The 115,343-nt window shown below is 66.2% G+C and carries 70 protein-coding genes and 1 pseudogene (1 of these 71 running past the window's edge); 32 read left to right on the forward strand and 39 right to left on the reverse strand.

What is annotated here, in order from left to right:
- Window positions 1-135 precede the first annotated feature (135 nt).
- Both BDI24065_RS21285 and BDI24065_RS21290 read left to right on the forward strand, forming a co-directional pair.
- A complete protein-coding gene (locus BDI24065_RS21285) occupies window positions 136-2,274 on the forward strand; it encodes a phosphocholine-specific phospholipase C (RefSeq protein WP_175032936.1) in 2,139 nt (712 codons plus the stop codon).
- Between the two features lie 137 nt (window positions 2,275-2,411).
- Window positions 2,412-3,098, forward strand: a complete 687-nt coding sequence (locus BDI24065_RS21290; protein ID WP_175032937.1) for an HAD family hydrolase — start codon at window positions 2,412-2,414, stop codon at window positions 3,096-3,098.
- Window positions 3,099-3,110: 12 nt separating this feature from the next.
- Here BDI24065_RS21290 and BDI24065_RS21295 read toward each other — a convergent pair whose 3' ends face one another.
- From BDI24065_RS21295 to BDI24065_RS21305, 3 genes are all read right to left on the reverse strand, one after another.
- Entirely contained in the window at window positions 3,111-3,998 is an 888-nt protein-coding gene (locus BDI24065_RS21295; RefSeq protein WP_175032938.1) for a LysR substrate-binding domain-containing protein, read from the reverse strand.
- A 122-nt stretch (window positions 3,999-4,120) separates the two neighbouring features.
- Window positions 4,121-4,492 (reverse strand): cupin domain-containing protein, encoded by a 372-nt coding sequence (locus BDI24065_RS21300; RefSeq protein WP_438820024.1) that lies wholly within the window; start codon window positions 4,490-4,492, stop codon window positions 4,121-4,123.
- Between the two features lie 77 nt (window positions 4,493-4,569).
- Complete coding sequence (locus tag BDI24065_RS21305; protein ID WP_175032940.1) at window positions 4,570-5,688, reverse strand: polyamine ABC transporter substrate-binding protein; 1,119 nt, start codon at window positions 5,686-5,688, stop codon at window positions 4,570-4,572.
- 276 nt (window positions 5,689-5,964) lie between these two features.
- On the opposite strand from BDI24065_RS21305, the gene BDI24065_RS21310 reads away from it, so the two are divergent.
- Both BDI24065_RS21310 and BDI24065_RS21315 read left to right on the forward strand, forming a co-directional pair.
- Window positions 5,965-6,822 carry a helix-turn-helix transcriptional regulator gene (locus BDI24065_RS21310; RefSeq protein ID WP_175032941.1) on the forward strand — a complete coding sequence of 286 codons (858 nt, stop codon included), beginning with the start codon at window positions 5,965-5,967 and terminating at the stop codon, window positions 6,820-6,822.
- A gap of 44 nt (window positions 6,823-6,866) precedes the next feature.
- Window positions 6,867-7,529, forward strand: coding sequence for an ankyrin repeat domain-containing protein (locus tag BDI24065_RS21315; RefSeq protein WP_175032942.1), 663 nt, complete (start codon window positions 6,867-6,869; stop codon window positions 7,527-7,529).
- Between the two features lie 25 nt (window positions 7,530-7,554).
- On the opposite strand, the gene shc is transcribed toward BDI24065_RS21315, so the two are convergent.
- Window positions 7,555-9,609 (reverse strand): squalene--hopene cyclase, encoded by a 2,055-nt coding sequence (shc, locus tag BDI24065_RS21320; protein ID WP_175032943.1) that lies wholly within the window; start codon window positions 9,607-9,609, stop codon window positions 7,555-7,557.
- A 53-nt stretch (window positions 9,610-9,662) separates the two neighbouring features.
- Between shc and BDI24065_RS21325 the strand changes: the two genes are divergently transcribed.
- From BDI24065_RS21325 to BDI24065_RS21335, 3 genes are read left to right on the forward strand one after another with little or no spacing between them, the layout of a single operon-like run.
- Window positions 9,663-10,364, forward strand: coding sequence for a TetR/AcrR family transcriptional regulator (locus BDI24065_RS21325; protein WP_175032944.1), 702 nt, complete (start codon window positions 9,663-9,665; stop codon window positions 10,362-10,364).
- Window positions 10,364-10,612, forward strand: a complete 249-nt coding sequence (locus BDI24065_RS21330; RefSeq protein WP_254609820.1) for a hypothetical protein — start codon at window positions 10,364-10,366, stop codon at window positions 10,610-10,612. The genes BDI24065_RS21325 and BDI24065_RS21330 overlap by 1 nt, the downstream gene beginning before the upstream one ends.
- A gap of 7 nt (window positions 10,613-10,619) precedes the next feature.
- Window positions 10,620-11,063: a GNAT family N-acetyltransferase gene (locus BDI24065_RS21335; protein ID WP_175032945.1), complete on the forward strand. Its 444-nt coding sequence runs from the start codon at window positions 10,620-10,622 to the stop codon at window positions 11,061-11,063.
- 101 nt (window positions 11,064-11,164) lie between these two features.
- On the opposite strand, the gene BDI24065_RS21340 is transcribed toward BDI24065_RS21335, so the two are convergent.
- Window positions 11,165-12,913, reverse strand: a complete 1,749-nt coding sequence (locus BDI24065_RS21340; RefSeq protein ID WP_175032946.1) for a cholesterol oxidase substrate-binding domain-containing protein — start codon at window positions 12,911-12,913, stop codon at window positions 11,165-11,167.
- Between the two features lie 1,295 nt (window positions 12,914-14,208).
- On the opposite strand from BDI24065_RS21340, the gene BDI24065_RS21345 reads away from it, so the two are divergent.
- Window positions 14,209-15,030: a response regulator transcription factor gene (locus tag BDI24065_RS21345; protein WP_175032947.1), complete on the forward strand. Its 822-nt coding sequence runs from the start codon at window positions 14,209-14,211 to the stop codon at window positions 15,028-15,030.
- Window positions 15,031-15,331: 301 nt separating this feature from the next.
- Here BDI24065_RS21345 and BDI24065_RS21350 read toward each other — a convergent pair whose 3' ends face one another.
- The 15 genes from BDI24065_RS21350 to BDI24065_RS21420 form a co-directional block, all read right to left on the reverse strand.
- The gene (locus BDI24065_RS21350) at window positions 15,332-16,414 is read right to left on the reverse strand and encodes a helix-turn-helix transcriptional regulator (RefSeq protein WP_254609821.1); all 1,083 of its coding nucleotides are present in this window, start codon (window positions 16,412-16,414) and stop codon (window positions 15,332-15,334) included.
- Window positions 16,411-18,114, reverse strand: coding sequence for a cyclic peptide export ABC transporter (locus BDI24065_RS21355; protein ID WP_175032948.1), 1,704 nt, complete (start codon window positions 18,112-18,114; stop codon window positions 16,411-16,413). Before BDI24065_RS21355 ends, BDI24065_RS21350 begins: the two co-directional genes overlap by 4 nt.
- Window positions 18,115-18,130: 16 nt before the next feature.
- Window positions 18,131-18,613, reverse strand: a complete 483-nt coding sequence (locus BDI24065_RS21360; protein WP_254609822.1) for a hypothetical protein — start codon at window positions 18,611-18,613, stop codon at window positions 18,131-18,133.
- Between the two features lie 53 nt (window positions 18,614-18,666).
- Entirely contained in the window at window positions 18,667-19,329 is a 663-nt protein-coding gene (locus BDI24065_RS21365) for a glycosyltransferase family 25 protein (protein WP_254609823.1), read from the reverse strand.
- Window positions 19,326-28,832 (reverse strand): non-ribosomal peptide synthetase, encoded by a 9,507-nt coding sequence (locus tag BDI24065_RS21370; RefSeq protein WP_175032950.1) that lies wholly within the window; start codon window positions 28,830-28,832, stop codon window positions 19,326-19,328. Before BDI24065_RS21370 ends, BDI24065_RS21365 begins: the two co-directional genes overlap by 4 nt.
- 87 nt (window positions 28,833-28,919) lie before the next feature.
- Entirely contained in the window at window positions 28,920-38,012 is a 9,093-nt protein-coding gene (locus BDI24065_RS21375; RefSeq protein WP_175032951.1) for a non-ribosomal peptide synthetase, read from the reverse strand.
- The gene (locus BDI24065_RS21380) at window positions 38,009-41,923 is read right to left on the reverse strand and encodes a non-ribosomal peptide synthetase (RefSeq protein WP_175032952.1); all 3,915 of its coding nucleotides are present in this window, start codon (window positions 41,921-41,923) and stop codon (window positions 38,009-38,011) included. Before BDI24065_RS21380 ends, BDI24065_RS21375 begins: the two co-directional genes overlap by 4 nt.
- Window positions 41,911-43,527 carry an MBL fold metallo-hydrolase gene (locus tag BDI24065_RS21385; RefSeq protein WP_175032953.1) on the reverse strand — a complete coding sequence of 539 codons (1,617 nt, stop codon included), beginning with the start codon at window positions 43,525-43,527 and terminating at the stop codon, window positions 41,911-41,913. The genes BDI24065_RS21380 and BDI24065_RS21385 overlap by 13 nt, the downstream gene beginning before the upstream one ends.
- 10 nt (window positions 43,528-43,537) lie before the next feature.
- Window positions 43,538-56,950: a non-ribosomal peptide synthetase/type I polyketide synthase gene (locus BDI24065_RS21390; protein ID WP_175032954.1), complete on the reverse strand. Its 13,413-nt coding sequence runs from the start codon at window positions 56,948-56,950 to the stop codon at window positions 43,538-43,540.
- Window positions 56,947-60,270 (reverse strand): type I polyketide synthase, encoded by a 3,324-nt coding sequence (locus BDI24065_RS21395; RefSeq protein WP_175032955.1) that lies wholly within the window; start codon window positions 60,268-60,270, stop codon window positions 56,947-56,949. The genes BDI24065_RS21390 and BDI24065_RS21395 overlap by 4 nt, the downstream gene beginning before the upstream one ends.
- Window positions 60,267-64,682: a beta-ketoacyl synthase N-terminal-like domain-containing protein gene (locus tag BDI24065_RS21400; RefSeq protein ID WP_175033027.1), complete on the reverse strand. Its 4,416-nt coding sequence runs from the start codon at window positions 64,680-64,682 to the stop codon at window positions 60,267-60,269. The genes BDI24065_RS21395 and BDI24065_RS21400 overlap by 4 nt, the downstream gene beginning before the upstream one ends.
- Before the next feature lie 196 nt (window positions 64,683-64,878).
- The gene (locus BDI24065_RS21405; RefSeq protein ID WP_175033028.1) at window positions 64,879-65,865 is read right to left on the reverse strand and encodes a TauD/TfdA family dioxygenase; all 987 of its coding nucleotides are present in this window, start codon (window positions 65,863-65,865) and stop codon (window positions 64,879-64,881) included.
- Window positions 65,866-65,941: 76 nt separating this feature from the next.
- Window positions 65,942-67,252 (reverse strand): diaminobutyrate--2-oxoglutarate transaminase family protein, encoded by a 1,311-nt coding sequence (locus BDI24065_RS21410; protein ID WP_175032956.1) that lies wholly within the window; start codon window positions 67,250-67,252, stop codon window positions 65,942-65,944.
- A 206-nt stretch (window positions 67,253-67,458) separates the two neighbouring features.
- Window positions 67,459-68,409, reverse strand: coding sequence for a UDP-glucuronic acid decarboxylase family protein (locus BDI24065_RS21415; protein ID WP_175032957.1), 951 nt, complete (start codon window positions 68,407-68,409; stop codon window positions 67,459-67,461).
- Window positions 68,410-68,564: 155 nt separating this feature from the next.
- Window positions 68,565-69,284, reverse strand: coding sequence for a thioesterase II family protein (locus BDI24065_RS21420; RefSeq protein ID WP_175032958.1), 720 nt, complete (start codon window positions 69,282-69,284; stop codon window positions 68,565-68,567).
- A 716-nt stretch (window positions 69,285-70,000) separates the two neighbouring features.
- Between BDI24065_RS21420 and BDI24065_RS21425 the strand changes: the two genes are divergently transcribed.
- Both BDI24065_RS21425 and BDI24065_RS21430 read left to right on the forward strand, forming a co-directional pair.
- A complete protein-coding gene (locus BDI24065_RS21425) occupies window positions 70,001-70,501 on the forward strand; it encodes an AAA family ATPase (RefSeq protein ID WP_368040787.1) in 501 nt (166 codons plus the stop codon).
- Window positions 70,502-70,514: 13 nt separating this feature from the next.
- Window positions 70,515-70,988: a formylglycine-generating enzyme family protein gene (locus BDI24065_RS21430; protein WP_254609825.1), complete on the forward strand. Its 474-nt coding sequence runs from the start codon at window positions 70,515-70,517 to the stop codon at window positions 70,986-70,988.
- Here BDI24065_RS21430 and BDI24065_RS21435 read toward each other — a convergent pair.
- Complete coding sequence (locus BDI24065_RS21435) at window positions 70,981-71,367, reverse strand: tautomerase family protein (RefSeq protein ID WP_254609831.1); 387 nt, start codon at window positions 71,365-71,367, stop codon at window positions 70,981-70,983. The two genes, BDI24065_RS21430 and BDI24065_RS21435, sit on opposite strands and share 8 nt — an antisense overlap.
- A gap of 130 nt (window positions 71,368-71,497) precedes the next feature.
- On the reverse strand, window positions 71,498-72,502 hold the full coding sequence (locus tag BDI24065_RS21440) for a catalase family peroxidase (protein WP_175032960.1): 1,005 nt from the start codon (window positions 72,500-72,502) through the stop codon (window positions 71,498-71,500).
- Between the two features lie 166 nt (window positions 72,503-72,668).
- Here BDI24065_RS21440 and BDI24065_RS21445 point away from each other — a divergent pair, with 166 nt between their 5' ends.
- The 6 genes from BDI24065_RS21445 to BDI24065_RS21470 all read left to right on the forward strand — a co-directional run bounded on the left by BDI24065_RS21445 (window position 72,669) and on the right by BDI24065_RS21470 (window position 77,473).
- The gene (locus BDI24065_RS21445) at window positions 72,669-73,274 is read left to right on the forward strand and encodes a helix-turn-helix transcriptional regulator (protein ID WP_175032961.1); all 606 of its coding nucleotides are present in this window, start codon (window positions 72,669-72,671) and stop codon (window positions 73,272-73,274) included.
- Between the two features lie 169 nt (window positions 73,275-73,443).
- Window positions 73,444-73,731: a cupin domain-containing protein gene (locus BDI24065_RS21450; RefSeq protein ID WP_175032962.1), complete on the forward strand. Its 288-nt coding sequence runs from the start codon at window positions 73,444-73,446 to the stop codon at window positions 73,729-73,731.
- A gap of 47 nt (window positions 73,732-73,778) precedes the next feature.
- On the forward strand, window positions 73,779-74,108 hold the full coding sequence (locus tag BDI24065_RS21455; RefSeq protein ID WP_175033030.1) for a DHCW motif cupin fold protein: 330 nt from the start codon (window positions 73,779-73,781) through the stop codon (window positions 74,106-74,108).
- Window positions 74,109-74,117: 9 nt separating this feature from the next.
- The gene (locus BDI24065_RS21460) at window positions 74,118-74,621 is read left to right on the forward strand and encodes a VOC family protein (protein ID WP_254609826.1); all 504 of its coding nucleotides are present in this window, start codon (window positions 74,118-74,120) and stop codon (window positions 74,619-74,621) included.
- 270 nt (window positions 74,622-74,891) lie between these two features.
- Window positions 74,892-76,457, forward strand: coding sequence for a methyl-accepting chemotaxis protein (locus BDI24065_RS21465; RefSeq protein WP_175032963.1), 1,566 nt, complete (start codon window positions 74,892-74,894; stop codon window positions 76,455-76,457).
- Window positions 76,458-76,942: 485 nt separating this feature from the next.
- On the forward strand, window positions 76,943-77,473 hold the full coding sequence (locus tag BDI24065_RS21470) for an OsmC family protein (RefSeq protein WP_175032964.1): 531 nt from the start codon (window positions 76,943-76,945) through the stop codon (window positions 77,471-77,473).
- Between the two features lie 186 nt (window positions 77,474-77,659).
- Here the strand turns inward: BDI24065_RS21470 and BDI24065_RS21475 are convergent, their stop codons facing one another.
- From BDI24065_RS21475 to BDI24065_RS21485, 3 genes are read right to left on the reverse strand one after another with little or no spacing between them, the layout of a single operon-like run.
- Window positions 77,660-78,481: an ABC transporter ATP-binding protein gene (locus tag BDI24065_RS21475; RefSeq protein ID WP_175032965.1), complete on the reverse strand. Its 822-nt coding sequence runs from the start codon at window positions 78,479-78,481 to the stop codon at window positions 77,660-77,662.
- A complete protein-coding gene (locus BDI24065_RS21480; RefSeq protein WP_175032966.1) occupies window positions 78,478-79,332 on the reverse strand; it encodes an ABC transporter permease in 855 nt (284 codons plus the stop codon). Before BDI24065_RS21480 ends, BDI24065_RS21475 begins: the two co-directional genes overlap by 4 nt.
- A gap of 8 nt (window positions 79,333-79,340) precedes the next feature.
- Window positions 79,341-80,333, reverse strand: a complete 993-nt coding sequence (locus BDI24065_RS21485) for an aliphatic sulfonate ABC transporter substrate-binding protein (protein ID WP_175032967.1) — start codon at window positions 80,331-80,333, stop codon at window positions 79,341-79,343.
- Between the two features lie 347 nt (window positions 80,334-80,680).
- On the opposite strand from BDI24065_RS21485, the gene BDI24065_RS21490 reads away from it, so the two are divergent.
- The gene (locus BDI24065_RS21490; protein WP_175032968.1) at window positions 80,681-82,108 is read left to right on the forward strand and encodes an MFS transporter; all 1,428 of its coding nucleotides are present in this window, start codon (window positions 80,681-80,683) and stop codon (window positions 82,106-82,108) included.
- A gap of 267 nt (window positions 82,109-82,375) precedes the next feature.
- On the opposite strand, the gene BDI24065_RS21495 is transcribed toward BDI24065_RS21490, so the two are convergent.
- Together BDI24065_RS21495 and BDI24065_RS21500 are read right to left on the reverse strand one after the other, a co-directional pair.
- Entirely contained in the window at window positions 82,376-83,770 is a 1,395-nt protein-coding gene (locus BDI24065_RS21495; protein WP_175032969.1) for an LLM class flavin-dependent oxidoreductase, read from the reverse strand.
- Window positions 83,767-85,038 (reverse strand): acyl-CoA dehydrogenase family protein, encoded by a 1,272-nt coding sequence (locus BDI24065_RS21500; protein ID WP_175032970.1) that lies wholly within the window; start codon window positions 85,036-85,038, stop codon window positions 83,767-83,769. Before BDI24065_RS21500 ends, BDI24065_RS21495 begins: the two co-directional genes overlap by 4 nt.
- 292 nt (window positions 85,039-85,330) lie before the next feature.
- Between BDI24065_RS21500 and BDI24065_RS21505 the strand changes: the two genes are divergently transcribed.
- Window positions 85,331-86,569 (forward strand): SfnB family sulfur acquisition oxidoreductase, encoded by a 1,239-nt coding sequence (locus BDI24065_RS21505; protein ID WP_175032971.1) that lies wholly within the window; start codon window positions 85,331-85,333, stop codon window positions 86,567-86,569.
- 177 nt (window positions 86,570-86,746) lie between these two features.
- On the opposite strand, the gene BDI24065_RS21510 is transcribed toward BDI24065_RS21505, so the two are convergent.
- Window positions 86,747-87,154 carry a DUF3224 domain-containing protein gene (locus BDI24065_RS21510; protein WP_175032972.1) on the reverse strand — a complete coding sequence of 136 codons (408 nt, stop codon included), beginning with the start codon at window positions 87,152-87,154 and terminating at the stop codon, window positions 86,747-86,749.
- A 168-nt stretch (window positions 87,155-87,322) separates the two neighbouring features.
- Between BDI24065_RS21510 and BDI24065_RS21515 the strand changes: the two genes are divergently transcribed.
- Window positions 87,323-87,967: an HD domain-containing protein gene (locus BDI24065_RS21515; protein WP_175032973.1), complete on the forward strand. Its 645-nt coding sequence runs from the start codon at window positions 87,323-87,325 to the stop codon at window positions 87,965-87,967.
- 202 nt (window positions 87,968-88,169) lie between these two features.
- Here the strand turns inward: BDI24065_RS21515 and BDI24065_RS21520 are convergent, their stop codons facing one another.
- A complete protein-coding gene (locus BDI24065_RS21520) occupies window positions 88,170-89,150 on the reverse strand; it encodes a helix-turn-helix transcriptional regulator (protein WP_175032974.1) in 981 nt (326 codons plus the stop codon).
- 123 nt (window positions 89,151-89,273) lie between these two features.
- Here BDI24065_RS21520 and BDI24065_RS21525 point away from each other — a divergent pair, with 123 nt between their 5' ends.
- From BDI24065_RS21525 to BDI24065_RS21540, 4 genes are all read left to right on the forward strand, one after another.
- Window positions 89,274-89,936, forward strand: coding sequence for a glutathione S-transferase family protein (locus BDI24065_RS21525; RefSeq protein WP_175032975.1), 663 nt, complete (start codon window positions 89,274-89,276; stop codon window positions 89,934-89,936).
- Window positions 89,937-90,263: 327 nt separating this feature from the next.
- Complete coding sequence (locus BDI24065_RS21530) at window positions 90,264-91,181, forward strand: acetoacetate decarboxylase family protein (RefSeq protein ID WP_175032976.1); 918 nt, start codon at window positions 90,264-90,266, stop codon at window positions 91,179-91,181.
- A 43-nt stretch (window positions 91,182-91,224) separates the two neighbouring features.
- The gene (locus BDI24065_RS21535) at window positions 91,225-92,469 is read left to right on the forward strand and encodes a saccharopine dehydrogenase family protein (RefSeq protein ID WP_175032977.1); all 1,245 of its coding nucleotides are present in this window, start codon (window positions 91,225-91,227) and stop codon (window positions 92,467-92,469) included.
- On the forward strand, window positions 92,466-93,086 hold the full coding sequence (locus tag BDI24065_RS21540; RefSeq protein ID WP_438820025.1) for a MerR family transcriptional regulator: 621 nt from the start codon (window positions 92,466-92,468) through the stop codon (window positions 93,084-93,086). The genes BDI24065_RS21535 and BDI24065_RS21540 overlap by 4 nt, the downstream gene beginning before the upstream one ends.
- A 21-nt stretch (window positions 93,087-93,107) precedes the next feature.
- On the opposite strand, the gene BDI24065_RS21545 is transcribed toward BDI24065_RS21540, so the two are convergent.
- Window positions 93,108-93,791 (reverse strand): type 1 glutamine amidotransferase domain-containing protein, encoded by a 684-nt coding sequence (locus BDI24065_RS21545; protein ID WP_089499077.1) that lies wholly within the window; start codon window positions 93,789-93,791, stop codon window positions 93,108-93,110.
- A gap of 131 nt (window positions 93,792-93,922) precedes the next feature.
- Window positions 93,923-94,576 carry a TetR/AcrR family transcriptional regulator gene (locus BDI24065_RS21550; RefSeq protein WP_175032978.1) on the reverse strand — a complete coding sequence of 218 codons (654 nt, stop codon included), beginning with the start codon at window positions 94,574-94,576 and terminating at the stop codon, window positions 93,923-93,925.
- A 99-nt stretch (window positions 94,577-94,675) separates the two neighbouring features.
- Here BDI24065_RS21550 and BDI24065_RS21555 point away from each other — a divergent pair, with 99 nt between their 5' ends.
- On the forward strand, window positions 94,676-96,151 hold the full coding sequence (locus BDI24065_RS21555; protein WP_175032979.1) for a coniferyl aldehyde dehydrogenase: 1,476 nt from the start codon (window positions 94,676-94,678) through the stop codon (window positions 96,149-96,151).
- Between the two features lie 116 nt (window positions 96,152-96,267).
- Here BDI24065_RS21555 and BDI24065_RS21560 read toward each other — a convergent pair whose 3' ends face one another.
- Complete coding sequence (locus tag BDI24065_RS21560) at window positions 96,268-97,146, reverse strand: LysR substrate-binding domain-containing protein (RefSeq protein ID WP_175032980.1); 879 nt, start codon at window positions 97,144-97,146, stop codon at window positions 96,268-96,270.
- Window positions 97,147-97,278: 132 nt separating this feature from the next.
- Between BDI24065_RS21560 and BDI24065_RS21565 the strand changes: the two genes are divergently transcribed.
- Window positions 97,279-97,911, forward strand: a complete 633-nt coding sequence (locus BDI24065_RS21565) for an FMN-dependent NADH-azoreductase (RefSeq protein WP_175032981.1) — start codon at window positions 97,279-97,281, stop codon at window positions 97,909-97,911.
- 77 nt (window positions 97,912-97,988) lie between these two features.
- Here BDI24065_RS21565 and BDI24065_RS21570 read toward each other — a convergent pair whose 3' ends face one another.
- Complete coding sequence (locus BDI24065_RS21570; protein ID WP_175032982.1) at window positions 97,989-98,606, reverse strand: LysE family translocator; 618 nt, start codon at window positions 98,604-98,606, stop codon at window positions 97,989-97,991.
- Window positions 98,607-98,673: 67 nt separating this feature from the next.
- Here BDI24065_RS21570 and BDI24065_RS21575 point away from each other — a divergent pair, with 67 nt between their 5' ends.
- Complete coding sequence (locus BDI24065_RS21575; RefSeq protein ID WP_175032983.1) at window positions 98,674-99,597, forward strand: LysR family transcriptional regulator; 924 nt, start codon at window positions 98,674-98,676, stop codon at window positions 99,595-99,597.
- A gap of 87 nt (window positions 99,598-99,684) precedes the next feature.
- Here the strand turns inward: BDI24065_RS21575 and BDI24065_RS21580 are convergent, their stop codons facing one another.
- Window positions 99,685-100,710 (reverse strand): hypothetical protein, encoded by a 1,026-nt coding sequence (locus BDI24065_RS21580; RefSeq protein ID WP_175032984.1) that lies wholly within the window; start codon window positions 100,708-100,710, stop codon window positions 99,685-99,687.
- A gap of 278 nt (window positions 100,711-100,988) precedes the next feature.
- Here BDI24065_RS21580 and BDI24065_RS21585 point away from each other — a divergent pair, with 278 nt between their 5' ends.
- Window positions 100,989-101,837, forward strand: coding sequence for a putative type VI secretion system effector (locus BDI24065_RS21585; protein ID WP_175032985.1), 849 nt, complete (start codon window positions 100,989-100,991; stop codon window positions 101,835-101,837).
- 31 nt (window positions 101,838-101,868) lie between these two features.
- Here BDI24065_RS21585 and BDI24065_RS21590 read toward each other — a convergent pair whose 3' ends face one another.
- Window positions 101,869-102,744, reverse strand: a complete 876-nt coding sequence (locus BDI24065_RS21590; protein WP_175032986.1) for a LysR family transcriptional regulator — start codon at window positions 102,742-102,744, stop codon at window positions 101,869-101,871.
- Here BDI24065_RS21590 and BDI24065_RS21595 point away from each other — a divergent pair.
- Window positions 102,655-104,247, forward strand: coding sequence for an MFS transporter (locus tag BDI24065_RS21595; protein ID WP_254609827.1), 1,593 nt, complete (start codon window positions 102,655-102,657; stop codon window positions 104,245-104,247). The genes BDI24065_RS21590 and BDI24065_RS21595 overlap by 90 nt on opposite strands.
- Here BDI24065_RS21595 and BDI24065_RS41090 read toward each other — a convergent pair.
- The 3 genes and pseudogenes from BDI24065_RS41090 to BDI24065_RS21605 all read right to left on the reverse strand — a co-directional run.
- Window positions 104,241-104,456 (reverse strand): annotated as a pseudogene (locus BDI24065_RS41090) (short chain dehydrogenase); the annotation flags it as partial. The gene BDI24065_RS21595 and the pseudogene BDI24065_RS41090 sit on opposite strands and share 7 nt — an antisense overlap.
- Window positions 104,457-104,740: 284 nt before the next feature.
- Entirely contained in the window at window positions 104,741-106,465 is a 1,725-nt protein-coding gene (locus tag BDI24065_RS21600; RefSeq protein WP_175032987.1) for an ABC-F family ATP-binding cassette domain-containing protein, read from the reverse strand.
- Window positions 106,466-106,959: 494 nt separating this feature from the next.
- Window positions 106,960-107,460: a GNAT family N-acetyltransferase gene (locus tag BDI24065_RS21605; RefSeq protein WP_175032988.1), complete on the reverse strand. Its 501-nt coding sequence runs from the start codon at window positions 107,458-107,460 to the stop codon at window positions 106,960-106,962.
- A 1,060-nt stretch (window positions 107,461-108,520) separates the two neighbouring features.
- Here BDI24065_RS21605 and BDI24065_RS21610 point away from each other — a divergent pair.
- The 3 genes from BDI24065_RS21610 (at window position 108,521) to BDI24065_RS21620 (ending at window position 114,023) form a co-directional block, all read left to right on the forward strand.
- Complete coding sequence (locus tag BDI24065_RS21610) at window positions 108,521-109,687, forward strand: porin (RefSeq protein ID WP_175033034.1); 1,167 nt, start codon at window positions 108,521-108,523, stop codon at window positions 109,685-109,687.
- A 400-nt stretch (window positions 109,688-110,087) separates the two neighbouring features.
- Window positions 110,088-110,615 (forward strand): hypothetical protein, encoded by a 528-nt coding sequence (locus BDI24065_RS21615; protein ID WP_175032989.1) that lies wholly within the window; start codon window positions 110,088-110,090, stop codon window positions 110,613-110,615.
- An 894-nt stretch (window positions 110,616-111,509) separates the two neighbouring features.
- The gene (locus tag BDI24065_RS21620) at window positions 111,510-114,023 is read left to right on the forward strand and encodes an EAL domain-containing protein (RefSeq protein WP_175032990.1); all 2,514 of its coding nucleotides are present in this window, start codon (window positions 111,510-111,512) and stop codon (window positions 114,021-114,023) included.
- A 174-nt stretch (window positions 114,024-114,197) separates the two neighbouring features.
- Here the strand turns inward: BDI24065_RS21620 and BDI24065_RS21625 are convergent, their stop codons facing one another.
- Entirely contained in the window at window positions 114,198-114,881 is a 684-nt protein-coding gene (locus BDI24065_RS21625; RefSeq protein ID WP_175032991.1) for a glutathione S-transferase, read from the reverse strand.
- Window positions 114,882-115,025: 144 nt separating this feature from the next.
- On the opposite strand from BDI24065_RS21625, the gene BDI24065_RS21630 reads away from it, so the two are divergent.
- Window positions 115,026-115,343, forward strand: partial view of a TetR/AcrR family transcriptional regulator gene (locus BDI24065_RS21630; protein WP_175032992.1) — the 5' portion only. 264 nt of this gene lie beyond the right edge of the window; 318 of the gene's 582 nt are visible here — the first part of the coding sequence; the start codon lies at window positions 115,026-115,028; the stop codon falls past the right edge of the window.

Here is a 115,343-nt window from a genome sequence, read left to right on the forward strand (position 1 = left end):
CGATCGTCGTGGCGCCGGGCGCCGGCCCGTGCCCCGCGTCGGGCACGGCGGCGCTGCAATCGCCGTCGCTGAACTCGCAGCTGCGCTGCGCGCCGTGACGCGCGCGCCTTTCCGGGACGACCTTCCTTCTCGACCATGACTTCCATCGACCGCCGTTCGTTTCTCCGTGCCGCTGCTGCCGGCACGGCCTTCTCGATGTTCCCGCCGGCGATCCGGCGTGCGCTCGCGATTCCCGCGAACAACCAGACCGGCACGATCAACGACGTCCAGCACGTCGTGATCTTCATGCAGGAAAACCGCTCGTTCGACCATTACTTCGGCACGATGCCCGGCGTGCGCGGCTTCGGCGATCGCCTGACGATCCCGCAGCCGGGCGGCACGCCCGTGTGGCAGCAGAGCGACGGCAAGCGCCCGGTGCTGCCGTTCTATCTCGACAGCACGAAGGGCAACGCGCTGCTCGTCGGCGGCGCGCACTCGTGGACCGATTCGCATTCGGCTTGGGACAACGGCCGGATGACCGCGTGGCCCGCGTCGAAGGGCGACGCGTCGATGGGCTACCTGCGCCAGTCGGACCTGCCGTTCCACTTCGCGCTCGCGAACGCGTTCACGCTGTGCGATGCGTACCACTGCTCGCTGCACGGCGGCACCAACTCGAATCGCATCTTCCTGTGGACCGGCACGAACGGCCCGACGGGCTCGAACACGGCCGTCGTGAACAACGACGGCTGGGACGGCCTCGGTTCGTCGAAGACGGGCCTGACGTGGACGACCTATCCGGAGCGCCTGCAGGCGGCCGGCGTGAGCTGGAAGGTCTACCAGAACATGCCGGACAACTACACCGACAACCCGCTCGCGGGCTTCGCGACGTTCCGCAAGGTCAACGAGACCGTGCCGGGCTCGCCGAATGCACCCTATACGCCGGCGATGGAAGCGCTGTCGCCGCTGTACAAGGGGATCGGCAACACGATGCCCGACGGCGGCTTCCTGCAGTCGCTCGCCGACGACATCGCGGCGAACCGGATGCCGCAGGTGAGCTGGATCGTGTCGCCGACCGCATACTGCGAGCACCCGGGCGCGTCGACGCCGGGGCAGGGCGCGTATTACCTGCAGCGCCTGCTCGACACGCTGACCGCGAACCCGGACGTGTGGAGCAAGACCGTGCTCATCGTGAACTACGACGAGAACGACTGCTTCTTCGATCACATGCCGCCGCCGAACGCGCCGTCGCGCGACGCGGACGGCACGTACGCGGGCAAGTCGACCGTCACGACGCAGTACGAGTACTTCACGCTGCCGAACCCGCCCGGCGATTCGTCGCCGCTCGCGCCGGACGGCCGCCCGTACGGGCCCGGCCCGCGCGTGCCGATGTTCGTCGTGTCGCCGTGGAGCACGGGCGGCTGGGTCAACTCCGAGGTGTTCGACCATACGTCGGTGCTGCGCTTCATCGAGCAGCGCTTCGGCGTGCAGGAGCCGAACATCAGCCCGTGGCGTCGCGCGGTGTGCGGCGACCTGACGTCGGCCTTCAACTTCAAGAACCCGAACGGCAACCCGGCGACGTCGTTCCCGGCGCCGACCAAGGCCGTAGCCGATGCGCAGCACGTGCAGCAAAGCCTGCAGGGCGCGGTGCCGGTGCCGTCGGTCAGCGCGCAGCAGATGCCGACGCAGCCGGCCGGCACACGCCCGTCGCGCGCGCTGCCGTACGAGCTGCACACGAGCGCGAGCGCCGACGTGTCGGGCGGGCTGGTGTGGCTCACGTTCAGCAATACCGGCACGGCCGGCGCGGTGTTCCATGTGTACGACAAGCTGCATCTCGATCGCGCGCCGCGCCGCTATACGGTCGAAGCCGGCAAGCAGTTGTCGGACGCGTGGCGCGCGGTGGCCGACGATGCGGGCAACTACGACCTGTGGGTGCTCGGGCCGAACGGTTTCCTGCGCGAATTCCAGGGCAACGTCGCGAAGGCCGCGAGCGGGCCCGTGCCGGAAATTCGCGTGTGCTACGACCCGGCGAACGACGCCGTGTACCTGACGATCATGAACGTCGGCAACGCGGCGAGCCAGGTCACGGTCACGTCGAACGCGTACCGCACCGACGGCCCGTGGAGCTATTCGGTGCCGGCCGGGATGCAGGTCGAGCCGTACTGGACGCTCGCGGCGTCGAGCGGCTGGTACGACTTCACGCTGACGGCCGAGAACGGTCTCGTGCGCCGCTTCGCGGGCCGCGTCGAGACCGGCAAGGACAGCATCAGCGATCCGGCGATGGGCGTGTCCAGCTGACGGGCGCCGGCCGCGCGGCCGGCGTCGCATCACCGGTTGCCGCCGGCGCGCCGACCCGCGCCGGCGGCTTTTTGTGCGCGGCCTCGATTCGACGGGGCCGCGCGTTTTTCATTCCTGTTCACACGACGCTTCATTCGATGACGCAACTCGCGCTTTTCGATCTCGACTTCACGCTCATTCCGTTCGACAGCGACCAGGCCTGGGGCCGTTTCATGGTCGAGCATGGCCTCGTCGACGCGGCCGAATTCGCCCGCATCGACGCTGCATTTGCGGCCGGCTATGCGGCCGGCACGCTCGACATCCATGCGCACCTGTGCAACATGCTCGCGCCGCTCGCTCGCTATTCGCGGGAACGGCTCGCGCACTGGCACGCGTGCTTCATGGCCGACGTCGTGCGGCCTGCGATCTCGCCGGCCGCGCTCGATCTCGTGCGTCATCATCGCGCGCGCGGCGACCTGTGCTGCATCGTCACCGCGACGAATGCGTTCATCACGCGGCCGATCGCACGCGCGTTCGGCATCGATCACCTGATCGCATGCGAGCTCGAAACCGTCGACGGACGGCCCGATGCGCGCTATACGGGGCGGCCCGCCGGCGTGCCGAGCTATCGGGAAGGGAAGATCGTGCGCACCGACGCGTGGCTCGCGTCGCGCGGGCTCGCATGGTCCGACTTCGAACGCAGCTGGTTCTACAGCGATTCGCACAACGACATACCGCTGCTCGAGCAGGTCACGGATGCGGTCGCAACCAATCCGGACGAACGGCTGCGCGCGCTGGCGACGGCACGCGGCTGGCGGGTCGTGGAGCTGTTCGAGACGGTGTGAGTCCGCGCGCCGTTACGCGGAGGAGCGCGTACGCTCGTCGTGGCGTTCGACGTTGGCCATGAACGCGGTAATCAGCCGCGTATCGGCGCGCGCGTCGAGGTAGTACAGGTATTCGTGCATCGGCGGCAGATCGTCGGCGAACGCGACCGCGCGCAGTTCCGGATGCGCGCCGACTTCGCCGCGCGGCATCAGCGTGCAGCCCATGTCGTGCCGCACGGCTTCGCGGATCGCTTCGCGCCTGCCGAGCTCGATCGCGTTCGCGGGCAGCCCGATGCCCGCGTGCTTCAGCACGTGTTCCATCAGCGCACGCGTGCGCGAGCCGGCCTCGCGCAGCAGCAGCGTCTCGCCGGCCAGCGCGGCGAGTGCGACCGGCTCGCGCGCGGCGAGCCGATGCGAACGGTGCACGACCAGCACGAGCGGATCGTTCGCGATCGTATGCCGCACGAAACGCGGATCGTCGTCGCGCTGCGACGACACCGCGACGTCGCAGCGAAAATCGACGAGCGCGTCGAGCACCTGCTGCGAGTTGCCGATCTCGATGCTGATCTTCACGGCCGGGTACTGGCGGCGGAACGCGGCGATCGCAGGCAGGATGTAGAACGGGCCGGTCGTGCCGACGCGCAGGTTGCCGGTATGCAGTTCGCGCTCGTTGCGCAGCGCGAAATCGATATCGTTCTCCATCTGCAGCATCTGGCCGATCATCGGCATCAGCGACGCGCCCGCGTCGCTGAGATCGAGACGGTTGCCGCGGCGATGGAACAGCTCGACGCCGTAATGGCGCTCGAGCTGCTGGATGCGCGACGTGATCGTCGGCTGGCTCACGTCGAGGCGCTTCGCGGCGGCGGTCACGCTTCCCTGGCGGGCGGTTTCGTAGAAGGCGGCGAGAAGCAGGGCAAGCATGGCGACACACGGGACGAGACGAGCGGAAATTACCGGCCGCGCGTGTCAATTCCATGTCAACGGCGTGGATGTGCGTGGCAAATTGGGGCGCGATGTGGCGTGCGTCGCGCCGCGGTCACCGCTTATTCGGGCGGCTGCTCGTCGTAGGCGACGAAGATCTTCCGCGTGCGTTCGACGACTTCCCACGTGCCGCGAAAGCCCGGCGGAATGACGAAGCGATGGCCGGTGCGCAGGGTTTTCGCGTTGCCTTCCTCGTCGGTGATCACCGACGTGCCTTCCAGGATCTCGCAGTATTCCGCTTCGGTATACGCGACCCGCCAGCGGCCGGGCGTGCTTTCCCAGATGCCCGTCGAGAAGCGGCCGCACGGGCTCGTGAAGCCGGGGGTGAGCGTCTGCAGCGGGTCGCCGGCAATCAGCTTCTCGGGCGGCACGCGGTATTGCACGGGTTCGCCGTTCGGGGTGAGGGCATCGGTGATGGCGGAAATGTCGAGCACGGCTGGCATCCTGAGTCGTTGTGAAATGAACGCGCCGACGGCGCGTTCGCATGATTCCATACTTGCGGGCAGTTTCGTCAGTTGCCGGTTTTCAGTTGCTGCCACAGGCGGTTCTCGAGTCGCGCGATGTCCGCGGAACGCGGCTTCGAGAGCGTCATCCTGTCGAGCACGTCGGCGGACAGATACACGTTCGGATCGTGCGCGACGGCCGGCGTCACGTACTGATGGGCCGCCTTGTTCGCGCTCGGGTAGTAGATCTCGTTGGTGATGTCCGCGTTCACCTTCGGATCCTGGATGTAGTTGATCCATTGGAGTGCGGCTTCCGGATGCGGCGCATCCTTCGGAATGGCCATCACGTCGATCCACAGGATGCCGCCTTCCTTCGGGTTCGCATAACGAATCTCGTAGCCGCGTTTCGCCGCGATCGCTTCGCGACGCGCGACGCTGACGTCGCCCGACCATCCGAGCACGACGCACACGTCGTTGTTCGCGAGGTCGTTGTTGTAGCCCGACGAGTTGAACTGCGTGATGTACGGGCGCACCTTCTTCAGCATGTCGAATGCCGTGTGGTAGTCGGCCGGGTTCTTGCTGTTCGGATCCTTGCCGAGGTACTGCAGCGCGGCGGCGAACACGTCGTCCGGTGCATCGAGGAACGACACGCCGCAGCTTTTCAGCTTCGACACGTTGGCCGGGTCGAACACCAATGCCCAGCTGTCGAGCGGCGCACCGTCGCCGAGCGCCTTCCTGACGGCCTGCACGTTGTAGCCGACCCCGTCCGTGCCGTAGGCCCACGGCACGCCGTACTGGTTCCCCGGATCGGATTCCGCGATCTTCTTCATCAGCGCGGGATCGAGGTTCGCGAGGTTCGGCAGCTTCGACTTGTCGAGTTTCTGGTAGACGCCGGCCTGGATCTGCTTGGCCATGTAGTTCGAGGTCGGCACGACGATGTCGTAGCCGGAACTGCCGGCCAGCAGCTTCGACTGCAGCGTGTCGTCGCTGTCGTAGACGTCGTAGCGCACGTGTACACCCGTCTGCTTCTGGAAGTCGGGGATCGTGGTTTTCGCGATGTACTCGGACCAGTTGTAGACGTTCAGTTCGGCATCCGCAGCATGGGCGGGTAGCGCCGATAGCGGCGCGAAACAGGCGGCGGCTGCGATCGCAACCGGGAAGGCGAGACGGAAAGCGCGGACGATCATGGTCACTCCCTTTCGAAACAAGGGCGGCGCGTGGCATCGCGCACGCGCGCCGCGGGTCGGTCGATGAGGCTCGCGGCGGTGCGCCGTGCCGTGCACCGCGGATGCGCCGGCGGGCCTCGCCGAATCTCGGGGATGACTGTATGCGGCGGCTGTGGGCGTGTCTGTCCATGAAATCCGTACAGCCGTACCGCGGCACGTACCGGAAACCAGCGCGAGGGAATTGGCAGCGTACTTTTGGCGTGGTAACGGTAAGCGTCCCGTTCTCTCGTGCATCGTATGACCGACCATGACGCCGCTACGACGATCGATATCCAGCTGGGCCAGCTCGTCTTCATGTCCGACGCGCTGTCGGCCGTGGCCGGCGCGATCGGCTCGCCGGATTTCGTCGCGGTCGTGTTCGAGAACCTGACGCGCATCGTCGATTGCGATTCCATCCACCTCGATTACGAGGACGAGTCGCTGCACGATCGCCGGGTCGGCTGGATCGGCAGCTACGGCACCTATCCGGACCAGATCGAGCGCACGATGACGCGCTACTACCGCGATTTCGCGCAGATCGACACGACATTCGACTGCATCCGCGGCGAACGCGATACGCAGCTGCTGCAGCTGTCGACGCTGCGGTTGAACCCCGAGATCCGGCGCGCGTTTTACGACACCGAGGACATCCACGACGAGTGCGTGGTCACGTATCGCGTGGGCGAGCTGACCTATGCGCTGTCGGTGTGCCGCGCGCGGCGGCTGCCGGCGTTTTCGCTGAAGGAGCTGAGCATCGTCCGGCATGTCGCGCTGATCGTGTTGCCGCTCGCGGTCGCGCATCGGCGCATCGTCGGCGACCGGCCGGCCGATGCGCACGCGGATGCGCCACGCGGTCAGGAAAGCGGGGCTGCCCAGCGCTTGAACGACGTGTTCGGGAAGCTGACGTCGCGCGAATCGGAGGTGTGTGCGCGGCTCATTCGCGGCAGGAAGACGCAGGATATCGCGCACGAACTGGGCATCCGGCCGTCGTCGATCGATACCTATGCGCGACGCGCATTCGCGAAGCTCGGCATCGAATCACGCCGTCAGTTGTTGAACCTGCTGCTGGATCATGATGTGCTCGATGCATCGTCGGCCCGGAGAGGCAATGCGTGATCGCGCGCTACGATAGCGCTGGCACGACACACGAGGAGAGCCGATTGAGCATCACATGGGATGGAATCACGGGCGCCGACGTACTCGACGAAGCGGAGGTCGCGCGCCGGCACGTGTTGGCCGACGCGGCGCGCAACGGCGACTGGGCGACGATGCTGGGTCTCGTCGCGAAACAGTCGAGGCTCGTCAATGCGACGCGGCTGGGCGGCACGTCGCTCTATACGCCGCTGCACCAGGCTGCCTACGGCGGCGCACCGAAAGAAGTCGTCGTCGAGCTGTTGCAGCTCGGTGCATCGCGCATGCTGCGCGATGCACAGGGTGCGCGCCCGGTCGATCTTGCCGAGCAGCGCGGGCATCGGCACCTGGTCGATCTGCTGACGCCGCGGCCGCAGCGTTTCGTGCCCGACGAGACGCTGCGCGCCATCCAGCGCCACTTCCACGAGATGATTCTCGGCCGCATCGCCCACCTGCGCGTCGATGCGCTGCGCCTGCCCGAACTCGAACCGCTGCTTGAACTCGACGCACAGGCCGACAGCATGTGGTTCGGCGTGCCGGGCATGTATGGCGGGTTCGGCTATGCGCTGCGCACCGACGGCGCCGCGGCCGTGCTCGAGTCCAGGAGCTGGAGCCGCGTGGTCGGCGGCTCGGGCCAGCGGCACGAGATCACGGCGCGCGGCTGCACGCTGGTCGAAGAGGGCTTCGTGTGACGGCGTTGCGCCGTCACGTTACCGCTCAGGCGACAGCCGTGTCCGTTGCCTTGGCTGCCGTCGCACCGCGCGCGGCCGAAGCCCGCGCCGCCGCCGCGCCCGCCAGCCGCCGATAGCGCGCGAGCGCCCACAGCGGGAAGTACGCGGTATAGCCGTGATACTTCAGGTAGAAGATGCGCGGAAAGCCCGGCGCATTGTGCGAGCGGTGCCACCAGAAGCCGTCTTCCTGCTGGACCGACTGCAGGTACGCGATGCCGCGCTTCACCGAATCGGATTCGCAGTCGCCGAACGCCATCTGCGCGAGCAGCGCCCACGCGGTGAAGTTGGACGTGCTCTCGCCGCCATTGGTGCCGCTCAGCTTCGGGTCGATGTAGCTGTCGTTCGTCTCGCCCCAGCCGCCGTCCGCATGCTGTCGCGAGCGCAGCCATTCGATCGCGCGGGCGATATACGGCTGCGACTTGTCCTCGCCGGCGAGCGCGAGGCCGGCCAGCACGCTCCACGTGCCGTAGATGTAGTTCGTGCCCCAGCGGCCCCACCAGCTGCCGTCGGGCTGCTGCGTGCGCTTCACGTAGTCGATGCAGCGTGCGACCGATGCGCGTTCGTCCGCGCGTTTCGTCACGCCGAAGCACAGCAGCACGCGGCCCGACACGTCCTCGGTCGGCGGATCGAGCAGCGCGCCGTGATCGGCGAACGGGATCGCGTTCAGGTACAGGCGGTCGCAGTCGGCGTCGAACGCCGCGAAGCCGCCGTTGCGCGATTGCAGCCCGCGCATCCAGTCGAGCGCGCGCGCGACGCGCGGCGCATACGGGTTCGTGCCGTCCGCGTTGGCATGCGTGCGGCCGCGGCGATCGAGCATCGCGGTGACGACCGCCGTGTCGTCGATGTCGGGGTAGTACGGGTTCGCGTACTGGAACGCCCAGCCGCCCGGCTGGACATCGGCCGGCGCGTTCTCGATCCAGTCGCCGCGCAGGTCGTTCACCTGGCGTTCGGCCAGCCAGTCGTACGCGCTCGCGATGCGTTCGTCGAGCGCGCGCCGTGCTTCGTCCGGCTCGCCGTCTTCCGGCACCGCCACGCCGCGCGCCTGCTCGAGCGCCATCGTGCTCCACGCGGTATCCCACACCGGCGACAGGCACGGCTGGCAATACATGCTGCCGTCGGGCCGCGTGACCAGCAGCTTTTCCAGCGCATCGTCGCAGTCGCGACGCAGCGGGTGATCGTCAGGGTAGCCGAGCACCTGCATCATCTGATTGGCATACACGATCGGCGGGAAGATGCCGCCGAGCCCGTCCTCGCCGTTCATGCGCTCCGCGCACCACGCTTCGGCATGGCGGATCGCGCGCTGCCGCAGGCCCTTCGGCATCAGCGGCTCGACATGACGCACCGTGCGGTCGAGCGCGAGGAACAGCCTGCGCATGCCGCGCGCGGGCGGGAAGTATTGACGCTCCTCGTCCGGCGGCGTGGCGAACAGCTCGCGGATCGAGATGTTGCGCGGATTGCGGGCGCGCGCCTTCAGCGAGCACAGCACGAGCAGCGGCACCATCGTCGTGCGCGCCCAGTACGCGACCTTGTACATCGAGATCGGCACCCACTTCGGGAACAGCACGAATTCGATCGGCATGAACGGCGTCGCGCGCCACGGCACCTGGCCGAACGTCGCGAGCAGGATGCGCGTGAACACGTTCGCGCGGGCCGCGCCGCCGAGCTTCAGGATCGCGTCGCGCGCGCGGATCATGTGCGGCGCGTGTTCGCTGTCACCGGCCGCCTTCAGCGCGAAGTACGCCTTCACGCTGCACGACACGTCCGGATCGCCGTCGACATACAGCGCCCAGCCGCCATGCGTGTCCAACCGCTGGTTCGCGCGCAGGTAGCGCGCCATCTTCTCCTGGCGGATGTCGTCGATCTTGTCCATGAAATGCATCATCAGGATGTATTCCGCGGTGATCGTCGCGTCGGATTCGAGTTCGAAACACCAGCTGCCGTCGGGCTGCTGGAGACGCACGAGGGCGTCGCGTCCACGGGCGATGGCGGTGTCGAGCGCGGACCAGGGGGAGGGGGTGGGGGTAGTCATGCGGCGGATCATACCATCCGGCCGGAATGTTTATGTCGAGACGCCCGGGTGCTACCATCCGCACCATGAAAAGACACCTCGAACCCGCGCCGCACGATGCGTCCGCGCCCGTCGAACCGGCTGGAACGGCCGGTGCGCGGGCGTCCGAAGCATCCTCGGCGCCGGCTGTCGCCACCGCCGGCGTGCGCCGGAAAAAAGCGCCGGATCAGGTGCGCGCGCAGTTGCTGGCGGCCGCATCGGAAATCGCGACCCATCACGGCGTGGCCGCGTTGACGCTCGATGCGGTGGCCGAGCGCGCCGGCGTGACGAAGGGCGCGCTGCAGTATCACTTCGCGAACAAGCAGGGGTTGCTGGATGCGCTGTTCGGGCAGGCGACCGAGCGGTTCGCCGCGCAGATGGCCGCGCGGGTGACGGCGGATGCCGACGGCGCCGGTGCGGCGGCGCGGGCGTACGTGCATGCGGTGCTGGACGAGTCGCATCCGGCCGCGAGCACCGATGTGCTGCGCGTGCTGGTTGCGTCGATGATTACCGACCAGGACACGCGCGAGCGATGGTCGGTGCCGATGCGCGAATGGACGCGGCCCGACCCGGTGCCGCTCGAGCAGGCCGCGACCTTGATGATCTGCCGGCTCGCCGCCGACGGGCTGTGGATCTCGAAACTGCTCGACAGCGTCGAGGTATCGGCCGAGTTGCGCACGGAGATCGTCCGGCAGCTCGACGCGATGAGCCGCGGCGTGTTTCCGAAGGGGCGCGACGGCGCCGCGTGATGCATGCGCCGTCGCGCTCGCGCGACTGCCGGCGGCACGGCGCGCACCGGTTTCCGTCACTGCCGGCGGACCTGATGATGGACGGCTTCAATCACCCGCTGGCGGTGATCGTGCCGTCGTGCCGCGCGGTCATCTCACGGCTGGGCGCGACGGTGGACCACAGCCGGGACACCGAACGCTTTGTCGCCGACGTGATGGCGGGCCTGCCAGGCAGTGCCGGCCCGGCAACCACGACTACTGCAAGGTAAGCGAATCATGAAGATCATCGTACGTGACGCCGTGGCCGCCGATACGCCGGCCCTGCGCGAGCTGTTCCTGCACTCGCGCCGCGAGACCTTCGTCTGGCAGCCGGCCGGCGCGTTCCAGCTGGCCGACTTCGAGGCCCAGACGGAAGGCGAGCGGCTGAGGGTTGCCGAGGACGACGGCGGGCGACTCGCCGGCTTCGTGTCGGTCTGGGAGCCCGACCATTTCATCCATCACCTGCATGTGCACCGGCCGCACCACCGGAGCGGCATCGGCCAGGCGCTGCTGCGCGCGCTGCCGGGCTGGCCGGTCACACCTTACCGGCTCAAGTGCCTGCGCGCCAACACGTCGGCGCTGGCGTTCTATGCCGCGTGCGGCTTCGTCGAGATCGGCGCCGGCAGCGCGGAGGACGGCGAGTACCTGCTGCTCGAGTCCGGCGGCAAGGACGGTCAATGACCGTCCACCTGCGGTAATGCGTGCAGCAGGCGGCGTGGCGGGGCACCTTCGGCCTCGTCACGTTTCGTGACAGCCGTGGCAGCCCGCTTCCGCCGCGATCGCTACGGCATCAGCCGGTCGAGCAGCGGCGACCGGAAGATCCGGTACGGGTCGTAGCGTTCGAGGGTCGCGCGCGCCGTATCCCAGCTGCTCGACGGCGGCTGGCCTTCACGATGCAGGTTCGGAATCGTGGTGGTGAGCATCGTGTCGTCCTGCCAGGCGGCCGTGTCGGTATAGGCCCAGCCCTTCGACCATTCGGGGCGCACCGTCGCATACGAGCCGGTGTAGTTCGCGAGCATCCATTGCTCGATCTCGCGATAGAAGCGATCGGCGGCCGGCGTGCCCGGCAACGTCAGGATGTCGAACCACACGGCGGTATCCCATTCCGGCCGGTCGGGGCGCGGCTTGAGCGCGGACAAGGTAGGCACGACCGCGCCCGCGCCGGCGTCGGCCGGCTTGTCGAGACCGGTGACGCGGATCTCGACGGGACCGTTCATCGGATACTCGCCGCTCGCCTTGTACGTGTCGACGCGGTTCTGATAGAACTGCACGAATTCGCTGATCACGCGCTGCACGTCGGCGCGCCGCGCCAGTACCGCGTAGCCGTTCGCGGTGACGCGCAGCGTCGTCGGTCGAATGTACTGCAGCACGGTGCGCGACCAGCCCCAGATGTCCCCGCTGAGCGTGAGTGCGAGACCGGCCGTCGTGATGGCCAGTTGCGTCTGGCCGAACAGCGGCGTCAATGCGCCTTCGCCGCCGATCACGATCCGCTTGACGAGATCCGAGATGGACTGCGGGATCGAATCGGAGAACGGATAGTTGTACGGCTGCGTGACGGCGCGCGACAGGAACGGCTTGCTCGGCGTCGGCGTCCAGACCTTGAGCCACGGTTTGGTCGTGAACGGAAACCAGATGGCTTCCACCCGGCCCGAGCGATCGAGAAACGACGCGATCGTGCGGCCCGTCGAGCCGGCCGGGGCAAACAGTTCGGATGCCGGAATATCGACGTAGCTCTGGCAGCGAAGCCGCTGGTTCGGGCCTGCCGTCAGCGTGACTTCGACGACGAACGCCCGCCCGATGTGCGCGAGGAACGCGCCGATCTCGGGATCGCTGCGCTCGAACCGGCGCAGCACGTATTGCTGCCGGGTCGGATCGAACACGACCGCGGTGAGCGCGACCACGAGATTGCTCAGCGAGCCGTAGGTCTGGCCCGGTTGCAAGGTTTCACCGGCCGCCGGCACGGCGGTGCCGTGTGCATCGATCGCGAGCGCGCCGCCGAGCGTGATGTCGCCCGGTGCAGGCGCGGCAATCACGCCGAGGCCGGACTGCTCGAGCGTCGCGAGCAACGACTCCAGCGAGACGCCCGTCTGGGCGGTGACGCGCGCCGGACGGGCCGACGTGTCGACGGAGACGGCCGTCAGCGACTTCGTCGTATCGAGCAGCACGAGGTTCGCGGCGCCGGTGCCTGGGTCCAGCGTCAGCGGCGACCAGTTGTGCATGTAGCCGCGCGGGCGTATCCGGTAGCCGTTTGCGCGCGCCCAGTTGACTGTCGCGACGACGTCATCGGCGGAGCGCGGCGCGGCGGTCCATACGTCCTGCACGGCGATCTCGCCGCTCCAGTTCTGGAATGCCTGCTTGTAAAGCGGGATGTCGGCCGGGAAGCCGGGCGGTGTCTCGCCGGCGGTCCGCGCGTGCGCCGCAACCTGATAGAGCGGTGTCCAGCCGGTGACGATGCCGGCCGCCGCGAGCTTCGCCATGTCGGCCAGGAAGGCGCGACGCGGCGCAGGTTCGTCTCGGAATTCGTGACTCATGGTGTGCTCCAATTTTTCGGAATTGTTTTGCAGATTGGAAAGACGACAAATGACGCGTTGAGACAGGTGTGGCAATTGGTACAGGCGTGACGCTCGAAAAGCGTTGCGCGTGGGTGGGTCAGGATTGAAAAGGACGTTGCGTCCGGCAATGCGCGGCCGCGCATCACCACGGATGTCTAAATGGAAATTGAAAAACCGCCGGACGACTTCTTCAATTGGCCGTCGGTCTGTCCTGCCGGCAAGCGGATAGGGAGATTCGACGGAATGGCGGGTGGCGAGGCGCTAGCCGCGACGATCAATAAAAGATGGGTTCACGTGAACAATGATTCAATGTTTAGATTTTTCAGATAAACATGGCCGCAGTTATAAATTGATTGGTGATGCGTCGTGTATTTCGGTCGAAAGCGTAGCAATTTATCTATCGGGTGGCAAGCGGTGGGATTGACGAATTCCGAGTCATTTAATATGGAAATTTTATGACGGGAAATGGCTTCGCCCTTTGTGGATATTTTGCAACGCGGGTGTCGGTGGCACGCCAGTCGTGGGTTGTAGGCAGTAATTGTGCTTTGCTTTCGCGTAAATCGAATCGATCGTTTAGAGAATCGAAATAACCTTCGGAAGGCAATGCGTGAAGCCAGGCCGGTGAGCGGGAGGGAATGGCCGAAATTCGACAATTCATTTCTCGAACGAGGTGCTCCGATGAAAATTCGTGGTATGCATCGCTTGGACGATTATTTCAAAAAATCGTGGTAAACAGATGTTGGTTTATTCTCGCATTCATAATTATACGAATGGGTGGCTTGCGGATCGATCGATTTCCAGTTGGCGAACGAATTGATTTGAAAAATAGATGTCAGGTTAACTGCAAATGTCTTAAATCATCGCTATCATACGCGGCTGGGATATGCGTGGATCAAATTCAATGGAAAGAATCGTTTCGTTTTTTTGATCGCGATTTTTCGTTGAATTCGCCGGGAACGCGCCTATTCCGGGGCCGGCGCCGGGTTTTCCAATTCAGGCCTTCAGCACGTCCGGCGGCGGCGCGTTTTCATCCGGCAACGCGCATCGACTGAAATGGACGCTTCAGCCTCTTGCAGCTTCGCCGATCGCTCGCATCGTGCTGAACAGGGAACGCCACGACGTCGTTTCGCGTGAGCCGAACGCTTCGGCGGGGCGTTGCCCGCCGAAGAAGGCGCGCGCCGAAGCGCGACCCGACGCGCGCCGCGCAATCCGTGCCGGCTTGCCCGCGCCGGCGTTGCGCCACGTCCTCAAGCACGCACAACAAGGAGAGTCAGATGTTCGCGAAGCTCGGGAAGGTGATTTCGAGCGCCGGCAGTGAGCGGTTCGCATCCGACATGCATGCATTGCTGGTCGAATCGATTCCGCTCGCGATCACCCGGATGACTGAATGGACGCTCGACGAGCCGGCGGGCGAAGTCGTCCGCGTGCAATCGCTCGGCGCATTCGGCGCGCCGGGCGACGCCGTGCGCGGCGAGCCTGCCGCGCACGGCGAGCGGGAACCGGCAGCGCATCCGCCGTTGAACCGGATCCTGGCGGCCTGCGACCGGCAGCTCATTCACATCAATCCGCTGATGCGGCGCGGCAATGGCGGCGAAGTCGCGCCGCCGCGCGGGCCGGGCGGCGGATTTCAGTGCCATCTCGTGTCGGGCAAGGCGAATCGCCGCTACGTGATCTCGCTGCATCGCATGGCATCGCATCGCGACTTCTCGTTGCAGGAGATGTCGTTCCTGAAGAATTTCGCCGATACGCTGCTGCCGCTCGTCGAGTGGCATGCGTCGACGCGCCGGCACGGCGAGCGTGAATGCGCGACGGCGCCCGGTGCGGCGGCAGGCATGCCCGGCGTCGAGGCGCTGCGCCACGAGTTCGAATCGCGGCTCGCGCGCGCGGGGGTCGTGCTGTCGGCGCGTGAAAACGAAGTGTGCCTCGGCCTGCTCGCGGGCAAGATGCTGCGCGAAATGGCCGACGAGCTTGGTGTGAAGGAGAGTACGGTCGAGACGTACATCAAGCGTGCCGCGGTGAAGCTCGGCATCAGCGGCCGGCACGGGCTCACGAAATGGATGATCGACGATTCCGTACCGTGCGCGTCGGCGGCGTGACGCCGTCACGCCGCCGACGCGCGACGAACGCCGCCGGCCGGCGTGCCGGGAGGGCTGCGGCGCGTGCCCGCGCCGACGCTCGCCGTTGCGGGCGATGACGACGATGTCACAGGGTGTGTCAGCTTGGGCTGTGTCGCCGGCCGGCCGGATTGCCGGCGTGTGACTCGAGATGGAGGTCGGCGGCAGCCGTCCCATGTCGTTTCGTGCGTCGCCTGCGTCGGCGTCGCGCGCGCTGAAGTGCCTGGCGTGCCGCACCTGACGCGCGCACGCCGCCGGGCATGCGCGTTCGGGCCGCGGGCCTTCAGGTTCCGATGCGCGCCGACGCGTAGTCGTGCCGCACGCTTCTCGTGCCGTCCCGGCCTGCTTCCGTCGCGGTCCCGGCCGTCTCGTCGAGCATCCAGCGCGTCAGGCCATGACGCCCGCTGAAGCCCAGCTTGACGGCTGCCCGCTTTAGATAGGTCTCGACGGTGCTTTCGCACAGCGCGAAGCGCATGGCGATGGCGGGCACCGTGTCGCCGGCCAGCAGTGCCGTGCATGCCTCGATCTCGCGCGTCGACAGTTTGACGCCGGCTTGCTGCAGACGGTCGGCAAACCGACGCGCCACGCGCTCCCGGCCCGATTGCGTCGCCGGCGGCGCGGCGGCGGTCACACGGGCGGCCGGCGGAGCCGAATCGAGCGCCGCGACATGGCTCTCGACGATCGGAAACAGCACGTGCGAGAGTTCCTTGAGGAAGGTCCGCTCCTGCGGCGAGAAATCGTCGAACGGACTCGTGCGATACAACGAGATCACGTAACAGTGGCCCCGCTTGCGGGTCACGAGGTGGAATTGCGCGCAACGCGGTGACACGATCGCCGCCTGCATGAGGACGAAGCGGTCGAGCTGCGCGTCGGTCGGGCCGTGGCCGGCGAGCGTGTCGTCGACGTGCAGGCAACTCGCACCCGGGCGCGGCGGCATCTGCGGCCCGCAACAGGCAGCAGCCGGGCCGGCCTGCGCGAGCGCCGCACCGACCGCGCCGAGGCTGCGCACCCCGGGAATGCCGTCACGCGCGGCGTCGACCGCAAGCTCGGAGATGCGGATCGCGTCGACGGGGACCGCCGCGGCGATCAGGCTGTACATCATTCGGGGAAAGCGTCGGCTCCCGCTGCTCGAGATCGCTTCGCCGACGTGTGCGAACAATCTGCTGAACTCCATGAAGGGATTCCTGATGAGACGTTGAAGCTGCGCTTGCGCGCATGGATGCCGACATGATTTAAACACCCGGTTGCGAGCGCGTCTGTAACGGATTGCCGGGACAGCCGCCGAATCCGGTGCGGCGCACGGCGACAGTGCCGCCCGTCTGCGACGGACAGTGCGCACCTTGTCGGCATCCGGATCGCTGCTCATCCCGCCGCTTCGGCCTGGACGGCACACATGGCCGTATCGGAGAAGATGCGGCCGCTATCCAGGCGAATGACCCGATCCGCGAGCTTGAAGTACTGATCGTCGTGGGTAATGATGACGACGCATTTCCCGCGGGATTTCAGATCGGGAACCAGCACTTCATAGAAAAATCGCTTGAAGACCGGATCCTGATCGGCGGCCCATTCGTCCAGGATATAAATCGGACGATCCTCGATGTACGCGCAAAGCAACGCCAATCGCTTGCGTTGCCCTGTCGACAACGCCCGGGTGGTCGAGTAAGTCCGGCCGGAAATCTCGATCTTGTCCCCCAGTTTCAGGGTTTCGAGGTATTTCCGGGCAAGCTCGATGCTTTCATCGCCCCGATCCGGTCCGATGATGCGGTTGAACAAATGGAAATCGGTGAAGACGGCGGAAAACAGGTTGCGGTACCGTTCCCTGGCATCGTCGTCGATGACTTTTCCATCGACGGAAATCGTTCCGCCGGTAGGCGCATAGAGGCCGCTGAGTACCTTGCCCAGCGTGCTCTTGCCGCTGCCGTTTCCGCCGATCACATAGACGAGTTCTCCGGCATGAATCGTCATGTTGATGGGGCCGAGCACGAAGTCGGCCGACGATTCATTGTCACGGTAGTTCATCGTCACGTCTTTCAACTCGATGACCTTCCACGACATCGCCGATGGGGATTCGACGGTGCCCGGACGGGACGGTTCCTTGCGTGAGTCCTGCGTGTCGTCGATCAGAAAACCGAATTCCGCCAGCCGGGCGAGCGCGGTCTTGCCTTCGGCCACCACCGGCAGAATATTGATCAGCATGGTCAAGGGCCCCATCATGTAGAGAACGGCCAGAATGCTCGCCGTGAGTACGGAGGGATCCACGACGCCGAGCGAAGGGACACCGAACAGCAGAAATCCGAGCAGGACCGCTACCGTGATCTGGCCGATGCTGTCGCCGCTCATGAACCAGAAGCGTTCTATGTAATTGAATCCTGCCACGCGCTTCGATGACAATTCGATCGCGGCCCGGGTAAACCAGCGTCGCCTGGCCCGGTTGAGCTTGAGCTCCTTGATTCCGAACACGAGGCCATGGGTGTATTCGTTGAACTGGACAAATTCATCGCGAACCCGCTCCGTGAAATTGACCGCCTTTCGATAGAAAAACAGATAAAGCAGCAGGCCGACGAGGGTCAGGATGATCGTCGAAGCGAACACGATCCACGAGAGATAGGCGAGATAGGCGATGCTGCAAATCAGGACGACTGATTGAACGATGATCGTCGGTATCGTGAGCAGGGTCTGGCTCAGCTGCGGAATGTCCTGCGTCAGCATGGTCAGGACATTGGGCGCGCCGCGTCTGTCGATTTCATCCAGCGGGGTCGCCAGGATCCTTTTGCACAGGTTGACGCGCAATCTCGTCATGACTTTCATGCAGGCATAGGAGGGCATCACGGCAGCGCAGGTCCGGCAGACTACCGCGATGACATTCACCGCAATGAACATCAGCAACAGCGTCTGCCGATCCTCCTGGTCATGCAGCACCCTGCTGATCAACCCGACGCCCACGATCGACGCGATGCCGCTGACGAGGCCCGTCAGGACCGTGCCCAGCGTCAGCCAGGGATGACTGCGCCACATCAGGGTGACGGCGGAATGCCATGGCGGCGATTTGCTTTGAGCGGAATCCATGAGTGGCCAATAGGTCTCAGTTGATCAGGTGGCTGAGTTCGACATTGCTTGCCGCTGATCTCAATCTCGACGAGGTTTCGTGCTTGCCCAGGAACGTGATGCTTTCCACGATTTCCAGCGGCGAATCGGAAAACAGGATGCAGCACTTCAGCAGGCGTTGCGCACGATCCCAGCCGACGCTGTCCGTCGAATCGGCCACGCTCCGCAACGCGGCCTCGACCGAGGCGGCCGTCCAGTTTTCGTTCCGTGCCAGCCGCGACTCGATCAGCCGAAGAAATTGCAGGAGCGTGCGGGGATTGCTTTCGATGCTGTACATGAGGATGTAATCGATCCGCAATTTCTTCGTGATCAACGGAAAAATCAGGTCGATCACGGCGGCAGTCGATTCGCATTTCCCATAGGCCAGTGAAATCGCGTCGCCGAGCTTGCAGTCCCGGTGAAGCGCATCCAGCGCGGCCTGTACGAACGCCGCTTCGAGGTCAACGGTGGTGGTTTGCATGATGTTCAATGGCCTGTCGAGTGAGGGATCGCGGCGAGCACGGGCCGCAGGCGTTACCAGCCGTCCGGAATGGGCATGGAATAGGTCAGCGGCTTTTCCGGCATCACTTCGTCCATGATGTCGGAGTAGCCGGACTCCTGTCCGACCAGATTCGGCTCGAAGCAGTAGCAATTGAACGTCTGCTGCAGCACGAGGTTGTTGCGGTCGTTGATCGCCGGCGGGTTTTCGTTGATCGCGATGAACGCGTCGTAAAGCGAGTCCCTGACGACGTACGCGTGCGCGGTGAGCGTCTCCACGGCCTTGACGATGTTCGGCGCGACGGGAATGGGCGGCGTGAAGTGATACGCGCCCAGGAACAGCATGTGCCAGTCGTCCGGCACTTGCGCGATGAACTCGGGGAAGCGCGCGGCGAAATCGGCGTCGAAGAACGCGTCGTCCTCGAAGATCAGGACTTCGCTCGCGCCGGCGGCCTTGGCCTGTTTCACCGCGGCGAGATGGCTCATCGTGCAGCCATAGTCCTGCGGGCGCATATGGCTCAACGATTCCGGCACGCTCACCAGCCTGGCATCGACGGCGGACAGCCGTTCCACCGTGAGAATGTTCTGCTCTGCGAATTTTCGTTGCATCGCTTCCCAGCGGTCGGGGCGCCGGTCCAGGTTGATGCAGACCTTGCGGGCGAAAGTGTTGTCGATCGTCGGCGTTGATTTCAATTTCATGAGGGCTTTTTTTCCAGAAATGAATTGACTTGGGCGGCGAGCGCACCGGCATGCGGATCGAGCAGCATGGTCAGGTGGTCGCCGGGGACGTCCGTCACCGCGACGGGGAGCGCCGAGAAGCGGGACCATCCCCAGGTCGGGTCGAGGCGAAGCTGCGCGATCTCGGGCGACGGAGCGTAGTCGCCGGGATCGCGCTCGGTGCTGCGGAACAACGCGATCGGCACGGGCAGCGGGGTGGCTTGCGGCGCGTAGTGCGATTTGAAGTTGGCCTGATAGACGCGCAGGTAGGCGCGCAGGCGGTCGGACCCGGCGTCCGCGAACCAGCTGCCGCGGCTGCCGATCCGCTCGAGGATCAGGCCGGCCTGGCCGTCGGGATCGAGCTGGACGAGGTCGGCTCGCGTCACCTGAAGGTCGGTCCCGAGGAAGGTGCCGATTTCGTGGGCGATCGCGACCAGCCATTCGGTGTCGTCCCAATCCTGCCAGTAAGTGGCGGCCGAGCTGTCGATGGGCGCGGACGCGTCGAGGATCGCCAGCAGTTTCACGTCGGCGCCCTTGGCGACCAGTTGCCGGCTCATTTCGAGCGCCACGTGCGCGCCGAACGAGTGGCCCGCCAGGTAGTACGGGCCCGCGCCCACCAGCGGCCAGATGCGTTCGATATGACGGGCCGCGATGTCTTCCACGCGGGTGAGCGGCTCGCACGAGCCGTCGAGGCCGAGCGCTTCCAGCCCGTGAATCGCGTGGGCGCCGCTCAGGTGGTTCGCGAGCGGGTGGAAGTAGACCACGTTCCCGCCGGCGCCCGGCAGGAGGAAGAGCGGCGCGGCGGGGCCGCCGTCGCGAATCGGCACGAGTCCGCCGGCGGGCGCGGACGGCTCTTGCGCGGCCAGCGCCGTCGCCAGTTTCTCGATCGTAGGATTCTCGAAGAGACAGGAAATCGGCAGCCGGCGATCGAATGCCTTCTCGACATTGGCCATCAACTGGATCGCGATGATCGAGTGGCCGCCGAGGTCGAAATAGTTGTCGCTGACCTTGATGTCGTCTCTTTTGAAGATCCGCTGCCAGATCTCCAGCAACGTGCTTTCGTCGGCCGTATGCGCGACGGCGCGTGCCGCCGTGGCCGCACCGGCGGCGGCTTCGATCGCCGGTTCGGCCTCACCGCGCGGCGCGCCCGGCTGGCCACCGGCGGCCCGCGGATCGGCGAGCTGGCCGGTCAGCCGGGTCGGTTCGTCGGCGAATCGTTCCAGCAGCGTGCGGAGGGTGCCGAGCATCTGCCGCACGACATCCGGCGCGACGCGGTGTGCATCGTGCGAAATATGGAAGCCGATGCGCTCGTTCGGGTGCACGGTCAGGGTCAGCGGGTAATTCGATTCCGCGAACGCGCGGGTGTCGAGGATCTCGATGTCATCCGGCCCGAGATCGGGGGCGGCGGCAACCGGGAAGTTCTCGAAGACCAGCAGGCTGTCGAACAGGCTGTCGCGGGCGGGCAGTTCGCTCCACGACTGGATATCGACCAGCGAACTGTACGAATGCGGCTCCATCGCCGTCTGGGCTGCGTGAACCTCTGCCAGCCATTCGATGAAGGGGCGCTCCGGCGCGATACGCAAGCGCAGCGGCAGCGTGTTGATGAACAGCCCCACGATCGACTCGACGCCGTCGAGCATCGGCGGTCGACCGGACACGGTGACGCCGAAGACGACGTCGTCCGTTCCGGCGTGACGCCGCAGCACCAACGCCCAGGCCGCGCGGACCAGCACGTTGAGCGTGACGCGATGCGTCCGCGTGAGCGCTTGCAGCCGCGCGGTCAGGGCCTCGTCCAGCAGGAATTGCTGGGTCCTGCGCTTGTCCTGCCGCGCGGTGTCGCCGGCCGTCTGCCGGGCCGGACCGGCCGCGATCGGCGTGGCGGCATGGAAGCCGGCCAACTCGGCGCGCCACCAGGTTTCGTCAGCCGAGCGAGGATGACGCGCGAGCCAGTCGATGTACGCGCGGTATCCCGGCGCCGACGCCGCGACCGCGGGCATGCCGGTGCGGGCGAGCGACAGGTAGTCGTCGAACACTTCCTTCATCAGGGTCGCGGTGCTCCAGCCGTCGAGGATGATGTGGTGCGCGCTCCAGCAGAAGCGATGGCGCGTGTCCGTTTCCTGGATCAGCGTGCAGCGGAACAACGGCGCCCGCTGCAGATCGAAGCCGCGCTTCCGGTCGTCGGCGAGGAACGCATCGAAGTCCTGCGCGCGGCGGGACGCATCGCGGTGCCGCCAGTCGACGAACGTCCACGGCAGCTCGACCGTGTGCAGCACGGTCTGGACGGGATGATCGCGATTGGCCCACGCGAACGCAGTGCGCAGCACGGCATGGCGCGCGAGCGCATTGGCCCACGCTTGCCGGAGCGCCGGCACCTGGAGCGGGCCGCTGACGACAAAGCTGAACTGCTGGAAATAGGCGGCGGGATCGAGGTCGTACAGCGAATGGAACAGGATGCCCTGCTGCAGCGACGAGAGCGGGTAGCTGTCCTCGATGTCGTCCCATGCGGTGTCGGGGACCGACGCCGCGAAGTCGAGCAACCGGTCCTTGAAGTGCGCGGCCAGGTTCTCGACCGTCTGCCGCCGGTGGAGCCGCTCGCCGTAGCGCCAGTCCACCTGAAGCTTGCCGTCGACCACAGCCGCGACGATCTCGAATGCGTGCGTGCGCTGCGACCGCCCGGCGCGCAGCGAACCGAGGTCTTCGGCCGCCGGGCGCCAGCCATCGGATTGCTGCAACACGGTATCGAGCTGCCCGTGATAGTTGAAGAGGATATCGGCTTTCGGCAACGCGGCGAGACTGTCGCGCACGGCGGCGTCGGGGCTCAGGTAGCGGAGCAACGAATAGCCGAGGCCGTCGGCCGGAGTCCGGCGCAGCTGCTGCCGCGCGGCACGCAGCGCTTCGTCAGGCGCTTGCATCGCGTCGGCGTCGAGCACGACGGGGTAGATGGACGTGAACCAGCCCACCGTCCGGGTGAGGTCGAGCGGCGCATCCGACACATGGCGGCCGTGACTCTCGAGATCGATCCGGGTGCGGGCGTTGCCCGTGACCATGCTGCAGGCTTGCGCGAGCGCGACGAGCAGGACGTCGTTGATGCGGGTGTCGTAGGCGCGTGGCAGCCGGCGTAGCAACGTGGTGGTGTCGGCTTCGTCCAGTTCGAATGAAACGGATGACGCATCGCCGACCGCGTTGTTGGCTCCGTTGTTGGCCGCACTCGCGGCCGGATAGTCAACCGGCATCGGCTCGACAGGCTGCGCGAGGAGGGCCTGCCACAGTCGGGCTTCGTCGCCGATGGCGGGCGACCGGGCCAGTTGCTGCAGATGCAACGCCCATTCGCGGAACGACGTCGTCTTCTCGGGCAACGGCTGGCCGTGGTACGCGGCATGCAAGTCCTCGAGGAGCACGCGCCACGACACGCCGTCCACCGCCAGGTGATGGACCGACACGAACAGGCGGGCGAGCGGCTCGTCGGCCAGGCAGAAGAGCCGGGCCGCCAGCAACGGGCCGTGCGCGATGTCGATGCCGCGCTCCGCGTCAGCGGCGGCGGCGCGCATCGCCGCCAGGCGCTCGCCGGCGTCGCCCGCGATCACCTGCTTCGCAAAGAGCGCCGGCATCTCGCCACCGGCGACGACTTGCTGGGTCCAGCGGCCCGCACCGTGCGAGAAACGCAGTCGCAACGCGTCGTGATGTTCGTAGACTTGCCGGAACGCGTCGCCGAGCCTCGACGCGTCGATATCCGCCGGCACCTGGATCAGGACCGTTTGATTGTAGTGCGACGGCGCATCGATCTCCTGTTCGAAGAGCCAGTGCTGCACCGGCGTGAGCGGCGCTTCGCCCAGCGGGCTCAAGGTCGGCGCGTGTGCTGCCTGTTCCTCGGGCGCGGCGGCCAGCTGCGCGATCGTCTGATACTGGAACAGCTGCTTCGCCGTCACGCGCAGCCCCGCCTGATTGGCGCGCGCGATCACCTGGATGCTCAGGATGGAGTCGCCACCGAGTTCGAAGAAATTGTCGTGGATGCCGACGGAAGGCAGTTGCAGCACGTCTTGCCAGATCGACGCCAGCAGGATTTCCCGGGGCGTGACGGCCGGCGCGTGCGGCCGGGCTGCGTCGATCACGTTCGCCGGGAGCGGCAGCGCCTTGCGGTTGATCTTGCCGTTGGGCAGCATCGGCAAGGATTCAAGTGCGACGAACTGCGACGGCACCATGTAGTCGGCGAGCTTGCCGCCCAGATAGCCGCGCAGATCGGCGATGTCCGGTGCCGCGGTCGCGACATAGGCGATCAGGAACGTTCGGGCTCCTTCGGTTTTCGCGATCACGACGCAGTCGTCGACCGACGGATGCGTGCGCAGCGCCGCCTCGATTTCACCGGGTTCGATGCGCAGGCCGCGCAGCTTGATCTGGTGATCGATGCGGCCGAGGAACTCGATATTGCCGTCGGGGCGGTAGCGCGCGAGATCGCCGGTGCGATAGAGGCGCGCGAGCGGGTCAGCGGAGAACGGGTCGGCGATGAACTTCCCGGCGCTCAGTTCGGGTTCGCCGTGGTAGCCGCGCCCGACCGGCGTGCCGCCGATCAGCAATTCACCGGCCACGCCGACCGGCGCGGGCTGCATCTGCGCGTCGACGATGTAGAGGCGGGTGTTGGCGATGGGCCGGCCGATCGGGACGATGCGGTGCGGGTCGTCGCGCCGGCATTCCCACGCGGTCACGTCGACGGCGGCCTCGGTCGGGCCGTAAAGGTTGTAGAGCCTGACGTCCAGGCGCTCGAGGCAACGCTGCTGCAGGTCGTGGGGCAAAGCCTCGCCGCTGCACACGACGCGGCGCAGCGACGCGCAGTGCGCGTCGAGCTCCGGATGATCGAGGAACGCGCGCAGCATCGACGGCACGAAATGGATCGTGGTGATCCGTTCGCGCTCGATGAGCTCGACCAGGTAGTCGGCCTCGCGCTGGCCGCCGGGGCGGGCGAACACGAGGCTGGCGCCGGTGACGAGCGGCCAGAAGAGTTCCCAGACCGAGACGTCGAAGCTGAACGGGGTTTTCTGCAGCACGGCATCGTCGGCGTCGAGCGCGTAGGCGTGCTGCATCCAGAGGATGCGGTTGGTGATCGCGCGATGGGTGTTGAGCGCGCCCTTGGGGCGGCCGGTCGAGCCGGACGTGTAGATCATGTAGGCGAGGTTGTCGCCGTTCAGCGCAGGTGCGGGATTCGACACCGCGTCGAGGTCGAGATCGAGTTCGTCGCTATCGACGACGATCAGGCGGGCGCCGGTGTCGGGCAGAGCGGCGCGCAGATGCTGCTGGGTGAGCAGCCAGCGCAGCTGCGCGTGGTCGATCATGAAGCGCACGCGCTCGGCGGGGTAGTCGGGGTCGACTGGGACGTAGGCGCCGCCGGCCTTGAGGATCGCGAGCAGCGCGATGCTCATGTCGAGGGAGCGCTCCATGGCGACGCCGACGAGTGCATCGGGGCCGACGCCGAGCGCGATGAGGTGGTGGGCGAGGCGGTTGGCGCGCAGGTTGAGTTCGGCGTAGGTGAGCGCCTGGTCATCGAAGACGGCGGCGACGGCATCGGGCGTGCGCTCGACCTGCTGTTCGAACAGACGATGCAGCGGTTGCGCGGCGGCCTCGCCGAAATCCGTGTCGGTCTGGTTCCACTCGACGGTCAGCAGGTTCCGCTCCGCATCGCTCGACAACGACAGCGCGCCGAGCGGCCGGTCCGGATCGGCGATCACGGCATCGACGAGCGTACGGAAGTGCTCCGCCATGCGATCGATCGTGGCGGCGTCGAACAGGTCCAGGTTGTATTCCAGCGAGCCCGCGAGGCCGTCGTCGGCATCCTGGACATGGAGCGTGAGGTCGAACTTCGCGGTGTGGGTCTCCACCGACACCGGCGTGGCCACGAGGCCGGGGAAGCTCACCGCCTGGGGCTGTGCTTTCTCGTACGCGAACACGACCTGGAACACCGGCGTGCGGCTCAGGTTGCGTTCGAGCTCGAGCGAGTCCACCACCTGCTCGAACGGAATCTCCTGGCGGCTGTAGCCGTCCAGCGCGACGCGCTTCACGCGCGCCAGCAGTTCGCCGAAGGTCGGATTGCCCGACAGGTCCACGCGCAGCGCGAGCATGTTCGCGAAGAAGCCGATCAGCGGCTCGGTCATGCTGGAACGCCGATTGGCGATCGGGGAGCCGATGACGAGGTCCTGCTGGTTGCTGTATCGCGACAGGAGCAGCGCATACGCGGCGAGCACGACCATGAACGTGCTGGTGCCGGACGCGCGGGCAATCGCGCGCAGGCCGTCGGCGCGTTCACTGCCCAGCTGGAACGGCAGGACCGCGCCGCGGAACTGCTGGATGGCGGGCCGGGGGCGGTCGGTGGGCAGTTCGATCAGGTCCGGCGCGTCCGCCAGCGCGGCGCTCAGGAGCGCCAGTTCGTCATGCGTGTCGGCGGACGCCAGGCGCTCGTGCTGCCACACGGCGTAGTCTGCGTACTGGACAGCCAGTTCCGGCAGCGACTGGCCGGCATAGAGCGCGGCCAGTTCGCCGATGAGGATGCCTGACGACCATGCATCGGAAACGATGTGATGCATCACGATGCCGAACACGTGCAGGCGCTCATGGACGCGATACAGCACGACGCGATAGAGCGGCCCGGCGGCGAGATCGAACGGGCGGTCGGCTTGCGCCGCGAGCAGCGCGAGCGTGTCGGATTCGTCGGCGACGTCGACGACGTCGAGCGCGACCGGCGCCGGCGGCGCGATGCGTTGAACCCCGAGGCCGTCGACGGCGGGAAACGTCGTGCGCAGGATCTCGTGACGCCGGCTGATCTCGGACACGGCAACCCGCAGGCGCGCGATGTCCAGTTCGCCGTCGAAGCGCAGCGCGCTCGAGATGTTGTAGGTGGCCGACGGGCCTTCCAGTTGCGCGAGGAACCACAGCCGCTGCTGCGGAAAGGACAGCGGCAGGTCGTTCGTGCGCGAGCGGGGCAGGATGGTGCCGGCCGTCGAACCGGCGCGGGGCGACGACGCTTCGATCAGGTCGGACACCGCGCTGATGGTCTGGAGTTCGAAGATTGCGTCGATGCCGATCTCGACGGAGAAGCTGCTCCAGATCCGCGAGACCAGCTGCATGGCTTGCAGCGAATCGCCGCCGTAGTCAAAGAAGCGGCCGGTGAGATCGACGGCCGGATTGTCGAGCACGTCGCGCCAGATGCGCACCAGCTCGAGCTGGATCGGCGTCGCGTCGAGAGGGGCGGCGTCGGGCGCAGCGGCCGGCTCCAGGGCCAGGAGCGCCGGGCGATCCAGCTTGCCGTTGGCGTTGAGCGGGAATTCGGCGATCGGGATGATGTCGGACGGGACCATGTAGTCCGGCAGCTTCCCGGCCAGATAGGCCCGGAGGTCCGGCATGCCGAGGCTCGCGGCGCACTTGACATAGGCCGCCAGCTTGCGCACCCCGTGGGCGGATTCGCGCAGCATGACCGCCGCGCCGACGACCTCCTCGTGCGCGGCGATCGCGGCCTCGATCTCGCCGAGTTCGACACGGTGCCCGCGGATCTTGACCTGGTGGTCGACGCGTCCGTAGCACTGGATACGTCCGTCGGGCAGCCACCGGCCGATGTCGCCGGTGCGATAGATGCGCGCTTCGCCGGGGAACGGATGCTCGACGAATTTCGCGGCGGTGACGTCGGGCCGCTGGTGGTAGCCGCGCGCAAGGCCGGCGCCGGCGAGGCAGATTTCCCCGGGCACGCCGAGCGGAACCGGCCGCAGCGCGTCGTCGAGCATGTACACCCGGGTGTCGGCGATGGGCCGGCCGATCAGCACCGTGGACGGCGCGTCCTCGACGCGCTCGACGATGCAGCCGACCGTCGCCTCGGTAGGACCGTACTCGTTGTAGATTTCGATCGCGGGATCGATCTTGCGCAGCGTGGCGATGTGCTGGGGCGTCAGTTCCTCGCCGCCCACGATCACCTTGCGCACGCCGGAGCGTGCCAGGTTCATGTATTCCAGCAGGTGAATGTGGGTGGGCGTGAGCTTGAGGGTGTCGACGCCGCTGCCGGGCTGGAACATCCGGGCCAGGATGGTGTCGATGCTTTCCGACTGCGGATAGATGCGCAGCGTCTTGCCGCGCACCAGCGGGCAGAAGATGTTGGTGAGCGTGAAATCGAAGCAAAGCGAGCTGTACAGGCCGAAACTGCCGGTCGTGCTTTCCGGAAAGTAATACCCGGCGGCCCACGCGATGTAGTGGGCCAGGTTCCGGTGTTCGAGCAGGCAGCCTTTGGGTTTCCCGGTCGAGCCGGACGTGTAGAGCACGTAGGCCAGGTGCGCCGGTTCGGCACGGTACGGCGGGTTGTCCGGCAGCGGCGTCCAGCCGGGGAGTTCCTGATCCAGCAGCAGCGTCACGCCGGAGAATTCATACCACTGCGCCAGTTGGCTCGATTGGGTCACCAGCAGCGACAGGCCGGTGTCGCCGAGGATGTGATTGATCCGTTCGGCCGGATACGCCGGGTCCAGCGGAACGAACGCCGCCCCTGCCTTCAAGATGCCGAGAATCGCGACGATCATCCATTCGGAACGGTCGAGCATGATGCCGACCAGCGATTCCGGCCCGACGTCGTGGTGTTCGCGCAATTGATGCGCCAGGCTGTTGGCCCGGGCGTTCAGGTCGGCGTAGGTCATCAGCGAACTGTCGGTGACCAGGGCCGGCGCCGTCGGCGTGCGGGCGACCTGCGCTTCGAACATGGCGACGACCGTCGGGTGGCTGGGGCCCGCCGTCGCGGTTTCGTTGAAGGCGGTCAGCAGCGGCCGCTCTTCCGGCGGGGCCGATTCGATGTCGCCGACGGGCTGGTCGAGGTGTTCGAATGCCTCCAGCACCGCGCCGAGGCTGCCGGCGAAACCGTCGATGATGAAAGGCTCGATCGCCGCGCTGTAACGCAGCTCGATTTCGCCGCGCGCGAGCCGCAGATGCAGCTGCAGGTCGTCGTCCCGACCGGTCGGTGCGTGGTGTACCCGATCGTCCGCCAGCGCGACTTTCGTGAGCTGCGCGAGATCCATGTCCTGTTCGTTGCGCACGAGCGTTTCAAGCGGGAATCGAGGCTCGGCGTAGCTGTCTTCCACGATCCCGGCCACGCGCGACAGGTAGTCCTCGATACGCTCGTCGGGACGGACCTCGATGATCAGCGGAACGGTGGCGGCCCGGGCCGGCGGATGTTCGGCCAGCCCCGGCGTGCCGAGCACCGTGACCGGAATCCGGAAGTATTTCCAGAGCAGGAACGCAATGCCCGCCGCCGTGACCGCGAATTCGGCAAGCTCGCCGTCGCCGATATGCCGCAACAGGTCGAGCGACGCGGGCGTGAGCCGCACCGAGCGGGACAGCTGGCGACCCGGCTGCCGACTCGGGGCGTGCGGTGCGATCCGGTAGACGCCGGCGACCTGGGAAAGGCTTTCGCGCCAGAAACGCGCGGTGTGCGCATAGCGATGGTCGGTGACCAGCACGTTATTGTCTTGCACAGAAAACTCCTTGAGACGTTTTGTTCACCTGAAACAACCCGCAGCAGCGCGCACGGCGCCCGCTGCTCGAACCCCGGCCGGCCCGCATCAGGTCTTCTCCTCGAGCGCGTCGTCGGCCGTGACCTCGGGCGCGCGCTTCAGGCGCAGGCCGACCCGGACCCGTGGGCCGGCGGCAGGCGCATCGCCGGAGAGCGGGATGCGATCGACCGGCGTGGCCGGATCGCGGCGGAAGACGTCGTGGATCGCGAGCAGTCGATCGCGCATCGCGGCGATGGTCGACGGGCGGAACAGGTGGGTGTTGTAGATGAACTGGATCAGGTGCCTGCCTTCGCTTTCCACGACCTGGAAGGACAGGTCGAACTTGGCCGTCGTGTCGGTCTGCGAAAGGTCCGTGATGCGAAGGCCGGGCTGCGGCGCCGGCATCGAAACGTGGTTCGCCTGGATGTCGAAGATCGGAAAATGGCCCGCCGGGGTGCGAATCTTCAGGTCTTCCAGCAACTCGTCGAACGGATAGGACGCATGCTCCAGCGCTTGCGTGGAGGCTTTCGCCACACCGTCGATCACCTCCGCGACGGTCGCGGATTTCCGCACCGGGACGCGCAGCACGACGGTGTTGAGGTACACGCCGATCTGCGCTTCGAGCTGCTCGCTGTCGCGCCCGGCCGACACGCTGCCGATGACGATGTCCTCACGCCCCGTATAGCGGTGCATCAGCACGCAGAACGACGCCAGGAGCACCGCATGGAGCGACGTATGGTGAGCGCGGGCCAGCGTCGCGAGTCCCGCCGCCTGCGGCTCCGGCAGTTCGACTTCGAGCGTCTGCCCGGCGTGGCCAAGCCGCTCGGGACGCGGGAAGTCCGATGCCAGTTGCAGGCGGGGCAGCGGCGCCGCCAGTTGCTCGAGCCAGTACGCGCGATGCGCGGCGGCGCGCGGACCGGCGAGGCTCGCGTTGTGCCACGCGGCGTAGTCGCGATACTGGATCGACAGCGGCGGCAGGTCGCGTCCCGCATACAGCGCATGCAGGTCGTCGGTCAGCACGCGGATCGACCACGCATCCGATATCACGTGGTGCATGTTCAGCAGCAGCAGATGCTTCGCCGGCGAGAGCCGCACCAGCTTGACGCGAAAGAGCGGCCCCGACGCGAGATCGAACGGCTGCTCGCTTTCCGCGCGAATCAGCGCATCGATCGCTTGCGGCCCGGCATCGTCGGCGAGATCCCGCTGCTCGACCCGGAAACCGGATGCTTCGCGGCTGAGGATGCGTTGCCGCAAGTCGCCTTCGATCATCGCGAACACGGTGCGCAGGCTCTCGTGGCGATCGACCAGCGTGTCGAACGCACGGACGAGACGCGCCGTGTCGACGGCGCCGTCCAGCTGCAGCGCGCCTGCCATGTTGTACGTGGACGGATCCGCGCTGCGGCTGGCGAGCCAGATCCGCTTCTGTGCGCGAGACACCGCGTAGGACGGCTGCACGGCCAGCGCCGGGATGATCGCGTCGTCGTCGGCGGCGGCGCCGCCGGCGGGCATGGCAGCCAGCTTCCGCGCGAGCGCGCGCGGCGTCGGCGCATGGAAGATGTCGGCGACCGCGACCTCCAGTTTCAGTTCGCGCCGGATCCGGCTGACCATCTGGATCGCCTTGAGGCTTTGGCCGCCCTGCTCGAAGAAATCGTCGTCGACGCCGTGCGGCCGGCGGCCGAGCACCTCGGCGAAGATGCGCAGCAGCGCCGCTTCGACCGGCGTCCGCGGTTCGGCCGGCACGCCGTCGGGCACGGACGCGGCATCCGGGAGCGGCAGCGCGGCGCGGTTGATCTTGCCGTTCGGCATGACCGGTAGCGCCGGCAGCAGCATCACGGTGTCGGGCACCATATGCGCCGGCAGCGTGTCGCGCAGTGCGTCGCGCACGCGTTGGGGCGTCCAGCCGGTTCCCGACGCGTAGCCGCACAGGGTCATGTCCGAATCCGGCGCTTCGCGGGCGACCACGACGGCGTTGGAGATGCCCGCGAGACCGGTCAGCGCGGCTTCGATTTCCCCGAGCTCGATGCGATAGCCACGGATCTTGACCTGGAAGTCGCGGCGGCCGAAGAAGTGCAGATTGCCGTCCGCCCCGAAGCAGCCGATATCGCCGGTGCGATACAGGCGCGCGCCCGGTTCCGGACTGAACGGATCGTCGCGGAACACCGCCCGGGTGCGTGTTTCGTCGAACAGGTAGCCGCGCCCGACGCCGACGCCGCCGATGCAGATCTCGCCCTTGACGCCGGGCGGGCACGGCTGCATGTCGGCGTCCACGACATAGAGGCGCAGGTTCTCGATCGGTCGGCCGATCGGAATCGCCGGCAGATCCGGCGCGCGCGCCATGCTGTAGTGCGCGACGGAGTCCGACGCTTCGGTCGGCCCATACGCGTTGATGAGCCGGACCGCCGGATTCAGGCGGAACCAGGCTTGCGCGGTGGCGGGCTGCAGCGTTTCGCCGATCGTCAGCAGCGTGTCGAGGTGCGGGAAGGCCGGTGCCGCATGCCGTTCCAGTTCGCCGAGAAAGGTCGCCAGATAGGACGGCACGAATTGCATCGCCGTGATGCGGTCGAGGTGCAGGCTGTCGATCAGGCGCGCGGGCTCGAGGATCACGGCATCGGGATAGATCACCGTCGTGCCGCCCGACGCCAGCGCGGCGAAGCACTGCCAGACCGAAATATCGGAGCAGTGCGAAGCAGTCTGGGCGACCGCGCTCTGCGCGCCGAGCCCGACCCTGCGCGCCATCGCAAGCACGTGATTGAGCATGCCGCGATGTTCGACCATCGCGCCCTTCGGTTGGCCGGTCGAACCCGACGTGAAGATCACGTAGGCGAGATCCGCGGGCCGGCAGCGCGTCGTCGGCGCTTCGGCATCCTGATGGGCGGGCAGGCGGGCGGGATCGACCAGCGGGATCGACGCCAGCGCCGGCGGCGGCTGGCAGTCCGTGCCGACGATGACGGCCGGCCGGGCCAGCGTCAGGAGGGTCTCGACCCGCTGGGCCGGATAGGCCGGATCGACCGGAACATACGCCGCGCCGCACTTCCAGATGGCCAGGATCGTTTCCAGCATCAGCGGCGAGCGCGGCATCCAGACGGCGATCCGGTCGTCCGGCTGGAGCGGCGCCGTCTGCAGAAGATGCGCGGCGATCCGGTTGGCGCCTTCGACGAGGTCGCGATAGGTGCGCACCTCCGTGCCGCAGCGCACCGCGATGCGCTCCGGATGCGCGGCGGCGACGGCCTCGATCAGTTCGGGCAGCGTCCGGTCGGACGGAACCGGCGCGAACGGTTCGTTCCAGCCGACCAGGAGGGCGTCCCGCTCGGCGGCAGCGAGAAGCGGAACGCTGCGGTTCGGGCGATCTTCCGCGCCGGCCAGGCCGGTGAGCAGGGTCTCGACATGGCGCAGCAGGCGGACGATCGTGTCGCGATCGAACCGGCCGTTGTCGTACAGCACCTGCAGCGACAGGCGCTTGCCCGGCGTCACGACCAGCGTCAGCGGGTAATTGTTCGGATCGGACACCTGGAATGCGCCGATCCGCAGGCCGGGCAGTGCATCGGCCAGCGCTTCCTCGACCGGATAGTTCTGGAAGATGAGCAGGCTTTCGAAGAGCGGCACGCCGGGCGGCAGGCCGGCGAATTTCTGGATGTCGGCCAGCGGATAGTGCGCATATTCCTCCTGCTGCGCGAGATCCATCTGCAATTGCGCCAGCCACGCGGACGTCGGGCGCGCGTCGATGCGGACCCGCACCGGCAGCGTGTTGATGAACAGCCCGACCATCTCGTCCGACGCCGGCAGCGACGCCGGACGACCGGAAACGATCGTGCCGAACACGACGTCCGATTCGCCGCTATAGCGGCTCAGCAACTGCGCCCACGCGCCTTGCGCGAGCGTGTTCAGGGTGAGGCGGCTGGCTTGCGCGAAGGTGACGAGCCGTTGCGTGTCGCTTTCGGAGAGCAGCAGCGGCTCTTCCACGTAGGCGCCCGGCGCGGCCGTGCCGTCGAGTTCGGGGCGGCCCAGCACGAGCGGCGTCGTCGCCGGGAAATCCGCCAGCTTCGTCTTCCAGAAACGTTCCGCAGCGGCGGCGTCCTGGCGTGCCAGCCAGCGCACGTAATCGGCGAAGGCGGGCGGCGCGTCCCGCTCCGGAGCGCCTTCGGCCGGCAGCGCCTGATAGGCGGCGGCCACTTCGCTCAGGAGCCGGGCGGAGCTCCACCCGTCGAGCAGGATGTGGTGATGGCTCCAGTGGAAGCGCCATGCGTGCTCGCCCAAGCGGAACAGCGCGAGCTGCATCAGCGGCGCGCGGGTAAAGTCGAAGCCGCGCGCCCGGTCTTGCGCCACGTAGGCTTTCCAGCGCTGTTCGGCCTCCATGGCGGACGCCGCGCGCAGATCCTCGTCGTGCCACGGCAAGTCGATCCGGCGATGCACGACCTGCACGGGGCTTTCGATGTCTTCCCAGTGAAACGAGGTGCGCAGGATGTCATGCCGGTGCGCCACGGTATCCCACGCGCGGCGGAACCGTTCGATGTCGAGCGCGCCGTCGATACTGAAATTCAGGCTGCTGAAGTACGCGTCCGACGCGGGTTCGTACAGGCTGTGGAACAGCATGCCCTGCTGGGTCGGCGTCAGCGCGTAGACGTCGGCGATCTCGTCCGCCATCACCGAGGCCGGCGCCTGCGGCAAGCCGGTCGCGGGCACGGTCGATGCGGACTGGACGGCATGGCCGGCGACCAGGGTTTCGAGCGCCGCGATGTAGGCTTGCGCGATGCGCTGGATGGTGTCCGTGTCGTGGCACGCCCGGCTGAACTCCCACGCAACGTGCAGGCGGTTGCCGGTCACGTAGGCGTTGATGTCGAGCAGGTGCTCGCGCAGCTGGTTCGCATTGCGGCCGTCTCCGCTTGGCTCCGCGGCCTGTTTCCAGTCGCGTGCGGCGGTGAACAGCTGGTCGGTCTGGCCCAGGTAGTTGAACTGCAGTCGCGGCTGCGGAGCCGGGCCATCGAGCCGGTCTTGCAGCAGGCCGTAGCTGATGCCCGCGCTCGGCACGGCGCGCAGTCGCGCCTTGACCGACGCAACCAGGCGAGCCGGATCGTGCGAACCGGCATCGACCGTCAGCACGACCGGGAAAACCGACGTAAACCAGCCCACCGTGCGCGAGATGTCGAGGTCGTCGTTTAGTTCCTCGCGCCCGTGCGCTTCGAGATCCAGCAGGACGTCGGCGCATCCGCTCCAGTCGCCGACGGCACGCGCAAGCGCGGCCAGCAGCACGTCGTTGATCTGCGCGTCGTAGGCGCGGGGCGCGGCGCCCAGCAAGGCCGTCGTGGCGGCTTCGCCCAGCTCGACCACGATCGTTTCGGCGGACGACACGGTATTGGCGTCGGCGGACGCATCGCGATCGAGCGGCAGGCCGGGCAGGGCGGAACCCGCGAGGGCCTGCCAATGGGCGAGGTCGGCGTCGGCGGCGCCGGAGCCGGCCCAGTTCGAGATCGCCCGGGTCCAGGCGGTCCAGGTCGCGCTGCCGCCTGCGAATTCGGGCGCCTTGCCGTTGCGCAGGCGGGTATAGGCGTCGTACACGGTTTCGAGCAGCGTACCCCACGACACGCCGTCGACGACCAGATGATGGGCGACCAGCAGCAGGCGGAGCGAACGGCCTTCGTCGATGCGGAACAGGTCCGCGCGCACGACGGGGCCGTCCGCGAGATCCAGGCTCGCATGCGATTGCGCGACGTACTGCGCGAGCTGGTCGCGCGCAATGTCGGACACGACGACGGGGACCTCCGGATCGTCGACGACTTCCTGGCGCCAGCCGGACGCGTCCGCGCGAAAGCGCAGCCGCAGCGCGTCATGCCATTTGGCCGCGTGCCGCAGCGCCTGGCGCAGCAAGACCGGATCGACATCCGCCGGCACGTCGAGCAGGACCGCCTGGTTGTACTGGTCCGGGTCGTCCTTGCGCTGCGCGAAGAAACGCTTCTGGATGGGCGTCAGCGGCAGCGGGCCGGACGACGCGACGAACTCCGCCGCGCCGACCGTGCCGCGCGTCGCCACAGCGGCGAGTTCGGCCACCGTCGGATGCTGGAAGATCAGCCGGGTGGTGATCTTCAGACCCGCCTTCGCGGCCAGCGACACGATGCGCATGCTGAGAATCGAATCGCCGCCCAGCGCGAAGAGGTTGTCGTGGATGCCGGGCGACGGGATGCCCAGCGCTTCGCCCCAGATGCGGCACAGCAGCGTCTCGGTGGGCGTGCGTGGCGGCGTCGGCGCGTGTGCCGTGGCGGAGAGTCGCGAGCGGTCCAGCGGCGGCAGCGCCTTGCGGTCGATCTTGCCGTTGCCGCTCAGCGGCAGCGCGTCGAGCACCACGTAGATGCCGGGCACCATGTACTCCGGCAGCGTGGCGGACAACGCGGCCGCAATCCGGGCGTCGCTCAGCGACGCGCCGTCGCGGAACGCGACATACGCGCACAGCGCGGCGCGGCCGGCCTCGTCGCGATAGTCGAGCGCGGCCGCCTGGCGGATTTCCGGAATGGCGGCCAGCGCGTTGTCGATCTCCCCGAGCTCGATGCGATAGCCGCGGATCTTCAGTTGGTGGTCCTTGCGGCCGTGGAGCACGATCGTTCCATCGGGCAGATAGCAGCCGATGTCGCTGGTGCGGTACAGGCGGACACCGCGCTCCGGATGGAACGGATCCTCGACGAAAGCCTCCCGCGTGGCGGCTTCGTTGTTCAGATAGCCGCGGCCGACGGCGACGCCGGACACGCAAAGCTCGCCGGGAATCCCGATCGGGCACAGGTTCATCTGCGGGTCGACGACGTAGAGGCGCACGTTGCGGATCGGCTTGCCGACCGGTACGTAAGGCGTGGCCGGCGCGCACGTCATGCGGTGCTGCGCGATGTCGTCGGACGCTTCGGCCGGGCCGTACGCGTTCACCAGCGCGATGTCCGGGAACACGTCGAACCACCGTTTCACCAGGGCGGGGCTGACCATCTCGCCGGTGACGAGCAGGTGCCGCAAGTGCCGCATCAGCGCCGGCTGTTCCGACGCACGGTCGAGCACCGCGGACAGATAGGACGGCACCAGTTCGAGGATGCCGATCCGGGTGGTTTCCAGATACGCGACGAAACTCGCGGGATCGCGAATGCATTCGTCGTCGACGATCACGGTCTTGCCGCCGACGAGCGGCGCCGTGAAAAATTGCCAGACCGAAATATCGAAGCAATGCGGCGCGGTTTGCGCGATCACCGACGACGCCGAGATCGAAAACTCGTCGATCTCGGCGAGCATGTGATTCAGCATGCCGGCGTGCTCGACCATCGCCCCTTTGGGCTTGCCGGTGGAGCCGGACGTGTAGATCACGTAGGCGAGGCTGTCGGGCGACACGGGGCGGCCGGGATTGGTGTCGTCGACGACATCGGTGACGGCGTCGAGCGACACGACCGGCGCGATCCCGGCCAGCTCCGGGGGCAGGAGGCCGTCGCAGGTCAGCACGAGGGCGGCGCCGGAATCCTCGAGAATGGTGCGGATGCGGGCCACCGGATAGTCGGGGTCGATCGGAATATAGGCGGCGCCGCACTTCCAGACGGCCAGGATCGCCTCCATCAGATGCGCCGACCGGTGCATGCAGATCGCGACCAGCGCGTCCGGCCCCAGCTCGGCGGCGGCCAGCAGGCGGTGCGCAATGCGGTTGGCGCGCGCGTTCAGTTCGCCCGCGCTCAGCACGCTATCGCGGTACTCGACCGCGGGCCGCTCCGGGTGGTCCGCGGCGGCCTGCTCCAGGCGATGCACCACGGTGAGCGCGGCGTCGAACGGCACGGCGGTGTCGTTGAAGGTCTCCAGCAACTGCCGGCGTTCGGCCTCGGGCAAGATCGGCACGCGGCCGAGCAGCCGGTTCGGATCGGCCGCGAACGCGTCGAGCGTCGCGGCGACGTGGCCCAGCATCCGCTGCATGGTGTCTTCGTCGAAGCGCCGCGGGTCGAACGACAGTTCCATCTTCCAGTCGTCGCGCGCCGTCACCACGAATTCGAGCGGAATGTCGGCGCGGTTGTAGAGTGCCACCTCGTCGACCGCCAGCCCGTGCGCGCCATGCGTCAGCGACGCGTCGAGCGGGTAATTCATGAACGTGATGTTGCTCTCGAACAGCGGCGTCGTCGGCGGCACTTCGCTGCAGCGCTGAATGTCGGGCAACGGGGTGTGCTCGAACGGCGCACGGGCGGCCACGCGCGCCTGGATCATCTTCAGCCACGGCACCAGCGGCTGCCTCGGGTCGACCCGCACCCGCACCGGCACCGTATTGATGAACAGGCCGAGCATGGTTTCGATCCCCGGCAGATGGGCGCCCCGCCCGGACACGACGGCGCCGAACACCACGTCGGTCTCCCCGCTGTAACGCGACAGCACGAGCGCCCAGGCTGCTTGCGCGAGGGTATTGAGGGTGACGTGATGGCGCGCCGCGAATTGCCGCAGGCGTGCGCTCAGGTCGGCCGACAGGTCGGCCTGCACTTGCGCGAGGCCCTGGCCGAAGCGCTCGCCCGCGTCCGCTCGCGCGGCCGTGGGCAGCGGAGTCGGCGTGCGGAACCCTTCGAGATAGCGCGTCCAGTATTGCTGCGCGGCTTGCGGCTCGTGCTGCTGCAGCCACTGGATATAGTCGCGATAGGGGCGCACGGGCGGCAGCGCCGGCGGCACGCCGCGCGTGAGCGCGCCATACACCTGGAAGATCTCCTCGATGACGAGCGACAGGCACCAGCCATCGGCCAGGATGTGGTGGTGGCTCCAGCTGAACAGGTAGGCGTCGGCGGCGACGCGCACCAGGCGACAGCGCACGAGCGGCGCGCGATCGAGCGCGAAGCCCTCGGCCAGGTCGTTCTCGAGATGCGCGCGCCACCGCGTGCGCTGTTCGTGTTCCTGCAGGTCGAGCCAGTCGTCCTGCACCCACGGCAGCGTGGCGTGCGCGTGCACGACCTGCATGGGCTTGTCGAATTCCTCCCAATGGAACGACGTGCGCATCACCGGATGCCGATCGACGAGCTGCTGCCATGCGGCATGAAACAGCGCGGGATCGAGGCTGCCGGTGATCCGGCAACTGAGCTGGTTGAAGCTGCTTCTCGAGCCGGGCTCGTGCACGGCATGAAAGAGCATCCCCTCCTGCATCGGGGAGAGCTCGTAGATATCGGCAATGGTGGGGGATGTCACGATTTGATCCTTGAAACAAGGGCGTCCAGCGCTTCCTGGCTGATGCGTGCGGCCGGAAAGTCCGACGGGCTCAGCGCGCGCGGGCCGTCGCCGCTGGCCGCGACGATCGACAGCAGACGGCTGCGGTAGCTTTGCGTCAGCTGCTCGATGACGCCGGGTGCGCAGGCCTCGCGGTTGTAGTGCCAGGTCAGGCGCAGACGGCCGTCGAATACCATCCCGTCGATCTCGAACAGATGGCCGCGGCGCGCGCGCGGGCTGTGCTCGGGACTCTGGAAGTCGAGCACCGGCTTCCAGCCCGTGTCGTCGGCCAGCACGCGATCGACCTGGCCGAGATAGTTGAAGCGCACCGGCGCCGGCGGCTGCCGTTCCAGCGCGGCCGCGATACCGGCATCGTTGCCGAGGTAGCGGGCAATGCCGTAGCCGAGCCCGCGCATCGGGACCGAGCGCAGTTGCTCCTTGACGTGGCGCAGCGCGTCGACCGCGATGGTGGCGTCGCCGGCGTTCAGGAACACCGGATAGTGGGCGGTGAACCAGCCGATCGTGCGCGACGTATCGACGCCGTCGAAGAGGTCCTCGCGGCCGTGGCCTTCGAGATCGACGACCAGCGACGCGTTGCCGGTCCAGTCGCCGAACGCGAGCAGCAGGGCCGTCAGCAGGACTTCGTTGATCTGGGTGTTGAACGCGCGCGGCACGTCCTGCAACAGCGCGAGCGTCTGCTGCGCGTCGAACTCGACGACCGTCGAGCCGGCTTCGGCGAGGGTGCCGGCCGGCATGTCGTCGAAGCACGCCGGTTCGCCGGCGTTCCCCTGGAGCCAGTAGTCCAGCCCGTCGAGCCGGGTCGCGCCGAGTTCGGACAGACGTGTCGACCAGTCGCGCCAGGCCGTCGTCCTGGCCGGGAGCTGCACCGCTTCGCCCGCTTCGAGCTGGCGACACGCGGTGTACAGGTCTTCGAACAGGATGCGCCACGAGACGCCGTCGATCACCAGGTGATGCGCCACCACGAGCAGGCGCTGCGACGCGTCGGGACCGAACTGGAACAGGTGCGCGCGCAGCAGCGGCGGCGCCGATAGCGTGAAGCTCTCCTGCATGCCGGTGGCGGTCGCGAGCATCGCGGCGTGCCGTGCGGCGGGCGCCGCGTCCGCCAGCGACGTGACGCCGAGCGGAATGGCGAGCGGCGGCGCCGCATGCGACTGCTGCCACGCGCCGGCGACGCACGCGAAACTCAACCGCAGCGCGTCGTGATGCGTCGCGACGGCCGCCAGCGCGCGCTCGATCGTGTCCGGCCGCAGCGACGCGGGCACCTCGATCATCGTCGACTGGTTGTAGTGGTGCGGATCGGCGACGTCTTGCGCGAAGAACCAGTGCTGGATCGGCGTCAGCGGGGCGGGGCCGACCACCGGCTCCTGCGCGATCCGGAGCGACGGCGCCTCCATTGCGACCTGGGCGAGCTCGGCGATGGTCGGATGCGCGAAGAACTGGTCGGCGCTGAACTTGAGCCCGACTTGCTGGGCCAGCGACATCACCTGGATGATCAGGATCGAGTCGCCGCCCAGTTCGAAGAAATTGTCGTGCACGCCGATCGGCTCGCGGCCCAGCACCTCGGACCAGATCTTGCCCAGGCGCGCCTCGACGTCGTTGGCGGGTGCGACGTACACGGTTTCGCTCGGCACGGGCGCCAGTTCCAGCGCGGCGAGCGCCTTGCGGTCGGGCTTGCCGTTCGGCGTCAGCGGCAGGCGTTCGAGCGTCACGATCGACGCCGGCACCATGAACTCGGGCAGACGTTCCTTCAGGTGTTCCCGCAGGCTGGCGACGCTGGCCGCCGCCGTCGCGACGCAGGCCACCAGCTGCTTGTGCTGCGGCGCGTCCTCGCGCACGAACACGATCGCGTCGGCGACGTCGGCGTGCTGCCTGAGCGCCGCCTCGATCTCGCCCATTTCGATCCGATAGCCGCGAATCTTCACCTGCGTGTCGCGCCGCCCGGTGACTTCCAGGTTGCCGTCCGGCAGCCAGACGCCGAGGTCGCCGGTGCGATAGAGACGCTCGCCCGCCTCGAACGGGTGGTCGACGAACGCGGCGGCCGTCAGGTCGTCCCGGCCGGCATAGCCGCGCGCCAGTGCGATGCCGGACACGCAGATTTCGCCCGTGCAGCCCTCGGGGGCCAGCGCCCCGTGCTCGTCGAGCAGGTACAGGTGCGTATTGCGGATCGGGCGGCCCACCGGCAGACGGGCCCCGTAGGTGATTGCCGGGTCGACCACGTAGTCCGCGATGCACACGGTTGCCTCGGTCGGGCCGTACGAGTTGTGGCACGTGCGGGTCCGGGCCAGCTCGCGCAGATCCGCCACGCGGGCGTTGTCGCCCGCGCTGATGACCCGTTTCACGGCGCCGAGCGCGTGCCAGTCGAGCGCGGCGAGATAGGCCGGCGTCGCGTTGATGGTGGTGACACCCTGCTGCGCGAGATAGTCGACGAAACGCGGGACGTCCCGGATCACGGCGGTCTTCGCGAGCACCAGGCGCGCGCCCGCGAGCAGCGTGACGAAAATCTCCATGATCGAGCCGTCGAAGCCCGGGGAGTAGAACTGGACGAACCGGTCGGCGGCATCGAAACCGAATGCGTCCACATGGTATTGCGCCATGTTCAGGAGCCCTGCGTGTTCGAGCACGACGCCCTTGGGCACGCCCGTCGAGCCGGACGTGTAGATGATGTACGCCGCATCGTCCGGCCGGACCTCGACGTGCGCCGACGCCGACGCGGGTTCCAGCGTGTCGAGCTGGAAGTCGAGGGCGAACATCGGGATCGCCCAGAAATCGGCGAGCAACGGCAGGTGTTCCGAGTGCGTCAGCAGCGCCTTGACCTTCGCATCCTCGATCATGAAGCGCAGCCGTTCCCGCGGAAACTCCGGGTCGAGCGGCAGATACACGGCGCCCGCCTTGAGCGCGCCGAGCATGCCGACGATCCAGCTCTCGGAACGGTCGGCCACGACGCCCACCACGTCGCCGCGTTCGATCGCGTATTCCGCGAGCAGGAAGCTCGCCAGCCGGGACGCCTGGTCATCGAGCTCGGCATAGGTCAGCGATGCGTCGGCGGTCACCACCGCGACGCTGTCCGGCGCGGCCGCGACCCGTTGCGCGAACTGTTCCAGGAAGGTTCCCTGTACCGCGACGGGCGCCGCATGCGAACGAAGGCGCGCGCGCTCTTCGTCGTCGAGCAGCGAGACGGTGTCGAGCGGCGCGTCAAGTGCGCCGAAGCCGGCCATGACGTTGCGCAGGTGCCGCGCGACATGCTGGAGATAATGCAGCGTGAACACCGTCGGCCGGCCCGTCAGCACGATCTCGTAGCGCTCCCGATGCCGGATCTCGATCGACAGGTCGTAGTCCGCCGACGCCCAGGCTTCGTGAAGGCCGTCGAAGCGCACGCCGACATTGGTCGCAAGCCGTTCGCCATGCAGCTTGTGCGCGAGGGCGGCGATCGGAAAATCCTGGTACGAATAGCTGCGCTGCACCCTGTCGCGCAGCTGGTTCAGGTACGCGCGAACCGTGGGGCCGGGCTCGCTGGCGTCGAGCAACGGGACGGGATCGGCGGGACCGCTCGCGGGTTCGACGCTCAGGCGCGGCGACTCCACGAACAGGCCGGCCGCGCCGTCGTAGCGCCCCAGTACGCGGAACAGCGCGGCGAGCAGCACGACGAACGCGCCCAGTTCGTTGCCGGCGGCGAGCTTCTCCAGCACCGGCGCCGCGTCGCCGTCGAGCGCGAACGTCAGTGTCGGCGCGGGGCCGAGCGGCAGCGCGTACGCCTGCCACGACTGCTGAAGGCGGAAGTCTTCGTCGATGCGGCCGAGCGCGTCGTTCCAGAACGCCACGTGTTCCTGGTATTGCCCGCTGGTCGAGAGCGCGTTGAGATTCAGTTCTGACAAAGCACGATCTCCCTCTTCGCGTACAGGATTTCGGACGCGATGCCCTTGGCCTTGCAGTGCGCGACGAACTGGGTGGACTGGATGTGGCTGGGCGAGTTTTCGTCGAAGGTGTTGTCGAGAAGGTGGTTCAGCCACGGCTCCTGACCCATCGCATAGACATACGCCGCGTTGAACGGGAAATCGTCCACCAACGCGGCGGCCTCGCCGAACTGGCAGCCTCGCGCCCGGCGCGACTGATCGATGTCGCGCGGCAGCGACTTGGGAAACAGCGTTCCGTAGGCCCATGACGGCGGCGCGCCCTCGGTTTCCATCCCGACGAACAGCGTGTCCGGCTTGCCGACGAGGCGGAAGACATGCTCATAGAGGCGCGGGTCCAGGTTGCACGAATCGGCGATGCACAGCACCGACCGCGAGCCGAAGCGGATCATGAAGCTCTGCTTGCTGTGGATCGCCAGGTCGTTGTGTTCGCCCAGGAACGGAATGGCGGTGATGGCGCCGTTGGGCACCTTGATTTCCTGGGCATCCCGAACTTCCAGCACGTCGTCGAAGCCGAGCTTGCGCAACGCCAGTTCCATCGACGGATCTTGCGGAAAGCCGTCGAGATTCCTGCCGACCACCACGGTCTTGACCTTGTGGCGAAGCTGCAGCAGCGTTTCGAGGACGATGTGATCGTGATGACTGTGCGTGATCAGCACGTAGTCGATCTGGTCCGGCAGGTCGGCGAACGTATAGCGCGGCAGCGCGGTGTCGTAGCCGTAGCTGATCACCGGATCGATCAGGATGCTCACGCCCCGGCTCTGGACCAGCACGCACGCGTGGCCGTAGTAGCGGATGCGGATGTCGTCGCCGTCGAACGAACGATCCGGTTTCGGCGCCGGCGCCTCCTCGACGAAGAACGAGCGGAACAGCGGCTCGTCCTTCTCCTCCACGCGCATCAGGTCGACGATTTTCGCGTAGCTGCCGGGCGTGTCGCGCATGCGGAACAGCACGTCGAGCGCGCGGTCGTCGAAGGCCATGTTGCTGAACACCGTGCGCTCGTCGCTGAGCCGGGGCGTGCTGAGGATGAACGGCCGGCGCGTGTTCTCCTCGATCGCCGACAGCGCGATGCTCTGCGCATCGCGCGCATAGAACGGGCTCGCGTACAGCAAGCTTTCGAACACCCGGAAGGACGGGTTGTGGTTCAGGTCATAGTAGATCTCGACATAGCCCTTCAACACCTCCGGAATTTCGGGGTAGAGCGGGTCCGACGCCATCCCCCTGGCCTGTTCCAGCAGCAGCGTGGAGAACGCCTTGTAAGCCTTCGCCAGTTCCAGTTGCCGGGTCGCGCGCCGGGTGGTCTGCTCGATCAACGCGCGGATTTCGTCGACGCGCTGGCCGCCCAGGTCGAGAAACGGGCCGCCGCGCATCGCGGGATCCTTGCAGGCCGCCGCATGCATCATCGGCGATGCGGCATAGGACTTCAGCAGCGGCAGGAACCGCTCCGCCACGTTGAGGGCGGCGGTCAACGGCGGCAGCGTGTGATACCACGCGAACCAGCTGTTGATCAGCGGTTCGAACTGGATGTTTTGTCGCAGGTAGACCTGCGTGCTGGACGAAATAGTCAACGAAGGCTCCTTAGAATGCGCTGAGTTCGATGGTGGGCTGGCGGGCGTCGGCGTGCAGCGCGCGTTGCCCCAGGGTCAGGTTCCGGATGCGAACGCCCGGATCGGCAAGCACTTCGCCGATGACGGACGTCAGTTCGTTGGCGAGGCCTTGCACCAGGGCCTCGCTGAACCGCCCCGCGTGATAGACGACGCGGATCGCGAGGCCCTCGGCGCGCGGTTCGGCCAGGAACCAGAAGTCCGTCGCGGCTTCCGTGTCCGCGCCCTGCGGGTCGTGGTCCGGCAGCTCGGCGATGTGCACTTGTCCCGCGTAGCGATCGACGGGGCCCTGTTGCTGGTTCTGCAGCGTCAGGCCGATGTCGAAGAGCGGGTTACGCCCGGCAACGCGCTTGATGTGCAGTTCGTCGAGCAAGCGATCCAGCGGATACAGCGGGTGCGAGAACGCTTCGAGGGTCGTGTCCCGCACCCGGGTCAGCAGCGTGTCGAACCGGTCGTCGCCCGCGACACGATCGCGCAGCGCCAGCACGTTCAGGTAGGGGCCGACCTGCGACTCGAGTTCGGGCAGCTCGCGGCCCGCGACCGGCGTGCCGACGACGATGTCCTCCTGACCGGAACGGCGGTAGAACAGCGCCTTGATGGCGGACAGCAACGCGATGAACAGGGTCGCGCCGTGGCGCTTGCCGAGCGATTCCAGCGCCGTCGTCTCGGCGGCGGGCAGTTCGAATCGCCAGGATTTCCAGCTCGGCGCGGCCGGCTGCTCGACGTCGCCCGGCAGTTCCAGCGCGCGCAGGCCGCCGCCCAGCCGGGTCAGCCAGTAGTCCTTCATGCGCGCGCCGTCCGGCCCGGCAAGCAGGTGGTTCAGCCAGCCGGCGTAATCCTTGTACTGGATCGCGAGTGCGGGCAGCGGATTGTCGCGACGCTGGACGAATGCGTCATAGAGTGCGGACAGGTCGTCGAGCAGTACCTCGGTGGACCAGCCGTCGCTCACGATGTGGTGCATCGTGCAGATGCAGACGTGACGGATTTCGGAGAGCCTGAGCAGCTTGACGCGGAAGAGCGGGCCGGTCGCGAGATCCATCGGCACGAGCCGTTCGCTCGCCTGGATCGACATCGCCTGGGCATCCCGGTCCTCGGCATCCTGCAGATCCACGACCTCGACCGGGAACGCGGCCTCGCCGGGCGGCAGCACGTGCTGGACCGGCTGATTGCCTTCCAGCACGAAACGCGTGCGCAAGATCTCGTGACGCTCGCTCAACGCGCGGAACGCCCGCACGAGCGCGTCCACGTCCAGCACGCCCTCGAACAGCAGGGACGTGGGCAGCGGCCCGCCGGCTTGTGCCGCATGGAGACGATCCTGGACCCACAGCCGCGTCTGGGCCGGAGAGAGCGCGTAGCTTGCCTGCACCGGCAGCGGCGTCACCGGCGCGTAATCGATCGGCTGCGTATCGGCGATGCGCTTCGCGAGGCTCGAGATGGTGGGGAGTGCGAACAGGCTGCGGATTTCCAGCTTCGCATGCAGATCGCGACGGATGCGCGCGACGACCTTCGTCGCCAGGAGCGAATTGCCGCCCAGCTCGAAGAAATTGGCGGTCGTGCTGATCCGCGCCTTGCCGAGCACTTCCTGCCAGATGGCCGTCAACTGCGCTTCGAGCGCGTTGACGGGCGCAACGTGGTCCAGGCCGTCGCCGGGTTCGGGCAGCCTGGCGCGATCGAGCTTGCCGTTGGGCAGATGCTCGAACGCAGTCACGACGACGAACGCGGAGGGCACCATGTAATCCGGCAGCTGCTGCCGCAGGTGGCCGCGCACCGCTTCGACCAGTTCGGCTTCGGGATGCGGCGAGCACAGCCATCCGACCAGTCTCGCGCCGTCGTCCACGCCGCGCAGCGCCACGACCGCGGCATCGACCAGCGGGTGCGAAGTCAGCACCGCCTCGATTTCGCCGGGTTCGATGCGCAGGCCGCGGAGCTTGATCTGGTGATCGATGCGGCCGAGGAACTCGATATTGCCGTCGGGGCGGTAGCGCGCGAGATCGCCGGTGCGGTAGAGGCGCGCGAGCGGGTCGGCGGAGAACGGGTCGGCGATGAACTTCCCGGCGCTCAGTTCGGGTTCGCCGTGGTAGCCGCGCCCGACCGGCGTGCCGCCGATCAGCAATTCGCCGGCCACGCCGATCGGCGTGGGTTGCATCTGCGTGTCCACGATATAGAGGCGGGTGTTGGCGATGGGCCGGCCGATCGGGACGATGCGGTGCGGGTCGTCGCGCCGGCATTCCCACGCGGTCACGTCGACGGCGGCCTCGGTCGGGCCGTAAAGGTTGTACAGCTTGACGTCCAGGCGCTCGAGACAACGCTGCTGCAGGTCGTGGGGCAACGCCTCGCCGCTGCACACGACGCGGCGCAGCGACGCGCAGTGCGCGTCGAGGTCCGGGTGGTCGAGGAACGCGCGCAGCATCGACGGCACGAAATGGATCGTGGTGATCCGTTCGCGCTCGATGAGCTCGACCAGGTAGTCGGCCTCGCGCTGGCCGCCGGAGCGGGCGAACACGAGGCGCGCACCGGTGACGAGCGGCCAGAGGAGCTCCCAGACCGAGACGTCGAAGCTGAACGGGGTCTTCTGCAGCACGGCATCGTCGGCGTCGAGTGCGTAGGCGTGCTGCATCCAGAGGATGCGGTTGGTGATCGCGCGATGGGTGTTGAGCGCGCCCTTGGGCCGGCCGGTCGAGCCGGACGTGTAGATCATGTAGGCGAGGTTGTCGCCGTTCAGCGCGGGCGTGGGATTCGACACGGCATCGAGGTCGAGATCGAGTTCGCCGTTATCGACGACGATCAGGCGGGCGTCGGTGTCGGGCAGCGCGGCGCGCAGATGCTGCTGGGTGAGGAGCCAGCGCAGCTGCGCGTGGTCGATCATGAAGCGCACGCGCTCGGCGGGGTAGTCGGGGTCGACGGGGACGTAGGCGCCGCCGGCCTTGAGGATCGCGAGCAACGCGACGCTCATGTCGAGTGAGCGCTCCATCGCGACGCCGACGAGGGCGTCGGGGCCGACGCCGAGCGCGATGAGGTGGTGGGCGAGGCGATTGGCGCGCAGGTTGAGTTCGGCGTAGGTGAGCGCCTGGTCATCGAAGACGGCAGCGACGGCATCGGGCGTGCGCTCGACCTGCTGTTCGAACAGGCGATGCAGCGGTTGCGCGGCGGCCTCGCCGAAATCCGTGTCGGTTTGGTTCCACTCGACGGTCAGCAGGTTCCGCTCCGCATCGCCCGACAACGGCAGCCGGGCAACGGCGGCCGACGCATCGTCAGCGAGACGCGTCAGCAGGGTCCGGTAGATGTCGAGGAAACGCTGCACCGTGCTCGCGTCGAACAGGTCGGTGTTGTAGTCGCAATCGATCAGGAGTGCCTGCCCCGCGTCGAGCACGTTGACGTTCAGGTCGAACGCGGTATGGCGGATCAGCGGCGCAACGAGGCCGACCGTCAGGCCGGGCAGTTCGGGCAGCGCCGACACGGGTTCGAGGTTGAAGACCGCCGAGACCAGCGGCGCGGCGTTGAGATCGCGCTGTGCGCCGATTTCGCGGACCAGCTCGGCGAACGGGTAATCCTGGTGCTCGAGCGCGTCGAGCAGGTTCTGCCGGGTGCCGGCCAGGAAGCTGGCCACGGTGGCCTGCTCCGGCAGCGTGGAGCGCAGCGGCAGCAGATGCGTGCAGTAGCCGGCGAGGCGATCGCTGCCGGCCACGGAGCGGCCGGTCACCGGGATGCCGGTGACGATCTCTTGCTGGCCGGCGACGCGGTGCAGGAACAGATTGAAGCCCGCGAGCAGCACCATGTAAAGCGTGCAGCCGTTCTGACGGGCCGCGGTGCGCAGCGTCGCGGCCGCCGCGGCGTCCAGATGCAGGGACACGCGCTCGCCGTGAAACGTCTTCACCGCGGGCCGCGGGTAGTCCACCGGCAGATTCAGCGGTGCGGCCTGGCGCGCGCATTGCGCCAGCCAGTACTCGCGATTCGCCTTCGTTTCCGGGCTGTGGCGCTGGCCGTCGAGCTGCTTCAGGTACGCGCGAAACTGCAGCGGCGCCGCCGCCGGCGCCGCGCCGGCATACGCGCGGGCCAGATCCTCGAGCAGGACGCCGAACGTCGAGCCGTCACAGATGATGTGATGGGCCGTCATCACCAGCAGGTGACGCTCGCTGCCCAGGCGGACGAGCGCGGCCCGAAAGAGCGGACCGTTCACGAGATCGAACGGCTGGCGGCTTTCGTGGTCCCGCCACGCGTCCGGGTCCGTGTCGACCAGCGGAATCTGAAGCTTCAGCGACGGATGCACGATCTGGCCCGACCCGTCCGCCATCACCGTGGTGCGCAGCGCCTCGTGCCGATCGACCAGGCTCTGGACGGCCGCGCGCATCGCGGCTTCGTCGAGCCGGCCGTTCAGTTCGAGGGTGGTGTTGACGTTGTAGGCGAGCGACCCTTCGGGATCGATTTCCGACAGCACCCACAGCTGGCGTTGCGCTTCGCTCAGCGCGGCCACCGTGCCGTGTTTCGAGTGCGGCCGGATGAAACCGCCCCGGCGCAGGTCGGCGACGCTGTCCTTCACCGCCCGGATGAAGCGGTCGATATCCGCATCCGTATGCGCGGTGGACAGGAAGCAGGTGCGCCATTCCCAGATGTAGATGCCCTTTTCGAGCATGTGATAGAAGAACAGGTCGAGGTTCTCGGTGAATTCGAAGCGGAACATCGAGCCGAACCACGTGACCTTGATCGGCGCCTCGGCCTCCACGAAGAACGCATTCAACGTGTCGGCGATTTGCGCGGTCCGTTCGTTGAGCGCGGCCTGCAGCGCCGGGCCTTCCTGTTCGATCTTCTCGAGCACGGCCAGCGCGGCCGCCATCGCAAGCGGATACTGGCAGAAGGTGCCGCCGAACGCGGTGCGGTCCGCGGCGGGGAACGAGTGGTCGCCGTAGGTCCACATGCCGCCGTCGATGGCGTCCATGAAGCGGCTGGTGCCGGCGATGACGCCCAGCGGCAGGCCACCGCCGATGATCTTGCCGTACGTCGCGAGATCGGCCCTGATGCCGAACATGGCTTGCGAGCCGCCCGGATGGACGCGGAAGCCGGTGATCATTTCGTCGAAGATCAGTGCGACGCCGGCCTCCTCGGTGATGCGACGCAGTTCCTTGAGGAACGCGACGGGCTGCAGCGAAGGGTTGCGGCTCTGCACCGGCTCCACCATCACGGCGGCGAGGGTCGACGCCATGCCGCGAATGGCCTCGAGCGCGGCGTCGCTGCCGTAGTCGAGCAGGATCATGTTCTCGACCGAGCCGAACGGCACGCCGGGGGCGATGGTTTCCGTCACGCCGTCCGCGTTCGCCGCGGCGAGCGTGCCGTCGGCATGCCCGTGATACGAATGCGTGAACATCACGATCTTGTCGCGCCCGGTCACGGCGCGCGCGAGCCGCATGGCGGTCATGACGGCCTCGGTGCCGGTGTTCGAGAACGCCACGCGATCGAGGCCGGTCACGCGGGCAAAGCGCGCGGCCACGTCGCCGACGAGGCTGGAGCGCGCGCCCAGCTCGAGCGGGCGCTGCCATTCGCGGGTGACCTGGTGCTGGATGAAATCCGGCGTGTGGCCGAACAGATGCACGCCGAAGCCCATCGTGAAATCGATGTACTCGTTGCCGTCGATGTCCCACAGCCGCGAACCGGCCGCGCGATCGCCGACGATCGGATACAGCATCTCCTTGGTCGAAAAGCGGAAGCCGACCGTGGCGCGGCTGTCGGCCAGCACCGGGCGCGACGCCTGCACCGAGTCCTTCGATTTCCGGGTGCGCGTCGTGTAGCGCACGATCAGCGCTTCGAGATGCTCCTGCTGCACGGCGGACAGGCCGCGCGCCCGCTGCTGGACCGGGCTGCCCCACGGCATCATCGGCTTCGGCGGCGGATTGTCGGCCGCGGGCGCCGCAGCAGCTGCAGGCGCGGGCTTCGCTGCGGGCGCGGCGGCCGGGGCCGCGATCGCGGCCTTGGGTGCAACGCTCGTCGTGCTCGCGACGGCTTGCGCGGCGGCCGTCGCCGGCCGGACGCCGGCCTGGCCGGTCAGCGACGTGCGCAGCAGGTCCATCTGCTGGCTCATCACGTGGGACAGCAGCTGATTCTGCTCCCGCAACACGCGCTCGACCGTGGAGCCGCCTTCGGCCGGCACCCATTCCACCGGGGCGGCGGCGAGCGGCGCAAGCAGCTCCGCGGACGGCGCGACCGCGACCGCCGCCGTGGACGGCTCTGCCACGGCCTCGGCTTCGGTCGGCGCGACGGCCGCCGGCAGGTTGTCCGCGACATACTCGGCGAGCGCCTGCACCGTCGCCAGGTCTTCGAAGAAGCGGCGCATGGCCAGCTTCACGCCGTACTCCGCCTCGATGTGCCGGATGGCCTCGATCAGCACGATCGAGTCGGCGCCCATCTCGAGGAAGGGCAGTTCGATGTTGATGGTGGCGGGATCGGCCTGGATCAATTCGCCGATCTTGCCGCGAAGCCATTCGAGAACCTCGCCGCTGCGATTGTGCGTCGGTGCGACGGCGATGGGTGATGCGCTTGTCTGAGTCATGGACATGTCCGCTTTCTGGAACCAGGTACGGCTGCGTTGGAAGGGATAGGACGGCAATGCGACGCGCGCGGGCGCGGGTGTTTCGGTCGGGGCCCAGTCGACATCGACGCCGCGGGCATACAGGCTCGACAGCGTTTCGATCAGCGCTTGCTGCTCGACTTGCGGCCGCTGCAGGGCAAGGAACTGGATCCCGGCGTCCGGCGCACAGCACGCGCGGGCCAGGTTGACGAGCACCGGCTTGGGGCCGATTTCGACCAGCACGTTGAAACCGGCTTCGGCGAGGCGCTCGACGCTGCTCGCGAACTGCACCGGCTCCCGGCAGTGGCGGCGCCAGTACGTGTCGGTGGGCGCGTCGTCCATCACGGCGCCCGTGAGATTCGAATAGAACGGGATCGCCGGGCGTGCGACGGGCACGGCTTTCGCCGCGGCCTGGAAGCTGTCCAGCATCGGCTCGAGCAGCGGCGAGTGAAACGCGTGCGACGTATTGAGCGGCACGGACCGGATGTCCCGCGCGGCGAACGCGTCGACCAGCATCGCGATGCGCTCGCGCTTGCCGGAGATCACGATGCTCGCCGGACCGTTGACGGCCGCCACCGCGACCTCGTGCGGCCACGCTTCGATCGCGCGCTCGACCGTGGCGAGGTCGGTGAAAATGGCCGCCATCTCGCCGTCGCGGGGCAACGCCTGCATCAGCCGGCCGCGTTCGGCGATCAGCCGCAGGCCGTCTTCCGGCGAGAAGACGCCGGCCGCGCAAGCCGCCGCGTACTCGCCGACGCTGTGGCCCATCACGGCGTCGGGCACCACACCGAACGACGCCAGCAGCGTGCTGAGCGCGTACTGCAGCGAGAACAGGGCCGGCTGGCTGTAGCCGGTCTGGTGGATGTCCTCGCCCTGGGCCGACAGCACCTCGAGCAACGGCTTGTCGAGCAGCGGATCGGCCACCGCGCGGCAGCGGTCGATGGCGTCGCGGAACACCGGGTACGCGTCGTACAGACGGCGGCCCATGCCGGCGTATTGCGAGCCCTGGCCGGTGAACAGGAAGGCCATCTTCACGCGGGGGGCGGGTTGCGCCGCGCCGGCGGGTTCCTTCGCGTGGCATGCGCGCAGCTTGTCGATGGCGTCGTCGAGCGACGTCACCGGCAGCGCCAGCCGATGCGCGAAATGCGAGCGGCCGTTCGCCGCCGAAAACGCCACGGCCGCGATGTCGAGACCGGGTTCGGCTTCGAGCCGCCGCTGATAGCGCCCGACCAGCTCGCGCAACGCCGCAGGCGTCTTGGCCGACAGCACCAGCGGATGCACCTTGTGCTTGGGCGGCGTCACCGGCCGCGCCGGCGCGGGCGCTTCTTCGAGCACCAGGTGGGCATTGGTGCCGCTCGCGCCGAACGCGCTGACGCCGGCTCGCCGTGGCCGCTCGCCGCGCGGCCACGCGCTCGCCTCGGCGCAGACCTCGATGGGCAGCGCGTCCCATTGCACCAGCGGGCTCGGCTGGCGGAAATGCAGGTGGGCGGGCAGGCGGTCGTGGTTCAGCGACAGCACGACCTTGATGACCCCCGCGATGCCGGCGGCGGATTCCGTGTGGCCGATGTTGGTTTTCACCGAGCCGACGCGCAGCCGCCGGCCCTCGTCGCGGCCTGCGCCGAACACCGTCGCCAGCGCCTGCAACTCGACCGGATCGCCCAGCGGGGTGCCGGTGCCGTGCGCTTCCACGTAATCGATGGACGCGGCGGGAAGCCCGCCCAGCGCCTGGCGGATCACGGCTTCCTGCGCACGTCCGTTCGGCGCGGTAAAGCCGCTCGACGCGCCGTCGTGGTTGACGGCCGAACCCCGCAGCACGGCCAGCACGCGATCGCCCGCGGCGAGCGCATCGGACAGGCGCTTGAGCACCAGCGCGCCGCAGCCTTCGCTGCGCACGAAGCCGTCCGCGGACGCGTCGAAGGTCTTGCAGCGGCCGTCCGGCGCCAGCGCCCGCGTGCGCGAGACGGCGATGGAGTTGTCCGGCGACAGGATCAGGTTCACGCCGCCCGCGATGGCGAGATCGCACTCGCCGCTGCGGAGATTCTGGCTGGCGGTATGGATCGCGGTGAGCGACGACGAGCAGGCGGTATCGATCGCCATGCTCGGCCCCTGCACGCCCAGTCCGTAGGAGATGCGGCCGGCCGCCGTGTTGAGCGGATTGCCGGTGAAGAAATAGCCGTCGATGCCGCTGCCGCCGCCGTTGCGAAGCTGCAGGTTCGCGTAATCGTTGGTGGTGATGCCGACGAAGACGCCGGTCCGGCTGCCCTTGAGACGATTGACCGGAATGCCGGCATGCTCCAGCGCTTCGTGACTGACTTCGAGCAACAGGCGCTGCTGCGGGTCCATCGCGGCTGCTTCGCGCGGCGTGATGCGGAAAAACGCCGGATCGAACTGGTCGACGTCGTCGAGGAAACCGCCGAAGCGGCAATACATCCGTCCCGGCGCATCCTGGTCGGGATCGTAGTACGCGTCGATGTCCCAGCGCTCGCGCGGCACTTCGGAGATCGCATCCACCCCGTCGTTCAGCAGATTCCAGTAGGCGTCGAGATCGTGCGCGGCGCCCGGAAACCGGCAGCTCATGCCGACGATCGCAATCGGCTCCGGCGTGCCGGCCTCGCGGGCCTCAATGGCCTCGATGGCCGGCGCGATCGGCCGCGGCTGAGGCGGCACGGCTTGTGCCGGTGCCGCGTGCGCGTCCGGCACGGTGCCGGACGCCTGCTCCGCCAGGAAATCCGCGAGGGCGTTGACCGTCGGATGGTCGAACAACAGTGCGACCGACAACGGGATACCGAGCGCATTTTCGAGGTGCGTGCGCACGTCGAGCGCCATCAGCGAATCCATGCCCATCTCGAAGAAGCCGAGATCGCGATCCAGCGTCCCCGCGTCGTAGCCGAGCACCTGGGCAACCGCGCGATCGATGCTGTCCGCCAGCAGGCGCTTTCGCTCGCGCGGCGATGCGTCGCTCAACGCCGGCATCGCCGGCGCGCTCGGCGGGCTTCCGGCCACGCGCACGCGGTCGAGGAACGGCTTGGGTCCGCGCGCCTCGTAGGAGCCCTGGAACAGCGCCAGGTCGATATCGACGACCGCGACCTGGGGCACGGCGGGGAGGCGATTCAGCACGTCGAGCGCGCGATCCGCCGCCAGCGACCGGATGCCGACGCGCCGCAGCAGCGCTTCCGCCTCGGGGAACGTCATGCCGCCTTCCGCCCAGGGCCCCCAGTTCACGCTCAGCGCCGGCAGGCCCTGGCCGCGGCGATGATGCGCGAGCGCGTCGAGGAAGCGGTTCGCGGCACTGTAGTGCGCCTGCTCACGCGAACCCCACGCGGACGCGATCGACGAAAACAGGATGAAGAAATCGAGCGGGAAGTGCTCGCTTTGCTGATGGAGCAGCCACGCACCGGCGACCTTCGGTTGCAGGACCGCGTCCAGTTCCTCGCGCTCGACCTGCATGATCGGCTTGTAGCCGACGATGCCGGCCGCGTGCACGATGCCCCGCAGCGGCACGCCGTCGCGCCGGAGCGCGGCGAAGAAATCGGCGACCGCCGCGGGGTCGGCGATATCGAGGCGCTCGCAGCGCAGCGATACGTTCCGCTCACGCAGTTCGGCGATCGCCCGTTGGCTTTCGTCGCTCGCGGCCCCTTGCCGGCCGACCAGGATCAGCGTGCGTGCGCCGCGCGCCGCCAGCCACCGGGCGGTGTGCAGCCCGAGTGCGCCGAACCCGCCGGTGATCAGGTAGGCCGCGTCCGGGTCGACCGGCAGCGCGGCGGTTTCGGCTTGCGCGAGCGGGCTCAGGCGCGCGACATGGCGCGCGCCGTGCCGCAACGCCACCTGTTCCTCGCGGCGCTCGCCGAGCATCTCCTGAAGCAGCGTCTGCGTCTCGTCCTCCGGCGCGGCCGGATCGAGATCGATCGCGGTGCCGAACCATTCCGGATGCTCGATCATCGCCCCGCGTGCCAGGCCCGACAGCGCAGTCTGGGCGAGCCCGGATACGTGCGGCGCTTCGCCGGCTTCCACCGCGTCGCGCGTCACCACCGAGATCCTGGGCTGGGTCGAAGGCGTCCACTCGCGCTCGCCGCCGACCAGCGCGTGCACGAGATGCAGCAGGGCAGCGGACATGCGCGTCGTGCCGACGGCTTCGTCCAGCGCCCATAGAAAGACGATGCGCAGGCCGGGGGCGGCGGTCTCGTTCAGCAGGCGGACGAAATCGTCCGGCCGCTCGGGCGCGACCTGCCAGCCTGCTTCCACGTCGGCGACATAGTCGAGGCCGGGGCGGACCAGCGAGCAGGATGCGCCGCGCGCGCGCAACAGTGCCGCGAGCCGCTCGCCGACACCGCTCGCGTCCGCGAAGATCAGCCACGGGGACGCGTCGGCGGCGACCTCTGCCGCCGGCAATGCGGCTTGCTGCTCCCACACCACGTGATAGAGCGAATGTGCGTTCGACGCGGCGGTTTCGGCGGGGGCGAATGCAGTCCTGAGCAGTTCCGGAAACGCGTTCAGCACGTCTTCCGGGTACTTGCCGGACGACTTGAGGTGCCGCACCGCTGCGTCGATGCTGCCGGCATCCATGCCGACGACCGGCGACTGGATCTTCTCCAGACTGAAGCGCTGCCGCTCGAACGGGTAGTTCGGCAGGGTCGTGGCGGGCTGGGCAGGCGCCGGGAACAGCGCGCTCCAGTCGAACTGCCCGCCCTGTACGTACAGCGCCGCGAGTGCGTGCTCCAATGCATCGCCCGCACAGGGTTGCGGCAGCCAGCCGTCCGCGAGTCCCTCAGGCGTGCGCGGTGCTTCGGCTTGATCCGACGCCCCGGCCAGCTGCAACCAGTACTGCGGGTGGGTCACCTCGTCGGTCACTTCGGCGCCGAGACAGCCGGAAATCAGGCGGACCGACGGCCGAGCGAACGGCATGTCCTGAAGCACCGCGCGCAACGCTTCGGCATCCGGGCGGGCGGCCACGAGGCGCAACGCGTCGGCAACGCTCACGACGCCCGCCACGCAGGCCGCGACATATTCGCCGATGCCATGGCCCGACACGGCGGACGGGCGGATGCCCCATCCCTTCCACAGTTCCGCCCACGCGTACTGGATCGCGAAGCGGCCCGCGTCGGTCTCGAGTGCCTCCAGTGGCACCGAGCAACGCGCGAACGCGTCGCGGAACAGCGGTTCCGACGCGTGGAGCGCGCGCGCGACGCCGGTGTCCGGCACGCCGAACGTGAAGCCCATGCGCAACGCCTTGCCCGTGCGCGCCGCTGCCGCCGACGGTTCCCTCACGCCCGATACATAGGCCGCGCGAAACGGATAGTGATTCCGCCCGGTGGCGGCGGCGCGGCAGATGGCGGCCAGCTCCTGCGGCGTCGCGCCGGCGATCGCGTGCTCGTAGCGTTGCACGAGCGCCGCCAGCGCCGCTTCGGATCGGGCCGACAGCAGCAGCAGCGCGCGCTGCGCGGCGTGCGCCGGCGCGACGGGCGGTTCCTCGACGATCGCGTGCGCATTGGTGCCGCTGAATCCGAACGCGCTCACCCCGGCGATGCGCCTGCGTTCCCCGCGCTGCCACGCGACCGGATCGGCCGCGACGCGGATCGGGATGTCCTGCCACGGCGTATGCGGATTGGGTTGCGTGAAATGCAGGTGCGCCGGAATCCGGTCGTGCTCGAACGACAGCAGGACCTTGATCAGGCCGGCGATGCCGGAGGCCGACTCCAGATGCCCGATATTGGTCTTCACCGAACCGATCACGAGCGGCTCGCCCGCCGCGCGCCCGGGGCCATAGACGCCGGCCAGCGCTTCCACCTCGATCGGGTCGCCGAGGGACGTCCCGGTACCGTGGGCCTCGACATAGGAGACGTCGCCGGGCGCGAGGCCGGCCTGGTTCAGTGCGCGGCGGATCACCCGTTCCTGCGAATCGCGGCTCGGCACGGTCAGCCCGCCGCCCGCGCCGCCCTGGTCGACCGCCGTGCCGCGCACGATGCCGAGCACCCGGTCGCCGTCGGCGAGCGCGTCGGCGAGGCGCTTGAGCACCACCATGCCGCACCCTTCGCCGCGCACGTAGCCGTCCGCCGCCGCGTCGAAGGTCTTGCAGCGTCCGTCCGGCGACAGCATGCGCGCTTGCGAGAAACTGACCATGACCTCGGGCGACAGCATCAGGTTGACGCCGCCCGCGAGCGCCATGCCGGTTTCGCGCGAGCGCAGGCTTTCGCAGGCCAGGTGCAGGCACACCAGCGACGACGAGCAGGCGGTATCGATCGCCATGCTCGGGCCGGTGAGGCCCAGCACGAACGACAGCCGGCCCGCGGCCATGTTCAGTGCGCTGCCCGTGCCGGCGTAGCTGCTCGACGGCATCGACGCATTGGACACCTGGATCGCATGGTCGAAGCAGGTGATGCCGACGTACACGCCGGTGGCGGACTGCCGGAAGCGCTCGGGCGCGAGATGGGCGTTCTCGAGCGCCTCCCACGCCACTTCGAGCAGGAGCCGCTGTTGCGGATCGAGGTAAGTCGCTTCGCGCGGCGCGATCCCGAAGAACGCCGCGTCGAATTGATCCACGCGTTCGAGAAAGGCACCGTGGCGGGTCGCCATCTTGCCGGGCGCGGACGGATCGGGGTCGTAGTAGCGATCGATGTCCCAGCGTTCGCCCGGCACTTCGGTGACGGCATCGCGCGCGCCATCGAGCAATTGCCAGAACGCGTCCGGCGTATCGCTGCGGCCGGGGAAGCGGCAAGCCATGCCGATGACGGCGATCGGCTCGTTGCGGTCCGAACGCAGCGCCGCGATTTCCGCGCGCCGCAGGCGCAGTTCGTCGAGTGCGGCTTTCAGTGCATGCGTGGCCTTGGCGTTCATTGGGCGCCGATCTCCTGGGCGATCAGTTCGGAAAGGTCGTCCTCGTCGAGGTCGTCGGATGCTTCGTCGACGACCGGCGCGGGGAGCGACGGCGACAGTTCGTTGAGCACGTACTGGGCGAGCGCTTGCAGGTTCGGATAGGAAAAGAACAGCGTCGCGCGAAACGGTCTTCCGAACACCTTGGTGAGGCGATCGGTCAGTTCGAGCGCGACCAGCGAATCCAGGCCGAGATCGAGCAGCGATCGCTCGGGCGCAACGGCGTCGGGGCCGGAAAGACGCAAGGTCTCGGCCAGCATCGTCGCGAGCGTGTCGGTGATGAGTTCGATTCGCTCGCGCGGTGCGCACGCATGCAGCTGTCGCAGCAATGCGGTCTCCTGCTGCGCAGGCTGCGCGGCCGGTTGCGCCAGCTCGGAAAACAGCGCGGACCCGGCGGCCGGCGCATCAACCCGGAACAGGGTCGGCCAGTCGATTTGCGCGACCCCGGACTGGGCGATGCCGGACGCCATCAGCCGTTCCAGCGTCGCGATGGCCAGTTCGGGCGGCAGCGTGCCGACGCCGAGCGCGCCCAGCTGTTCGTGCGCGCGCCGTCCGTAGTCGGTGGCGGCGTGGCCGATCTCCGCCCACGGCCCCCAATTGACGCTGAGCCCCGGTTTCCCCTGCGCGCGCCGATGCTGCGCGAGGGCGTCGAGGAAGCTGTTCGCCGCCGCGTAGTTGCCCTGGCCCGGCATCGTGATCAGCGCGGCCATCGACGAGAACAGCACGAAATGGTCGAGCGGCAAGTCGGCCGTCAGCTCGTGCAGATACCAGGCGCCGTCTGCTTTGCCGCTGCCGGCGCGATGGAAGAAGTCGTCGTCCTGGCGCGTCAGCAGCGCATCGTCGAGCGCGCCGGCGAGGTGAAAGATCCCTTTGAGCGGTGGCATCGATTGCCCGATTTCACCGAGCGCCTGCTCGACGTCCTCGCGACGCGACAGATCGGCGCGAATGAACCGCGCGTCGAGCGTGCGCAGGATTTTCCCGGCCGCGGCGGAAGGTTCGCCGCGCCCCAGCAGCACGATTTTCCCGGCGCCGTTGTCGGCGAGCCAGGACGCGAGCCGCAGGCCGAGCCCGCCGAGCCCGCCGGTCACCAGATAGGTCGCGTCAGGATGGAACCGGATCGGCCGGTGGCTGACGAATTCGCGATTGTCGCGGGCGATGCGCGCGACGTAGCGCTGGTCGCGGCGAAACGCGATCATGTCTTCACGGCCGCCAGCCTGTACCGCGTGCGCGATGTCCGCCGCCGACGGCTGCGCGGGATCGAGATCGACGAGCCCGCCCCACAGCGCCGCATGCTCCACTGCGATCGCCCGGCCCAATCCCCACAGCGGGGCCTGCGCCACCGCGATCGATTCGCCATCCAGAACATTCATCGCGCCCGACGTCACCAGCCACAGACGCGCCTGCCGGGCCGACGGCGCGCGCGATGCAAGCGCCCTGACCAGGTGCAGCACGCTCGCGCTGGCACGCCGTCTCGCCGCGATGTCGGCGGGCGCGAGATCGAGACTCCACAGGTGGATGACGCCCTTCAGCGGGCGGTCGGGCGCGGGCAGTTCCGGCGTCGCGTCGGCGAAGCGCAGCGTGCATTTATCGCCCGCGCTTTCCAGCAGGGCCGACAGCTGTGCGCCCACGCCGCCACGGTCCGCGAGAATCAGCCACTCGCCATGCGCCGAACCGGCGGTTGCCGTGTCGATGTTCGACGGTCTCCAGACGCGTTGATAGAGCAGCGCGGCGAAGTCGTGCCGCTCGACGGCGCGCCCCGCGCGCACATGTTGCAACCGCAGTGCATCGATCTCGATCAGCAGTCGCCCCGCCGGGTCATGGACGCGGATATCGCCCTCCAGCGCGCCGTGTCCGACCGGCTTGCGCAGCGTGGCGTGACTCCATGCGTCGGTCGACGACGGCGGCTGATGGACCCGTACCGCGCCGATCGAGCTGGGCAGGTACAGGTCGCCCGACTCCAGCGCGTCCGGATCGATGGCGGCGGCGAGCACGCGGCTGCACGCGTCGAGAAAGGCGGGGTGGACCTGGTATTGCGACGACGCCAGCGCGTCGGCCGGCAGGCTGATTTTCCCCAGCGCCTCGCCGGTCGTGCGCCAGATCTGCTGGATCGCGTCGAACACGCCGTCGATCTGCACGCCGTGCTGCCGGATTTCGCCGTTGAAGTCCGCGCCCGACGTCGTTCCGGTGCAGCGGGCCTGCACCTCGGCGGCATCGAATCGCGCCGGCGCGGCGGGTCGCCTCGGGGCGCACATCTCCCGTAGTCGACGCAACTGCGGAAGATTGCCGAGGATCAGCTCGACCGGCGGACCGAAATCGAGCAGGCAGGCCACTTCATCCACGCCGATCGACTCGAGATCCCGCACCAGTTCGACGCAGGTTTCCGGCGTGCCGATGAGGCCGCGCGATTGCGCGAAGCGTTCATAGAGAAACTCGACGAACTCGTCCAGTTCGCGCGCGCCCATCGCGCGCACGTCGACCGACTGGCCGCGACTCTGCGCCAGCCCGTTCAACAGCCCGATATTGCTGCGGATGTAGTTGCAGAACGGCACACGCGCCTGTTCGCGCGCCTGCGCCGCATCGTCGCCGACGAACGTGTGCAGCATCACGGACACGGTGCCGGCCGCCGGATCGAAGCCATGCTTCGCGCGCGCCTCGCGGTAGATGGCGATCTTGTGCGCGAGCTGGTCCCGATCCTGGTCGAGCACGTGGGTCAGCAGGTTGGCGCCGACTTCGCCGGCGCGCACGAACGTCTGCGGATTGCTCGCGGCCGTCACCCAGACGGGCAGTTCCGGCTGCACCGGCGTCGGATAGACGCGCAACCGCACCGGCTTGCCGACGCCGTTCGTCGCATCCAGCGTGCCGCCGCGCCACAGATGCTGGACGGCGCGCATCGTGGTCAGCATGTCATCCTGCCGGCTCGCATATTTGTCCGGGGCGAACACGAAATCGTCCGGATTCCATCCGGAGGCGAACGACACGCCCACGCGGCCGTTCGACAGGTTGTCCACCATCGACCATTCTTCCGCGATCCGGATCGGGTTGTGCAGCGCTGCGACCACGCTGCCCGCGACCAGCTTCACGCGTTGGGTGGCAGCGGCGAGCGCGGCGTGCAGGACGGCGGGATTCGGGTACAGCGAGCCGAATTCGGTGAAATGGCGCTCCGGCACCCAGACGCTGGAGAACCCGTTCGCATCGGCGAAGCGCGCGCTCTCCATCACGAGCTGGTACTTGTTGCCGGACAGCGCCTCTTCACTGCTGGCGAAGAACATCAGGCCGAATTTCATGCGTGGCTCCGATCCGATTCGTGAATTTCGGCACTCGCGCACATCTGCCATGTCGCGGCGGCGCGGGTGTCCTCGATCCGGTGATAGACGGCAAACGAAAACGGTCCCCAGGACCGGCGGCTCAGCACGGTCTGCACGGTGCGCGATTCATGCGGATGCAGCGGCAACGGCGCATGCAGTGCGAGGTCCTTCAAGGTCGTATGGCCGGCGGCGCCGATTTCCGTCGTTGCCGCCAGTGCCATTTCCACAAAGGCGGAATAGGGCAGGACGGGCGCCCCCTTGACGCGGTGACCGCCGAGAAAGGTGGTCGCCGGCGCATCGAGCCGCGATTGCCAGATCCACGTGGCCGGCGCATGCGCGTGCTGCTCCATGAGGCGCCCGAGCAACGGATGCCGAGGCGCACGCGGACTGATCCAGAAGCCGCGACGTTCGAACGGGTAGGTCGGCAGCGCGAGCCGGCGGCGCGGCGCGTCCTGTTCCACGGCATCCCAGTCGATGGACGCGCCGCGTACGTAGAGCGCGGCGAGCGTGTGCAGGATCGTGTCCCACGCGGCCGTGTGCGCGCCGATTTCGATCACGATGCCGGGGTGTCCCGCCGCGCCGCCGTCCGGCGCCTGCGGCACGTCCGCCCACGACGCCGCGGCGCGATGCCCGTCGCCGGTGCTGCTGACGGCACCCGGCGTGACGCCGAAGGACATCCACAGTTGCGCAAGCGCGCGCTGGAATGTCGTGAACCCGGCTTCGGCGGGGACGAGCCCGGGCGCCTCGGATTGCCGCTGCATCAACGCATCGAAAGCGGGGCAGGCCGAGCGCAATTGCCGAACCGCGTCGGCGCTGCCGCCGTCGTCGGCACAAAAGTGGAATGTCACCGCAGTCGGTGTTTCCGCAGGCTCGCCGGACGAAACGGCATCCAGTTGCGAACGCAACGTATCGAGACTCGATGCGACGATGGCCGCCCGCCGCGTGAAGTGGGTGCGCCCGGTATTTGCCGTGAACGCGACATCCCGCACACTGGCCTCGGGATGCGCGTCGAGATAGGCCGCATAGGACGCGGCCAGCGCCTGCAACGCGTCGGGCGTGCGCGCGGAGAGCGTCACGACGCGCGCCGCGGGCGCCGCCGGGTCGGCTTCGATCTCTGCGGGCCGTGGCGCTTCGGACAGGATCATGTGCGCGTTGGTGCCGCCGAAGCCGAACGAGCTCACGCCGGCCAGGCGCGGCCCGTGTTCCGAATGCCAGGGCGTGACCTGCTGCGGAATACGGAAGGGCGTGCCGTCGAGCGCGATTTCCGGATTGATCGACCGGAAATGAAGGTTCGGCGGAATGGCGCGATGGTGTAGCGCAAGGGCGGTCTTGATCAGGCTGGCGATGCCCGCCGCCGACTCCAGATGGCCGATGTTGGTCTTCACCGAACCGATCCAGCAGTGATCGTCCGGCCGGCGGGATTCACTCAGGACGGCCGCCAGCGAATTCAACTCGATCGGGTCGCCGAGCGGCGTTCCCGTCCCGTGCGCTTCGACGAAGCCGATATCGTGCGCGCGTACGCCGGCATCGCGCAGCGCACTGTGAATCACGGCCTGCTGGGCCGGGCCGTTGGGCGCGGTCAGGCCATTGCTGCGTCCATCCTGATTCACCGCCGAGCCGCGGATCACGGCGAACACGGTGTCGCCGTTCGCGAGCGCATCGTCGAGCCGCTTGAGCAGCACCATGCCCACGCCTTCGCCGCGCACGTAACCGTTCGCGGCCGCATCGAACGCCTTGCAGCGGCCATCCGGCGAAAGCATGCCCGCTTGCGTGAAGGAGTCGCTCAATTGCGGCGCCAGAATCAGGTTGACCCCGCCGGCCAGCGCCGCATCGGACTCGCCGCGCTGCAGCGCGCGGCACGCCTGATGAACCGCGACGAGCGACGACGAACACGCGGTATCGACCGCCCAGCTCGGGCCGCGCAAATCGAGCGTGTAGGAAATGCGGTTGGCGGCGACGCTGAGCGCATTGCCGGTCGCGACATAAGGGCCGACGTCCGCGACTTCTTCCTGCGCCAGCCGGATGTAGTCCGAATTACTGATGCCCACGATGACCGCGGTGCGTCCGCCGGCGAGACTGCGGGGCGCGATTCCCGCATGCTCGAACGTCTCCCACGCCACCTCCAGAAGCAGACGCTGTTGCGGATCCATCGATTCGGCTTCGCGGGCGCTGATGCCGAAGAATGCCGCATCGAACTGGTCGACCTGTTCCAGCAGTCCGGTGGGCGGAAGGTCGGCGGCGCGCTTCGTCGACGCGCCGACCGCGTCCCGGCCCTCCAGCAGAAGCTGCCAGAATGCGTCGGGATTGCCGGCGCCGGGGAAACGGCATCCCATGCCGACGATCGCGATATCCGCGCGTGCTTCGGCTGAACCGGGCGCCTGGTCCGGCACGGCATTCCCGGTGCCGCTCAAATGGCGCGCCAGCAGGGAAATGCTCGGAAAATCGTAGACGACGGTAGGGGAAACGGGCCGCCCGAGCCAGTCCTGCAACTCGCCCGAGAGCATGATGGCGTCCTTCGAATCGAGCCCATGGATGCTGAACGGCGCGTCGGGGTCGATCTTGCCGGAATCGATGCCCGACAGGCGCGAGACACGCTCGATGCACCATTGCACCAGCGCTTGCGTGTCGCGCGCCGCGGCCGTGGAGGGCGCGTACTCCGCGGAGAACGCACGCCGCCACTCGCCCGCGATCGCGAGCCCCTGTTCATCGAGGAATGCCTGCCTGATCCGGCTCCGCTGGATTTTTCCGCTGGACGTGCGCAGGATCGTGGCGGGCTTCAACAGGATCGCCGCATACAGATCGACGTCATGCGCTTCGGCGAGCGTGCGCCGGATCTCCGTGGCGACGGCTTCCGCATCCAGCGTGTTGAGCGCTTCCCGGCGCACTTCACATGCGACGACGACCCGCTCCGCGTTATCGACGTTGATCGAGAACGCCGCCGACGCATTGGGCGCCAGCGCGGGGTGGCTGCCTTCGGCGGATTGCTCGAGATCCTGCGGGTAGTGATTGCGGCCGGCGACGATGATGAGGTCTTTCAAACGGCCGGTGACGAAGAGGTCCTCGCCATCGACGAAGCCGAGATCGCCCGTGCGCAGGTAACGCGCGTCATCGCCAGCCAGCTTCGCGCGAAAGGTGCGCTCTGTTTCGTCGACGCGGTTCCAGTAGCCGACGCCGACGCTCGGGCCGGTCAGCCAGATTTCGCCGATCCGGCCGGGCGCGCAGCGCTCACCGGTGTCCGGATTCACGATCCGCAGGCGGTGCTCCGCCCAGGTCCGGCCGCATGAGACCAGCGCGTGGCGCTTGCCCGTGTCGCTTTTCGTCGCCACGCCGTGTGCCAGGTCGTCGGCGTCGTAGTCCGCGACGAGCGGCAGCGAGCGTGCCGGCTGACCGGAGATGAACAACGTCGCCTCCGCCATGCCGTAGACCGGGCGCATGGTGTGCGCGTGGAAGCCGCATGCGGCGAATGCGTGCGAAAAACGCGCCACCGACTCCGCGCGCACCGGTTCCGCGCCGTTGAATGCAACCCGCCAGCTGCTCAGATCCAGCTGCGCGCGGGCCTCGTCGGAGATTTTGCGCGCGCACAGGTCATACGCGAAATCCGGTGCGGCGCAATGCGTGCCGCGATACTTCGTGATGGCCTGCAGCCAGCGGATGGGCTTCTGCACGAACGCCGCGGGCGCCATCAGCACCGACAGCACACCGAGATAGATCGGCAGCAGCACCTTCCCGAAGAAGCCCATGTCGTGAAACACCGGGAGCCAGCTGACGAACACCGCCGACGCATCGGCATCGCTCGCCTCGGCGATGACCGCCATATTGCTCAGGATGTTCGCGTGGCTGATCATCACGCCTTTCGGCGTACCGGTGGAGCCTGACGTGTATTGCAGAAGCGCCAGCGTCTGCGGCGTGATTTCCGGTGCGCGCCAGTGTTCGGCCGGCGCGTCGAAGCGCTGGTCCGTCGGCAGGATCTTCAGTTCCAGCGTGTCGGAATAGCCGTCCGCGTGATGCGCGATGCCGTCGAGCGTGGCTGCGTCGGTCAGCGCGACGACCGGCCTGGCGTCGGCGACGATGGCCTTGAGACGATCGGCGGGACGATGCCTGCGCGGTGGATAGGCCGGTACGCCGATCAGGCCGGCGTACAGGCACCCGACCCATGCGCAGATGAATTCCAGCCCGGGCGGATAGACCAGCAGGACGCGATCGCCCGGTTGCGCGATGTCCTGCAGCCTGGCGGCGATGCCGCGAGCCCGCTTGTCCAGGTCGCCGAACGTGAGTCGAGTCAGTTCCGCTTCACCGTTCTCGAGAAAAATGAATGCCGTCTTCTCCGGTTCGACCTTGCCGCGAAACAACAAAATTTCTGTAACAGTCCTGAATTTTGTATCGAGAAGCATGCTCAACCTTCGTAGTCTTCTAAACGTTGAATATCTCAGGACCGTTTGTGGTGATCCTGCCAAGCTTGCTTCTTGAACTGGATTGTCTCGAAATTAGAGCATCGCTCTAACCCGACGTCTGCCCCGTAATCCAAGGACACGGCGTTTCGCGCACTGGATCAATACGACTTGTTATTGATGTGCACGCGCGCGCTCGCTAACGATCGGCGATTCCTTCGATGTCGGGAGCGTACGGGTCCAGCAGTGACACGACGACCTTGCGCTCGCCTTCGAACGGGTTGCGGCCATGCGCGAAGCGCATGTTGTCGACCAGCAGGACGTCGCCTCGTTGCCATGGAAACGTGATCGCGCATTCGCGGAACGCGTTGCGGATCTGCTCGATGTCGGCGAGATCGAATGGACTCCCGTCGCCATAGCAGGCATTGCGCGGAATTCGATCCTCGCCGAACAGGCTGACGATCGAACTGGCGAGCGATGCTTCCAGGTTCGAGATATGGAATAGATGGGCCTGATTGAAGAACACCCGGTCGCGGGTGACCGGATGGTAGGCCACACCCTGGTTGATCTGTGCGGTGCGTAACGTGTCGTCGTCGAGCCATTCGAGCTCGATGCCGTTGTCTGCGCAGAAGGCTGCAACCTGGCTGCGATCTCTGGTCTGGAAGACGGTTTCCCACGGAATGTCGACGTGCCGCCGGTAGTGCCTGACATAGCGGACCCGTTTCGCCTCGAAGCGATCCATGATGCGCGGTCCGATCCTGCGGCTCACCTCCCGCATGTCGGCAATCGGCGTTTCGCCGCCGGTCGTGGCCGGCGTCAGGCAACAGAATGCAACGCTCAGCGGCCAGCTGCGTTGATACGCGTTTTCGCAATGAAGGGCGATCGTCTCGCTCGGCGGATACTCGGTTGCGGTGAAGATGCCATTGCCGATCGAGGTGCGCGGCGTGGAGCGATAGACGTAGTCGGACTGATGGGCCGAAATCGCGTGAGCAAACGCTTCGAAGCTGCCCACGGACGAAACGTCGAAGCCACGAAACAGGAGTGCGCCATGTTCCAGAAGCCGGGATTCGAGTGCCGCCCGGTTGTCGTTCACCGCCTGCGTGATGTCGCGCCCGCTCGACACGGGCTCCAGCAGCCACGGAGAGCTTCCCTCGGCAAGCAGCTTGCGTTCCGTCATGCCCAGCATCGTCAATAGTCCTTTCCTTAACGTGGATCACGGCGAAACCGAACGGGTCGGTCTGCGCGGTCGCGCCGCGGTGCGGCTATGCACGGCAGGCCGTTTCCACGGCATGCTCGAAGCGATTGAGAATTTCGTGGATATCCGCTTCCGAAACGATCAGCGGCGGCAGGAACCGGAGTACCGCGCCGTTGCGGCCGCCGGTTTCGACAATGAGTCCGTTTTGCAGGCAGTTCCGCTTGATGGCTTTTGCCCGTTCCGCATGGGCCGGGCCGGTTCGGCCATGGGTGCCGGGCATGACGACTTCAACGCCGATCATCAGGCCGCGGCCGCGTATCTGGCCGAGACAGGGGAAGCGTTCGGCAAGCCCTTCGAGGCCGGCAACCAGGCGTTTGCCGACCCTGTCCGCATGCGCCGACAGATCCTCCCGTTCGACGATGCGCATGGTCGACAGGCCGGCCACCATCGCAATCTGGTTGCCTCGAAAGGTACCGGCATGCGCGCCGGGCGGCCAGGTGTCCAGGCGTTCGTCATAGACCACCACCGATAACGGATAGCCGCCGCCGAATGCTTTCGACAGCACCAGTACGTCCGGCCGGATGCCGGAATGCTCGATCGCGAACAGGGCGCCGGTTCGACCGAGCCCGGTCTGCACTTCATCGACGATCAACGGGATCTCATGCCGCAGCGTCAGCTCGCGCAACTCGATCAACCAGGTGTCGGGCGCAGGGATGCAGCCCCCTTCGCCTTGCACGACTTCGACGATGATGGCCGCCGGTTTCGTGATCCCGCTCTCGGGATCGGACAGGACGGTCCGGATGTAGTTGATGCTGAGTTGATCGGTCGCCGAGCCATCGGTGCCGAACGGGCAGCGAAAAGCATAGGGATAAGGCAGGAAATGAACGTCGCGTCCATTGCCGCCGGCCGACTTGGGCGTGAGATTGCCCGACGCGGCGAGTGCGCCGGCCGTCATGCCGTGGTAGGCGCCGTGGAACGCCATGATCGTCGGGCGGCCCGTATAGTGCCGGGTCAGCTTGATAGCCGCCTCGACACCATCCGCCCCGCTGGGACTGCAAAACTGGATCTTGCCGGATTCGGCGATCTTCCCGGGCAGGAGCGAGAACAGCTGCTCGACGAACGCGTGCTTGGCCGGCGTTGCCAGGTCGAGTGCCTGTTGCATTTGATCGGACGACAGAAACCGCATGACGGCTTCATTGACTTCCGGGTGATTGTGTCCGAGCGCGAGCGTACCCGCGTTTGACAGGCAGTCGATGTATTCCTGCCCGTCGGCGTCGCGTACGCGTATGCCCTTGGCATGGGTAAACAGCCGCGGGAAAGAGGTTGCGTAGGTTCGCGCCTTCGATTCGACCTGCTTCAGATACTCGAGTTTTTCCATGCGCGCAGATCCGGCTGGCGAGGCGGATTGATGGACACTGGCGCACGAGAATCGCTTCATCCTGGCCAATGGTGTAACGGTACGACCCGATTGGAGCATGCTCTCCCTGTCACGTCTGTCACGTAAAAATGGGACATCGGCAATGCGACGTCACCGCGTCATGCCATTGCCTTCCGATCATCGAAGCGTGGCTTCCGGACGCGGCGTCAGGCAGGGACGGTCGAGCAGAAATAATCGATGGTCCGCCGGAGCCCCGCTTCGAGCCCGATCGTCGGCTCCCAGTCGAGGTGGGTGCGTGCGAGGCTGATATCGGGGCAACGTTGTGTCGGATCATCCTTCGGCAGCGGACGGAATACGAGCCGCGACTTCGAGCCGGTCAGGCGCAAAATGATCTGCGCAAGTTCGCTGACCGCGATCTCGTGCGGATTGCCGAGATTGATCGGGCCGGTGAGTTCCGCGGGCGTGGCCATCATCCGGATCAAACCGTCGACCATATCGTCGACATAGCAGAATGCCCGGGTCTGGCTGCCGTCGCCATACAGCGTGATGTCCTCGCCGCGCAGCGCCTGCACGATGAAGTTGGACACCACGCGGCCGTCGTTGGGATGCATGCGCGGCCCGTACGTGTTGAAGATGCGTACCACCTTGATTCGCACGTTCTGCTGGCGGTGATAGTCGAAGAACAGGGTCTCCGCACACCGTTTGCCTTCGTCGTAGCAGGCGCGCGGCCCGAGCGGGTTGACGTTGCCCCGGTAACTCTCCGGTTGCGGATGCACATCGGGGTCGCCGTACACCTCGCTCGTCGAGGTTTGCAGAACGCGCGCATGCGTGCGCTTGGCGAGCCCCAGCATGTTGATCGCGCCCATCACGCTGGTCTTGGTGGTCTGCACGGGATCGAATTGATAGTGGATCGGCGAAGCCGGGCACGCGAGGTTGTAGATCTCGTCCACTTCCACGTACAACGGAAAGGTCACGTCGTGGCGCAGTGCCTCGAAGCTCGGGTTGCCGAGCAGCGCAGCCACGTTCTGCTTCGTGCCGGTGAAATAGTTGTCGACGCACAATACGTCGTGGCCGAGTTCGACCAGGCGCTCGCAAAGATGCGAACCGAGGAAACCCGCGCCACCTGTTACGAGGATTCGCTTTCGATTACGTTGCACAATGGCACTCCAAGTATCGCGCGCAGGGAAGCGACGCGGCCTCCCGGCATGCTTGACCGGCCCGCGGCTCCGGCATGGGAGCGGATAAGGCGCGCGGGCCGTTTCATTCGACGATCACGGCACCGGCCGGCACGCCGATCGCGAGGATCGGCCCGTCATGCCTGCAGTGAGCTCAACGCGACGTGTTCCACGCGCCGCAGGCGGGCCGCGATGATGCCGGCCAGCGTCCGCATTTCGCTTCTCAAAAAGAAATGATCGCCTTCGATGACGTGAAAATCGAAGCGCCCGGTCGTCTCGGCGCCCCAGCCTGCAACGGCATCAACGGGGACTTCTTTATCCGCCCGGCCCGCGAACGCGGTGATGTCCACCGCCAGCCTGCGCCCGGGCACGGGCCGGTGGTTTTCGATCATCGTGAAATCCGCACGCAGCGCCGGCATCAGCAACGCCATCAGTTCGCTGTTGTCCAGTACTGCCTTCGGTGTGCCGCCCATCTCGCGCAGCGCATCGATGAAGGCGCGGTCGTCCAGCGCCTGCATGCGTCGATCGGGGCGCACCTTGCCCGGTGCGGCGCGCGCGCTCACGAACAGATGCCGCAGGTTCGATTGCGCGTGGGCGGGAAGCCGCAGCGCCAGTTCGACGGCAATCGCTGCGCCCATGCTGTGTCCGAGCAGTGCGAAGGGACGATCGAAGCAGTCACCCAGGTCGCACAGCAGCGTGTCGACCAGCGTCGACATGTCTCGGACGGCAGGCTCGGACAGGCGGCCGCCTCGGCCTGCAAGTTCATGACGGCGCACTTCGATGCCGGGCAACAAGGCTTGCAGCGCACGATAGACGGCGGCCGAGCCGCCCGCATAGGGAAAACAGATCAGACGCATGCGAGCGGGTATCCGATCGGCTCACTTGCTGCCGGCGCACAGGCGATCGCGCTGTGGGAATTCACGTGTTCGGCGTTTTTCACCATTCAGGTTCCAGTCGTTGTTGCCATGGCGATGCATCGGCAATCTTCACCAGGAGAGCAGCGGGTGCGGCAGCAACGCGCGCGTTGGTTCACACTCCGATAGCCGGTTCGTCACCGCAGTACACAGGCAGTGCGTCACGCACATCGGAAGTCATGGAAGCATGGATCGGCTTCATGAAAACTCAAGGTGCGCGCCGCGCGGATTCGGAATGCGTCCGATCCGGTTGGGCATGAGTTAAACATGAGGCTGCGCGGATGTATGTCGTAGGAAGAGGGGACGCGCGTAGTCGACCATGTCGAACCCACCGCTATCTGAGTGGAGGCGGCGCGTAGACACCAGGGCGCGCCGATATTCATTTCCGGCGGGTGTACCGGTTTCAAGCGCACAGGTTGACGTGCGCCGTTTCCAACCCGCTTGCTCGCGATCGGACAGTTGGTTATTCTGATGCGCATGACCCATTCGCAAACCCGTTCGATTATTTGCGCCGCACTGTTGCCGGCGGGATAGCGATCGACTGAATGGAAATCGTCACAACCCGCCCGGAAGGCGGGTTTTTGCTTTCTGGGCATTCGATGAAGGGCCTGGAAATGCAGACTGGAAAGTCACTTCACGCGACGGCGTCGGACGATGCCGTGTTGCTCCACATGGTATGCGGCAAGATCGCGTCCGGAAAATCGACGCTCGTCGCGCGGCTCGCGAGCGCCGGGCCGGTCGTTGCGATCAGCGAAGACGCATGGCTCGCGCAGCTCTATCCGGGCGAGATCCTGTCGATCGACGACTATGTCCGGTGCGCGAGGCGCGTCGGCAACGTGATTGCCGATCAGGCCCGCGCGGTGCTGCGGGCCGGCGTGTCGGTCGTGCTCGATGTCCCGTTCAATACCGTCGCCGCGCGCGCATGGGGCCTCGCCGTTTCGCAGGCCGCCGGCCGCGATCATCGACTGCATTTCCTCGACGTCAGCGATGCGGTCTGCAAGGCGCGGCTGCACGCACGCAATGCGCGAGGCGACCATCCGTTCCAGGCATCGGACGCCGAGTTCGAACGGATCACGCGCCACTTCGTCGCGCCGGCAGCGACGGAAGGACTGAACATCGTCGCTTATGACGAAGCGGGTTCCGTCAGGCCGGCTTCATAAGGGGGGCGGCAGCGTGGAGAACAGCGAATATCCGTCTGAAATACCCGATCTGCCGATGGTGCAGGTTCCCGCCGGCACCATCGCATTGAGGGACGACCGGATCGGCCGCACGTGGTGCGTCGATCTGCAACGCTTTGCGATCGGCCGCTACCCGGTGACCCAGGCGCAATACGCGGCGGTCACGGGGCTGTCGCCGTCGTCGCATGTCGGCGCGCACTGCCCGGTGGAAAACGTATCGTGGATCGACGCCGTCCGGTTCTGCAACCGGCTGTCGATGGCCGACGGTCTGCCTTGCAGCTACGAAATCGATGAAGACGGAACGGGTGCCTCCCCGGTTCCACGCAGCCATGGCTATCGGCTGCCCACCGACGCGGAGTGGGAGTACGCGTGCCGCCCGGATCGACCATCGTCCCGCCGCGGCTGCATGCGAGCCGGGGCGGGACGGCCCGCGATTGCAACCAGCGCCGCGGCGCCAGCGATCAGGTGAGTTCGCCGGTGATGAACTGCGCACGCCCGCGGCCGAACGACCAGTCCGCATCACCGTTCTCGACGATGGACACGATGACGTCGTCCGGCGAGATGCCGCATTGCGTGTGCAGGTTCTCGACGAGCAGACGATAGAACGCGATCTTCTGCGACTCGGTGCGCTGGCGGCTCACTGCCGTCAGCAGCACCACGTTCCGGGATCGCGGATACCCGAGCCCGGTGTCTTCCACCACGAGTTCGCCGGGGCGATGCTGCGTGACGGACTGGTAGCGATCGGTAACGGGAACATCGAACGCCTGCACCATCGCCTGATGGGCAGCGTCCAGCAGGGTGCGCACCTGTTCGTCGGTGCGGCCTTCGATGAGGTCGAATTTGAGCATTGGCACGGGAGGTTCTCCTGGGTTGGGGTAGCGTCGGTACGGCATGCCGTTTCTTTCGGAGGCGGCATGCCGTAGTTCATACGGACTGCTTATATATGCGCGTAGCGGTTGGCAACCGCAGCCGTCGCACTTACTGCTGGCGGCGCGCGAACGATACCGGGTAGGCAGCCGAACGCGCATTGATCATCGGGTCTTCCGCCTCGATACCGGCAGGCAGTGCGCTGGGCAGGAACAGCAGACGGCGCTGCGCCGCCGTGTTGTCGGCTACCGCCTTCGTGATCGAGATCGTGCCGAGTTCCACGGTGCGATGGGTGTTCGACCACACGATGGAGGGATCGTCGAGCTTGTCGCCGGGCTGCGCGATCTGCAGCACGAGGCGGAACCGGATCGGCGAGCGCGCGACGCGCTGGCGGATTTCCGATTGCAGCGCGTCGGGCGCCACCTTGGCCGCCTCCGCATCCGGCAAGTAGTGCTCGCCGCCGACCGGCAGGAACTGATAGCGCCCGTAGGTCACAGCGCCTTTCGCGTCGATGAAACGGAACGTGTTGACGCCGAAGTACGGCAGCGTCGCGTAGCTGACCGGGAACGGCTTCGGTGCGGTGAGAAACGCCTTCGCGACCGGATGGCTGTCCAGATAGGTATCCAGCGGTGTCGGCTTGGCTGCGTTCGGGCCGCTCGTGCCAAGCGCAATCAGCAGATCGTGAAAATCGTCGGCCGTCGGGGAGGGAAAGCCGTTGAACGAGTGCGCGACGATGTCGGTATCGCTGCCGTTGGGCAGCTTGAACTTGATCGCGAAGCCGCGCGGCGACGCGAGCGGATGGTTGTCTGCGATATCGGGAATGCCGGCAAAGTCGGAGAACCGGACGACCACCGGCACGGCAGCCTGGAAGTGCGGTGCCTTGCTGATGGCCGGCGCGGCGGCACTCGGCGTAAACGACCCTTCGAGGACGATGCCCTTCGCATGCACGGCTCGCGCGCCGGGATGGCGGCCGAACACGCCATTCAGCGCATCGACCAGTTGCGTGGGCGACGATTTCTGGCCGGCGGAAGGCGCGGGCGTTTGGGCGGACGCGGCCTGCGCGGCCGCGAGGCCAAGCAGGATCGCCCAGGAAAGACGGGACGCGGATCGTCTCATGGTCTGAACTCTTCGGTGGGTGGGGGACGGGGACGGCAACACGAGTCTAGTGCATATTAACAATAATGACAAATAGATGTGTCGTTATTGTTAATATGGCCCGGTCGAGCCCGTCCGGCGCGGGGCTATAATCGATCGCTCACCCGCCGATCCGAACCCTTTTCCCGTGACTACCAAGAACGACGTCCTACGCGCGCTGCAACGAGAACCGCTGACGGTCGTGCAGCTCTGCGAATCCCTCAATGTGACGCGGACGGCGATCAACATGCAGTTGAAGCAGCTGGAAGCGGAGGGGCTCGTGCGCCGGCACAAGCCGGTGCAGACCGGCACACCGGGCAAGCCGGCCGTGCTCTACGAGGCTGCGCCGGGCAGCGAGGACGCCACGTCGAGCGCGTATCCGGCGTTTCTGCTGGCGCTGCTCGCCACGCTTCAGGCGCATCTCGACGCGCGCCAGCTCGAAGCGGTGCTCGTCGACACGGGCCGCCGCCTCGCGCGCGAGAACGGCCTGCCGGCGTCGGACGACTTCGACACGAACCTGGCCAGCGCAATGGCCGTCGTCGACGCACTGGGTGCGCACACGGAAGCCGTCCCCGACGGCAACGCGATCATGGTCCGCAATTACAGCTGCCCGGTCGCGAGCGCCGTGCGCGAAACGCCGTGTGTGTGTCGCGCCATCGCAGCCTATTTCTCCGAGGCGACCGGGCGAACGGTCACGGATCACTGCCTGCGAGAGGGGCGCCTCATCTGCCAGTACCGGATCGCGAAGCAGTAGCGACACCAGCCGTTGCGCGCCGCGTCCGACGAAAACAGATGCGCGGGAAAACGCAACGCATCTGAATGTGTCGAACGATGCGCTTCGTCTTTAGAATGAGCGGCGAGCCTGTCGAGCCTCGGAAGACAGCAGGGCTGCCAGCCAGCCTCCACACTTTGGGAGACATACGATGCACCACCGTCCGCAAGCCGTCCCGACGAAGCAGGTTGAGAACGAGCGCGTGATCGTCACCGAATGGCGATTTGCGCCCGGCGCCGAGACCGGCTGGCATGTTCATCAGCATGACTATGTCGTCGTGCCGCAAACGGACGGGCAGCTGCTCCTCGAAACCGCGCAGGGCAACCGGGAGTCGCAGCTGCATGCCGGGCGCAGCTATGCGGGGCCGAAGGGCGTCGAACACAACGTCGTCAACGCGACGGATCACGAAGTGGTGTTCGTCGAAGTCGAGATCCTCTGAGGGGCGCGTCAAGCCCCGCGCGCAACGCCACGTCAGCGAGAAGCATGATGAAAATGACCGGCATCCCGTTTGGAACGACCGACTGGGGCACCGTCGAGCCGACCGAACACCGCGGAGAACGCGGGGTGGCAACCTGGCGGACGATGCAGTTCGGGGATATCCGCGTGAGGCAGGTCGAATACTCGGCCGGCTACCTGGCCGACCACTGGTGCGTCAAAGGTCACATCCTGTATTGCCTCGAAGGCGAGTTGCTGACGGAACTCGAAGACGGGCGGCAGTTCATGCTTCGACCCGGCATGAGCTACCAGGTCGCCGACCATGCGGAAGCGCATCGATCGTCGACCACGACAGGCGCCAGGCTGTTCATCGTCGATTGAAGAGCGGGTGTGAATTTCGGCGCGCCGGCCGTAGTCGATCCTTTGCAGGCCACGCGTGCCGGGAGGACAATACCCCCGGAATCGCTTCGGAGGCTGCCCGACATGGTCACATTCCAGCCCGACGGATGGCACACCGTCACGCCCCGGATCGTCGTGCCGGATCCGCAAAACCTGATCGAATTCATTCGGACGGTATTTCTCGCGCAAGGCGAGTACCGCCCGGGGCTGCCTGCGGAAATCAGGATCGGCGATTCCGTCGTGATGATCAGCGGGGAAGACGGCCTGCGCGATCCGATTCCCGCCTTCCTGTACGTCTATGTCGAGGATGCCGACCTGACCTATCGACGAGCGCTCGCAGCACATTCGATCCCGCTCGAAGCGCCGGCCGACCTGCCGTACGGCGACCGGCGGGCGATGGTGAAGGATCCGTGGGGGAATCTGTGGCAGATCGCCACGCATCTGCGCGACCTTTCGGCCGACGAGATCCGCTCCAGGTTGGCCAATGGCGGCTAGGGTCCCGTCGGGGCGCGTCGAGTGATCAGGATGCCTTTCTTCCCGTCCGGGTGATCGTCTGCACTGCTTCGCGCACCCGTCACGTGCCGTTTCGCCCGTTATCTGTCGCAATCGTCAAGATCCACGTCGCGTGCAGATAAAACCTTCCCGTTCCCCCCGCCGTTAACCCGTTCGCAGCCCATGCGCCCGTGTTGCAACGCGGCGCGCGTCTTTCGTGATCCGGAATCCACATCCGCCGCTGGCCGCGCCCGGCCGGCGCAAGGGAACGTCATGCGAAAACAACTCACTATCCGTGGTGGTCTCGTCGCGACCATCGCCGGCTATACCGTGCTACTCGTGCTGGTGGTCGGCGCGTGCATCGCGGCCCTCTACATGGGCAACGGTTCGCTCGAGGCGATGTACCGCGACGACACCGCGTCGCTGCTGCACCTGAAGACCAGCTCCGAGCGGATGCTCGTGCTGCGCGAACGCATGAGCGACGTCGCGCAGATCATCAGTGCCGGCCACTCGGGCAAGGACGAGATCGCGAAACTCCGCACGCTCCTCAAGCAGAGCAACGACGAACTGGACGCGTATGCGGGCCTGCACGCGCGCCACGCCGACGAGCAGGCGCTGTTCGACACGCTGCAGAATCGCCGTCGGGCGTTGCTCGACAGCGTGTTCCTGAAGGCGCTGTCGCAACTCGACGGCGACGACGGATTCGGCTTCCTCGACACGCAACGTACCGCGCCGCCCGCGCTGTTCGCCGCCTACCAGGAGGCGATCGATGCGCTCGAAGCGTTCCAGGTCGCGCGCGAAAAGGCGCGCTACGACGCGGCCGGGGTGCATTTCCACCGGATCGTGTGGGGGATGGCGGCGGTCGCGGTGTTCGCACTCGTCGTCGGCTTCTTTGCGCAGCGCGTGCTCGCGAAGGCGATCATCGAGCCGATCAGGCTCGCGGTCGACCAGTTCGAGAAGATCTCGAAAGGCGACCTGACCGGCGCGGTCGTCGTGCCCGGCGAGAACGAGATGGCTTACCTGCTGCATGCGCTGAAGCGGATGCAGGACGGCCTCGTCGAGACCGTGAACCAGGTGCGCGCGAGCACGGAGACGATCGTCGGCGACGTCCGCACGATCGCGAGCGGCAATGTCGACCTGTCGGCGCGCACCGAGCAGCAGGCCGTCTCGCTGCAACAGGCGGCCGCGAGCGTCGAGCAGCTGACGGCGGCCGTGCGCCAGAACGCGGACAACGCGCGCGATGCCCGCACCTACGTCGAAGGCGCGGCAGGCATCGCGTCGCGTGGCGGCGAGGCGATGCAGCGCGTCGTCGAGACGATGTCGGCGATTTCGCACAGTTCCACGCGGATCTCCGGGATCGTCGGCGTGATCGAGAGCATCGCGTTCCAGACCAACATCCTCGCGTTGAACGCCGCCGTCGAAGCCGCACGTGCAGGCGAGCAGGGGCGCGGCTTCGCGGTCGTCGCGACCGAGGTGCGCGGGCTCGCGCAGCGCTGCGCGTCGGCGGCGAAGGAAATCCGCGAGCTGATCGGCCATTCCGCGCAGCGCGTCGAAGACGGCAGCGGCCTCGTCGCACTGGCCGGGTCGGCGATGGCCGAGCTCGTCTCGGCGGTCGAGCGCGTCAATTCGATCATGAGCGAGACCAGCAACGCGTTCGAAGAGCAATCGTCGGGCATCGAGCAGGTGAACGCCGCGGTCATCCAGATGGAGCAGACGATGCAGCGAAATGCCGCGCTGGTCGAGGAAGCCGCGGCCGCCGCGCTGTCGCTCGACGAACAAGGCTCGCGGCTGAGTGCGGCGGTCGCGCAGTTTCGTTTGCGTGACGAGGTGCTCGCGTAACGCACCGATGCGGGCAACCGGCGCGGCCGGCAGCGGATCGTCGAGCAGGGCTCGTGGCGTCGCGGTGCGACCGGCGCTGAAGGGGCTCATTTCTGGAGTTGACATTCTGACTACCGATCTCGACGATCCATGCACCAGCCCGGTGAAGCGCAACGTCCGGACGATCGCACAACCCGATGCGAAGCGGTCGGCGCTCATTGCCCGCGATGTGGCGACTGCGTCGCCGTGATGCTTGTCGGCAAAGGCGGCGGCGCATTTGCGCGAACGTTCTCCACAGGGTTATGCACGGAAATTGTGGATAACTCGAGGAGTGTGAAGGACCGCCGACGGTTCCCGAGCACACGTGCCGCCACCCAACATCACGCGCCGCGAATTGCTTTGCTGGAAAGATCGTTTAGCGGCTGTCGCGGAACGGCATAGCATGAAGATCCCTCTCGATTGGCCGCCGTAGGCGACGCCAATCATCGCGACCGTACCGGCCCGACATGACGACACTGAACGACTATCTCGAACAAAAGCGCGACGCCTGGCTCGCGAAAAAGGAATCCGCCCGCAGCGATCCGGATCTCAAGGCCACCCCGTTGAAAGCGACCGTGCGCGCGCTGGGTCGCAGCGGCGTGCGCGAAATCCGCATTCGCGATTTCCAGGTGATCAGCGACAGTCCGCCCGATTTCGCGGGCTACAACCTCGGGCCGGCGTCGCCGGAGTTGCAGCTCGGCGTGCTGGGCAGTTGCCTGACGCACATCACGCTGATCCAGGCCGCGGAGCGCGGCCTGAAGATCGACTCGATCGAAGTCGAGGTGACCGGCGACCAGCATCCGCTCGCGCAGCAACCGGGGTTCGAGCATGTGCCGGTGTTCCCGCACAACCTCCGCTACACGCTCGATATCGTCTCGCCCGAACCGCCGGAGGCGATTCGTGCGCTGCATCAGGCGGTCGAGGCCGTGTGCCCGATCTTCAACTTGCTGAGACTGCCGCAGACCATCGACGGCGAGTTGCGGCATACGCACGGTTGAGGTGCGTCGGCGCACCGCCGCGTTGCGGCATTCACGCCGCCGCGACGTGAGCGGGCACGCCCGATATCCCGTGCACCCTATTGGGGCTCCGATATGACGGCGACAGGCGACGGATGCGTAGTCCCGGCCTGAACGCGTGTCGGATCGGGGCCGGGAAACGCCGGTGACGCATCGGCCGGCGCGCAATCAGGCTTCGGTGGTTTGACGGTCGCGCGGCTGGCGCTTCGCTGCGTCGGCACGATCCTGAAGCTGCTGGAATGCGTCCAGCAGCCGCGCGCGCAGCGCGGCCAGCGACGGGTCGCGCCGATCGCGCGGCCGTGCGACGTCGACGCGAATCTCGTCGTCGATGCGGCCCGGGTTCGGCGCGAGCATCAGCACGCGATCGCCCAGATACAGCGCTTCGTCCAGATCGTGCGTGACGACGATCGCGGCCATCCGGTGCCGGTCGACGACATCGAGCAGCAACGTCTGCAACCGCATCCGGGTGATCGCATCGACCGCGCTGAACGGTTCGTCGAGCAGCAGCAGGTCCGGCTCGCCGAACAGCCCGCGCGCGATCGCCGCGCGCTGGGCCATCCCGCCAGACAACGTGGCCGGCAGCTGCCGGGCGACGCCGGCCAGGCCGACTTCGTCGAGCAGCCGTGCGACGGCCGGCTCGCGCCCGCCTCGCGGGCCGGCTGCGAAGCCGACGTTGTCCGCGATCGATAGCCACGGCAGCAGTCGCGGCTCCTGGAAGATCACGCCGGCACGCGGAGAGGGGCCGTCGAGCGCGACGCCGCCCAGCTTCACGCTGCCGCGGAAATCCGTGTCGAGGCCGGCGACGATCCGCAGCAGCGTGCTCTTCCCGCAACCGCTCGGGCCGACCACGCAGACGATCTCGCCGCGCGCAACCTGCAGCGGGACGTCGGCAAGGATCGTGCGATCGCCGTAAAGCTTGCGGGCGATGCGCAGGTCGAGCAGCGGTGTCGCGGTGCCCGCTGCCGTGTGTGCAGAAGGGCGCGTGCTCATGCCGACACCTTGCGTGGCGCGTGGTCGAATGCGTCGCGCCAGCCGAGCCAGTGCGACTCGATGCGTGCCATCGCGCCGTCGGTCAGCTTGCCGAGCAACGCCAGCAGCAGGATCGCACCGAACACGAGATCCGGGCGCCCGGTTTCGCGGCCGTCGCTCAACAGGAAGCCGAGGCCGCGCGTGGCCGCGATCAACTCCGCGGCGACCATGAACATCCACGCGAGACTGAGGCCCGTGCGCAGCCCGGTGACGATCTGCGGCAGCGCGGCCGGCAGCAGGATGCGACGGAACAGTGCGAGCGGACCGAGCCGGTACACCGCGCCAAGCTCGATTAGCTTGCGGTCGACGTCGCGAATGCCGGCGACCACCGCGAGGTGGACCGGGAAAAACGCGCCGATCGCGATCAGCGTGATCTTCGGTGCTTCATCGATGCCGAGCCACAGCAACAACACCGGCACCCACGCGAGCGACGGAATCGCGCGCAGTGCCTGGAACGTCGGCTCGAGCAGCGCGTCGATCCGGCGGCTCAGGCCCATCGCCGCGCCGACGACGAGCGCGAGTGCGGCGCCGGCGGCGAAGCCCGCCGCGACCCGCAGCGTGCTGGCGCCGACATGGCGCGCCACGCGCGTGATGCCCATGCGGGCGAGCGTGTCGAGAATCTCACTCGGAGCCGGGACGAGATGGTTCGGCAGCCAGCCTTGCCGCACGACGATCTCCAGCAACGCGAGCACCGCAAACGGCAGCGCGAGGCCGGCGATCCGCCATCTTCGGAGCGGATCGCGCCGGCTGGCGGGTGGCGAAGCGGGCCGGCGAGGCGCGAGCGTGTCGTCGCGGGCAGCGGTGTCGGTCATGGGCGGTCTCAGCGCGACGCGTCGACGAGCGGGCGCGCGAACGCCGGATCGATCAGCGTATCGACGATCTTCGCGGGATCGACGCCGGGCTTGGTCAGCTGTTCGGCCGTCAGCACCGGCGCCGCCGCCTTCAGCGCCGCGCGCTGGGTGTCGCCGGGAACGGGATCGCTGAAGTCGTTGCGTTGCAGCTGCAGTTTGGCCACCTGCAGCGATACCTTCGATTCGTCGGCGACGATCTGCGCGGTGTCGGCCGGATGCGCGACGATCCACTGGCGCGCGCGATCGTAGACCTTCAGCACGCGCGTGACCGCCTGCGGGTACTGGCCGGCGAATGCGTCGCGGACGTTCAGGAAACCATAGGTATTGAACGCGACGTTGCGGTAGAGCAGGCGAGCGCCGTCGTCGAGCTGTGCCGCGGCCATGTGCGGATCGAGGCCGGCCCAAGCATCGACCTGGCCGTTCGCGAGCGCAGTGCGCCCGTCCGGATGCTGCAGGTTGACGATCTCGACGTCGTCGCGGGTCAGGCCGACCGTGTGCAGCGCGCGTAGCGTGAACAGGAACGGATCGGTGCCGCGCGTCGCGGCGATCTTCTTGCCCTTCAGGTCCGCCAGCGAGCGGATCGGCGAATCCTTGCGGACCACCAGCGCGGTCCACTCGGGGCGGGAGAACACGTAGACCGTATGGATCGGGTTGCCGTTCGCACGGGCGAGCACCGACGCGAGACCCGCGGCGGAACCGAAGTCGACCGCACCGCTGTTCAGGTATTCGAGCGCGCGATTGCTGCCCAGGCTCAGCACCCAGCGAATCGACGTGCGGTCGGCCTTGAATTCGTCTTCGAGCCAGCCGAAGTGGCGGATCACCAGGCTTTCCGGCGAGTAGTACGCGTAGTCGACGCGGATCTCCGCGGGCGTCGCCGCGCGTGCCTGCATCGAGGCGAGACCGGCAAACGCGGCAACGACGAGGGCCGCGGATTGCCACGCGCGGGACCAGGACAGCTTCATCGGGAATTCTCCGGAAGGGCGGCAAGGTGCCGCGAACAGGCAGGGTGACCGGCTACTGTAACGAAGCATCGACGAGCCGCGAACGAAGAAATCCGCGATTGAACATGCACGCTGCTGCTAAGCGCGGGCGGCGAGCAACTTTATGACGCGGGCCGATTAATTTATCGATTTATATCGCTTGGGATAACCGGAACGGGAGAACAGAATGCCTGCTGCCGGAACGCGACGGCATCGCGTGCCGGGAGGCGCTTCGCAGCATAGTGCCTCCACTGCTCGCGAATGAACACGTCGAGCTTCCGGCTTCATGCGGACCTCGCCGGCCATTCGGCGAAAAACTAAGGAATGCGATGAGTTCGATCGACCTGAACGCCGTCACCCCGGTTTCCTCGCCCATTCGCTCGGCAAGCGACGTCGCGCGCCTGATCAACACGGTGGACAGCTCGGTCAGCCATGCCCGGATGATCGTGCTGCTGGCGCTCGGCGGCGTCTTTCTCGATGCATACGACCTGACGACGCTGTCCTACGGCATCGACGACGTGGCGCGCGAGTTCGGCCTGACCCCCGCGCTGACCGGGCTGGTCGGGTCGGCGATCATGATCGGCACGATCTTCGGCAGCCTGGTCGGCGGATGGCTGACCGACAAGATCGGCCGCTATCAGGTGTTCATGGCCGACATGCTGTTTTTCGTGGTCGCGGCGATCGCGGCCGGGCTCGCGCCGAACGTCTGGGTGCTGATCGCTGCGCGCTTCGTGATGGGGCTCGGCGTCGGCATCGACCTGCCCGTCGCGATGGCGTTTCTCGCGGAATTCTCGAAGTTCGACGGTCGCGGCAACAAGGCGTCGCGGCTCGCGGCGTGGTGCCCGATGTGGTACGTGGCGTCGTCGGTCTGCTTCCTGCTGATCTTCGGGCTGTATTTCCTGCTGCCCGCCGAGCATGCGGGATGGCTCTGGCGTGCGTCGCTGATCTTCGGCGCGGTGCCCGCGCTCGTCATCATCCTGTTCAGGAACCGCTTCATGAACGAATCGCCGCTGTGGGCCGCGAACCAGGGGGATCTGGCCAACGCCGCGCGGATTCTGCGCGAGTCGTACGGGATTCACGCGCACGAAGCGGAAGATGCCCGTCCGGCACCGAGCCAGCCGCCCGTGCGCATTCGCGTGCTGTTCCAGCGCCCGTACCTGGGACGCACGATCGTCGCCAGCGTGATGAACCTGTGCATCCCGTTCGAATACACGGCGATCGCCTTCTTCCTGCCGTCGATCCTGTCGCAGTTTCTCGGCGCGGGTGTGTTCGAAACGATTGCGGCGTCGCTGGCGCTGAACGTGCTCTTCGCGTTTACCGGCGGCTTGCTGGGTATGCGCCTCGCCCATCGCCATGCATCGCGTCATGTCGCGATTGCGGGCTTCGCGCTCCAGTTCGTCGCGCTCGTGGCGCTCGCGCTGGCGGGGCATCCGCATGGCGCACTCGCGATCGGCTTCGTGCTGCTGATGCTCGGCACCTGGCTGTTCGCCGAAGGGTTCGGGCCCGGCGCGCAGATGATGATCTATCCGACGCTGTCGTATCCGGCATCGATCCGCGGCACCGGCGTCGGCTTCGGGCGTTCGCTGTGCGGCATCGGCCAGGCGCTTGCGCTGTTCGTGCTGCCGATCCTGCAGGCGCGGCTCGGCACGGACATGTTCTGGGTCGTCGCGATCAGCGCCGCCACGCCGATCGTGTTCCTGTCGATCGTGCGTTACGAGCCGACGGCGCGCGACATCGACGACGATGGCGGTGTGTGAACGCGGTCGGGATCGCTTGACGTCTGGAAAACGCGCGCACTTTCTTGAGTGCGCGCGTCGTCGTTGCTACAAGCACAAGGTGCACCCTTTCGGGAAACGAGTGCGGAAACGGAACGCACATCGGTGCTGTACCGGTTTTCCAGCGAGAGGAGAAGGGGCGATCAGGCAGCGTGCCGGGCGAGCGACCCGACACACCGGTTGCAGTTCATCGTGAAGCCGGCCGGCCCGCATGCGGTGGGCCGACCAGCCGCCGAATGGCCGTCACGCTCAGGCCGCCACCCGCTCGGCATCGCGCTTGACCTGTTCGATGTCGCGGAACTGCGCGGCCGGATGTTCGTCCGGCAACCGCGCCGACCCGCCGAACAGTTTCTCGCGCAGCGTGCCCGGCGCATAGCCGGTCGGATACACGCCGCGCCGCTGCAATTCCGGGACGAGATGACGCACGACATCCTCGAAGGTTTCGTGCGCAACCGCATACGCGAGGTTGAAGCCGTCCACGTCGGTGGCGGCGACCCATTCCTGCAGGATGTCCGCGACGGTCGCGGCCGACCCGACGAACACCGGGCCCAGGCCGCCGATGCCGCCCCAGGCGGCCAACTCCTCGATCGTCCATGCGGTGTCGCCGCCCGCCAGGTGTTCGACCGCCGACACGATCGCATTCGTCTCGACGCGCCGGACGGGATCGTTCGGCGCGTACTGGCCGAAGTCGATGCCGGTCCAGCCGGACATGAACACCAGCGAGCCGTCGTACGACACGTACCGGCGGTATTCGTCGAACTTGGCCTGCGCCTTCTCGTCGGTTTCGTCGACGATCACGGTGACGAGGTTGTAGATCAATACCTTGCTCGCGTCGCGCCCGGCGGCCGTGGCCTGTGCGCGCACGTCGGCCACGTAGCGCGCAAGCTGCGGGCGGGTCGGCGCGGCGACGAACACGCATTCCGCGTGCTGCGCGGCGAACGCCTTGCCGGGCCCGGACGCGCCGGCCTGGAACAGCACCGGCGTGCGCTGCGGCGACGGTTCGCACAGGTGGTAGCCGGGCACGTCGAAGAAGCGGCCCTTGTGGCCGATCTCGTGCACCTTCTCCGGATGCGTGAACACGCGGCCGTCGCGATCGCGGACCACCGCGCCGTCTTCCCAGCTGCCCTCGAACAGCTTGTACAGCACCTCGACGTATTCGGCCGCGACCGCATAGCGGTCGTCGTGCGTGCGCAGGCCGTGATCGCCGACGTTCTTGGCGCCGCTTTCGAGGTAGGACGTGACGATGTTCCACGCGAGCCGGCCCTTCGTGTGATGGTCGGCGGTCGACAGCCGGCGTGCGAACGTGTACGGGTGCTCGAACGTCGTCGAGGCGGTGATGCCGATGCCGAGATGCTCGGTCGCCATCGCGATCGGCGCGGCGAGCTGCAACGGATCGTTCACCGGGATCTGCGCGGCCTGGTGCAGCGCGTGGTAGTTGCTGCCCTGGTAGACGTCGTAATAGCCGATCACGTCCGCGATGAAGATCGCGTCGAAGATGCCGCGTTCGAGCACGCGGGCGAGGTCGGTCCAGTAGTCGAGATCCTTGTACTGCCACGAGCGGTCGCGCGGATGGGCCCACAGCCCGGGCGACTGGTGGCCGACGCAGTTCATCTCGAACGCATTGAAGCGGATGGTCTTGCTCATTGCGCGGCTCCTGTCTCTGCATGCGTGCTCGTGCTCGCACCCGGGCCGTTGCCGATCTGCCAGACGAACGGCGGCGTGCGGCCGTTGATGACCCAGTCGCCGACGATCCGCGCCTTGTAGACGAGCGGATTGTGCGACGACACGGTGCGCGCGTTGCGCCAGTGACGATCGAGCGCCGTCGTGCTGCGGGTCGCGGAGGCGCCAAGCGCGTCGAACAGGCGCGTCGCCGCGCGCAGCACGAGGTCCGACACGACGAGCTGGCTTTGCGCGGATTCGATCTCGGCCGCGACGTTGGCATCGTGCTCGGCGGTTGCGTCGCCGCCGAAGTGCGCTTCGTAGGCCTGTTGCAGCGGCTGCGCGGCGCGCAGCGCGAGCGCGTCCGCCGCATAGGCCCACGACGCGATCTCGCCGATCACCTGCTGCAGCTGCGCGTCGTCGGCCGCGCGCGGGGCGTTGCCGTGGCTGTACACGCGGGTGCGGCGGCGGACCAGGTCGCCGGCGTCGCGCACGATCGCGTGGCCGATGCCGGCCAGCGTCGCGACGTGGAAGAGCTGGTAGAACGCGGTCTGGTACTTGAAGCGTCGCGCGAAGTCGATCACGTCCCGTGCGTCGACCGCCGCGTCCTCGAAGCGCGTGGTGCCGCTGCCGGTCGTCGTCTGGCCGAAGCCGTCCCAGTCGTCTTCGCGGATCACGCCGGGCTGTGCGGTCGCGACGGCGACGATCACGTCGCTGCCGTCGTCCGCGCGTTGCGCGAACACGTCGATCCAGTCGGCGAACAGGCTGCCGGTGCTGTAGAACTTCCGGCCGTTCAGCACGAGCCGGCCCTGCTTTTCCGACACCTTCGTGAGGGTCTGGCCGAGTGCCACGTCACCGGTTTCCGTCCACGCATTGCCGACGAGCTGGCCGCTCGCGAAGCGGTCGAACCACGTCCGGCGATCGGCATCCGGCGGCGCGTTCAGCCAGTCCTCGACGAACGCGAAGTGCCCGCGCAATGCCTGCGGCAGATTGGAATCGGCGGCAGCGAGTTCGGTCAGCAGCCGGAACAGCTGCGGCAGCGACGCGCCGGCGCCGCCATCGCGCACCGGCAGCCGCACGGCGCCGAAGCCGGCCGCTTTCAGCCAGCCGATCGCCTCGTGCGGCAGTTCGCGGCGGCGTTCGCGTTCCGCGGTGCCGGCCGCGATGCGTTCGAAGATCGGCCTGAAGCGGCTGGCAAGCGCGTCATAGTCAGTGCCGGTGGACAGTTCGGTTGCTGCGGGAGACGTAGTCATGCGGTGATCCTTGAAAGGCAGGGCCGTCGATGCCGGCAGGCCAGTATAGGAAGCACGCCGCGGACGATCCAATAACGGATTCGTACATCGTTATCGCCGCCGGGCATTACGCGGGCGAAGCGAAGCGGCATCGATGCCGGGGTGTCGATATCGTTGCTGATGCGCGGTGGGTTGCGCTCGGCGGGCCACATCGTTTGTCATGCGAAGGAATATCGTTGTGCGAATCGCTCGGTTTGCCGGCGCGCGGCGCGCTGCTAGATTGAATCTTTCCGTCAACCAGCAGGAGAGCCCGATGTCAGAGACGAGCGCCACGATCCAGGAACGGCCGGCCGATACGCAACCGCAAGCGGCGCACGTGATCGCCGACGACGCGCAGGCCATCGCGGCCGCGCATGCGCTCGCGCAGCGGCTCGCGGAAGGTGCGGCCGAGCGCGACCGGGAGCGCCGGCTGCCGCGCGACGAGATCGAATGGTTCTCGCAGTCGGGGCTGTGGGGCATCACGGTGCCGAAGGCCTATGGCGGCGCGGGCGTGTCGCATGTGACGCTGACGGAGGTCGTGAAGATCGTCGCGGCGGCCGATGCGTCGCTCGGGCAGTTGCCGCAGAATCATTTCGGGTTGGTCGACGTGATCGCGCTGACCGGCACCGATGCGCAGAAGCGCCACTTCTTCGCGGAAGTGCTGAGCGGCAAGCGGTTCGGCAACGGCTTTTCGGAGAAGGGCACGAAGCACGTGCTCGACCTGAAGACGCGCGTGCGCCGGGACGGCGACGATTACGTCGTCGACGGCACCAAGTTCTATTCGACCGGCGCGCTGTTTGCGCACTACGTGCCGGTGCTCGGCCTCGACGACGAGCGCCAGGCGTGGCTCGCGTACATTCGCCAGCCCGCGCCGGGGCTGTCCGTGATCGACGACTGGTCGGGGTTCGGGCAACGGACCACCGCGAGCGGCACCGTCGTGCTCGACAACGTGCGGGTGCCGGCGTCGCACGTGCTGCCGGCCCAGCGCGTGTCGGATCTGCCGACGCTGAACGGCCCGCTGTCGCAGATCATCCAGGCCGCGATCGACGCGGGCATCGCGAAGGCCGCGCTCGACGATACGCTGGCGTTCGTGCGCACGCGCACGCGGCCGTGGGTCGACAGCGGCGTCGAGCGGGCGGTCGACGATCCGCTGACGATCCGCGAGATCGGCCGTCTGCATATCCAGCTGCATGCGGCGGAGGCGCTGCTCGAGCGCGCCGCGGGTACGCTCGACGAGATCGCGGCGCGCGGCGACGTGACCGAGGACGATGTTGCGCGCGCGTCGGTGGCCGTGGGTGAGGCGAAGGTGCTGACGACGGAGATCGCGCTGCTCGCGGGCGAGAAGCTGTTCGAGCTGGCCGGCACGCAGGCGACGCTGGCGGAGCACAATCTCGACCGGCACTGGCGCAATGCCCGCACGCATACGCTGCACGATCCGGTGCGCTGGAAATATCACCTCGTCGGTAACTACTACCTGAACGGCGTGCGGCCGGCGCGCCATGCGTGGAATTGAACGCGTCGCCGCGGCCGAACGCATCGACGCGATCATGAGCGAACCCGGCAATGCCTTCGTCCAGATGCAATCGCCGGGTATCGAGTATCGGTCAGGTGAATGCTGCACGGGAGACGGGAACGCGTCGCGGTCCCGGCGCGGCGGCACCATGAAGCAGCCGCATCCGCACGAGCCCGCTTACCGAGGCGAGTCAGGCAGCGTGTAGTCGAAGCGGTACGAATGCAAGCCGTTTTCGATGATGATGGTCATCGAGCCGGCGAGCCCGAGCAATTCTCCCGTGCCGGAATCGGGCACGACGGTGATCGACTGCTGCGGCTGCCCGCGGGTCATGGTCGAGCTGTGCTGCAGGACGAAACTGCCGTGGCGGCCGCCCAGCGCGCCTTGCACGGTTTCCATCGCCACGTAGCCGGCGGAGCCCTGGACGCTGCTTCGAAACGCCAGCATTTCCCCCTGACTGACGGCTTCCAGGTCGCCGTGATATTGCTTGTCCAGCGACATGCGACCGAGCCCGGTCTGCTCGGCGACGGTGCTCAGAGATTCCGGGTTCAGCTTCACTTCAAACGGACCATTGGCCAGCAGTGTCATTGCAGCGCTCCTCGTCGAATTGGCAACCCGCACTATAAGCCAACCGGGTTCCGCCGGAGGTAACGGTTTGCCTGACAGGTCGGAAACGACGGCGGATCGGGGTGCGGATCGTGTGCCGCGCGGCGCCAGCAGCGATAATCGGCATCCCGACTTCGACCGCCTGACCTCATGACTCTCCCTGCGTTCGCACCCTTTCAGGATCTCGCCAAGGCCTTGCTGGCTCACTGGAGCGACGCCCATGGCGATGGCTCGCACGACACGTCGCATCTGCAACGCGTGTGGAAGAACGCGGCTGCCATCCAGGCGAAGGAGGGGGGCGACGCGCAGGTGCTGTTGGCGGCGACATTGCTGCACGACTGCGTGGCGGTGGAGAAGGATTCCCCGCTTCGCGGGCAGGCATCGCGGCTGTCGGCGGAAAAGGCCCGGCAGGTGCTGACGTCGCTGGATTGGCCGGACGCGAAGATCGACGCTGTCGCGCATGCGGTCGCGGCGCACAGTTTTTCGGCCTGCATCGCGCCGCAGACGCTGGAAGCCAAGGTGTTGCAGGATGCCGACCGGCTTGATGCGATCGGCATGGTGGGCGTCGCGCGGTGTTTTTATGTCGCGGGCCGGATGGGCAGTGCGTTGTATGACCCGGCGGATCCGCACGCATCGGAACGGGCGCTCGACGACACGCGATTCGCGATCGATCACTTCCGTACGAAACTGCTGCGGCTTTCAACCGGTTTCCAGACCGTCACGGGTACGCGTATGGCAATCGTTCGTCGCGATCGATTGCAGCGCTTTCTCGACGAGTTTTCCGACGAGATCTAATGGTGCGGCGCGGCCTCGGATGGCGTTGTTGGCGGACGCACGCGGGTCGATGAGGATGTCGGTTGCGTGGACGCGAGACGATCATCCGGCTCGGTCCGCGAACCCCCGATCGCATTGAAACGCGCGACTTCGAACTTGACGACGGTGCAAGGGTTCCGTTGTTTCGAATTGCCGCGGCGTCGGCGACTCAAAACGCCATGCGTCAATCGTCGCCTGCTCGATACAGCGCCTTCACCTGCGACACCTCTTCGATGAATTGATCCTTGAGCGCCTGCGGCCCGAGGATTTTCACGTGTGCGCCGTACCCAAGCAGTTTCCGCGCGCCGTGCTCGATCGATTCGATCGGCATCAGGAACGTTTTCCATCCGGGCGGGACCTCCGCGCTGCTCGCCTCCTGCGACGCTGGTGCGGTCTTGACCCGCGCGTTGGCCAGCCAGGTTTCGCCGCGCGGCGACACGGCAATATGGGCGGTCAGCCGATTGAGGTCGGTTTCGTACCGGCTCATCGCGTCGCGCCAGTGCGTCGCCAGGTCGAATCGCGCGGGACGCTTGAAGCGTCGGCGCGATGCGTCGAGTTCGAGGATATTCGCGAGCCGGAACGTCAGTGCGCCGGGCTTGCCGGCCACCTTGGCAACCAGGTACCACGCGCCGCCCTTGAGTACGAGGCCGAGCGGCTCGAGTTCGCGGCGCGACACGCCGCGCCAGCTCCGATACTTCACGTCGATACGGTACGAACCCCACACCGCATCGGCCACTTCGCGCAGGAATGCCGGCGTTTCCTGCGCCCGGTACCAGTCCACGGTGTCGACGTGCAGCCGGCTGGCGACGCGATCGGCATGCTCGCGCGAGCCGGGCGGCAGGCTGGCCATCATCTTCAGCCGCGCGGAGGTCGCCATGCCGTCGAGGCCGAGTTCTCTCGCGGGCCCGGGCAGACCCGCCAGAATCAGCGCGTGTGCTTCGTGCTCGGTCAGCCCGGTGAGGTCGGTACGCCAGCCGTCGCTCAACTGAAAGCCGCCGTTGCGGCCGCGGTCGCCCCAGATCGGCACGCCGGCCGTGGAGAGCTGGTCGATGTCGCGCAGGATCGTGCGCTCGGATACTTCCAGCGCTTCGGCGAGCGCCGGTGCGGTCATCCGGCCGCGCGCTTGCAGCATCATCATGATCGACAGCAGGCGGCTCGCTTTCATGAGCGACACGTTACCTCAAATACCTGACATGAGGTGTCATGTTTTCGGACGTATGCTTTGCCGCATTCCCGATCCGTTTCATCGACGCGGGTTACGCATCACGACACCACAGGGGATCAAACGATGAAGATCATTTCCGGGCCACTGAGCATGTTCGGTGCGAAGGTCGAGATTGCCGCGCACGAGAAGGGCATCGACTTCGAGCTGGTGATGGTGCCGTTCAGCCAGCTTCGCGGCTACGATCCCCGGCATCCGGACGTGCTGCGGATCAACCCGAAGCGGCAGGTGCCGGTGCTGATCGACGGCGATCTGGAACTCTTCGATTCCACGCAGATCTTCGAGTATCTCGAGGACCTGAAGCCCGATCCCGCGCTATGGCCGGCCCGCCCGGCGGCGCGCGCCATTGCGCGTCAGCTCGAACATTGCAGCGATGAAATCTATTTTCCGTACGTCATCCGGCTGATGGGGCTGGAAGCGACGCCGGACGATCCGGCGGCACAGGCTGCGCGCGCGGAAGCGGCGCAATACTATCGGCGCATGGAGCGCGTGCTTGCGGATCGCGAATTTCTGGCTGAAACGTATTCGTACGCGGATATCGCGTTCTACATGGCGCAGTTGTTCGGCGCGCGCAAGGGCGCACCGATGACGGACGAAACGCCGCGGCTGCTCGCGTGGCGTGAACGGATGACGGCACGTCCGGCCGTGCGACAGGTTGCCGGTGCGATGGCCGGCTATCTTGTCTCGATCGGAGAAGCGGTCCCCGGCTTTCTTCGCGAGCTCGCCTAGCTGCGTTCGGCTTCGGATAGCGGACGGCCCTCAGCCTGCGATTTGGGCGAACGGACTGCTGTCGGTGCACACATCGGGTGACGGACCGGCTGCACAATCAGCGCATGGTGTTGATACCGGCAAGGGCTGTCGCACGACCGCCGTCAAATGATTCGATGCCCCCACGGCGAGCGCCTGCCGCCCGCCCGGACGCAATCCGACGCGCCCCTCTACTCGGGGCCTTGACCTTAAAGTTGACTTAAATCTTAGAGTGCTTGCTGACGGCAGTGAGTCAGCAGGCTTCGGGTGTTGCCTGCCACGGTCGATCATCGACGAGAGGCGACGAACATGGACAGGCGGTTTACACAGGTCGAATTCGGTCCACACAAGGTCGACGTGCCCGAAGGCGGGTACTACGACCGGTTCCGGATGAATCCTGACCTCGACGAGGTGGCGCGCGATCCCGCGGCGGGGAACATCGACTTTTTCCGTCGGATTCCGAAGCGTCAGGTCGCATCGCGGGTCGGCCCGACCTGGGCGCCGAATTTCTACTACCGTTCCAGCAGCATTCAGCTGCTGTTCCTCGCGCCGCTCGAACGCTTGCGGACCACGCTGCCGGACCCGCTCGAGCCGCTGCGCGCGCTTCCCGGGTACGGGCTGGTCGCGCTGACCTTCTTCTCGTATTCGGTCTGCGACAACGATCCTTACGACGAGGTGTCCGTCGCGGTGGTGATCCGCCGGCCCGGCGCGACCGGGTCGCACGCACTCGAGCTGATCGATTCGATGCGGCGCCGCAGCTTCTTCGCGCACGTGCTCGCGCTGCCGGTCACCACGGAAATCGCGCGGGTGCGCGGCGTGCATGGCTATCAGCTGCCCAAGTGGCTCGCCGATATCGACGTGAACCTCGGCGCCACCGCCAGCGCGCGCATTGCCGGCCCGGGCGGGCGGCCGGACGTGAGCCTGAGCGTGCCGATGCCCGAGCTGACCCACGTCGCGTCGCAGTCGCACATGGGCACGTCGACGATGATCAATCGCATCGACGGCGAATGGCACCAGACATGGGTACAGACGAATGCGCTATCGTTCGCGCAGCGCCTGCTGCCGCGCAACATCGAACTCGTGCGGCACGGCGGCCCGGTGAGCCAGCTGCTCGACGGGCTGGGCGCATCCACCATCCTACGTCTCGACGTGGTGAAGGACGCGCAGCTGGTGCTGAACCTGCCGACCCCGTTGAAGGTCTTCGATGAACCCGGAAAGCAACGCTGACACCCCGTCACTTCGCGGCACGCCCGCGCCGAAGGAATCGCCCATGACCCGTCCGACCCACGATCTCGTCGTATTTGGCGCCACCAGTTTTGTCGGGCAGATCCTCGCCCGCTACCTGTCCGAATACCTGTCGGGCGCTGGCGAGACGCTGCGCTGGGCCATGGCCGGCCGCTCCGAAGCAAAGCTCAGGCAGGTCCGGGATACGCTGGGCGCGGCCGGGCAGTCGGTGCCGATCATCGTCGCCGATGCGGCCGACGAAGCGCAGCTTCGCGCGCTCTGCGCGCAGACGCGGGTGGTCGTGTCCACCGTCGGCCCCTACGCGCTTTACGGGGAGCCGCTGGTCAGGATCTGCGCGGAGACCGGCACCGACTACTGCGACCTCACCGGCGAGACGCAGTGGATCAAGCGGATGATCGACAAGTACGAGCCGGCGGCGCGGCAATCCGGTGCACGCATCGTCCATTGCTGCGGTTTCGATTCGGTGCCGTCGGACATGGGCGTGTTCTTCCTGCAGCAGCAGGCGCGGCAGCAATGGGGCGTGCCGGCCGCGCAGGTGAAGATGCGGGTGAAAACGCTGAAGGGCGGCGCGTCGGGCGGCACGGTGGCGAGCGTGATCAACGTCGTGCGGGAAGCCGCGGCCGATCCCGCGTTGCGCAGGGAACTGCTCGATCCTTATTCGCTGTGCCCGAAGGGGCATGGCTTCACGGTGCGCCAGCATGCGGTGCGATCCGCCGCATTCGATCGCGACTTCGACGCGTGGATCGCGCCATTCGTGATGGCGGCGGTCAACGAGCGTGTCGTGCATCGCTCCAATGCGCTTGCGGGCAACGCGTACGGCAGCCGCTTCACGTATGACGAAGCGGTGATGACGGGCACGGGCCTGAAGGGCCGCCTGACCGCGGTGACGATGGTGGCCGGCCTCGGCGCGTTCATGGTGGGTGTCGTCATCAAGCCGGTGCGCAGCCTGATGGAGCGCTTCCTGCTGCCGAAGCCCGGCGAGGGGCCGAGCGCCGCGGCGCAACTGGCCGGCCGCTACGACCTGCGATTCTTCGGCCGTGCCGACGACGGGCGAACCTTGCGCGTGAAAGTCACGGGCGACCGCGATCCGGGCTATGGCTCCACCGGCAAGATGCTCGGCCAGGCCGCGCTCAGTCTCGCACTGGATTGCGTTGACGACGGCGTCAAGACCGGCCGCGGCGGCGGCTTCTGGACGCCCGCGACGATGTTCGACGCACGCTACATCGAGCGGCTGGTGCGTCATGCGGGGCTGCGTTTCGAGGTGATTTGAACGCGCGTGCCGTTCGCTCGCTCGTCGACAGAAAGCCGATAAAGATCGGATTGCGAATCAACATCAGGAGACAACGGAAAGTCACGACGGGGCAGATGGCCGGATGCGATCCGGCGGGGGAGTATCGGAACATGAAGATCGGGGAACTGGCGGAACGCACCGGCCTCACCCCTTCGCGCATCCGCTTTTACGAACGCATTGGTCTGTTGACGCTCGTCGAGCGCGAAGCGAACGGCTATCGCACGTATCCGCAGGAAGCGGTGACGGTGCTCGACCTGATCACGGCCGCGCAGAAGGCGGATTTCAGTCTTGAAGAGATTCGCACGCTGATGCCGGCCGACCTCGCGCAGTGGCCATGCGACGCGTTGCTGGGGGCGCTCTGCCGCAAGGTGCAGGACATCGAGGCACTGGAGGCGCGGCTCGCGCGAAGCAAGGCGCAGGTCGTGTCGCTGATCGCCGAGATCGCCGCGAAACCGGCATCGGTCGATTGTGCGACCCATGCGAAACGATTGTTGTCGCGAATCCCGCCCGGGAATGCGACGGAGGGCGGCGAGGCGGCGACTGCCGCCGCCGATCGCGACGAAGCGGTTGTGCGCCGCCGGTCGCCCCGCGCTTGAGCGGCGCGGCGGCGCACCACGTCACAGCAGCGCGACGACCTGTTCGGCGGTCGCCTTCGCCGATTGCGGATTCTGGCCGGTCACGAGGCGGCCGTCGACGACGACGTTCGACGTGAACGGCAACAGCGCCTTCTCGTAGCGCGCGCCACGCTGCTGCATCTGCTCCTCGACGTTGTAGGGCACCTTCTTCGCGACGCCGGCCAGGATTTCCTCGACCCACGAGTAGCCGGTGATCCGGCGTCCGGCGACCAGCAGCGAGCCGTCCGACAGCGTCGTGTTCAGCAGCCCGCAGTAGCCGTGGCAGACCGATGACACGACGCCGCCGCGCTCGTAGATCTCGCGCGTGAGCCGCTGCAGTCCCGCATCGTCGGGGTAGTCCCACATCACCGCATGGCCGCCGGTGAAGTAGATCGCATCGAAATCGGCGGGATCGATTTCGTCGGGGCGTGCGGTGGTGGCCAGCAGCGCTTCATTGGCCTTGTCGGCGCGCCACGCTTTCGCGGCGGCGTCGGCATGCGGCCATTTGAGCGAGCGCGGCTCGAGCGGCGACACGCCGCCCTTGGGGCTCACGAGCCGCTGCTCATAGCCCTTCGCCGCGAAGATGTGATGGGCATGGGTCAGCTCGGACAACCACAGGCCGGTCGGTTGCGACGGATCGGCGTAGTGCGCGACGTTGCTCACGACATGCAGGATGCGCTTGCTCATGATGCGGTTCCCTTTCATCGGCCACGGGCGGACGTCTTCGACGCGCCGCCGGATTGTCGGTTGGCAGTACCCATACCCATGGCCTCGATACGCTGCCGAGGCAAACCATAACCTTTAAGCAAACTTGAAGGTCAAGGCCTTTTCGTCTTCGCCGTCCGCGCGGCGCTGGCCGGCAGCACGAGGCCGTCCAGCAAGGTGGTCAGTGCATCTTCGATCGCGTGATCGCCGACCTTCTCGCGCACCAGCCGCCCGTCGATTGCCAGCATCGTCAGGCCATGCAGATGCGCCCAGCAGGCCGTCGCCTGGCCGAGCGCCGGGCGCGGGCGGATCGTGCCGGCGCGCTGGCCGTGTTCCAGGATATCGACGACCAGCAGGAACGGCGCCTGCACGCGCGGATCGAGATGGATATCCGTGGGCTCGCCGGCATCCGCGGCAAACATCAGTCGATAGAGATCCGGGTTGCGCTGCCCGAACGCGAGATGCGCGTAGGCCAGCGCGAGCAGCACGTCCGGCGCATCCGCCGCGGGATCGACGGACGCGGCGAGGTCGTCGCGCAGGCGATCGAAGCCGATCAGCGCGAGCTCGTGCAGCAGCGCGGCCTTGTCCGGGAAATGCCGGTACGGCGCCGAGTGGCTGACGTTCGCCCGCCGCGCGATTTCGCGCAGCGTGAACTGCCAGCCCTGTTGCTCCTGCAGCGTGTCGAGCGCCGTTTCGATGATCGCGCGACGCAGATCCCCGTGGTGATAAGCCTTTTGCCCGACGTCCGCATCCTCATCCGACGACATCGCGTTGCTCCTATGTTGACAGGGAACACATTGTGGTCCTATGATCCGCTGCATGCAAGTTGACAGTGTCTACATCGACGCAACCTCGTGAGGTGCACCATGGCCGTTTCCGCAGAATCCAGCTCGAGCTTCGACCCGGCGGTGTTGCTGGCCCGCCAGCGCAACGCATTCGTCAGCGAGGGGCCGCCGAGCGTGCAGCAGCGCAAGGCCCGGCTCGCGCGGTTGCGCGCCGCGGTGCTGGCGTATCGCAGCGAAGTGGAGGAGGCGGTCAGCGCGGATTTCGGGCATCGCTCGCGGCACGAGACCGCGATCATGGAACTGGTCGGCGTGATCCAGGCGATCGACTACCTGACGCGCAACCTGCGCCGTTTCACGAAGCCGCAGCGGCGGCACGTCGGGATCTTTTATCGGGCCGGGCAGGCGCACGTGGAATACCAGCCGCTGGGTGTCATCGGCGTGATGGCCCCGTGGAATTACCCGTTCGCGCTCACGTTCATTCCGCTGGCGACCGCGCTGGCCGCGGGCAATCGCGCGATGCTCAAGCCGTCGGAACTGACGCCGCGCACCAGCGAGGTGATGCGCCGGATGCTCGCGGAGACTTTCCCCATCGAAGAAGTCGCGGTCGTGCTCGGCGGCCCGGAAGTCGGCGCCGCCTTCAGCGGCTTGCCGTTCGATCATCTGCTGTTCACCGGCAGCACCCAGGTGGGCCGAAAGGTCATGAAGGCGGCCAGCGACAACCTGGTGCCGGTGACGCTCGAACTCGGCGGCAAGAGCCCGGCGATCGTCGCGAGAGGGCATGTCGATGGCCGGACGATGTCCAGCATCGTGTTCGGCAAGCTGTCGAACGGCGGGCAGACCTGCGTGGCGCCCGACTATGCGCTGGTGCATGAGGACGACCTGGACGCGTTCGTCGCGCAATACGATGCGGCCGTCGCGCGCTTCTATCCGGACGGGCCGACCAGCCCGGACTACACGTCGATCGTCAGCGACCGGCATTTCGATCGCCTGAAAGGTCTCGTCGACGAAGCGCGCAGCAAGGGCGCGCGCGTGATCGAGGCGGGCGTGAATCCGCAGCAGGCAGCGACCCGCAAGCGGACGCTCGCCCCCACGCTGATCGTCGGGGCCGACGACGATACCACCGTCATGCAGGAAGAAATCTTCGGGCCGATCCTGCCGGTGCGCACGTATCGCACGATCGACGAAGTCGTCGACTACGTGAATGCGCGTCCGCGTCCGCTCGCGCTGTATTACTTCGGCGCGCAGGACAGCGACTGCGAGTCGCTGCTGAAGCGCACCACGTCGGGCAACGTCGGCATCAACAACACGCTCCTGCATGTCGCGCAGGAAGACCTGCCGTTCGGCGGCGTCGGTCCGAGCGGGATGGGCGCGTATCACGGCATCGAGGGATTCCGTGCGATGAGCCATGCCAAGGGCGTGTTCGTGCTGGGGCGCTGGAATCTGCCGAGCCTGCTGCGCGCGCCGTTCGGCAAGATCGCGGATCTGTCGCTGGCGGCGCTGCTCGGGCGCAGCCGGGAACCGGAGGGCGTGCGGGCGGGATTGAGCGCGAAGCGCTGAGACCGACGACGCACCGCGACCGGCGCGCGGCTGTTTCGCCAGCAGCGCGCCGTTGCGGTCGAAGGCGCATGCGTGGGTGAGTGCCTGGAGCGAGCGTCGACCGTGAAGGATGCCCGCTAAGGCCTGCTGCGCGTGCCGGCCCCGTTGCGAATGGCGGTTTCATCGACAATCGTCGCGGCAAATTCGACGGCGGCCGGCATCTCCGCGTCATGCATCATCACGAATTCCATTTCCGGCAGCGCCGGCAAGCCTTCGGACACGCCCAACTCGCGGAGCGTGTCGTCGATCGCACTGCGCGGTACCGGCGCGATCGCGATGCCGGCGCGTGCGAACGTGCGGATGCCCGTGACGCTCGGGCTTTCGCAGGCAATGCGATAGCGCATGCCGGCGAGCGCGAGCGCCTTGATGGCAGCGCCCCGGTACGGGCACGGATCGGGGAAGCACGCGAGCGGCACATCGCCTTCCGGCAGCGGCTCATGGCGCGCAAACGCCCAGACGAGCGGCTCTCGCCACAACGTCACGCCCTGGCCCATGTGCGCGCACCGGCTGCCGATCACGAGATCGAATTCGCCGTTGGCGTGCCGTTGAAACAGGCTGTCGCCGACGTCGACCGTCAGAGCCAGCCGCAAGCCGCGCCGCGCGGCGCCATGGCGGCGCATCACGTCGGGCAGCCAGCCTCCCGCGAAATCCTCCGATGCACCGATACGCAGCGTGACATCGACGGCCTTGCCGGTGCCCAGTTTCACCCTCGCTTCCTCGCTCAGGTTGAGCATCGCGCGTGCGTAGCCGAGCAGCATCTGGCCATGCTCGGTGAGCGCTACGCTGCGCGTATTGCGCACGAGCAGCGCCCGGCCGACCTGCTCCTCGAGACGAACGATCTGGGCGCTGACCGCGGATTGGCTGAGATTCAGCCTGCGACCTGCGCCGGTGAAGCTCCGCACGTCGGCGATCGCGATAAACGTATGAAGCAGTGACGTGTCGAGGGGTGGGTTCATTAATCACCAATTCGGGTTAATTCAATCAATTCATATCGTTTCCGGATTATAGGTCGATCCGATAGGCTGCGAAGTGCAGTGGGCGACCGCGCATCCCGCGCGTCGCCGTCACTTTCGGCAAGGACCGGTTTCATGACACGCGTGCTCTACATCGAAGGCTCACCCAACAAGGACTATTCGGCATCCATCGACGTATGCAATGCCTTTCTCGATACTTACCGGCACACGCATCCCGATCACGAGATACAGAAGCTCGACATCTGGAATCTGGCGATACCCGAATTCGATGAAGCCGCGCTGGCCGCGAAATATGCGGGACTGAGCGGCAAAGCGTTGACGCCGGCTCAGGCGACGGCATGGCAACGGATCGAGCAGCTCGCGGCACCGTTCCACGCAGCGGACAAGCTCCTGTTCGGCGTGCCGCTGTGGAATTTCAGCATTCCGTACAAACTCAAGCACCTGATCGATGCGATCTCGCAGAAGGACGTGCTGTTCACGTTCGACGGCGCAGGTTTCGCCGGCAAGCTGGCCGGGAAAAAGGCGGCGGTGATCTACGCGCGCGGGCTCGGCTATCAGTCGCCGGGCTCATTTACGCCGGCTGCCGAATTCGATCTTCAGCGCCCGTACATGGAGACCTGGCTCAGGTTCGTGGGCGTGAAGGACGTCACCGGGATTGTCGTCGAGCGCACCTTGTTCGGTCCCGACGGAAAGGTCGATCGCAGTCGCGCGATCGACGAAGCCCGCACGATCGCGCGCACGTTCTAGAGCGACCGTGCGGCGCATTCGGCGCGCCGGCGAAGCGTGCACGATCGTTGCATCGGCACGCGGCGCGCCGTTTCGAATCAACGCCCGCCGCGCGCGATGGCCAGCGCGACGCCGAAGCCCACGAGCAGGCATCCGAAGGTGCGGTCGATCCAGTGGCGCAGCGCCAGCAGGCGATCACGGACGGCCGTAGCGGAAAAGCACAGGGCCACCAGGCTGAACCAGCCGGCATGTGCGAGAGCGATGAACGCGCCGTAGCCGATCTGCACGATCAACGGCGTGTCGGGCCGCACGGCCTGCATGAACAGGCTGACGATGAACACCGTGGTCTTGGGGTTCAGCGCATTGGTCAGGAAGCCGGTGCGCAGCGCGGCCAGGTCGGACAGCGGCGCGACTCGTGTGTCGGGCTGCCCGTTGCCCGCCTTCGTCATGAGCATCTTCACGCCGAGGTAGATCAGGTAGATCGCGCCGACCAGCTTGACGGCATTGAACAGCCACAGCGACTGGCGGATCAGCAGGCCGACGCCCAGCAGCGTGTAGCTCACGTGCACCGTCACGCCGAGCCCGATACCCAGCGCGGTGAGCACACCCGAGCGGCGCGACAGCATCAGGCTGTTGCGCGTGACCATCGCGAAATCCGGCCCCGGGCTGATCACGGCCAGCAGCGTGATGGTGATTACAACTATCAGTTCGGTCATCGTGTTGTCCTTGCGATTGATGGCTGGATAGCGCAATCTTATGGGTCATGTTTCATCGGGAAAAACGATGATTTCTGACCAGAATGGTGAGATTGACTCACAATCCGTTCGCACCCACCTGCCGTCGCTGATGGCGCTGCGCTGCTTCGAGGCGGCGGCGCGTCACGAGAATTTCAGCCGTGCCGCCGACGAGCTGTGCCTGACCCACGGCGCGGTCAGCCGCGCGGTGCGCTTGCTCGAGGACGACCTGGGCGTGGCGCTGTTCCAGCGGCGCAGCCGTCGTGTGTTCCTGACCGATGCGGGCCGCAAGCTGGCGCAGGCCGTCCATGACGGACTGGGGCTGATGCGTCACGCCGCGCAGGAATTGCGCACCGAGGCTGCGCGGGCAAGGCGCTGGGTCCTGTCGTGCGAGCCGACGCTCCTGATGCGCTGGTTGATTCCGCGCTGGCCGGATTTTCAGGCACGACATGCGGGTGTCGACATTCACCTGGCCGCGGCGGGCGGCCCGTTTTCATTCGACAGCGGCATCGACATGGCGATTCGACGCAATGACTTTGGGTGGCCAGCGGGTTATCACGCGGCGCGTCTGTTCGACGAGCGGGTGGGGCCGGTTTGCCGGCCGGATAAAGTCGCTGGGTGGTTTGCCGCGCGACGCGGCAATCGGACGTTGAAGGCGGACGTGCCGCAATTGCATACGCGGACCCGGCCGGACGCATGGAAGGCATGGTCGGTCGCGGCGAATCAGCCAGTCGCAGGCGGGCGCGGGCAGATGTTCGACCACTTCTACTTCAGCCTGCAGGCGGCCGTCGCGGGGCTCGGCGTCGCGATCGGCCCGTGGCACCTCGTTCGCGACGACATCGAAAGCGGTGTACTGGTCGCGCCGATGGGGTTCGTCGAGGATGGTTCGCATTACTGCTTGTTGACGCCGGAACCGGTGGCGGCCGGGAGTGCGCCGGCGGAATTGCTGGGGTGGTTGAGGGCGGTGGCTTGATGGCGGGCGGTTGGCGAAGTGCACGATCGGCTGCCGCCGGCCCGCCCGGGCCAGTCGGCAGCGAAACGTTCGGTGATGCAGCCTCGATTATCCCTTTGTCCCTGCCGGATCTCGATAGGGCTCGCAGCTTTTCCGTTCGGTCTCCGACGGTGCGCCATGCTGGGCTGCATCCATCCAGCCAAGGTTGAACTGGGTGTAGCCGTAGTGGCATTGCAGGGTCGGCTTGCCGGACGCGGTCCTGCTATCCACCGTGCGGGTATCCAGCTCAAGTGGCGCTGAAGGAAACGTGACATCGGCCAGCCCGATCTGGCGGGCGGGATGTTTGATCCTGTATTTATCGACCCACGATTCCGCTGCCTTGCCGGATACGACGCGATAGCCGATGGGCGTCGTCGCGGGCGAGACGTAGTAGAGCGCCATGGGTTGATTCAGGCGTGCATCGTCGCTGGCTTCGAAGCGAAACAGTTTGGCTGGTATGAACAGGTCGGTGGGGTTGTCGCTTCTGTCCGAATTGAATTTCGGTTGATCGATGAAAATCCACTGATGCGTGTCGTCATAGATCACCAGCTTCACGTTCAGGTCTTGCGGGTAGGCGAGCGTGTTGAACTCCTCGATCTTGACGTAGCGATTGTCGTTGTCGGCCTTGTCGTAGTTCCTGTGATCGGTCAGGTTCTTCGGAATCGAAAACACGATTTCCGGGTAATTGTCAAAAGAACCCATCAAGCGATATTGCGTGCCGGGCACATACGCAGAGAGTGGGCGGCGCATCGGTAAATTCGCACCTTGCATTCTCCAGCTGACCTCGCGGGCATCCAGAAGGTTTTTCCAGTCTGGTGGCGTCCCGCCCTTCAATGCAACCAGACTCTGCCGGAGACACTCGTTCGGCGGGTTGTCGCATTGCTGATACAGGTAAAGGCTGATGTCTTCATGTTCCAGCGTCAGCCACGGATGCGGGTCGGCGGAAAAGTGATAAACCTTGTCGTATCGTTGTGTCTGAACATTCGGCACGATCATGGGCGGGCAACCAGCCAGCAACGCACCAATCGGCGCCAGTGCAAGCCATCTGGATATTCTCAAGTAACGTGACTCGACTGTGGTTGTCTTTTCTCTCATGGTGCTCTGCCGTTATTGATTCGGTTTATTTGGGCTCGAGGCCTGCTTTACCGGTCGCCCGCATTTTCCCCGCTTCGAGTCGCCACGCGCCGAAATTTCGCGAGTTATTCTACTGCACCCGAATTTGCCTCCCTGCGCTTGCTGCCGAGATGCATGGAAATTCCGCCGTGAGCCAAAACGACGTGGGTACCGACCACGCAATGGCACAATTTCAAAGCGCACGCTGACGAAATACCACGACAGACGGGCGGGTGGATCGTCACTTCATGGAGCGGCTGATGGAAGACGAATTGCAGGCGTTGATCGCGGCCCAGCGTGAAGCCGGGACGCTGGAAGGTCAATTGCCGGGGTGGAAGGACAATCTGGTTCTGTTGCGCGGCACGTTGGCCAATGTGTCGAAAAAGCGCGCGGCAGCCCCGTCGCGTATTCCTCCGCCGCCAGCAGGCGTCGTGGGTGCGACCGCGATTGCCGCTACGTTGATGGGCATGGGCGCCCAGGCGCAGGTCATGGTCGATGCGACCGACGCATCGAGCTGGAAAGACGAAGCGGACTGGGTGGAGTTCGAGATGGACGGAAATCATTTCCGCGGCGTGCTGTGGATGATGCCGATGCACCGTGGAGACGAGGTCAAGGTCGTGGCGGAAAAAATCGGCGAGAACCGCTATTTCGCCTACGCCGTCCAGCGCGATTCGGACGCCGTGGTCGCGATCTACCCGAATGCGGTCATGGGTACGAAGGCGCGTGGCCGATTCGAGCGCAAGGGCACGCTGGGGTTCTTCGTGTTCATGGAGTTGATCATGGCCGTCTTCCTGGGGATCGATTTCATTCGTGGGGAAGGCAGTATCGGAGACTTCGCGATCATGCTGGGAGGGGCACTCGTCGCAGGTGCCGTGGTCATGATGTTCTTTCACTTCCTGGGGAAATGGAAGTTCCGCAACAGCATCGAAGATGAACTGGCCGAGCGCATCTTCCATGCGTTCGGCTGGCCCGATCCGAAGCATTTCAATTTGCGAAAGGTCTCTCGATGGCCGAATCGGGAGCGGCCGAGCGAGGACCTTCCGATCTCCGATCCGTACTGGTATTTCAACCTGTGCTATTTCAGGTACGAACCCGCGCGGCAAGCCTGATATCGTGAATCGCAGCGCGCCTTGATGGGCGTCACGACTGTCCGGAATGCGGTGCGAAGGTTTTGCCTGTCATGTCCGCGATAAAGTCGATCGCCGCGCGAATCGACGGCGAATGCCTGAGATCGGCGTGCACGACCAGCCAGATGTCGCGGGAGTATGGTTCCCCGTCGAACGGCAGGCGCTGCAACCCGGGATCGCTGTCGCCCATGAACACGGGCAGGCCCGCCACACCGATGCCCGTGCGGGCCGCTACCTGCTGCGTCGTGATATCGCTGACTTCGCAGGCGATGCGGCGGCCTCGAGCGATCGACTCGAGCCACTTCTGATGCGGCATTTCCGCGAATTGCGCGTCGTAGCAGATGAAGGCCCAATCGTCGGGCGTCGACACGTGCGCATAGTCGCGACTCGCATAGAGCCCGAACGCCATCTCGCCCAGCTTGCGCGTGACGTTTTGCGGTTCCTCGGGACGGAACAGGCGCACGGCGATATCCGCTTCACGACGGGCGAGCGACACACTTTGTGCCTGGCTGGCCATCGACAGCCGAATGCCCGGATGCAATTGCGCGAACGCATGCAGATGATTCGCGAAGAAATTGTTGGCGAGCACGGGCGGCACGCTGATCGTCACGGTGCCGTGCATCGGCAGGTGCTCCGTGAGCGCGAGGCGCTCGATCGCAAATGCGTGCTCCTCCATTTTCTCGGCGTACTCGAGAATCTGCCGGCCGGCGGCGGTCGGCCGGCACGCGCGCGGCAGCCTGTCGATCACGCGCATCTTCAATTCGGTTTCGAGTGCGGCCAGGCGGCGGCTGACTGTCGCATGGTCGACATTCAACCGCCTGGCGGCCGCAGAAAGACTCCCCGCTTGTGCGACGGCAACGAAGTAACGCAGGTTTTCCCAGTCGAACATCGGTGCATTTTCTCCAGGTTGCTGTGTCGTTTTGCGGAATATTCGCACAGAAGGCGATCCTCTACGCTTCAATCCTCCGAATGCGAAGGATTGCCGATGCAGACATCATCCACACATCACCCGCGGCTCGTTCAAACGGCGGCGTGCCTCGGTTTTGCTGTCGTCCTGATCGACGTCAGCGTCGTCAACGTGGCGCTCGATGCGTTGCGAACGGCCTTTGGCGCAGCGCTCACCGACCTGCAATGGGTCGTCAACGCGTATGCGCTCGTGTTCGCGGCGACCTTGCTGATGGCGGGCGCCCTCGGCGACCGGCTTGGTGCAAAGCGCGTGTTCATCGCCGGTTACGCGATCTTCACGCTGTCGTCGATCGGCTGCGGCATGGCGCATTCCATGGGCGCGTTGATCGCCTGGCGTCTCGTTCAGGGGATCGGCGCGTCGCTGCTGGTGCCGAACTCGCTGGCCGTGCTGCGCCTCGCATTCGACGACGCGGCGGCGCGCAGCCGCGCGATCGGCTGGTGGGGCGCCGGCGGCGGAATTGCACTGGCAGCGGGGCCCCTGGCCGGCGGATTGCTCATTGCGGCGGTCGGCTGGCGCAGCATTTTCCTGGTCAACGTGCCGGTCGGCCTGGCCGGTATCTGGATGACATGGCGGTATGCGCCCGACACGAAAGCGCAGCGCGGCAGGCGCCTGGATCTTCCCGGACAGCTGACCGGTGCGTTCGCGCTGGCGGCGCTCACGTTCGCGTCGACCGAGATCAGCGCGCTGGGGTGGCGCAATCCAATCATCGTGAGTGCGTTCGCGTTGTGCGTCGGGTTGGGCATCGCATTCGTCCGGCTGGAAGCGCGCAATCCGGACGCAATGCTGCCGGCCGTGTTGTGGCAGGACCGGATCGTCCGCAGTTCGATCGCGATCGGCGCGATCGCGAACCTGGTCTTCTACGGCATCGTCTTTACGTTGAGCCTGCTGTTTCAGTCGGTCTGGCACATGACGCCCGTGCGCACGGGCGTCGCGTTTCTGCCGATGATGGGCGTGCTGATGGTCATGAGCATCGTTGCCGGGCGACTGACCGGCAGGCTGGGGGCGCGCACGCTGGCGACGGCGGGATTGTCGATTTCCGCGATCGGCTATCTGGCGATGTGGCCGGCGATCGCTGCGCAATCCAACGGGTTGCTCGCGATCCCGATGCTGCTTGCAGGCAGCGGCATCGCGCTGACGATACCGACCATCACGGATGCGGCGCTCGCGGCGGTGAGCGGCGCGCAGTCAGGTGTGGCGTCGGGGTTGCTGAATACGGCCCGGCAGGTGGGCGGGGTGATGGGTGTCGCGTTGTTTGGTTTCTTCGTTCGCGAGGCAGGGGGCGTGGCGTTTGTGCATGGCATGGAGCGGGCGCTGATCGTTTCGGTGCTGCTGCTGGTGGTGGGCGCGGTGATGGCGTGGCGGAATCTGGGGCAGCCGGCGGCGCGCGGGATTCGGGCTCGCGGGGCGAGCCCTCAACGTCAGTGACCCACCCGATATACGCGACCGCTATGCACCCCTTCCACGCTGCGTCGATACACCATTGCCACGCGTGACGCCGGCACGCTCTCGCAGCCGGGGAAGAACGGACCGAATCGGTCCATGGATTCGGTCAGCACGGTCGGACTCACGGCGTTGATCCGGATGCCACGTGGAAAATCGCAGGCGGCCGCGCGTACGAATCCTTCGATCCCGGCCATATCGTGTATCGGCATGATCGGCGGCCGCTGCCGAAGCTGACTCGATTTGTCGAGTATGTGCTTGGGCAGGTGGGGGGAAGGGAGGGGGCTTAGGGGCGGCCGTAGCCGCCCCGAAAGGGATGCTCGAGCTTTTCGATTTCGGCTCACTCGTTCGATCGGAAAGCGGGCGCGGAATCGCAGGATATGGGCGGCAGGCGGCACCAAGAGGCACCGAACCAGTCTCTGCAACTAGCCAGTCAGCCGTCGCCGCGCTGCTGCGAACCGCGCCCGTCACATACGCGTTAAAGCCCAAGCGCCTGTTCCAGTCGCCGCATTTCTTCTCGCCACTGTTCCTGCAGTTGCGGCTTTTGATGTTTCGGTTTGCGTGCGAGCTCTGCCGCCAGCAATGTCTCCAACTGACACCAACGCTGCCACTGTGCCTCAGCGTCACTGCTGGCGGATTGAGTGCCGGGGTGGTTCCGTGTGACTGGAATCTGCTCGGGTGCAGTGGAATCACGAGAGGCGAACAGATTTCGATACGCGCTTTCCGCATCCGGCCATTCTTGCAAGCGCCCGTTACGGATTGCCCAGAAGCGATTGCAACTGTGCTCGATCAATTCGCGGTCGTGCGAAACCAGGATGAAACCGCCATCGAACGCCGCCAGCGCGGCTGCAAGTTCGGACTTGCCTTCCATATCGAGGTGATTGGTCGGCTCGTCAAGCCACAACAGGTGGTAGCTGGCCATGGATAGCGCGAGAAACAGCAGACGCGCCCGCTCGCCGCCACTCAGCGTGGCCACGGTCTGACCATGGCGGACATACGCAAACCCGGCAGAAATCAAAGCCTGCCGTCGCTCCTTGTCGCCGACTGGCGCAAATTTATAGAGCGCGTCAGGCAAAGTGGCATCGTCGGCCAGTTGATGCAATGACTGATCGTAGTAGGCGATGCGCGCCGCTGGATGATAACGCCAGCCAATGCGCGCTTCTCCCTGCTGCAGATCGCTCCAGCACTGGCGCAGCAACGAGGATTTGCCCGTGCCATTGCTGCCCAGGAGTGCGATCTTGTCACCTGGCCGCAACCACAAATCGTGAACCTCAAACAGGATCGGTTCTTCTGCCTGGGAGCGTACATGCAGGCCTTCAAACGCCATCAGACTGTCCGCCGCCAATGGTCTTCCTTGCAGCTTCAAGCGCCACGGGCTGCCACGACTGACAAAGGTCTGGTCTTCCTTCAGTTTTTCGACACGCCTTTGCATGGACCGGGCTTGGCGCGACAGTTTCTCATTGTCGTGCTCGCGCCCCCAGATGGCCAGACGTTTGCTGCTGGCGGCTAGCCGGTCTATCTCGCTCTGCTCGCCTGCATGACGCGCTTGTGCCGTTGCGTCAGCCTGGGCCAATGCGACCAGGGCCCGGCTGCACGGCATATCGAAACTGTACAAGCGCTGATCGCGCAGAATCCAGCTTTTGTCGCTGAGGGTATCCAGAAGCCGCGGGTCGTGCGATACCAGGATGAAGCCACCCTGCCAGCGGCGCAGGAAATCTTCCAGCCACAATAGCGAGGGTAGATCCAGGTGATTGCTTGGTTCATCGAGCAACAGCAGATTCGGCTGCGTCAGTACGGCACGCCCCAGCAGCAGACGCGTGTGTTGCCCGCCGCTCAGGTCGGAAACGGACGTGTCCGCCGCAGTGGCCAACTCCAAATCGTCCAGTAGACTGTCTACCCGCCAATGCTCGGCCCGTTGCTCGCCGACGCTCTCCAGCAACGCCTCTCGCGTGGTCAGGTCGGCAAGTCTCGGCGGTAGATGCTGCTCGACGTGTTGCAGGCGGCACATCGCCGCGTATTGCACGCTACCGACGCTGGGTTCGCGGCTGCCCGCCAATACATCAAGCAGACTGCTCTTGCCGCAGCCGTTGTGGCCGATCAGCCCGATGCGGTCGCCAAGTTTTACAGTAAAGGAAAGGTCCTGGAATAGCGGGCCATGGCCGGTTTCCAGTTTCAAGGAAAGTGCAGAAATCAGGGTTGTCATGCTCTTGCGCTCGTTTTTTCGGGACGTGTTTGTCCCTGTCAACAGGAGCGCTGGCGACAACCTTTGAGTCGAGAAAGGACTCGGGAGGAGACTGCTTTGCTCTGACCGGGTTATCGCAGCGCGATGGAACTCAGGCAAGAGCAGGCGAATGTGCTGAACAAATGTGCCAACATCAGTGGGCGCACTAGCAAAACCATATTTACCTCCTTTTTAAAAAAGAGTTGGATGTAGCGGCGGAGTTTATCCCGGCTCACGTCGGTTATACAAGCCGCTGGAGTGACGGCTCCCAATTTTTTCCAAGCAAGATCGCAGAATGCTTTAGTAATTGGGCGACCAATGTCTGCTTTGAAGAACGTGTTCCGAGTCACTGCTCCTGGCCGAACACAGTCCGACGACGAAGATCGTGCGGTGTCGTCGAAGGTCAAGGACGCCGATGGCGGATGCCGATTCGTCTCCAATATTCAACGATTCGAGCCGTCGGCATGTTCACATCTTCATGCCGTGGAGATGACCTCTTCCTTGCGGATTTCGAAGTAGGATCGGTCGCCGATCGTGGCTATCAGGCGAAATCCGCATTTTTCGGCTACGCGAAGAGAAGCACGATTCTCGATCGAGCATGACGCCGTCATGCTCACCATTCCGCCTGTGCCGAACGCGAGAACGAGCAGCGCCCGAATCGCGTGAGGCGCGTAGCCCTTTCCCCAAAAGTCAGGCAACAAAAACCAGCCGCAATCAGCCGAAGCCGAGTCGCGGATCGTGTACCCGACACTCCCGATCATCCCCTTCACATGCAGACATTCAACGGCGTAGAAGAAGCGTATCCGCTCTGCGGAATGTTGCTGGGCGATCGCATCGGCCAACGCATGCTCACATTGCGCTCTTGTTCGCGGGAGCCACGACACATAGCGGGCCACTTGCGAACTCATCTGCAATTCGCAATATCGGTCGACGTCGGACAGGACGTGCTCGCGGAGCCGAATGGGGGATGAATTCATTGAGGGACTGGAAGCAGCCAAGCGCTCTTCTCGATATGCCATGTCGGCCGGGTCGATTCCACCTGTCTCGATAACGACGCGTTCGACGAAGCATACATCCGGATTTTCGACTGCCCATAAGGCAGACGAAGTCTCGACATCTGCGAGCACGTCGAGAGAGTGGATCGCATCTCGAGTGTCAACGGATGGATTCCCCACTATGCCAACCGGAATACCGGCTTCCCGCGCCACTTCAGGTACGGCTCAACGTCAGGGTAGGGATCGGCAGTAACTACCACGAGGCGCTCCCGTTCGACACCCGGTTTTTGCCCGATCGTGCATCAGAGCGGCGGCGCGTATCTCGCTAACGCCTTCCCTTCCATTGGTGCCGGTTTCTATTAGGGAAATCCCGGTAATGCTTAGGGTTATCAGACGCGATTAACTTATATCAAACAAATTTTGACGACGATTTATGTTCCTGATATGGTTTTTCGCACCTGCAAAGCGCGCTCCGACGGCGCTGGCGTTCGGCGAAAAGGTTCGCGCTCGTTGCCAGCGGCTGGAGCGGGCGCTCGATCGACGGGCGATGGCGGCTGGTATTCCCAGGCCGTCTGTTGTCGCAGGTGGAGCCTGGTGTGATTTCGTCATCGCTGACCTCGCTCGCGGGTACCGCGCGAGCTTGGAACATGACGATGGAGTACTTCTTCGAAATGCCATCGGAGAAGCGTTCGGCTCAGCGCGGTGATCTGCTCGGGTTTTTCGGCTTCGCGGATTCGGACATGATCGATCCACGATGCCGCGTAGCTCGAGCGACAACGAAAGCAAGGAAGCGGCTTTCGTCCAGGTTGGGGCGCCGCAATGGTTCCAATCGAGGGAATGCAGGATAGGTCGAGACGCGAGGCGCCTTCCTGCATGAAATTTTGAGGATGACGAAATAATTGAGTCAAATATGCCGATCTGGTGAATATGACGTCAGCCGTTGCGGCTGAGACGACGCGCAGGCCGTGCGCCGTCATCTGCATTCGAATACAACAAGACCGTTTCAAACAATCCCGAAACCACTCCTGACAGTGAAATACAGATGAAAAACAAGAAAATCAAGGTCAGCGTTATCGCTGTTGCCGCCTTCGCAGCATCGTCGGCAGCAATGGCACAGTCTTCGATTACCCTGTATGGCATGCTCGATGCGGGTATCGGATACACGTCGAACATCAACGGCCATAGCAGGTTCGGCCTCGATGGCGGTGCCGCCGGTTCGAACAAGTGGGGCCTCAGAGGGACGGAAGACCTCGGCGGCGGTCTCAAGGCCATCTTCAAGATCGAAAACGGCTTCAACATCGGTACGGGCGGCATAGGCGGCCAGGGGCCCATCGGTTCCACGCGTTCGTTGTTCAACCGCCAGGCCTACGTGGGCCTCTCTTCCGATCAGTACGGTACCGTGCGGTTGGGGCGCCAGCTCGACGCCGTGACGGAAATGGTTCAGGTCCTGACGGGCGACGCCATTTCGGCGTCGACATTCTCGACCCCGGGCGACGTCGACAACAACGACAACACGACGAACCAGAACAACGCCGTGAAGTATATTTCGCCGCTCTACCACGGCTTCCAGGCTGAGGGCGCGTACTCGTTCGGCGGCGTTGCCGGTTCGATGGGTTCGGGTCAGTCGTGGTCGGTGGCCGCGAACTACGCTCAGGGTGGTCTGACGGTCGCCGGCGGCTACTTCCGTGCTGTCAACCAGGGTGCGAACGGGTGGACGAACGCAACCGCGCAACCGAGTTTCGGTGGGGCGCTGGGCTATCCGAGTTCGGGTTACAACGGCGGCAATGCGTTCAAGAGCGCGGGCATCGCGCAAGTCGCTACGCAATACCAGGTGGGCCCGTACACGGCGGGCTTGCGCTACTCGAACGCCCAGTACCAGGGCAACGCGGGCCAACCGTCAATCCACTTCAACGTGCTGGGTGCCCTCCTGCAGTACCAGGTCAACCCGGCGCTGTCGCTGGCGACCGGGTACACGTACGTCTACGGTTCCGCAGCCACGCCGAAGCTGGCCGCTGAAGGCCGCACGATGGCGTCGATCAACCAGGTGTCGCTGGGTGCGACGTACTCGCTGTCGAAGAGCACTGCGCTGTACGCGATGGGTGCGTACGTTCATGCGCAGGGTGCTCAGGCATCGGCTGCCGACTTCGGCAACACCGCGTCGGGCGGCAACCAGGTTCAAGTCAACATCGGCATGTACCACGGCTTCTGATCGCCGGCTCGGGAGTCCGGAGTAGTGGTTGCGCTACTCCGGCAAGGAAGGTTTCTGCTCGTAGAGCCACACCTCACGCTAGTGTCGTGGGTTGAAAATTCCTTCAATTGATCTGCCGTTCGATCTATCGAAACGGAAAAGTCCGCTCCAGAGGTGTAGTTGCCTCTTGCGCAGTTTGAACCAAGTACCCGGATTGAGCCACGCGACACGCTGCTCGAACGTGCCGAGTGGCGTCGTGGTTTACAAATGAAGTGGTCAATCTAATGTCGGCCGTTGCGAGCATGCGATTCGTCGATCTGAGAGAATACGCAAAGATGGTTGTTGCCGTTATTTCCATCATTCGGTTGGTGTGTATACTCTTTACTCGAGTATTCCCATAAATTCTCTTGAGATAAAAAGAATGAGCATGGAAATGGAGCCTGAGCGTAAGCTAGAGAATAAAGTGCGAGCGCAAACGCAACAGACGCAACAGACGCAACAGACGCAACAAGCGCAGCAAGCGCAGCAAGCTCCGAAAAACCAATTCGCTACTTGGGCTAGTTTTTGGGTAGTTGTTGGAGTCTCCGGACTCTATAACTATCATCGCTTCAGCGCTCACGTGCCGCCAGCGGTGTGGAAGATGATAGTTCCCACACTTGCAATCTGGCAGATTCTTGCGATCGTCGGCCAAATCACCGATTTTGAAAAGAAGCGGAATGGTGGAAAATGGTGGGCGCAGCTCGTACCACAGCCGATAGCCAAAGGGCTTTTCAAAGTGCGTGACGTTCTGGGTTCGTCGATGAATATTCCAGTGTGGGCAAGAGCGTCTCTCGTTGTTCTCGCTATCGTCGGCGGGCTCTGGTGGTCAAAGGTCACTCCTGCACCTCCAAACCAAATCCCGGAAAACTCACAAACGACTCCTGCGACTCAAAACCAAAAATCGGAGTAAACGCAAAAGGAAAGGGCTCCGATTCAGGGGCCCATTCGTTTTTTAGAATAGCGTTTCACGGCGCAGCCGAATCCGAAAATGATCGAGTCGACGCGCGCGAGGCAATCGTGTTTCATCGCCTTCCCAGCTGCCGGCAGGAAGCCAACTAGCGGATCGCGGGTCAAGCGCTGCGTTTGATCCTGTCATATCTTCCCCGAAGGTCCCGCACCGCTCGCGGCCATTTTGCGTGAACATCATGAGCAGTCGGTACCGTGCCTCGATCAGACTTCTGGGCAGTCGCTCCGACCGGCCGCTCGGGCCGATGTCCGTGCGTTGGGAACCGGCGGACTTCGAGGTGAATCGGCCTGTCGCGTGACCGTTGCTCAGCCGAGGGTCAGAAACTTGCCGGCAAGCAACCGCCCGCCCGATCTAAATGCTCACCTGGATCACTCAGACTTCACGGTGCTCCTCCCTCCACGAGCGGGATCGCCAGGACATGCGACGTCTCACCGCACGCGTGAAGCACGAAAAGGCCCGTGAAGCGGCGGCCTCGCGGGAGAGTCGACGTATCACGTGGCCCGCAGCCGCCCACCTTGCCGGCGCGCAACCTGAATTTCCCCAAAGCACTCAACTCTTGTCCGGATCTGTCGTTAACTCAGGGCGGCTGCCCCTGAGAGGGCGGCGCTCCGGCGTGTGGATCCGCCGGGCAAGGAATCGTCGAATGCGGTATCGGGGCCGATGTGCCGCGCTCGCCGCCGCGACGCGTCAAACGATGGGTCAATTCCCCGTTTGCGATTTCGATGAGTACGCAACCATTCGACGCAAGTGCAATCGCACCGTGCTTGTCGCCGCGGGCGAGCCCACAGGTTGCCGAATCGGAGTGCGCCGGCGAGGTTTTTTCGTCTTGGTTAGAGAATGTATCCGAGCAGCTACGATGTTCCGATTGCGCGCCTCGTCGCGCGTCAGATTCTGTCTTGCGCGCCCACCACGCCGGTGCGGGAGGTCGCACGACGCATGTTCGCCGAGCGTTGCAGCTCGATCGTCGTGATGGAGGATGAACGGGTCGTCGGGATCTGGACCGAGCATGATGCCCTGTCGGCCGGCGACAATCCGCACGGGCTCGATCGACCGGTCAGCGAGGTGATGAGCCATCCGGTGCTGACGCTCGAGGCCAATACACCGCTGGGTGAAGCGGCGATGAAGTTCAAGCAGTCGGGCGTGCGGCACTTCGTGGTGGTCCGGGATGGCGCCGCGATCGGCGTGCTGACGCAGACCGACGTCGTCGTGAACCAGGGGCCGGAATTCTTCCTGCACCTGAAGCCGATCGAATCGATCCGCGTCCATCCGCCCGTCGTCGTGCCCGAGCAGGTCATGCTGCACGAGGTCATCGAGCGGATGCGCACGCAACGACTCGATGCGATCCTCGTCGGCTACGACGACGGCGAGCACGGCATCCTGACCGAACGGGACATCGTCCGGCTGCTGGCGGACGGCGGCGCTCAAGGCGCGGTCGGCGCCTACGCGAGCAAGCCGCTGCAGATGCTGACTGCGAAGCAGAGCCTGTATGCGGCGCAGCGCTTCATGACCGAGCACAATATGCGGCACGTCGGCATCCAGGACGAGGCGGGCAGGCTGACCGGGCTGCTCTGTTTCGCGGACGTGCTGCAGAGCATCGAGCACGAATACGCGAACGAGCTGCGCAGCGCCTTGCGCGAGCGCGACGAAGCGCTGGGTCTCGCGCGCTTCAACCTGCGCATGGCGGATCGCGTATTCGAATCGGCGCTCGAAGGCATCATGGTGACCGACCGGCACGCAAAGATCGAGCGCGTCAATCAGGCGTTCACGCGCCTGACCGGATACACCGAGGACGAAGTGATCGGGCGCGACCCGGGCCTGCTGAGTTCCGGGCGCCAGACGCCCGAGTTCTACAAGCAGCTGTGGCATTCGCTGACGACCGATGGCCATTGGCAAGGCGAAATCTGGAATCGCCGCAAGACGGGCGAGCTGTTTCTCGAATACCTGACGATCACCAGCATTCGCGACAACGAAGGCGAGATCTCGCACTATGCGGCGATCTTCTCCGACATCACGCAGCGGCGCCAGGCGGAGGAGCGGCTGGGCTATCTCGCCACGCACGACGTGCTCACCGATCTCGCGAACCGGGCGCTGTTCGAGGAGCGGCTCGCACACGCGATCGTTCACGCGAAGCGGCTCGGACGCAAGGTCGCGGTGATGTACCTCGATCTCGACCGCTTCAAGCTGGTCAACGACACGCTCGGCCACAACGCCGGCGACGAGGTGCTGAAGATGGTCGCGGGGCGCATCGTCGCGACCGTGCGCGCGAACGACACGGTCGCGCGCATGGGCGGCGACGAATTCGCGCTCGTGCTCGAGGAGTTCGACGATGTCCGCGACGTCGGGAGAGTGGCACGCAAGCTGCTGGACGAAGTGGGGCGGGCGATCGATATCGGCGGTCGCGAGATCTTCGTGACGCCGAGCATCGGCATCAGCATCTATCCGGACGACGGTACCGAAGCGGAGCACTTGATCCTGCTCGCGGACCAGGCGATGTACGGCGCGAAGAGCCGCGGCAGGAACGTGTTCCAGTTCTTCGAGAGCAAGATGACGTCGTCGGCGATGGAGCAGCTGGAGACGCTCGGCGAGCTTCACCGCGCGCTCGAGCAGAACGAATTCCGCCTGTTCTACCAGCCGCAATACGATCTGGCCAGCGGCCGGATCGTCGGCGTGGAGGCGCTGCTGCGCTGGATGCATCCGCGCAAGGGCCTGGTGCCGCCGGGCGACTTCATCGGGCTGGCGGAGCGGTCTGCGCTGATCGTCCCGATCGGCCGGTGGGTGCTGCGCGAAGCCTGCCGGCAGGCGCGCCGCTGGCTCGACGAGGGCTTCGCGTTCGGGCGGGTATCGGTGAACGTGTCGGCGCGGCAATGCTTCACCGACCATTTCCTCAGCGACCTGACGACCATCCTCAGCGAAACCGCATTGCCGGCCGAATGCCTGCAACTCGAGCTGCTCGAAAGCATGGCGATGAACACGCGCGAGGAAATCGGCATCCTGCTGCGCGAACTGGCGACGCGGGGGATCAGCCTGGCGATCGACGATTTCGGGACCGGCTATTCATCGCTGGTGTATCTGAAGGATCTGCCCGTCGATACGCTGAAGATCGATCGTTCGTTCCTCGCGGATTGCGGTTCGGGCAGCACGGACGACGCGATCGTGCGCGCGATCGTTGCAATGGGGCGCGCGTTGGGGCTCGATGTCGTGATGGAGGGCGTCGAGACGGAAAAGCAGCTGGCTTTCCTGCAGGAGATCGGCTGCCATCAGGTGCAGGGTTTCCTGTTCGCGCGGCCGCAGCCCGCCGAACAGCTGGTCGGGATTTCGTCGCGCTTTGGCGCTGAATTGGTGACCGGGTGAGTGGGGCGCGTGGGGGCGCCGCGGCGCGTTCATGCGCCGGCGGGTTGAGTGCGCAGCCGGCGCGGGCCGGGTACTGCGCGGGACGTTGAACGACGGTTTGTAGCAGTTCTGCGGCCCCCCGGTGTTGCAACCAAAGATGCGGCGCGTATCGATGAAGGGGCCACAGCTGCAAATTCACGCAAATGCCGGCTGGCTGCTGACGCTCTGGCGTTCCCGCATTCTCGTGTACCAGGCGAGAAGGGCTTCGCACTCCGCGGGCACGGGCAGCTTCACGATCGACGCAAATACCAGGCCGCCAATGACGGTGATGTCGGCCATCGAAAACGTATCACCGGCGACAAACGGCCGATTTTTCAGGACTTCATTGAAGTACCGCATGCCCCTCAGCGCTTTGTCGCGCTGACGAAACCCCCATTCGGCGTTTTGATAGCGCTCGACTTCCGGCCCGAGCCCGGGCGTGGCGTGGTGGAAATAGACACTGATGGCGTCGAGCAATTCCAGCTCGGCGCGCTTGCTCATCATGTGGATGACGCCCTTTTCGTGCGGCGTGCTCCCGGTAAGCGTGGGTACGCCATCGAGCGCGTCGAGGTATTCGGTAATGGCTGTGCACTCCGCAATACAGGTTCCGTCTTCCAGTTCGAGCACCGGCAGCGTGCCGGAGTAGTTCTTGTTGGCGATGAAGTCGGGCCTTTTGTGCTCGCCCTTGTAGAGATCGACCAGGACGTACTGGACGCGCGATTGCAGGTTCTTCTCGGCCAGAGCGATACGGACGCGTGTCGGGTAAGGGCCCGTGGGGAAATCGTAAATCGTCATCGCGGCCAGTTTGCTTGCGTCGAATGCGCGGGTGTCGGAAGCCATGGTTCACCTGTCAGGAGGGGTGAAGCGTTTGAAATCAGATAGGGCCAAAACGTTTGATACAACCCTACCTGCCACTTGGTAGGTTTACCTTAGACCACTATAATGCGTTTGGTCAACACGCATTTTTCTTCAGCGAGGCAAGCAGTGAGGAACGAAGCCGGTTCGAATTCGAGGGAAAACATCCTTGCGGCAGCCAAGCTGGCCGCACAGTCGCATGGCTACGATGGTCTGAATTTTCGCGATCTCGCGCTCGCGGTCGGAATCAAGGCAGCCAGCATTCACCATCACTTTCCGACGAAGGCCGATCTCGGCGCGGCAGTCGCAAGGCGCTACTGGGAGGACTCGGCAGCCACTCTGGAAGCACTGTGGACCGAATCGGCGGATCCGATCGACTGTCTGCATCGCTATCCGGAGACATTTCGCAAGGCGCTGGAGAACGGCAATCGCATCTGCCTCTGCAGT

It is taken from the genome of Burkholderia lata (assembly GCF_902499025.1).
In the GTDB taxonomy this organism is placed as follows: Bacteria; Pseudomonadota; Gammaproteobacteria; order Burkholderiales; family Burkholderiaceae; genus Burkholderia; species Burkholderia lata_C.

Coding starts and splice junctions, on each gene's coding strand:
- BDI24065_RS21285 (WP_175032936.1), top strand. CDS start 136: ATGACTTCCATCGACCGCCGTTCGTTTCTCCGTGCCGCTGCTGCCGGC.
- BDI24065_RS21290 (WP_175032937.1), top strand. CDS start 2,412: ATGACGCAACTCGCGCTTTTCGATCTCGACTTCACGCTCATTCCGTTC.
- BDI24065_RS21295 (WP_175032938.1), bottom strand. CDS start 3,998: ATGCTTGCCCTGCTTCTCGCCGCCTTCTACGAAACCGCCCGCCAGGGA.
- BDI24065_RS21305 (WP_175032940.1), bottom strand. CDS start 5,688: ATGATCGTCCGCGCTTTCCGTCTCGCCTTCCCGGTTGCGATCGCAGCC.
- BDI24065_RS21310 (WP_175032941.1), top strand. CDS start 5,965: ATGACCGACCATGACGCCGCTACGACGATCGATATCCAGCTGGGCCAG.
- shc (WP_175032943.1), bottom strand. CDS start 9,609: ATGATCCGCCGCATGACTACCCCCACCCCCTCCCCCTGGTCCGCGCTC.
- BDI24065_RS21325 (WP_175032944.1), top strand. CDS start 9,663: ATGAAAAGACACCTCGAACCCGCGCCGCACGATGCGTCCGCGCCCGTC.
- BDI24065_RS21330 (WP_254609820.1), top strand. CDS start 10,364: ATGCATGCGCCGTCGCGCTCGCGCGACTGCCGGCGGCACGGCGCGCAC.
- BDI24065_RS21335 (WP_175032945.1), top strand. CDS start 10,620: ATGAAGATCATCGTACGTGACGCCGTGGCCGCCGATACGCCGGCCCTG.
- BDI24065_RS21340 (WP_175032946.1), bottom strand. CDS start 12,913: ATGAGTCACGAATTCCGAGACGAACCTGCGCCGCGTCGCGCCTTCCTG.
- BDI24065_RS21345 (WP_175032947.1), top strand. CDS start 14,209: ATGTTCGCGAAGCTCGGGAAGGTGATTTCGAGCGCCGGCAGTGAGCGG.
- BDI24065_RS21350 (WP_254609821.1), bottom strand. CDS start 16,414: ATGAGCAGCGATCCGGATGCCGACAAGGTGCGCACTGTCCGTCGCAGA.
- BDI24065_RS21355 (WP_175032948.1), bottom strand. CDS start 18,114: ATGGATTCCGCTCAAAGCAAATCGCCGCCATGGCATTCCGCCGTCACC.
- BDI24065_RS21360 (WP_254609822.1), bottom strand. CDS start 18,613: ATGCAAACCACCACCGTTGACCTCGAAGCGGCGTTCGTACAGGCCGCG.
- BDI24065_RS21365 (WP_254609823.1), bottom strand. CDS start 19,329: ATGAAATTGAAATCAACGCCGACGATCGACAACACTTTCGCCCGCAAG.
- BDI24065_RS21390 (WP_175032954.1), bottom strand. CDS start 56,950: ATGAACGCCAAGGCCACGCATGCACTGAAAGCCGCACTCGACGAACTG.
- BDI24065_RS21395 (WP_175032955.1), bottom strand. CDS start 60,270: ATGAAATTCGGCCTGATGTTCTTCGCCAGCAGTGAAGAGGCGCTGTCC.
- BDI24065_RS21400 (WP_175033027.1), bottom strand. CDS start 64,682: ATGCTTCTCGATACAAAATTCAGGACTGTTACAGAAATTTTGTTGTTT.
- BDI24065_RS21405 (WP_175033028.1), bottom strand. CDS start 65,865: ATGCTGGGCATGACGGAACGCAAGCTGCTTGCCGAGGGAAGCTCTCCG.
- BDI24065_RS21410 (WP_175032956.1), bottom strand. CDS start 67,252: ATGGAAAAACTCGAGTATCTGAAGCAGGTCGAATCGAAGGCGCGAACC.
- BDI24065_RS21420 (WP_175032958.1), bottom strand. CDS start 69,284: ATGCGTCTGATCTGTTTTCCCTATGCGGGCGGCTCGGCCGCCGTCTAT.
- BDI24065_RS21435 (WP_254609831.1), bottom strand. CDS start 71,367: ATGCTCAAATTCGACCTCATCGAAGGCCGCACCGACGAACAGGTGCGC.
- BDI24065_RS21440 (WP_175032960.1), bottom strand. CDS start 72,502: ATGAGACGATCCGCGTCCCGTCTTTCCTGGGCGATCCTGCTTGGCCTC.
- BDI24065_RS21450 (WP_175032962.1), top strand. CDS start 73,444: ATGCACCACCGTCCGCAAGCCGTCCCGACGAAGCAGGTTGAGAACGAG.
- BDI24065_RS21455 (WP_175033030.1), top strand. CDS start 73,779: ATGAAAATGACCGGCATCCCGTTTGGAACGACCGACTGGGGCACCGTC.
- BDI24065_RS21465 (WP_175032963.1), top strand. CDS start 74,892: ATGCGAAAACAACTCACTATCCGTGGTGGTCTCGTCGCGACCATCGCC.
- BDI24065_RS21470 (WP_175032964.1), top strand. CDS start 76,943: ATGACGACACTGAACGACTATCTCGAACAAAAGCGCGACGCCTGGCTC.
- BDI24065_RS21475 (WP_175032965.1), bottom strand. CDS start 78,481: ATGAGCACGCGCCCTTCTGCACACACGGCAGCGGGCACCGCGACACCG.
- BDI24065_RS21480 (WP_175032966.1), bottom strand. CDS start 79,332: ATGACCGACACCGCTGCCCGCGACGACACGCTCGCGCCTCGCCGGCCC.
- BDI24065_RS21485 (WP_175032967.1), bottom strand. CDS start 80,333: ATGAAGCTGTCCTGGTCCCGCGCGTGGCAATCCGCGGCCCTCGTCGTT.
- BDI24065_RS21490 (WP_175032968.1), top strand. CDS start 80,681: ATGAGTTCGATCGACCTGAACGCCGTCACCCCGGTTTCCTCGCCCATT.
- BDI24065_RS21495 (WP_175032969.1), bottom strand. CDS start 83,770: ATGAGCAAGACCATCCGCTTCAATGCGTTCGAGATGAACTGCGTCGGC.
- BDI24065_RS21500 (WP_175032970.1), bottom strand. CDS start 85,038: ATGACTACGTCTCCCGCAGCAACCGAACTGTCCACCGGCACTGACTAT.
- BDI24065_RS21505 (WP_175032971.1), top strand. CDS start 85,331: ATGTCAGAGACGAGCGCCACGATCCAGGAACGGCCGGCCGATACGCAA.
- BDI24065_RS21510 (WP_175032972.1), bottom strand. CDS start 87,154: ATGACACTGCTGGCCAATGGTCCGTTTGAAGTGAAGCTGAACCCGGAA.
- BDI24065_RS21515 (WP_175032973.1), top strand. CDS start 87,323: ATGACTCTCCCTGCGTTCGCACCCTTTCAGGATCTCGCCAAGGCCTTG.
- BDI24065_RS21520 (WP_175032974.1), bottom strand. CDS start 89,150: ATGAAAGCGAGCCGCCTGCTGTCGATCATGATGATGCTGCAAGCGCGC.
- BDI24065_RS21525 (WP_175032975.1), top strand. CDS start 89,274: ATGAAGATCATTTCCGGGCCACTGAGCATGTTCGGTGCGAAGGTCGAG.
- BDI24065_RS21530 (WP_175032976.1), top strand. CDS start 90,264: ATGGACAGGCGGTTTACACAGGTCGAATTCGGTCCACACAAGGTCGAC.
- BDI24065_RS21535 (WP_175032977.1), top strand. CDS start 91,225: ATGACCCGTCCGACCCACGATCTCGTCGTATTTGGCGCCACCAGTTTT.
- BDI24065_RS21545 (WP_089499077.1), bottom strand. CDS start 93,791: ATGAGCAAGCGCATCCTGCATGTCGTGAGCAACGTCGCGCACTACGCC.
- BDI24065_RS21550 (WP_175032978.1), bottom strand. CDS start 94,576: ATGTCGTCGGATGAGGATGCGGACGTCGGGCAAAAGGCTTATCACCAC.
- BDI24065_RS21555 (WP_175032979.1), top strand. CDS start 94,676: ATGGCCGTTTCCGCAGAATCCAGCTCGAGCTTCGACCCGGCGGTGTTG.
- BDI24065_RS21560 (WP_175032980.1), bottom strand. CDS start 97,146: ATGAACCCACCCCTCGACACGTCACTGCTTCATACGTTTATCGCGATC.
- BDI24065_RS21565 (WP_175032981.1), top strand. CDS start 97,279: ATGACACGCGTGCTCTACATCGAAGGCTCACCCAACAAGGACTATTCG.
- BDI24065_RS21570 (WP_175032982.1), bottom strand. CDS start 98,606: ATGACCGAACTGATAGTTGTAATCACCATCACGCTGCTGGCCGTGATC.
- BDI24065_RS21575 (WP_175032983.1), top strand. CDS start 98,674: ATGATTTCTGACCAGAATGGTGAGATTGACTCACAATCCGTTCGCACC.
- BDI24065_RS21580 (WP_175032984.1), bottom strand. CDS start 100,710: ATGAGAGAAAAGACAACCACAGTCGAGTCACGTTACTTGAGAATATCC.
- BDI24065_RS21585 (WP_175032985.1), top strand. CDS start 100,989: ATGGAAGACGAATTGCAGGCGTTGATCGCGGCCCAGCGTGAAGCCGGG.
- BDI24065_RS21595 (WP_254609827.1), top strand. CDS start 102,655: ATGGTCGACATTCAACCGCCTGGCGGCCGCAGAAAGACTCCCCGCTTG.
- BDI24065_RS21590 (WP_175032986.1), bottom strand. CDS start 102,744: ATGTTCGACTGGGAAAACCTGCGTTACTTCGTTGCCGTCGCACAAGCG.
- BDI24065_RS21600 (WP_175032987.1), bottom strand. CDS start 106,465: ATGACAACCCTGATTTCTGCACTTTCCTTGAAACTGGAAACCGGCCAT.
- BDI24065_RS21605 (WP_175032988.1), bottom strand. CDS start 107,460: ATGAATTCATCCCCCATTCGGCTCCGCGAGCACGTCCTGTCCGACGTC.
- BDI24065_RS21610 (WP_175033034.1), top strand. CDS start 108,521: ATGAAAAACAAGAAAATCAAGGTCAGCGTTATCGCTGTTGCCGCCTTC.
- BDI24065_RS21615 (WP_175032989.1), top strand. CDS start 110,088: ATGAGCATGGAAATGGAGCCTGAGCGTAAGCTAGAGAATAAAGTGCGA.
- BDI24065_RS21620 (WP_175032990.1), top strand. CDS start 111,510: ATGTATCCGAGCAGCTACGATGTTCCGATTGCGCGCCTCGTCGCGCGT.
- BDI24065_RS21625 (WP_175032991.1), bottom strand. CDS start 114,881: ATGGCTTCCGACACCCGCGCATTCGACGCAAGCAAACTGGCCGCGATG.